The sequence below is a fragment of the Priestia sp. FSL H7-0729 genome, assembly GCF_038005685.1.
In the GTDB taxonomy this organism is placed as follows: domain Bacteria; phylum Bacillota; class Bacilli; order Paenibacillales; family Paenibacillaceae; genus Paenibacillus.
The window spans coordinates 115,343-230,685 of record NZ_JBBOTQ010000009.1; the positions used below are offsets into that span (position 1 = coordinate 115,343).

Below are 115,343 nucleotides of genomic sequence, written 5' to 3' on the forward strand. Positions count from 1 at the left end.
AAAAGTCTTCTTTTTTATTAATCAAATCTTACAAAAACCTTAAGCTTCACCGAAAACGCAATTAATAACCTCTACCTGGCCTGTAAGGTAACCGAAAATACAGTCCGTTGATGTGGAACACTATGTAAATGGATGCTTCCACCCATTCGCTCAACCAGCCGCTTCGTAATCGTCAGACCAAGCCCGCTGCCCTGATAGAGACGATTACGGGAATCCTCCAACGTATACATACGTTCGAACACACGACTATGCTCGCTTTCAGGAATCCCCTTTCCTTGGTCCCAGATCTGCAGCGTCACAGGTCCACCTGTCGAATAGTTAAGCGAGAGTCCCAGCACCTTACCCTCTGCTCCATAGTTCATCCCATTCGTGATAAGGTTGTCCAGCACACGGTCCAATGCTTCTTCGTTCGCTTGCACGAAGATATCAACTGCAGGTATTTCCAATTCCACATGAAGCCCAAGATTCGTCAACATTTCATAAAAAGAGAGCATCTTCAATCGGCATAACTCGCTTATATTCACTCGACCAAGCACCAGCTCCGTGTCTCCGGATTCCAGCTTCGCCAGATCAAAAAAGGAATGGATCAAACGCAAAACCTCCTGCGCCTTATCTTGTATTTTCTCCGTCATAATCTTCCGTTCCTGATCGTTCAACGATGAACTGTGCAGCAAGGTCTCACTATAGCCCAACACAACTGTAAGCGGGGTTTTCAGATCATGCGAAATGTTGGAGAGCATATTGCGCATCTCCTTCTCCTGATTCGTATAACCCGCTCTAGCGCGATGCGCATGGTCCAACAGTTTGTTCATGTCTTTCAGAAGCTGGCTAACCTGCTCATCACTGTTGAATACGAGCAAACGCTCAAAGGTGCCTTGATCCAGAATTGCAGATATTTTCTCATGAATATAAGACAGGTGTTGGCTCCGTTTACGCAATCTCATCCACATTCCAAGGACCACAATCGCTAGAATACCTGTTGTACTGGCAAAAATCAGTGTCATGCCTGCTCCGCCTCCAGCTTATATCCGATGCCCCAAAGTGTCTTGATATACTGAGGATCCGAAGGATCCGCCTCCAGTTTCTCACGCAGACGGCGCATATGTACGTTAATAATATTTTCGTCTCCATAATAATGATCATCCCAGACCGAAGCGTAAATCTGGGCCTTGGTGAACACTTTGCCCGGGTGGGTGACCAATAGTTTCAGGATTCCAAATTCCTTGGATGTCAGCCTGACCGGTGTACCTTCGCGCTCCACCTCGTACGTCTCCATGTCGACCACAAGTCCTCCAATGTGAATACGCTGATCTTTAACCACTTCTGCCACAGGCTGAGCAGTATAATTGGCACGACGAATGGCAGCTTTAATGCGGGCGGTCAGTTCGATTAACGAGAAAGGTTTGCTCAAGTAATCATCTGCGCCGAAGCCCAGACCCAGCGCTTTGTCCACCTCCCCATCCTTCGCAGACAGAATGAGCACAGGCACCAAACTCACTGCCCGAATGGTTTGCAGTACATCCATCCCACTCTTGCGAGGGAGCATCAGGTCCAGAATAACCAGATCATACCCAGGTTGTGACTTACTGAACTGGCGTTCTGCCTCTAAGCCGTCATATGCATACGTGACGTCGTAGCCCTCTTTTTCCAGATAAGGTCCGACCATTTCACTAATTGAACGATCGTCTTCAACAAGCAACAAGCGGTGACTTGACACGATTTCCCCTCCAGCATGAACATTTTTCCTATATTACCTCACAGTTTGTTTGAATTGGCAATGACATACGAAAAAACCTGACAGGAAGTACACTTGGGTATAAAGTGTGTTTCCTGCCAGGTCTATGAGCGTTTACAGATGAGTGCTTGTTCGTCTAATTTCTATATCCGTTCTCGCTGTGTATCCAGCATAATCCAATGGTTCCTGCACCTGCATGGATACTTACTACTGGGATGAATGGCATGATTTCGGTCTTTAATTTGGGGAGCAGATTGGCAATCTGCTTCTTGATCGTGACGGCTTCATCCTGATTGTTCGCATGCATAATGCATACATGCTTTACTTTCTCCATATCCAGCTTAAGCATATCCAACATGCGATCTTTCGTTCGCTTGAACGTGCGGATCTTCTCATTCACAACCACTTTGCCCTCTTCAAATCGAAGCAGCAGATGGATCTTGAGCAGTTGACTGATGATCAGCTGTGTGCCGGACACCCTGCCACTGCGATGAAGATTCTGAAGGCTCGCTGGTATAAGGTAGAAGGACATGTTATCAATCATCTGTTCAATATTTACTTTGATCTCGGAAGCCGAACATCCCTGCTTCTGCCATTCCAGTCCTTGCATAACCATCTCACGAAGAGGATAGGCACCTGCCTTTGAATCAATTGCGGTCACCGTCACACCTGCAATCTCTGCAGCCTGCATAGACGTATGCAGCGTTCCGCTAAGCTCTGTAGAGCAATGAATCGTAATAATCTCATCATACTTGTCTTTGAGCGATTCATACAGTTCAATGAACTCGCCAATGGGTGGCTGCGAACTGCTCGCACGTGAAGCCTCCGCAAGTTTCTCATAGAACATTTCAGATGTTATGTCATCGGTTTCCCGGTAACATTCCTCTCCAAATACGATGCGCAGCGGTACGATGTAGATATGATTTTGCTCCGCAAAAACGGGATCCAGTGTACTGGTACTATCGGTGACCCATGCAATTTTCTTCATGACATCCTTCTCTCTTGCCGGATTGTTCAATCTGTATCCTCAATCGTCAGGCAACAGCCCGGCGGTTTATTTAAAATTTTAATATTTCACATTGTAAACGTTTGCGACACTACCCCTCAATTATAAAGGAACGGACAGACCGTTGTCTTGTGGCGCAATCATGAACAACCCTGATAATTCCATTTTTAGCTAAAAAAATGTCTTGCTTGTGAAGGAATATATTGGTATGCTGTTGTCCTTCTCTCTTTTTTCGCCTTGACTGAAGTGAACGGAAACGCCGTTCAATCCACTTATCGGAGGTGTCACATGCTTTATTTCACTCTGGCTTCCAAAGCCTACTCCCGGAATCTGCAATACCGCGGGGCACACATGGTACATAACCTGGCAAGCGCTATGTTTGGTTACATGTACGCCTGCCTCTGGATCGGCATCGGGGCCGACCATTCTCTCGGGGAATACGGGACACAGGGGATGATCAGTTACATTGCGTTCACGCAATCCTCTCTCTGGATCTCGGGTTTTCTCACGAATGGATTGGGTATTCCCCTATCCGTCAGGACAGGGCAAATCGCACTGGATCTGATGAGACCTGTTCATCTGTTCACCCACCTGATGGCACGCGAATGGGGGCAGATTGCCTACCAGTTCGTGTACAAAAGCATTCCGATCTACCTGCTCTTCTCCATTGTCTTTTCCCTGCATTGGCCTTCAGACATTTCAACACTGTTCTATGCCGCACTCGGTCTTGCCGGCGCCGCATACTTGTCCATCTGCATGAACTATATCATCGGTGCTACGTCGATGTGGACCACGGAGTCTTCCTGGCTTCACTGGGGCAACCACGCCATGATGAATCTGCTGGCTGGTTTCTTCATTCCACTGGAATGGCTACCGGACTGGCTTGAACGGCTGGCCTGGCTATCACCTTACCCTTTCCTGCTCTATGTACCTACCCGAATCTATCTTGGTTTCGAAGATGGCTCCTTGTTATGGGGAACCTTGCTTTGGTGTGTCTGTATGACGTTGATCTGTCTTGCGATTACCCAAGTGTTACGTCGTAAAGTGGAGGTACAAGGCGGATGAAGCGAACTTCCTGGTTCAATTTATATAAAATGCTGATTCGAACAAGCATCCGCAGCCGGATGCAATACAAGTTCAATTTCATCATGGCGTCCGTACTGGCCGCTTTAATTCAGATCTCCGAGTTTCTGATGGTTGCTCTCGTGCTGCACAAATTCGGAGCAATTAAAGGCTGGTCCCTCCATGAGATCGGTTATCTCTTTGCCATCATGACGTTATCCAAAACACTGTATCGCACATTCGGAAACGAAGTTCATCATCTGGAAAAATATCTGGTTAATGGTGAGCTTGATCAACTGTTAACACGTCCCATGCCCGTATTGCTGGCACTGCTGCCGCAAAACTTCCGCATCATGGCTGGGGAAGTCCTGCAAGGCGGGTTCATTCTCTGCTGGTCATTGGTAGGCATGATGCATAGCGGACAGATTGGCTGGATAGCCATTCCCTTCTCCCTGTTTATTATCCTGACGGGTGCAGTCATTCTCTTTTCCATTGGACTCGCTACTGCCACACTCGGATTCTGGACCACACGCATCGAGGAATTACAGACGATTACTGAAGATGCAGCACGAACGGCTGCCCAATATCCGCTAACGTTATATCCCAAATGGATGTCTGGCATTCTGCTAACGGTGATTCCCGTGGGATTCGTCAACTATATTCCGTCACTCTATCTACTGCGGGGTGAAGGCGGAGCATGGGTCCTTGTGGCTATTGCGGCAGTTGCCGTACTGAGCTTGGCTGCAAGTCTGCGTTTCTGGCAATTCGGCTTGACCAAATATCAAAGTACAGGTAGCTAAGGAGGCGAAACGAATCATGAACATGATTACAGCACGGCATCTGCAAAAGGAATTCAAAACTCCGGTTATTCGCGAAGGACGTTTCTCCGGATTACGTACGTTATTTTCACGTGAGTATGTGTCTAAGGAAGCGGTACGCGATATCAGCTTTGATATCGGCCCAGGTGAGTTTGTAGGCTACATCGGTCCGAATGGGGCCGGCAAATCTACAACGATCAAAATGCTGACAGGTATCTTGCACCCAACCTCGGGTGAGGTACAGCTTGACGGTTTGAACCCGCATCAGGACAGGCGCAGAACCGTTGGTCGACTCGGCGTCGTGTTTGGACAGCGCAGCCAGCTCTGGTGGGATCTGCCCGTGAAAGATTCATATGATATTCTAGCCGAGATGTATGGCGTCCGTACCGAGGACAAAAAGAAACGGCTGTCCCAGTTCGCCGAGCTGCTCGATCTTGAATCGTTCTGGGCCACGCCTGTCCGCAAGCTCTCGCTTGGACAGCGCATGCGTGCGGATCTCGCAGCTTCCATGCTGCATGATCCGGAACTTCTTTTTCTCGATGAACCAACGATTGGACTGGATGTGAATGCAAAACGGAACATTCGCCAATTTCTACGAACATTGAATGAAACATTTGGCAAAACGATTCTGCTGACCACACATGATATGGACGACATCGAGCAGTTATGCAGCCGGGTCATGGTGATTAACCATGGTCAACTGACCTATGATGGTACGATCCCTTCTCTGCGTGACACTATCGGTCTGCCAACACTTATCCGAGTTACGTATCGGGGTTCATTTCATATGCCTGATACCATACCGTCCGCCATTCAGATTACAGGAGTGGAAGCGCAGATTGTCACTGTCGAAGTTAACCGGAAGGAATGGAGCACAATGGACATTCTGAAGCAGCTGGAACACTGGGGAGAGATTCAGGATGTAGAGATGAAGGAACCCGACTTCGAAGATATCATCCACCGAGTGTATTAGTTGGCCCATTTTGTGAGGAAATGGGATGAAGACCTGTTCTTACGCCGTTACATGAAAGAGGGACATGGCGTACTGTACTAATGGAGGTGAAGCGTCATGCTTGTGACCAAACATGTCCTTGCAGCATCCAGTGTACACGCCACTCCCTATTTCATCGTACGGGGCATGATGCCGGGACCCGTGATGTTTATTACATCCGGGGTTCACGGGAACGAAACAGCGAGCATGGCTGCTGCGCAAAAACTCGCAGATGATTGTGCGACTGGTCGCCACAGCATTCGGCGAGGGCTGTTAATTATTTTGCCACGCGTGAACCAGCAAGCCTACGCTAAGAAAATCAGAGGCAAGCCAGATCTGAATCGCACGTTTCCACGCCGTATGTCAGGCAAGGCCAAGCATCCGCTCGCTGCGGCGGTTTTTCAGCTGGCGCGTGAACATCAGGCCGACTGGTGGCTCGATCTGCATGAAGCTAACGGCCTATCTCAGCTGAGTTCACGTGTCCTTGGACAGACGTTGATCACCAATCCGGGCAGTCGTACTATCCCAGCTTGCAGAAGAGTCATCGAACGGTTGAACCGCTCGATATCCATTCGTGATCGTCACTTTAACCTCAAGCAACATGAATTGCCGGGATCTGCCCGTACAGCGGCGTCAAGACTATTACAAGCCCGTTCCGTCACGGTGGAGACCTGCTGGAGTCTGAAACGCTCTACCCGTATCAAGTATCAGACGGAGATTGTTCACCATTTTCTGCGTGAAGCGGGCATGACATGATGAAGAGCATTACAATAGAATGAAAAGAAACCTCGAACAGAGAGCGCCCGAAGTACATCCTCAGGTGCTCTCTTGGAGGTGTTTTTTTTACCTCTGCATCATTGCTTCCAGATATTCACTTAGTCACCCTGAACGATTGAATATAGTTGTGAATATCATCTTCTGGCGTCTTAAGCAATCTGGCCAGATGAATCTGCATCTGTTCAAGATGATCGATATGCTTCTGAATATCAGCGATTCGGTCACGGACGAGTGTTTTTAATGTATCACTTTCCACGTCCTCCTGGCTGAGCAGTTGCAGGGTCTCTTGTATTTCCTTTAGGGAGTAACCCAGCAACTGGGCATCCTTAATGAATTTGATTTTCACCAGATAATCCTCGGTATACACCCGATATCCGTTGGGGGAACGACGAGGAGCAGGCAGAATTCCACTATCTTCGTAATAACGGAGGGTTGCCATACTCACACCGGTACGCTTGGCCAACGTTCCTCTTGTCATGGTTTCCATACCTACTCCTCCACCTTCTGCGAATTTAGTGTGTTAGTTCATTGCGTATCTTGGTATACGTGGTATCATAGGCGGCCTCGGGAAAGTTAGCTGAAGATCCTTGCAGCAATGGCTGCTCTTCCCCTTTGAGGTAACGGTCAAAGAATGCTAATGTGTACGATCTTGTTATATCCACATTATGTTCTGGCGTCATGCCTCGGGCAAACAGTTTCGGTGAAATTAACGAAATATCCGTAAAGCTCTGATGGAAGAAATTCTCCACCGTCAGATAATAGGTATCATTAAGGCTGCTCGTCATCACTCGATCCAGATCAGGCTTAAACTCCGGATAGGCTACTTTTTCCGTTTCGGTGGCATCCGGTTCCAGACTTCTGGCAGTTCCACCCGACATGATGTACATAAAAGGCTGTTTCAGGGCTGTCGTGGATACCGATCCCCAGAATCCGCCTTCCAAACTCAGTCCTGCCTGGAAACGTTCATCCTGCGCCAATGCTTCAGCTGTCGTTGCCCCGCCATATGAATGTCCCATGATGCCGACGTGATCCAGATCAAGTTTACCTTGGAGTCGTTGATTCGGGTCATGTGAATTCCACTCGGTAAGCGTATCGAGAACAAATCTTGCATCAGCTGCACGAATGCCTATGCCTTCTACATTATATTGATATAATTCCGCTGACGTTGCAAACTCGGGGTCGGCCTTATAGGAAACTGCATGCCCATCAGGGAAAGTCACTTGTGCAGACGTATAAGGGTGATCTATCCCCACGACAATGTAACCGTGGCTGACCAGCTCCTCAATCATCGTCATGCTCTGAAACCGGGCTGAGCGAATCCCCGGCGAGAACAATACTACCGGGTACTTGTTCTGGGCAGCGGACATCTCGGCTCCTTCTACTACATGTGTTGGAATGGTATCCAGATAACTGAACACCTGAGACGGAATGCCAAACACCAGACTGATCGCTTCTCCCAGTTCACTAGGATAATGTTCCAGGGGCAGCCCTTGGGCAGCCTTCTGATCCACCGGGTACCAGACATTAATCATCAGTTCACGCTTGTCCCCGGCCTCGGATGTTTTGGTCTCTTCACGAGATTCATCTACCAGGTGTTGAGAGAATGTGCCGATCGCATAGGCGCCGGTTGGTTCAGGCATCGTAAAAGCCGGCAATAGCCAGGTCAGTATGATTGAACCTGCACTGAAGGCCAGGACGAGAATCGATGCAAGCACCATCTTTATCCATGAATGACGGTTAGGTTTCATCGCACGCTGAACATAATGACCACTGCGAGATGATTTCATGAGTTGAATGATTAACGTAATGAATAATACAAGACTAACAAGATAGGTTGGTAGCATCTGTACACGAAACGAATTGATTAATCCATGCAGAAGCACTGCCAGAAACATAGCTGAAAGTATGCCTACTTTTATGACTCTTCGCTTCGGAAACACCAGCATGAGTACCGTAGCAGCGACGGTTGCCAATACTAAAATCCATTCTAAAATTCTCATTATTCAGCCTCCAATATTCTTGTTAAAAAAAGAATAAACCTTGAAGTATACTTCAAGGTCAAGGCTGTATTTCAGATAAAATTCTATTGGGGAATCCGTATATCCCATTTGCGAAGTTCGGTCAATGTACACGTTCCGGAAGAGAATGCCTTAATACCTGTTGAGTTCGGCCCAGGATATATCCGCCCTGTCATTACCTGCTCTCCCTGCTGAATGAACACCTCAATGGAGCTGACATCCATAAAAATATGAAGTTCCAGCTTCCCGTCAAGCAGTCCCACTCTCGTAGCTCGTTCTCCACCTGGGCCTCGCCCAGCGTGCTCGCGATTTAAGCATAGACGATGCTGCTCTACATCATAGGAAATCACGGTTTCTTCATCCTCACCCGTGCGCAGTTTCAACCCGAAGTGCTGTGCTTGCTCCGCTTCGAATACAGCATACAGTTCGTAACGGTCTCCGCTACCGCCAAGATCAAGATCATGCTCATCACCGCTTAAATGTATTCCATACTGCTCGATTTCATCCGACCTGTACTGTATAAGTTCGGGAAGCGGCTGGAATATCAATCGCTCTCCCCTACGAATGAGTTGTCTCGGTAAGGTCATCGCTCCAGCCCAGGCATGAGACTGTTGTGTCGGAATTTCCGTTTCCCACGTATCCATCCAGGCCACCATGATTCGTCGTCCCTGTGCATCCTCCATCGTCTGAGGTGCGTAAAAGTCGAAGCCACAGTCCAGCGGAACGTACTCCTCGTATTTCAGTACACCTTGGTCTTCATCCAGCGTTCCCATCATATAAACCGTCGAATGCAAGTTGCGATAGTTATCTCCTTGAGCAGGCATACGCTGCGGTGACATGATCAGCACATCTCGGCCATCCAGTGTGAACAGATCGGGACATTCCCAATTATCGCCAAGGGTCCCGTCACTCTGGGCCATAATGTTAACATAACTCCAATCCAGCAAGTCCGCTGAACGGTATAACAGAATGACGCCTTTGCCCGCAGCATCATTCGATCCAAGGACGCAATAGTATACACCGTTTCGTTCAAACACTTTCGGATCACGGAAGTCTTTTGGACTGGTATGCTCTGGGATTTGGTCCAGACGAATGACCGGATTCAGCGCGCTTTTCACAAAATCAATTCCATTGTCTGAGACAGCGATGTTCTGTGTCTGCAAGTAATCGTTATCCTTGTCGGGTCCAGTCACCACATGCCCCGTGTACATCAGCACCAACTTGCCATCCTGCACGATTGCACTTCCAGAGAAACAGCCTCCACTGTCGTAGCTCTGATCGGGTGCCAGTGCAACAGGCAGATATGACCACGTAACCAAATCGCGGCTCACCGCATGGCCCCAGTGCATCGGCCCCCATACCGGTTCGTAGGGATAATGCTGATAGAACATATGATACATCCCACCGAAGTATATGAAGCCGTTGGGATCATTCATCCAGCCCACCTCCGGCATCAAATGATAGGCCATTCGATAGGTTGGATTAACCTGATGTCGATGTTCCTTGATATACGCGTTGGCACGGGCGAGTGTATAACTCTCCTTCGTGTGAGCCGAAGCACTCGTCAGTCCAAGGTCTGTCTCTTGCCTTGAGTCTATTTCCTGTTTCTCGTATCGTTCCTGGTTCATATGTCCTTCACTCCTGTCTCTCTCTATATCACCCAACCGGACTTATTTGATAGCCCCTTGCATGACTCCCTGAATAATGTACTTCTGCGCAAACAAATACACGATCAGTACTGGCAGCAGGGTCAACACCAGACCAGCCATCAATGGACCGTAATCTACGGTGTATGTCCCATAAAAATAAAATGTGGACAGCGGTAGCGTTCGCTGCTCGGATGAAGTCAGCACCAGGGAAGGCAGCAGAAAATCATTCCATATCCACAATACATTCAGCACGCTAATCGTTACGGTTGTTGGCAGTAACACCGGCAGTACGATACGGAAAAAGGTTTGCACTCTGCCGCAGCCATCCATTAGAGCCGCCTCTTCAAGCTCCAGGGGAATACTTTTGATAAAGCCATGGTAGATAAATACAGCGAGCGGACTACCAAAGCCAATATACATGTAGATTAGCGACCACTTGTTATCCAGCAGGCTGAGCGAGCCGTATATTTTAACCAACGGAATCATAATAGCCTGAAACGGAATGATCATCGCAGCTACCATCAGGAAAAAGAGATACTGATTCAGCTTACTTTTGTGACGAACAAAGTAATGGGCTGTCATCGCCGCAAAAAGAGCAATCAGTAATACACCCGCAATGGTAATGAGCAACGAATTGCTGAAGGCGGACACATATCCCATTTTGTCAAACGCATTGACATAATTATCGAATTGAAAGGAGCTTGGTAACCCTAGCGGATCAGAAGTAATTGCCTGGTTAGCCTTGAACGAATTGACGATGAGAAGTACAAACGGAAATACAAATAAAATCATTACAACGATTAATGCACCAAACTTGATCCAGTTGAGAATGCGCGATTGTCCAGCCATCATGCCTCGACCTCCAGTTTTTTGCTGAAATAAACCTGGAGCAGTGTAATGGCGGCTACAAGGATAAACAGCACAAAGGCTTCTGCCTGCCCCAATCCGTAGTCACGAGCAAGAAAGGCCTGCTCATAGACATGCATGGATACCATCTCTGTACTCTTGAAGGGCCCGCCACTGGTCAGAGAGACGTTCAGATCATACACCATGAAACCCCGTTGCAGTGATAAAAAGATGCAGACGATAAACGAAGGAACCATCAGCGGCAATACTATGCGTGCAAGCATTTTACGATTACTTGCCCCATCAATGCTGGCTGCCTCCATAACATCCTTGGGCACATTCATGAGTCCTGCAATGTAGATTACCATCATATAACCGGCATACTGCCAAACCGTCACCACAATGAGTGCCCAGAACGCTTTATCCGGGTCAGCCAGCCACGAGGTGGAGAACAGTGAAAGATTCATTTTTTGTCCTGCAAAGACGAGTACCTGATTAAAAATAAACTGCCAGATGAAACCAAGCACGATTCCACCCACCAGATTCGGCAGGAAAAATCCGGCCCGGAACCAACCCTGCGCCTTCATTCCCCGGGTTACCGCATAAGCGAGCAGGAAGGCAAGCGCATTAGTCAACACAACGGTAATAAATACGTACTCCAGCGTCATCCCGAATGATTTCCAGAACACGGTGTCCTTGAACACACCAATATAATTATCCCAGCCAACAAAGTTTTGATCGATGGCGATGCCATCCCAGTTCGTAAACGTCAAATAAATACCATACAGAAATGGAATAATCATCACTGTAGCAAACGCAAATAATGTCGGGCCAGTAAAGATCAGGCGGGTGCGCAGACGTGTCCATAATCCTTTTTCGCTCAGCATTGTCAACCTCCACTCTATCCAAATGATTAGCCTAACGGTTATGCCGGAAACAAGTCGAACAGACCTCGTGTGGAAGCTGTATATTCATCATCTCCGACGTACCGCAAGTCTCTCTCTATGTGCTGCTCAGGGCTAAAATTAACTCCTTTATTTCACGTTGCTCCAGTATGCCTGAATTTCGCTGGCAAGTCCGGCACGGTCAATGACGTTAGCCAAATATTTCTGCATGGATGCACCCAATTTGGACCAGTGATCCGCAGGAAGTGTACTCATTGATTCCTCGATTTTGCCTGCCTTGATGTATTCACTAATGGATTTGCCAAGTGGATCGGTTGGCTCCAATGTAATGTTACTGAATGCCGGAATAATACTGGCTTGATTCACCAGGAAATCCTGCCCTTTTTCGTTATAAACGATCCAATCCAAAAATTTCTTCGCTGCTTCCTGCTGCGCTGGTGTGCTCTTTTCCTTATCCAGCAATATTCGTTTGGATACCGCAGCAGAGATTTGCGTATTACCGAAATCATCCGCATTATTGCTCACAGGTACCGGGAGGAAGCCATATTTTCCATCCGCTGTATCAAAGCTTGAAATTTGTGGCCATGCCCAGTTGCCCTGGAACCATATGCCAACCTCTCCCTTGCCAAGCACCTCCGGTCCACGCTCATAGGTTCCGGACAGTGGAGAAGCCTTGTCAATATTGTAGGTTTTCATCAGATCAAATGTATCCATCAAGCCACTAAACACGGCGTTGGAGGCAAGGTCCACTTGACCTGCCTTCAGATCGGTAATGAATTGGTCCACCTTCGTACGGTCCGGCGACTGCCCACCATATGCAAGCGCCAGATAATGCGCACCAAGTGACCAATCCATTGGAGATATAATCAAAGGTGATTTTCCAGTAGCAGCGATCTTTTGGAACAGCTCATCAAGCTGTGCAGTGGTCTGTACAGACTTTGGATCGAATGTCCCGCCTACCGCCTGATCCAATACATTCTGGTTATAAATGAATCCATATCCTTCAATAGAGAACGGGAAGGCATAATTTTTGCCATCAAACGTTGTAGCCGCTGTGCTGTTCTCCACAACATCCTTCATCCAAGACTCGGATGTGAGATCCAGAACACGATCCTTGAATTTCTCGACATCCCCTGTATCCAGCATCATCATCGTTGTAGGGCTGCCGGAGGCATACAAGGCAGACGCTTTTTCAAACGGGGACTGTCCACTGCCTACAGGTACAATTTCAAGTGTGACATTTGGATTTTCGGCATGGAAGTCTTTAGCCGCTTGCTCCAGCTGACTGTTAATTTCCGACTTGGAATTGAGCAAGGTGATTTTGACACTCTCACTGCTGCTCCCCTCTGAGGAGGAGTTGGACTCCGTCGCTGTTTTACTTCCACATGCTGACAATACAAGCATCATAATCAAAGACAATACCGATAATTTCATCATCCATCTCTGTTCTCTTTTCATCTTGTTATGGCCCCCGATCAGTAGTTTAAAAGGAAACGCTTACAAATCGAATTATAATGTCAAAGGTTTGACATGTCAATCGTTTGACATACCATTCAAAAAAAATTATTTCGGTTTGATTTCTTCCTGGAAAAGCACGAACAGGGAAAACGACCTGTATCAGGTCGTCTCTCTCTCCACGATGGTAACCGGCAAAATATGCTCCATTCCGATCTTCTCTTCCGCGAGTTGGCTTCGAATCAAATCGATCGCGAGCTTGGCCATAGCCTCCACCGGCTGTCTGATCGTTGTAATACCAGGCACCGTGTACGATGCTGCACGACTGTCATCATAACCTATAATAGCGATATCATTGGGCACTTTGCGTCCACCTAACACGATCTGCTTCAGCGCGTGTACTGCCATCAGATCACTCGTTACAAAGAGCCCATCCACCTCGGGGTGTTGTGCAAGCAGCTTATCCACCAATTCCGTATACTGATGCTGATCAAACACATTCAGGTCGGTTTCATGAATCATGACCGGTTTGACTCCATGAGCCTGCAATGTATCAACGAATCCTGTGGTCCGGCGATTGGACAGCATTTGCAATTCCAAATTACCGCAGATATGTGCCAAATGCCGTCTGTTCTTCGATAGCAGCAATTCAGCAGCCATAGCCCCTCCCTGATAGTTATCAGATGAGATAAACGGGATGTCTTCACCGATCTTACGATCAAAGGTCACGATTGGGGAATGCAGATTCATATACTCATCAACTTCCAGTGTATGGCTTCCCATAATAATGCCATCCACGCGATTACCCTTGAGCATTTCCACATATTCACGCTCTTTGGAAGGGTCCATGTGGGAATTGCATAACATAATTTTAAATCCATTTTGGTATGCATGATACTCAACATAGCTAGCCAGTTCTCCAAAAAACGGATGGGATACATCGGGAATAATCAAGCCTATGACATTGGATTGCTTACGCAGAAGAGAACGGGCAATTTCGTTGGGTCGATAGTTCAGTTCGTCCATGGTTTGATACACTTTGTCCCGAGTCTTCTGACTGATATATCCCCGGTTGTTTAATACACGCGAGACGGTAGTTACAGAAACTCCTGCCCTGAGTGCGACATCATGAATAGTTGCCATAACAGCCTCTTTTCCTACAACATTCTTCATACCTTTAACATTATAAACCTATTGCTAAACTTGAACCAAACCCTTGGTACCCGCCTGCTGCTTCATTCCGCTACAATTCTCGCTCTCGGCATGCTATGCATAGCTCCGTGCGTAACATGGACCTGTACCACATACGTACCTGGTTCTTCAAAGGTATGCTGGATTTCATACAGCCCTTCCTCTGACTCATTGGCAGTAATAGCCCCCTGATTCTCCAGTTCTTCAGCTGTCATCATACCTTGCTCCGGAGATACAGAAGGCGGATCATCAAGCTCATTCCAGATCTGGAATTGCACATGGTCAGCATCGCTTAACGGAGCATCTCCCTGTGTAAGCTTCACCTGCAACCGTGTTGGTTTATGAAGAGTAGCCTTCTCCGGAACGTCAAGTTTCACCCGGACCATCTCTGGCATCTTCCCGGAAGCAGACTGTTCCTCATAGGAGCAGCCAGCGACCAAAAGCATTAGCACCAGAAAGGGCGTGAACCAACGAGCTTGTCCGCTCATCACCATCTATCCTTTCCTATCAAGAAGATTTTGGTGTTTTGCCGATACCCCACAGCATCACAATGATGATAATAAAGGCGATCAGCGCCAGTAGTGGGATGGTGATGAAACCAAACCAGTTCAAATAGTCGGTATAACATGGAACCTTACCGCACGCCACGGCATTGCCTGTAGCCGAAAAGATACGCTGAATCGTTACATGATATAACGAAATGCCGCCACCTACGAAACTAAGTGGGAGTACATATTTCGTGATGCCCACGTCGTCCTTAAAGTACGCAATACCCAGCAAGATCGTTAGTGGATACATAAATATACGCTGGTACCAACATAGATCACATGGGAGAAACCCCTTGATCTCACTGAAATAGAGACTCCCTCCTGTTGCAATAACGGAAACGGCCCAAGCAATAAATAACCGGGTATCCACATTTCTCGCTGGGCGCTCCGATTTTGATGATGTACTCATTCCTCTGTCCCCCTCTTCATTTTGCTTATACCAAATTATCATACATCATTCTGGACTCCATCGGCTATTCAAGCTGTTATGTAGGTCATTACTCGATGATTATACCAAATATTTGAACTTTTGGGTGAAACCAAAAAAAGCTGCCGTATGGGGCAGCTCTTTTGGTTTAGACTGATTTAATTCTACAATTACATCGATTTAGTCAGTGTAATGGAACCATCTTTTTGAGCCCATTTCACGTCCCAGTTCAGAAGTTCAGCAATGAAGCGCAGAGGTACTTGCGTACGTCCATCTTTGTTTACAAATACTGTTGCACCCACGTTTTTCTTAACACCGTTCACTTCCATAACGTTGTTGTTCACCCAGAATTCCAGGGTATCATCGCCAGCCATTACCGTCACTTGTTGTGCTTTTTTGTCCCATTTCACTGTTGCGCCGATACCTTCACTCAAGAAACGCAGTGGAATGTAGGTTGTGTTTTTCCAAAGCACTGGTGTGGTGTCCATGTTGGTTGTTTTGTCGTTAATTTTCAGCATTTTGCTGTTCAGTTGCATCCATACTGTTGTCATTTCTGGTGCTGGTGCTGGTGCTGCTGGCTCTTGGAATTTGTCGTTAAATTGAGTCACAATGGCGTTACCCAAGGCTTGACCTACACCAAACATTACTTTGAAGCCTTCACGATTGGTTGTATAAGAAGCATCATAATTGCCTGCTGCATATTGATTCAATACGTTTTGCACTTGATTTTCATGTGTTGTCAGTGCTTGTTGTCCTGCTGCTTTTGGCAAATTACCAGCTGTTGCGGAATCCAGGAATGTCGCGAATTCTGTTGTAAATCCATCAATACGTTTCTCTACTGCTGCACGAGCTGCAGTATCGTTGTTTTTAACAGCTTTTACATAGTCGCTTTGCGCATTAACGTGATTGGTTACCCAAATTTTCTCGAAAGCATTGGCACCATCGTTACCATAAACGGAAGCGATCGCTGCTTTAAAGTCAGCTGTGTTTCCAGCTTCAGCTGTAATCAGTGCGTTGGAAGCGGCTGTACGTCCATCATATTCCTCTTGCATTTGCAGAGCCGAAAGCGCAAAGTGCTCGGAAGCCAAATGGTTGAGTGCAGATCTCAGATCAGCTGCTTTGGTATCTGCTTTGGTATTTTCGAATTTCTCAGGCAATTGTGTAGTAATCGCAGTGGAAAGTGCCTTACTTACGTCGAACATTTCTTTGAAACCTTCACGGTAAGCTTTGTATGCATCCGCATAATCTCCAGCTACATACTCGTCAAATACTTTTTGCACGAGATCTTCATGTACTTGCAGAGCTTGTTTGGCTGCTGCTTTTGGCAATTTTCCTTCTGTAGCTGTGCTCAGGAATGTGGAGAATTCATCCACGAAACCGTTGATGTTGGCCTGTGCTTGTTTGATCCCAGCCTGGTTGCCCATTTTGGTTGCTTTCACCAGATCATCGGTGTATTTGTTATGAGCGCGGAAGATGCGTTCGAATTCTTTGGCACCTGCGTCACCGTATAGGGAAGCGATTGCCGGTTGCATATCCAGTGCATTCTGGTCGAGTGCTTTGTAGGCTGCATCTGCATCTTTTGCTCCGTCATATGCTTTGGCCATTGCCGTTACTGCGAGTGCAAAGTGCTCGGACAACAGGTGGTCCAGGTTTGCTCTCAGGTCAGCCGCAGGTGTGTTCACGGATGCTTTCATCATGGTCATTGGTGTCTGTGGTGCGGCAGCTGCTCCAGCGATCCCCGGCATCAACAGTGTCAAGCTAAGTACAGGTGCGATAAACTTCTTCATTTTCATTTTCATTACGTGTTCACTCCTCGATTATGTTGTGTGTATAATTTCTTTCCTCGTCGTCGTCTTCATAGGGTGTAACGCAGGGTTCTCTATTCTGGATCACTCTGTGGGCAAAAAAAATCGCAACCTTCAGTGAAGAAAGCTGCGAATGCCTGTTGTATCAAGGTTTTTTAATATTAAAAAATAATAAAATTATAGTGATCTTTCCGATCCAAGACTACATACATACTGTAAGACAGATACTTCATTTCCCTTATTTTCTCAACTAAAGCTTACATCAAAGGTTATCCTGAAGTACAATAAAGACATATCAACTTATTCGCGAAGGAGGTCCATTCATGACCTGGTTGCCTTATGTTTTAATTATAGGTATCGCCTTATTTGGAGGTGTTGCTACCATGATCATCGGAAATTCCAAAGCCAATCAGACCAGCAACCCCGAATATGATCGACGCACAAAGCAAAACCTCAGTAAACTTTCCTATGTATACGTTGGTGCGATTGTACTTGGTTTTGGCGGACTAGTCCTCTATCTGTTTAACTAGAATTATTCAATTCGGCAAAGAATACGTTCGAACATGCCTAGCAGCTTCCGTTTTCGTTCTACATTCTTCTGTTGATATTCACATGTTTACAAGTTGGAGATAATTCAGAATTATTCTGGATATGATCGGGGTTTAATATAAAGCCATAAGGGACAGCGAGCCCATCAAATTAAACCAAACCCCAACTTGAAGGAGAGATATATGATGAAAAAGAACATGAAGAAATCCGTAGCAACGATGATGGTACTGGGCATGACATTAACAGGAGCAACGGGCGTATTTGCCGGAACGCAGCTTGAGAAAATCTCTGCATACCTTAACCATGGAATCAGCTTCAATGTCGATGGAGCGGCTTACTCACCAACCGATGGCAATGGCAACAAACTCGCTCCAATTACCTATAACAACTCTACTTATCTGCCTGTACGTGCCCTTGCCGATGCGCTGCATGTGCCTGTATCCTATGACGGCAAAAAAGGTCAGGTCATTATCGGCCAAGCCCCGAGCAATCCTTCGGCCTTGACGAATGTAACGTATAGCGCAGCACAAAAAGAGGCAATTCAAAAGGCTTTTGCACAATTCGATGGGTTCGAGACAGCTTATGCCCCTCAGCAGATGATCGCAGGTGACACGTTCAAAAGTGTAGGTGCGGGTGGCGACGGCGTCAGCTTTGTTTTCAACCATATGAAAGTGGATGTATCTCCAAGAGATTATTCGGACAGCTATACGAGCAAAGACGTGAAACTGTCCAATGGCGTGATTGCCAAATGGTACACTCCAGACCAAACGGGCATGCTCACGTTCCAACTGGATGATCGCTACGTTACCCTTAGCTCGCCAGATCATAAGCTGAGTCAAGCTCAATTGCAACAAGTCGCTGTCTCTGTTCAAAAGTCTAACAGCAACAATGATCAAGGGATCACTGCATTCGCAGATGTGAACTACAGCAAGCAACAATTGGATAACATGCGCAAAGCATTTGCGAAGTTTGACGGGTTCACAACAGCCTATGCCCCACAACATATGGTTGCTGGAGATACGTTCAAAAGCGTAGGTGCAGGCGGCGATGGTGTAAACTTTGTATTCAATCGTATGAATGTAACGGTATCTCCTAAAGACTACTCGTTCAGCTATGATGGCAAAACGGTAAAACTGCCTAATAGCGTATCCGCCAAATGGTATACACCAGAACAAACGGATATGCTCACGTTCAAACTGGATGATCGTTATGTAACCATCAGCTCACCGAATAACCAATTGACTCACACTCAACTGGAGCAAATGGCGGTATCTGTACAAAAAGTGAAATAATCGATGCACGATTCTTATCATCGGAATAGAAAATAAAAACACACATCATTTCAGTCCCGCTCTATGAGTTGGGGCTGATTTGATGTGTATTTTATCCTTGCCCTTTATGTGTCGCAATGTATTTGCGGAAATATCTTTTAAACATTTTGCTCTCCTTTCTCCAAATGCTTTCTCCCTAGTCTCCAATTCATGAACATATTGATATCTTCAATGGCGTCTAGGATGGTTCCCCTAAAGGCACTATTCTCCCTAAGTTCCTTCAGCACAACAGGCTTTACTAGCCGTTTTTCTAATTTTCCTTTGGTACGTGCCGTATGAGCCAAACCCATGACTGCATTGGCTCTGACATTGGCATTCGGATGATCTGCCACCCGAAGACATATATTCTGTGCGACCTTCCAGTCCTGATGAAACATACCAACGGATAGGGGCAGATATAATAACTCTTCTAACAACTGCCGCTCCATAATGATCTGAATTTCCTCATCCGTATATGCAGCAACAGCTTGATAGATAGGTTTCATCATAATTACAGTGCCACTTCCGGCAAATGAACAACCCTGCGATACACCATCGCATCCATCAAATCCTCCCAGTCGAGTTCACTGGCATTAACGTCTCGATAATAGACCGCAGCAGCAGGCAAGAAACCAACCAGCGGCCCTGTACCACCACATATCAGACTCCCGCCGTCTCCGCCTTTGGGCATCACATCCCCGGACGAATCGAGCGTAAGCTCATATTTGTAGGGATCACCAGCAAACTTTATGCCAAAGAAATTTGGCAGTTCCAGATCATAAGCACGATCATCCTTTTCTTCAACTCGTGAAGAGGCCGTCTCTGCCGATCCATCCACAATTTCATCCATCCCTTCCAGACTTCCAAAATGCCTCAATCTCATCGTATAGTCGAAGCTGTCTCCCCAAGGGAATAACGTGCGACAACCGCCACCATAGATATACTCCCATTCGTCTTCAGTCAGCAGACCAAAGCCCGCAGCTGCTTCCTCTCTCACCACATCTTCCAACTCTATTCCTTCGTTAAACCAGAGGATTCGCACTTCATCTTCACTTTGGCGAATCAGACGGAATTGTTGATGCAATTCATATTCACGGATCTCCGACTGTTTAAACTGCTCCAGTGCTGCCGGAAAATCAGAATCTTTCTGCGCGAAGGCTTCCTCCTCGGACACTTCAATCCATCCCAGCGAGATCAGTTCACATTCCACAAGCATCGGCGCAATAGTAACTTCTCTCACAGGTGACATCTGACTCACGAGAAACGAATCCACGTCCTCCACACCATACTCACTGACCGTTTCATGCAGGTCGGCTGAGGTTTCTTCGTTCATACCATGCTGCCAACGATCCCAGCCGAGGGTTATGCGGTCCCCAGGTACAAATACAAACCTCTCCTCCTCATGCCTAAACACGCCTGTCTCGATTCGCTGACCGAATCGTTCAAATGTCTCGAGACCCTCATATACCATACCTTCCGGTAACTGATAAACCAGCTTACGCATCCAAGCTTCTTTGTCTTGGGCATCTAACCCCTGCCACATGTCTCGACTCAAACCTTCCATAACTTCCCCTGCCTCTCCTAATGCACTTTCAATTCGCTAAAATGCTTTACTGTCTGGCCCAGTATAATCTTACTTGCCTTGTTTGCATTCTATTTCCCTGCGGCCTGCAACAGTTTTAGCAGTAATTCCTTCCGTTTTCCCTCTGCTTTACGACCGAGCGTTGCAAGCTTCTCCACCTTGCCGAAGATTGGGTAAAGTACACGTTCCACTTCGTAATGCTCAAGTTCTTGAATCTGTCTAACCAACCGTTCGAGTTTTTCATCATTCTCCAGCTCAGGCTGAATCTTCAGCTTCAGACTGTCGGTCGAACGACGCAAGCTGGCGACTAACGCAGGTATGGATTGTGCTGTTACACCCTGTTGTTCCACAAATGCCGCAATGAACTTATCCTGAATTAACTGATGCTCATCATCCACTTCACCCATGTAATATTCAACCAGCGGGAAATACCGCTCATCCACGAGCCCCAGCCCAAAGGTTGCATAACTGCCTGGCATACCGCTTTTCTCTCCCTCGGTATCCTCATAAAACTCAAACTCCTGGATAGCCTCACGCGCATACTCTTCCAGGAGTGGATGCAACTCCGGATACGCCAGTGCATTGGCAAAGAATCGGTGGGTATCCGACTTCGCGAGCCCTTTGATCGGCAAATACTGCTTTACGGCAGATTTCAGCTTGATCTTATAACTTTTCGGAAAGCCCTGTTTCAACAAATGAGTGATAAAGGTAAGTACTTGCTGATAGGCACTCGCCTCTTCCTTCCGAATGTGAATGGTTATCAGAGCAAACACATCGTTTGCTTTGCATTCCACTTCTTCCGTTTTCACATGAATATCGTCTTTGGCATACGTCCCGCTGCCTTCCGTCATCATCAGTGCCGCACGTCTGCTGCCGAGTTGCTTCGCGAGTTCCAGGAAAGTCTGACCTTCGGCTTTGCTATAATTCGGCTCAAATCGTAAAATCATCACCGCCGCGTATAACAGCAGATCTATAGGTTGAGTCCCGGGTATTTGCGCCTTCTGCTTCTTATCCGACGATTGATCTGTCTGTGATTCAACATCCCATTCCAACGTCGCTCCTGGCTTAAGCGAATATTCATTGGTACGATATGCAGAAGACTGCACATCATAATAATGTGGCAAAAACTGATTCTCCGCCCATGCCTTCAACGCGCGAGTAATATCACCCCGATGTTCGGCAAGTGCCTCCGGGCGACCCTGATTCAACTCTTGAATCCGGTCATACTGCCTGAGGATCCATGCTACATCCAGCTCAGGAAACAGTGTAGGGTCAAGCAGATGACGCGTCAAAAAGAAGGATTCCAACGGCTTTGTTGGATATGCACCGTTCTCCAGCTTCTGATCAATGTATGTATGAATACGCTCAAGCAACTGCTGCTTTTTCTCTTCATGGATATATTCCAGCAAAGTCAGTTGCAGCTTTCCATCTGTTGTAGGGAATTTACCACGGAAGGTAAATCGATAGTCAATCAACGGGGAATCGGCCAGCTTGTCCAGTCTTCCCTGAACAACCTCTACAAGTTTAGGTCCAATCTCGTTACGAACCTGTTCCTCGGTAAAGGCTCCTGCCTGCTTCGATTTCAGACCATCATCCAAACCCAGATCCACACTGTCTACTGTGGTCCGTCCAGGTCTATAATCCAGCAAAATATCATTGAAAATGCCCATCTGCAGCGTAGTTCGCTTCATAACATTTTCGATGTCATCCCGCTTTTCCTGTTCATCAAACCATTCATGGATTGCCGTCACCATCTCTTCCATTGCCTGGTCATAAAGTGTACTCATCGAATCTCCTGCCTTCCCATGCATCTAATAATGTTCATCAACCAAACTTGAACCTCTATGAATCCCGGATCAATCCGAGGTATCTCTGTTATAAATACGTATTGATGTTCGTATACTACCTATTATTTTACTCTCTCAAGTACATCGGGAACAATAAGGCAGCAGGGGGAGAAAAGGTGGTGAAAGATGCCCATAAGTGGTATATAAGACACGCCCTAGTCAGAGAGATCTACGGATGCCTTTCATATCTATGTAGGCTCTCGGTATGCCCTCGCTATCATCATCCCCACGTTGTATAATCATTGTATTCCTTTTCAGGAGGTTTGACGAAATGAGCTACAGCAAATACTTCCCCTTGGAAAACTATTTGAATCAGGTTTCAATCACCCTTACATATGCAGAGCTTGAGGAAATTCTCGGATTTAAGTTACCTCCAACAGCCTATAATCGCGAGCAATGGTGGGTGAATAATTCCATGAATCATACACAGGCACTATCCTGGTTAAATGCCGGATGGAAGGTGGATAATGTGATTTTAGGAAAACAAGTAACTTTTGTCCGCTGCGAGTCATAAACGATCTGTACGATATAGATTAATAGTTATAACTCCAAGACTCTATTTTTCCATAAATGTTATTCGAGACAAAAAAAGCAGGGTAGACTGATGAACTCATCAGTTCTCCCCTGCTCTGTAAATTAATTAACCGTCTTATACCACTCGTTCACTTCGGCCGTAATATCATCGCCGCCCATGGACTTCCACTTCGTCACAAACGCATCAAATTCCTCAATGGCCACCTGACCATAGATGATCTTGCTAAACGTATCCTTCTCCAGCTTGTCGATCGCGTCTTTCTTCATTTTCATCGTCTCGGTTGGTGCTCCCGTGAACTTGTTCTTGATCGCATTATCTTTATTCGCAACGACCACTTCAGCGGCCGCAAATACTTCAGGTTTGTTGGCAATCTTCGTATTTTTCTCAAAAGGCGTCTCCGGCTCTTTGCCCTTCGCAAGTTCCGCCAGCGTATCCATCATCAGATTCGGAATCCGTGCACCATCATACGTAATTGTATATTTGAGTGGTGATACGCCGTCCTTCACTTCGGCTTCCCCAACCACTTTGCCGTCCACGATGTCATAGTCATATCCTTGCGCAAAGCCATGTTCGAACTCGCTACCGACTTCAGGGTTGGCAAAGTTGTCGAACAGATAATTCTGATACGTGAAGAAAATCTCCGGTTTCGCCATATCCTTGTTAATCAGCACCACCCCGTTGCTTGCCCCGGAACCATGTTGGTGGCTTTCGCCCGTTGGCCCTGTAGGTAAGGCAATGGCCTTATACGTGGCACCGTCCACATTTTTCTTCACATCATCAATCGGCCAGTTTGGCATCCAGTGTGGCCCCACAATAATGCCTGCTTTACCTGCGGTGAACAGTTCTGCTGCCTTAATCTCGTCATAGACACCCGCTTCTTTGGGTAAATAGCCTTTGGACAACCAGTCTTTCATCGTCGCAAGGCCTTCCTTCACACCTGGCTGGATGGAGCCATATTGCAGTGTGCCGTCTCCGGCATCATTCCACTGTCCAGGCATCGTATTGTACATGCCGAAGATCCAGCCGGATTCCGTCATCCAGGTATTAAGCGCATTTTTCATGCCGACGGTCAGACCATACGTATCTTTCTTGCCGTTCCCATCCGGGTCCTGATTCGTAAAAGCATCCATGACCGTAACCAGCTCATCCATGGTTTTTGGTTCTTCCAGTCCAAGCTTCTTCAGCCAGTCTTCCCGGATGAACATGACCGAATCGCCATTGTAGGCATAATCGAAGATTGGAATGCCATAACGCTCGCCCTCATACATGTATGGGTACCATTCTTCCGGTGCCGATTCGGATGCCTGTTTCCATGTGTCCGAAGCATACTTGTCAAACAACTCGCCTGCATTCGCAAATTTGCCGGACTCAATTAATTCCCGGACCAGATTGTAGTCTCCCCGAATGGAGACGATATCCGGCAGTTCCTCGTTAGCCGACAGGGACAAGCGCAATTTTGTGTAAAATGCATCATTGGTCACCGATACGGCCCACGGTGTGGTCAGATCAATGCCAAGTCGTTCCTTGGCCCATTTGGTATGCACATTGTTCTGTGCTGTTTCCCCATTTTTGAATTTCGTATCATCATTCCAGGCCCGCAGATAACTCATCTGTACCGCCGGTTCATACTTCCCGTCTTGCAGAGCAAGCGGCGCAGCGGCTTCCTTCGCTGGTTCTTCCTTGGCCCCCGAACTGCATGCCGTTACGGCAACCATCGTGATTGCGAGCAATGTCGTCATCATTTTTCTATACATGAACTAACCCCTCCTCAGGTAACTTGGATACCCTCTTGTGCCAAATGGATTGTTGCCAAATGCACCTTACATGAAAAGGATAGTGCAGCCGGGGAGGCAAACATATATCACAATTTCAATGTTCATATCGATTTGTTAACCGTTCCGAAAATCTTGCGGGGTCAGTCCATAATGTTTGCGGAACACCTGAATGAAATAAGGGGTATTGTTGTATCCCACTTCCTGACCGACTTCATAGATCTTCATCGCCGTATGCTTGAGCAAATGAACCGCACGTTCCATTCTGGAACGGATAATGTAATCACTAATGCCTTCACCCGTGGATTGTTTGTACATTTTCGATAGATATACCGGGTGCAGATGCACCTCTCCGGCAATGACCTGCAACGACAGATCCTCGCCCAGGTGATGGTCGATCCATTGCTGCACCTGCCTAATCAGCGTGGATCCGGTATCCTGTCCCGCATCGCGGGTGCTCTCGGCCCACTGCTGCATCACAGACCGAGTCCACATCTCCAGACTACGCAGCGAGATACCATAGCCGTCCTTGAGCAACTGCTGGTACTGCTCGCCAAGCACCTCGGCTAACTGTCTTCCTTCCCGATGAGCCATATAGGAGAAGGCCGCCGCCAAATAATGAAAAGCCACATACACATGCTCCGGGAACACACTGTTGGACAGTTCAGCAAAGATCTGATCAATCTTGCGATGAGCATCCTCCATGCGCCCCGCTTCCAGCAACGCTGTCAGACCCGGCGGTTCATACAGCGCCGCAAGTGATTTCAACGTGGCTCCATTGGTTCCCGCTGCCGCATTCAGATGCAATCCTTTGCCCGCCTCTGCCTGCTTGCGAAGCGCACTCACGGCTTGGTGATATAGCTGGGGCACCTGATCTGGGAAACGCCCCATACGACTAACGGACAGGGAAATGGTCGCGTTCAGATACTGCCTTACACTGTGGATTAACCGTTCTCCAAGCCGGCCCATTAACATTTCCGGTTCGGCTTGGGTTTGTTTGGGACTCGCCATAAAGACCAGGTCATCGTAGGCGTCATCCGTATGGCAGAGATGATAGGTACTGCCGTAGATCTCTTCCACCACATTGGAGATGGCGTATTTCATCAGTCGAAACGCTTTATGTGTGGGTTGATGGTCATCATACCGGATGAGCAGCAGTTGCATTTTATCCTGTGGACGGAACCCGATCTCCAGTTGCTCCAGCTTACTTACAAGTTCGTCATTCGCAAATTTATGCCCTAACAATACATCCTTCATCAGCTCCGCCCGCTTCTCAGGCAGATGTTCCCTTACCGAATACATGGCCCGCTGATGCAGCATTTGTTTCTCACCCTCCAGACGAATCTGCACGGCGGCCTGCTGCACGGATTCGATCAGTTCCTCATCCCTGACCGGTTTGAGCAGATAACTGACTGTCCCATGTTTGAGCGCCTGCTTCGCATAATCGAAGGAAGCATGCCCCGATAAAATAATACATTTGGTCTGTTCCCATTTTTGCCTGATATGACTGACCAGATCCAGACCCGAAAGACCCGGCATGCGGATATCCGTGATAATAATATGGACCTGATGTATTGCCATATGTTCCAGTGCCTCTTTGACTGAATAAGCTTTGAATACCTGACCAATCCCGTGTTCTCTCCAAGGTATGGAGACAGCGATCGACTCTACTGCGGAATGTTCATCATCCACGACCATCAGATTCATCATGCGGTTGTTCCTCCTCAAACCATCGAATTTCTACACTAAGTCCGCCATAGGGAATCCCTCCAAAATGAAGCCCGGACGACAGCCCATATCGCGTAACGAGACGCTGATGCACATTCCACGTGCCTGTTCCAATCTCCTCTCCCATCGGTTCATTGATCTCCCGCTCCAATTCGGCTATCTCTTCCGCTGTCAGCGTGACACCATCATTGTCAACAAACAGGCTATATCGGGTATATTGGCGACCCTCAATATGTTCGGGTACCGCCATCCCCGTTACGACGACATGCCCACTGCCCTCCATCGGCTCAATACCGTGGATCACCGCATTTTCTACAATAGGCTGAATGAGCAGTCGCGGAATATGGAGCTGCATCAGTTGCTGCGGCACAGCAATCTCGTAGGTCAGCCGGTTGGTCCGCATCTGTTGAATGGACAGATAATGGTCTAATAGCCGGATCTCTTCCTCCACTGTCGTCATGTCATTCTCGCCCCGCGTAATGTAGCGATAGTAATCTCCCAGACTTAGCGACATGGCAATAACCGCTTCCCGGTTGCCGAGCTGGGTCATATTTTTGATATAAAACAGGCAGTTGTACAGGAAATGAGGATTGATCTGTGATTGCAAATGTTTCAGTGTTGCTTCCCGTGACCGGATACGTTCCTCATATACTTTCTCGATCAGTTCCTGAATCTGCTCCGCCATATGGTTGAAACTCTGGGTCAGGTACGCGAATTCATCACGGGAGTGATCGACTGGAATCCGTGTGGACAATTGGCCTTTGCGAATCTGTTGCAGCCCTCTCATCAAGCGATGGATGGGCACCTGAACTTTTCGATACAAAAGTAATGCAGCCCCGATACTCAGCACGAGCAATAGTAGAATGGAGGTAATAAACATATTTCGGCTCTTATCCATCGGGTTCAGCAGATCATCCAATACCACCGGGTTCACGTACACTGCTTGCAGTTGTTTGGAGTGCACATAACTGACCAGATACTGTTTGTCGCCCACCTCCAGCTGATGATTACCTTCCCTCTCCGGTCCGTTAAAGGGGATATCTCGCATGATCGCTTCGACCAGTTCGGGGTCTGCCGTACGGTTCAGCAACGGATCGTTACCTGGTACGAGCAAGAAAGGGTCTCCGCCCTGTGTTTCTTTGAAATCATCCAACATGGCAACCACGTTCATCGGGTCAAAATTAATCTCCATCACCGTTCGCACGCCTGTGTTCACCGGTTTTTCATTCCACTCGTAGTTATCCGTGAAAAAGTAGGTGAAACTCCCCTGCTCCAGCTGCCATTGGCCAGGTTGCGGGAACGTCAACATCTTCTCATCGTAGACCGTCCGGCTGGACATGGTGGATAACACAAGTTCCGCTTGCGGCAGCACAATGGTAATATCGTTCTTCCAGCGGCTGGTGGACTGGTACAACGATAATTTGTCGAGAATATCCAGATAGATGCTGTTTTTCTCATATTGGCTGGTTGAGTCCGTCATGTAGCGGTAATGCAGAATACTCGGATCTCGCAGCAACGTCAGGCCATACAGCGAAAGCTGCTCAATATTTTTATCTACCTGGGAACTGAAATAATTGAACTGATTTAGACTCGACTGTTGTTTCTCTTCAACGACCATATCGACATTTGCCTGATTCGCGTACGTATAGAGCAGCAGAATGGGTACAAGCAGGCAGATTAAGAGAATGACCGTTTTCGCAAATACTGTGAATTTCATCGTTTCACCCTGTCCCTGAATTTTGAAGTCGTTCTATATCGAAGTCCTATTTTATATTGAAAACCCTTACATTTCTAGTTGATTTTATATTCGCACTCTTTCCTGCAACTTGTAATCCCGTGTTTCCATCAACAAGTTAATATTTCAACATCCGCATTGAAATGTTGTTCTATAGTCCGCCCTTTTCCATTGCTATAATTCAGTTGCTCCACTCTGTGCAGAGGCTTACTCGCCTCATGTTGCCGGGGTTGGACGAGATAAAGGAGGGACCCTGATGGCTATCGAACAACCGTTAACAACCCATACGCCGGTGCGAAAAATGACACCCCATCCACGCAAACGTACCCGCTGGAATTTCAAACGCACGTGGCCGCTGCATCTGATGCTGCTGCCTGCTGTATTGCTCACATTGCTGTTCGCCTATGTGCCCATGGGCGGCATTATTATTGCTTTTCAGGATTTCAAACCGTGGCTGGGGTTCACTGGCTCCAAATGGGTGGGCTGGGACAACTTCCGGTTCATGTTCGAATATCCCGACAGCGTTCAGGTCATCTGGAACACGGTACTGATTGCTTCGATGAAAATCGTGGCCGGACTTCTGGCCCCCGTGGTGTTCGCCATTTTGCTGAATGAGGTTCGAAACTCCACGTTCAAACGTTTCTCACAGACCTTGGTGTATCTGCCCCATTTCCTGTCCTGGGTTGTCCTTGGCGGCATTCTGCTCGACATGTTATCACCGGAAGGCGGGCTGGTAAACCAGGTGCTGGCGGCAGCTGGTGTGGAACCGATCTTCTTTCTGGGGGATGGCGACTGGTTCCGTGTAACGGTGGTTGTCAGTGATGTATGGAAGGAGTTTGGATTCGGGACAATTGTATTTCTGGCAGCACTTGCGGGCATTAACCCGGCATTGTATGAGGCTTCCGAGGTGGACGGGGCAACACGTCTCAGACAGACATTACATATTACCCTGCCTGCACTTGTGCCGATGATTATCGTGGTAGGTACGTTATCGTTGGGCAATATCCTGAATGCAGGTTTTGACCAGATCTTTAACCTGTACAATCCGCTGGTATATGAGAAAGGCGATATTATCGACACCTTTGTCTACCGGATGGGAATTCTGAATGGCAAGATGAGCTTTGCGACCGCTGTTGGACTATTCAAATCGTTTGTCGCGATGTTCCTGGTCATCTCTGCGTACCGGATGGCTTACAAAATCGCCAATTATCGTATTTTCTAAAGCGTTAGCATAATGCATTAAGGGGGAATCAAGGTGTATCACAAAACAACCGGGTACCGTATATTCAATGGTTTTAACCTGATATTCATCGCGGCCGTCTCGATCCTGTGCATCCTGCCGCTGATCCATATTCTGGCCGTTTCCTTCAGTGGCAAAGCGGCAGCATCCGCCAATCTGGTGACACTTTGGCCGATTGATTTTACGGTGGACGCCTACACCAAAACATTTGGTAACAGTAACTTTCTCAGTGCACTCTGGATCTCAGTCCAGCGTACGGTTCTGGGCACACTGCTCAGTATGACACTTGTCTTCCTGACAGCTTATCCGTTATCCAAGGAGAGTCTGCACTTCAAGGGGCGATCGTTATATGCGTGGTTTTTCATCTTCACGATGCTGTTTAGCGGGGGATTGATTCCATCCTATATTTTAATCCAGAAGCTTGGACTGATTAATACGATGTGGGCTCTCATTTTGCCGGGAGCGGTGGCTGTCTGGAACCTGATTCTCATGATGAACTTTTTCCGTAACGTGCCAAAAGAGCTGGAAGAAGCCGCATTCATCGATGGAGCCAACCATATCACGACTCTGTTCAAAATCTATCTACCTGTATCCATGCCCGCCATTGCCACGATCTCTTTATTCACGATGGTAGGTCAGTGGAATTCATGGTTTGACGGGCTGATCTATATGAATGATGCTTCCAAATATCCACTCGCCACGTTAATGCAGACTATTATCGTACAGCAGGATTTCTCCAACATGAACGTGGATGCCACACAGCTCCAGAACATGTCTCAGCGTACGGTGAACGCGGCTCAGATCTTTATTGGCGCTCTACCGATTCTGCTCGTATATCCGTTCTTGCAACGTTTCTTCGTAAAGGGGATTGTGCTCGGGGCGGTAAAAGAGTAAGGCAAACACACGGAATCCCTTCATGGGATTCTTCTTCATTCTATACGTGCATTTCTATAAGTTCATTATCATAATTTCATTTGATTCGAATTCGTTCTCGCGCGAGTTGCGTTGTTATATTCATTAATTAACTCATCCAGCACCATGGATTGGCGAATAACCTCCGGATGCCACAGTTCCGGGTATTGAGCAGCAATCTGATAGAGTCTTTGCCGTGCATGTTCGATACATTCCTGAATGGTTTCCGGATTATGTACCATACTCCCGCCCCCTGTTGTCCTTGAATATCATCATCCAAAAAAGACCATCTAATATAATATTCGGAACAAGAGCGGGTTTGGATTACCCCAAAATTAAAATTTTGGTTATTTTTTCTTGTAAAAGTGATGATGAGCATCAATTACATAACCTGATGTGCATATATGTTCAATGCAAATAGACCGGATCGGCTGTAGCCTGTCCGGTTTTACTTACGCTATTCCTCCTATTTCGGATCATTATTCCGATGTAGAAAATAAAAATGTCCCCTCTTCGACCTGAAGAAAGGACAACATTTAGGAAGGATCTGTGCTCGACTGAGCTGCGGCCTGCAATAACGGTTGCAGGAGTCCTGGAAAGCGCGTTTCCAAATCATCGGATCGCAGGGTGAGAAAATGCTGTGTGCCCTGCACTCTGACCCGAATAACGCCGGCTTCCCGCAGCGTGCGAATGTGGTGCGACATCGTGGACTTCACAACAGGTGCATGAAAATGACTACACGGTTGCTCCCCGCTTCTGGCTGCTTCGGCAACAATCCCAAGACGGGTTGGGTCGCTTAATGCATACAATACGGAGGAAAGTTCAATATCCGCGACTTGCGGATGATGTAAAATTTTCATACTGTAGTCTCCTTTTTTCAGACTATGCATTGTATTCTACCACATATCCATGATATATTTCTAATGTTCGACACCAATCGAACTTTAATGATTTCGTTATGTAACCCCTGCTGTCAGGCACGGGATTGACATCATACTACATTTTGCAAATGTTACACACCGTTTCTGAAATGTTGCGAAATACACATCACTTTAGGAGGTTTTTATGAACAACACCGCAACCGCATCATCAGGGGAACGGACCGGAATACAGGAAGGATTAATTGTAAGCTTGCTAGGCTTCACCGTTGTACTCGTTGTTATGAATACAATGATGTTTAATCTGGCGCTGCCCAAAATTGCAGCCGAATTCATGCTTACATCCGTCGCTTCCTCATGGATTGTTACAGGATATTCCATTGTATTTGCCATTTCCTCGATTACGTTCTCGCGTCTATCGGATTTCATACCTATTCGTACCTTATTCACAACCGGGCTTACATTGCTCGGTGCAGCATCCGTTCTCGGATTCTTCAGTAATCATTTCATCATATTGCTTATTGCACGGCTCATTCAGGCTGCGGGGGCTGCTTCTGTTCCGGGGCTCGCCATTGTGCTGATTACACGATACATTCCGAATGATCGCCGGGGGAAATCAATGGCTGTCATCATGTCCGCCAGCTCACTGGGTCTTGGACTTGGTCCCGTCATCGGCGGAAGTATTACTCAGTTTCTGGGATGGCATGATCTGTTTATCGTTACGGGATTAACGTTATTCTTGATTCCTGTATTCTTCAAACTGCTTCCTCGGGAAACACCGCAAAAGGGTTCATTTGACCTGCTCGGTGCTGTGCTTCTCGCCATTGGTACTACGGGTGTGCTGTTGTTCCTGACTTCCCGTCAGTGGTTCACACTTGTCATCGGTGCTGCGGCACTGCTTCTGTTCTGGCTCCGAATTCGGCGCGCGGCAGATCCATTTGTTCAGCCTGCTTTGTTCAAAGACAAAAAGTACATGATGCTCAGCTCGCTGGGCATTGTATCGTACATCAATAACTTCTCAACGTTGTTCCTGCTGCCGCAAATTTTGGCGCACCTGTATGGACTGACCCCTGCCCAATCCGGACTCGTCATCTTCCCGGGTGCAGTCGTATCCATGCTGCTATCCAATCGGATCGGCCGCATGATTGACCGACATGGCAACACGTTGCTGCTGAAGTTTGCACCATGGTTGCTACTGGCCGCGGCCGGATTGTTCGCCTTATTTGCAGACAATAACATCTACGCCATTATGGCTGTGTATGTGCTGCTCAGCGTTGGTTTCTCATCCCTGACCACCAGCGTGTCCAATGAATTGTCTGGTAATCTGACCATGGATCAGGTAGGCGCCGGTATGGGACTGTTCCAACTCAGTCAGTTCTTCAGTGGTGCTTTCAGCGTTGCTGTTACTGGCGTAGCCTTAACAGCGATGCAGAACTTTCCACTCTCCTCGGCGTACACCAATATTTTCTGGGGTATGACCGTGATCGCACTGGCATCCGTTATATTCTCTCAGGTGTATCTGAGAATGCAGTCACAGAAAAAAGCTGCTGCTTAATATGAAGCAAGTCATAGAAAAGGCCCGTAAAGCGAAGTTCGCTTTACGAGCCTTTTTTACTAATTGTCGTAAGATTAGCAATATCCTTAACTGGCAACAAGATGTTTAACCAAGTCATGGGCCTCTTGTTCCAGAGCTATAATTTCTCCGATTTTACCCAGCACTCGATCTAACATGTGATGTCGACGATCCAGATCCAGGTATTGACTTTTCAATGTCATATTAGCCGCGAGATTCCATCGCTGCGCAGCATATTCGTACGTCTCCACCAGTTGGGAAATATCCGGATTGTACGGTATTCCTTCTCTTAGGAAATGGCCATACAAATATCTGTTATTACTTATGCCCGCCAAGTCGCCATACATATTGTCCAGGTATTCTTCCGTCAACGCGGATGAGTCCTGCATATGCTGACGTGTAGAGTTTATATACTTTTCAATGGCAGGCAGACCAACTTGCGGGTTAACCAATTCATACCACTCAACCTGTTTGGTCAGCCGCCCGGATTTTCCATCCATGATTTCATGATTTTGATGAAGCATATCGTAGAACTCTCTCTCTTTCACCTGCTCAACGGCATTCCCAACATCTAATGTAGCATAACGATAACGGGTGCCCTCACGAATTAATGGCGTCTGACCTAGATCAAGCGCTTCAAATAACGTCTGTTCATCCATCTTGCCTTTCAAATGATAAAAGTCATCGATAAACTCAAACTGTCCATCTGCATAGTCCGACAAGACAATACAATGCGACGAATGAAGTAACTGATAGAGTGAATTGTACTTCATGTAAAATACATCAACCCATACAATGACTGCTTCGTTTTGCTGAAGCAACGTCATGATTTCCTGGATAACCTCGGCCCGTTCATTGTTTCTGACGATGTTCAGATCAATATGATGAATGCGTTGAAACTCATTTTCAACAGTCATATATGTGGGGACAAGTTTCGGGGTTCCTCTCTCCGGGTCTTCATGGTACATCATCCCGCATTGCTTCCATACCGCCAGGAAATTCGTGATTTCCTTATAATTGAGAATGCTGCTTACACATAGGGTAAAGCAATCTTCCCCTTCTGTATGTGCTTCTCTTGGCTGAATATTCATATATTCCACTCCTTCCCTAAGGTTAGTGCAAAGATATGCATACATGGATTGTCTGGCATTAGAATCTTGTCAAATGAAATGGGTTCTTCCAGCGTAATCTGCTGAAACCAAATAATAGGCTGTTTGGATGTCAGCAAGGTCCCCTTTTGTGTACACGTCCCACTACATTGAAACATAATCTCTTCATTATAATGTGGAGTCGTCGCGGTCCAGTTGGTCAGATCCAGTGATGCTCTCCCCATCTGCTCTCCAGCTCGTTCAAAACCAATGAATTCATGGTATGAACCATTATCTGCCGCACCCAGAATATATACTGTCGAATATAGATCCAATGGTACCGGAATGTGCTGGCTATCCAGTTCTATATTATTAAATGCTTGTCTGCGTAAAGGGAAATGAAACGGAACATCCTGCCATTGCACATTCTCCTGATCAGGAAGTTCGTCACCCGGGTATGAGGAACCAAAGGTCGTGAAATTCCCAATCTGGTTTGTAGCCAGATAGCTAAAACCATTGTTGTTATAGTGCTCTTCCAAAGGTAGTGGACAATAGATAGTCATGTCATGAACCTCCTAGAATCATTCTATTTACGTCAGTTGACCGTTGACCCGACACCTTGCCGCTGCTCCTTGAACAACGTGTCATACACCTCATGCTGCCCGGCCAGTTCCAGATGAGTGCCCGTAGCAACAATCTCTCCCTGATCAAGCACAATGACTTGCTCGGCATCCTGAATAGCTGAATACCTGTGGGCGATCACAAGCACCGTCATATGCTGTGCGATCCTGCGGATCACCTCATTTATTTTCCGTTCCGAGTCATTATCCAGAGCAGAGGTTGCTTCATCCAGAATAAGCATTCGGGGTCTTGTTAACAGCACCCTCGCAAGCGCCAAACGCTGCTTCTGGCCTCCGGACAGCTTAATACTTGACTCACCCAGAACCGTATTGTACTTGTCAGGTAACTCTTCAATGAAATCATCCAGCAAAGCCATGCGGCAAACCTCTCGTATCTCTTCTTCTGTAGCCCGTGGCTGTACGAGTCTGAGATTATCCATGATGGACATACTGAACAAAGCATTCTCCTGCATAACCACTCCAATATGTTGATAAAGGTATTCTGATCCCAAGTCACCAATGGGCTGTCCGTCAACGAGAATAGCCCCTTGCTGTGTCTCATTCTGCCCTAGAATAAGTTTGATTAACGTGCTCTTACCCGAACCACTTCTACCTACGATCGCTGTGTAATCACCAGGCTGGATGTTCAGATTAATCTCATGCAAGACATCACTTTGATTCTCCTGATAACGAAAGGAGACATTCTTGAATTCGAGATGCCCTTGGAACGCTGGCTGTAGTCCGAGCTTTCTCTGTGACACAACGGGAAGTTCCAGCAATTCAACGATCCGTTCAATGGAAGGTGTCACATCATGAAGTTGAACATTGGAGGCATTAATTTCATTAATGTTGTTAATCATCTGTTGATAGTATGTCAGAAAAACAAGCAGTCCCCCGATTGTTAATTCTCCCTGAAAAATCAGCAACCCGCCGATAAAATAAAGATTCATCTTATTAATAAAGTCATCCTGAAAGGTGTAGTACAGCTCATTGGCATACGTATATGCCAGATGTCGGAATTTGATTTTGCCAAAACGTTTCCAATATCCCACAAACTTGATGGATTCTTTGCGCTGCATATTCAGTGCCTTGATTTCCTTCCAGTGTCTGAAGCTGTTCGATATCCATGTCTCATATTCTCCGGTAGTCTGGCGGAATTCAGAGACCAGTACTTTGGCCTTTTTGCCCAATCGGGAACTGATGACAAAGGAAATGGGAAGCATAATAAAACCCAGCAAAGCCATCTTCCAATTCAGCGATAACAGAATAACCACATACGCCCCTACGCTGATCCATTTGAACGTATAATCAATCAAATGCAAAAAGATAAAGTCTTTGACCAGTGTGACGTCTCCATCCAGCCTATTCTTCAGATCTCCCGCACTATAGCGCTCATATAAAGTTGGCTTCATGCGCACTAGTCTTTTCCACATGTTCAGCTGTAAATCGAGCTTGGTCCGACCTAATAACCGGTTACTGAACAGCGTTTGTAAACCCAGAGCGGTTGTCTCCAACGCAAATAAGCCCAGGTATCCGGCAAGGATATAGGGTAACATTCCAAGCTCCCGTCCAACCATGACATGATCAATGAGTAGCTTGTACAGATAAGGGATCATGAGCGCAATAGCAGTCAAGGCCAATTTCAGTGTACCTAGAATGAAGATTTGACGGTTCGCATTTTTGATAAACGGCTTAATCTGTTTAAAGAGTGCATACCGGGAAGTTGACGGTGTCTTTGTCACGACATCAGTCCCTCCTTCCGGATGAAATCTTCTGCAAATAACTCGCGGTAGTGCTCACTATTCTCCAGCAGATATCCATGCGTGCCTGTAGCCACAATGCGTCCCTGATGTACAACAGCAACCCGATCAGCATTCAGGATGGAGGATAAGCGATGGGCGATGACAATCGAAGCACGATCCTTGCTCAATTGCTGCCAGGAATGCTGGACCGCTTGTTCAGCTTCATAGTCCAAAGCGGAAGTGGCTTCGTCGAATATAATTAATTTGGGTTGCTTCAGAAAAATGCGAGCAATAGACAGACGCTGCTTTTGTCCACCGGAGAACTCCATTCCTCCTGCGCCAATAACGGTGTCCAGACCCTGAGGAAGAGAACGAATAAAGTCTCCAATATAGGCCTGATCACATGCCTCCAGCAATTGTTCATCATCCGCGTGGGCGCTACCAAGCATCAGATTGTAACGGATGGTTTCATGGAATAGAATGGCTTCCTGCTGCACAATGCCTACTCTCTTGCGCAGTCGAGACAGAGAATAGTCATCGATGGGCCTGCCGCCAATTCGAATCTGCCCTTCCTCCGGGGCATAAAAACCGAGCAGCATGTTCACAATCGTTGTTTTGCCCGAGCCACTCTTACCTACAAGCGCAACAGATTCATGGGCACCGATCTCCAACGTGAGACCGTCCAGCACGTAGGGACCCTGTTCCTCATATCGAAATCTCACTTGCTCGAATGACGTCTCCCCATTTTCCATCTCAACTTCCGATTGACCACCGCTCCTCTCCGTTTCTTCATCCAGAAGATCAAAGACTTTGCGGGACTGGACCGTCAGCTTGGGCAGATTCACGACCGCCTCGTAAATCATCATCATGGATTGATTATTCTTGGTCAGATACGACATGATGGCAACAAAGGCTCCTGCCGTAAGCTGTCCCTGAACAATAAGCACACCCGCAATGGCATAGATACACAGATCCGATAACAAAAAAATAAATGCATTGGAGCGAGTAGACATCCATTTCATGACTTCTGTCTGATTGTCGAGACGAATAACGTCTGCGCTCTGTCCCGTGAACAGTGTAGTCACCCTTCTGCCACTCCCCAACAAACGAATATCTCTCATGCCTTGAAGCATCTCCAGCATCCAGCTGACAAAATGGCCGTATTTCCCACGCAAAATGGTCTGCTGCTTGGTCATCTTACGATTAAAATACTGTGATACCCAGACCGAAACCGGAACCAGCACCATCATGGCCAGGGCGATATACGGATTGAGATAAAATAAAAAAACAAACGAAACCAGCAATTTCGTGAATGGAGCCGCCATCTGAAAAATGATTAACTCTATTAACTGCATGACAGAATCCGTGTCTCTTGTTAGACGTGTGACCAGATCACCGGTCTGGGCTTTTTGAAAATAAGATGCTTTAAAATGAAGAATGCGATCAAATAAACTTTTTCGAATATCAAATAGGAATTTAACATTCAGATAAATCCAGATGGATTTAATGATCCAACTTAGAGCCCTTACACCTACATACAAAGCAATATAAGTCAAAATAACATAGCCGAAGAAATGAAGATTACGGTGATAGAATACTTCGTCGATCAAGATGGCAAAAATAAGCGGTCCAATCAGATCCACCACCACCATGATTAGCTCGCAGAACAACATGGTAATCAAGCTGATTCGGTAGGGTTTGGCGAATGTACGGATTCGTTTGCTCAGTGAAATATTCTCCATGCCATCCTCCTCTAGGATATCCAGCTCTCAAGTACGGTCTGGCTCTGGGATTGTACCTCGGTAACAATCGGGAACTCAGTTGTATGGGATAACTTCATCCGCTCCGCCAGCTCCTCATTCCATACACCTTCAGCTGTAATTCGAGTCGTAGATGATGTGGGGTCCTGGCTAACCTCAAGGATCTGGGCAGCGTAACGTTTACCCTGTTCCTCTGTGTACCAGATCAAGGAGTCGCCCTTCTGAAACCCCGTAACAGGTTCTTCTGTAAATTCAGCTATAATGTGTACTTTGATATCTTCCCCTTGCAGAGATTCAGACCCTGCCGTTACCGTTGCCGTCTCACTGCGCAGATAGGAGGTCGTATGGAATTGCATGGCTAACGTCACTAATGCGGTCACAGTTAATCCAATAATGACAAGTGCAGCCACAGGTAATTGAATAGAAAGCCGAAACCAGATCTGTCCTATTCGTTTAGTCCGGCTCATGTTCCGAATCCCCTTCAATGAGGCTGACCAGGTAGTCCCTGAAATCGGCTATGGTGTCGGTTTGCACATATGCCAATTGGTCATCGTCTATCTCAATGTTGAATACTTTCTCCATCTCCACCACAATTTTAATGTAATCGAGTGAATTCGTACCAAGTTCCCCCCAGGTTTGATGCATCTGAATATCCGTTCCATACTCCATAACCTTGTCGATAACCTGTATTATTTGAGTCTCCAATGTCATGATTTCACTCATTCAGATCCTCCCCATCATGTGAGATTTAACCAATTCATCGTAATACTCCCGTTCCAGCACACTTATATTTCTGTATATCTCAGGGAGTTTATGAAACGATGTTGGTTTATATGAAGAAGTAAGCACATACTTGGCCAGCACTGCACGAATGTCACTCCACCCCATGACAATACGTTCACGAATATGTGTCAATCTGGAATCCGCGCCAGTTAAATTGGCACAACGATACACCTCGGCCTTTTTGGCACTAATCAATTTATGAAGCGAAATGACCCAATCCTCAGCTATGGAAGACACCACATGTTGATCCTGAACAACGGCCTCAAACTGCGGCACACTTTCCTCCAGTCTTGCCAGACTGTTCTCCACCCGCTCCTGTTGCTCTTCAATATGATCCACATAGATCTTCCAGTAAGCCTCCAACTGTTTCGAACTGGAATCTCTTTGATGTATCACCGGATAATACTTATTGTAGAACGTATAGAAGGTGTAATTCTCCATATTAAAATGCTCGATATAACCATGATAGCTATCCGTCAGATCCTGGTAACTAACAATTCGTTCTTCATACGACAAGTTATCATGATGCTTATGCTCCATCACGGTAAACGTCTGGTTGATCGGATCAGCACCGTATACAAGCCAGGTATGTGGAATATGCTTTTTGAGATACGTATCCTTGCGTATGGATGTGTAATAGACGTCAACCCAGACAATAACCGGTTCCGCGTTCAGAACCGCCCGACTGACATCCTGTATAATGTCCTCGCTAGCTTTTACCATTTCATAACCAATGCCCAGATCGTCCAGAATGTCTGTATCCTTGCGACAGGAGAAGAAACCATTCACAAGAAATTGCTTATTCTCAGACCATCGATACTCATCCACATGATGGATGAAAAACGGATGTATACTTTTGTTCTGTTGCAACACAATGGGAAATAGAGAATTATAGAAACATAATTTGAAAAAGACTTCGTTAAAAGGTTGATATCCACCGGAATGGATTAGCTGTGAATGCTTCATACCCAATGATGATGACGTCTTATTAACCTTTACCATGCCAGATGCCTGTCCGTTATTTTCACTTTCATATGAATCGTTAAGCTCGGGATTCTCTTTCAGAACCGCTGCAAGCATCCTTATGGTGGGATTGTCATACAAAATGGAAGGCAGAACCCGAATACCGAGATTCTCCAGTTTAACCTCCATTCGGATCACAAGCAGGGAGTGCCCGCCGAGCTGAAAGAAGTCATCGTCAATACCGATTCGTTCCATCTCCAGTAATGTGCGCCAAATTTGCACCAGTTGATGCTCCAGCTCACTCGTGGGCGGTGCATAGTTCATTCCAAAATGTAAGGACTGCCTCTGGTTCAATAACTCTCGTGTGTCTATCTTCCCGTGGACCGTTCGCGGCATATGTGATATTTGAATATATCTTGAAGGCAGCATATATTCGGGCAACAATGACATCAGATATTGGCGAATATCCATGACATACAGTTCCGTATCGGCCACAATATAAGCGGTGAGTATCTTCTCACCTTCGGCCCCGGTCGTCAGTACAACACATTCGCCAATCGGACCGTAACGGTTCAGATGACGCTCTACTTCTGCCAATTCAATCCGATGGCCCCTGACCTTAACCTGCTTGTCCATTCTTCCCAGAAACAGCACGCGGCCTTCCGCTGTCCACATTCCTATATCCCCTGTGCGAAATATCCGCTCTCCTTCAACGAACGGTGACTCCATAAACTTTTGATCCGTTAATTCCTGCAATCCCATATACCCCCGAGACACCCCGTTGCCTGAAATACATATTTCTCCGGGTACGCCTACAGGCAACATTCGTCCATGACGATCTCCAATGTATACAAAATACCCTTGAATAGGGCGCCCCACTGGAATCGGATCAACAGTCTCTGATGATAGCTTCTCATAAAGTGCACATACCGTCGTCTCGGTGGGGCCGTACGTATTGTATACATTCGTATAGGTGAGCAGATGTCCAATATCCGCCATCTTCAATACATCCCCACCGCTGATAATGGTGCGAACACTTGCAAGATTAGGCATCCGGTTAAGTTCCCTCAGGATATGAGGTGTAGTACTGACAAGGGTGATCTTGTGTCTGTCCAGCAACTGCACCAGTCCGTGGATATCCAGCAGTTGTTCCCGTTGAACCACAACCAGGGTTGCCCCGACAGTTAATGCAGGAAACACTTCTTCCATATAAGTATCAAAGGTACTCGCAGCTTGTTGAAGCACCTTGTCTGTTGAATGGAGTTGAAACTCGGCTTGAAAAGCGTTCACGTATGCACTCAAGTTGCGTTGCTCTACTCCGACCCCTTTGGGCTCACCCGTTGAGCCGGACGTATACAGAATGTAGGCTAGACCATTCATATCGGGTACGAAACTTAAACCACTTCCATCTTCTGTTCTCCATGGGGCAGCATCCAGCTTCATCATTTCTATGCCTGAGCCTGAAGGCATAGCCAATGTCATCTCCTCTAAAGCTCGATGTACATCCGTTTCCAACAATCCCGTAAGAAAAATACGAGCATCCGATTCCATTAAAATATGGCGTATACGCTCCATGGGATATTCAGGGTGAAGAGGAATATAGGTCCCTCCTGCTTTGAACACCGCCAGAATCGTAATGATTAACTCCATGGAGCCTGCCATCATAACGGGGACTGGACTCTCCGCAGTCACCCCGGAAGCAATCAGAAGACGGGCAAGCTGATTGGATTGCTGCTCCAGGGACTGATACGAAATCTGGCGCTCTCCCTCTATAACCGCAGTCTGGTTGGGTGTTCTGTTGACTTGTTCAAGAAATAGAGCACAGACAGAACGTGCCTCCGGCAGGAACAAACGTGGACTCCTGTTCCACCTTTCCATGATTTCATTCTCCTCTTCCAGAGAAAGGAGCTGACTCATGGACAGCGGTTGATCTGGAAAGGCCGTTGTCTGTTCCAGCAATCGTATGTAGTGGGAACATAAACGCTCAGGTTGGCTGGGTTCAAGAGATATGGCACCATATCGGAGGGTCATGTGAAGTCTTTGATCTACCCGGTCAAACGCCAGTGAACAATGGGTCCCTTCATCCAGAATAGGCTCCTCATGGATTCCTTTCATATACAAAACCGTCTTCAACTCGCACTCCTCGGGAAGCCGCCCCAGCTTCTCTGCCATCTTATCGTAAGGAAAATGCCAGTACGTTCGGGCGGACATGACCTCAGATTTGGTATGTAATACCAATTGTCTGAACGATGCTGCCTCGTCTACTTTTCCACGAATTGCGAGCAGGTGGGAACTTCGAAAATCTTCGACTTGTTCTGGAGTCAGGGGCATACCCAGCAACCTATCTTGATGTCCATCATAACGATATAACAGATGTTGAAATCCCGATAAGAGCAATATATACAACGCCAAATTTGATCCCCCACTCATGCGGATCAATCTTGCGGACAGTTCATCTGGAAAGGATAAGGAAAGGACCTGTACGTTGGGTTCTTCCGTCTGTATCAAAGGTTGCAGTATTCCATCAAACAACGTTCCAATATGAATATCGCCATCTAGTTGTTTCTGCCAATACGCTCGTTCTTCCTTAAATTTATCACTCGACATCATAACATTAAGTAGATGGATATCCATGATCTCACCCCGAATACATAGTAAACCGGCACAACAAGTGTTGATCTCACCTGTCATGCCGGTTGATTGTTGTACACGTGCTTGTTTATGCCGTAGGAACTTTCAGGTCATTCCACAAATAATACTGTCCCGTCTCGTCCAAAATCTGATGGAACCAGTCATCCCGCTCTTCCTGCTCTACTTGTTTGGTTTCGAATATGGTTCCCAGCCATTCCAACGACAGTTTCATCTGCTCCGTAGTGGGTGCCTGATTCGCCGCTTCAAGCTCCTCTTGAAGCTGTTGAATCTGTTTATAGGGCTCAACGACTCCTTTTTGATATTCCTCCTGATCCCAATTCCGATTAGGTGTAGCTACAGCCGCGGCCATACATTTGGTTACTACCGTTGGTCTCGGTCTGGATACAACAGCCTTATCCAGCAGCTCTTTCAGTGCTTTGCGATCCTCTTTCTGTCCGTAGGCAAAAGATTTCATACCGAGCTTATCCAGTTCTACCAGTCCGCTCAGGACATTTTTGGGTCCAAGTTCAATCGTCAGCGTAACGCCATGCTTCTTGAGATATTGCATCGTCTGTGCCCATTTGACCGGCTGGGACAACTGCCTCTGGAGCAGTCCCGTAATTCGCCCGGCTTCGGTGTACGGCGTAGCGGTCACATTGGATACGACAGGCCACTTGAATGGATGGAAACGATAATTGGCAAGTTCCACCCCAAGCTGTTCACCAGCCGACTCCATCAAGCCGCTATGGAACGGCGCACTCATCATCAACGGGGTCGTCTGTGCATCTTGATCCAGCAGGATGGATTCCACTTGTTCAATCGAATCCTGATGACCGGATATGGCATACTGGCTCGAAGCATTGTAACAGGATATCGCAGACCAAGCTGTATCGGTTGACACTTGCTCGCAGGCTCTGCGGATCATCTCCTCATCGGCACCATCAATGATAGTCATGGCTCCATCTGCTTCATCTGCGATAAGTTCCGTCAATTCCCCGCGTCGCTTGGTGATCCGCACAGCATCACCGAATGTCATAGCACCGGAGCACGCTAGAGCTGCATATTCACCCAGGCTGTGGCCAGCGCAGAATTGCGGGTTGATCCCGATCTCCTCCATGTAGACACGATAGGCAACCACACTCGCTGTCAACAATGCCGGCTGCATATTGGAAGGTTTGTTCAGATCAAACAGGCTGCCTTCAAAACTCAATTTGGCCAAATCAAAGCCCAGAATATGGTTGGCCTCTTCATACGTTTGTCTTGCAATCTCGTACTGATCATAGAAGTTTTTCATCATGCCTACATATTGAGAACCTTGCCCTGGAAACAGAAATGCTATTTTTTCCATTGATTACACACCTCGCCTCTTAGATTGGGTTTACGCGATAACTTCCATGGACACATACGCAGGCTGATCCTGGATCATGCTAAGATCACTCTCAAACAAATAAAAATCTCCGTTCTGCTCAATCTCACGGAATCCGGCAAACTTGTAAGTGATCATCATCGTACGGTTGCGATCCGTTGATACAAACTCGGCCTGCAAACGGACATTCGCTTCCTTAGCCATGCGCATCACATGATGCAGCAGCAATGTTCCTGCTCCTCTGGACATGACGCGGCAGGACACCAGTAGCAGTTTCAGTGTCCACACTTCGTCATTTAATTCGAGCAGCGCCAAGCCGATTTTGCCATACGTACCGTACTTGTCCTCCAGTCCTGCAATCAGCAGTTTGTGGCGTGGAGAATACCGGAATTGATCGAGTTCCTCGTAAGAGTAGGTATACCCTGTGGCATTCAGTTGATGTGTTCTGACCGTCAGTTCTTCTGCACGCTGTAGATCCCCTTCCTTCACTTCAGAGATCGTGAAGATCATGCCAAGGGAGGCCAGGAATTCATCCTGAGTACCTTCGAACTCCTCCTCCTTCTCATTGCGGGCAATATCATTCATATACATCTTTCTGCGTAATGCAGAATCCTCGGTAATGAAACGTGGCTTCATCTCATCCATATCCGTTAATTCAAGATAGGCCATCGCGTCGATACAGAGGACGTCGGGGTGAGTGAATAATACTTCCTCACGTTCGAAAGGCTGATCATCGATAAAGGCAATCGTGTCCATTCCGATATTGATGGATTCCACGATGGTTTTCACCGATCGGGATTTGGCATTCCAATTGATTTGTGGATAGATGAAATATTCACGCAGACCGAATTCTTCCAACTTGGCCATCGCCAGTTCATGATCGTTACGACTGGCAATCGATTGCAGAATTCCTCGTTCATCCAGCGTACGGATAACTTCCACAATATTTTCTTTAAGCGTGACCTGTTCATCCTCCAGCAAAATTCCGTTCCAAATGGTATGGTCCAAGTCCCAGATCACACATTTTATTTTTTTCATGACAGAACAGCCTCCTCTTGTACGGATTCATGGGTACTCGCAGCATATGAAGCAATAACCATCTCATGCATTTGTGTGGTGCCCTCGATAATCTCATTCACACGAGCATCCCGGTAGAATCGCTCCACCGGATACTCCGCACTACAGCCCTTGGCTCCATGAATCTGTACCGCACGGTGCGCTACCTTGTTGACCATATCTGCCGCATAGTATTTCGCCGTCCAGGTTTCCATAATGGAATCCGGGTCCATCACTTCTTTCAGATATCCGGATTGATAACATAAAAGCCGCGCCGCTTTCACATCCACAATGATCTCCGTCAGCATTTTCTGAATTAACTGATTCTCCTGCAAGAGGGCTCCGAACTGACGGCGGCTGCCTGCATAACTCAGCGAAGCATCCAGGCAGGCTTGTCCCAGTCCAACACAGCCCCAAGCGACGGTGTAGCGACCATAATCCAAGCAATGCAAAGCTACCATAGACACACCTATACCTGGGCTTCCCACCATACGATCGGATTCAACGTTTACCTGCTCCAGATGCAGTTCCGCCAGCATCGAACCTTTAACCCCCAACATCCCGTTGATTGGCTGTATCTTCAATCCCGGGTTGTTCCGTTCCACCAGGAACGCAGTTGGTTTATCATTCACTTGGGCAAAGACAAGAAATAGGTCAGCAAGCTGACCCATCGTGATCCACTTTTTCTTCCCGTTCAACCGATATCCTTCGCCATTGAATTCGGCTACAGTCTCGATGCTTTTGGCATCACTACCGATTCCGGGTTCGCTCAGACCAAAGGCTCCAATGACTTCACCCGAGGCCAGGCGTGGCAACCAATAGGAACGCATTTCTTCAGAACCAAACTTCTGAATGGCTATGGCAACCATACCGTGAACCGTAAGCAGACTTCGTACGGACGAGCATCCTCTTCCGATCTCCTCATTCAGCACCCCAACCGATATCGGATCAAGCCCCATGCCTCCATATTCCCGAGGAATCATAGAACCCAGATACCCCGAGGATTTCAGCGATTCGATCGCCTCGGGATGAAGCCGTTCTTCTCTATCGTGCAAACCTGCATACGGGACGATATATTGATTGGTAAATGATGCAGCATCCTGCTTGCATTGGAGCTGCTGTTCGCTCAATTCCATTTTCAACACGTTAACCTCCTATAATGGGACCGGATGAATGCACATTTTTCACACTGTACTGGGAAGAGAATCGGCGGCTTCTTAGGAACTGACCGTCTTGCTCTCAATAAGCTCAACGATGGCATTAATGGACTTGAAGTTCTGCAAATCCAGATCTTTATTGTCGACCCGAATGGAGAATTCCTTCTCCAGAAACATAACGAGTTGCATCGCAAACAACGAATTCACAAAACCAAGGGCAAAAATATCCTCGTCGTCCTGAAGCTCATGCTTTTTGAAAAAACGACCCAAAAACTTGCGAACTCTACCTTTAACTTCTTCCATGTGTATAACTCCCTTTCTCTCATTAAAATGATTTTGAGTAAGCAATAAAGCATGTTTATGCCATGAATTATTCATGCCGTTGATTAGTAACTATAGAAACCTTCCCCTGATTTTCTTCCGGTCTGTCCGGCGTACACCATCTTTCTCAGTAAAGGACAACAACGGAATTTGGGGTCCTGGTAGCTCTCATACAGCACATCAAGCGAATCCACAACGGTATCCAAGCCGATTAAATCCGCAGTCTCCAAAGGCCCCATCGTGTGGCCATAACATTTAACAAAAATATCATCCACCTCACGTGCGGTAGCCACCTGATCCTGGAGAACAAAAGCAGCTTCATTCATAAACAGATGGGAAATCCGGTTGGATACAAATCCGGGATAGTCGTTGACCAGAATCGTCTCTTTACCGATCGATGACAATAGTTCAGTTACTTCTTCGATGGTACGTTCCGAGGTATGCATCCCTTTGATCACTTCAACAGCTGATTTCAAGGGAACCGGATTCATAAAATGAGTACCAATGACCCGATCAGGCCGTTTGGTTAAAGCGGCAATTTTGGTAATCGAGATACACGAAGTGTTCACCAGAAATATGCATGCCTCATGACAGATCGGATCGATCCGGCCGTACACTTCCTTTTTGATGTCCCACTGTTCATTCACATTTTCAACAATGATATCCGCTTCACGAAGCATCTCCAGTTCCGTCGTCATATGAATGCGCTCCATAATGATCTCCGGGTCTTCCAGTCCCTCCACTTTCTTGAATAGCTTCAGCATTCGGATATTGTTATAGATCTCTTCTCCGGCGATCTCCAGCACTTCATCCTTGATGTCCACCAAGACAACCTCATGACCTGTCTGTGCAAAACTCTGGGCTACACCGCGGCCCATTACCCCTGCTCCAATTACCCCGATCTTCTTCATCGTCCCTGTTCCTCCTGTTTGTGGGGAGAAGCCACTCTCTCCCTGTTCAGAAATTAAAATCAAGATCTTCTGCGGCTGAATCGTAAGAAACCAGCATATGCTTGCTGCTTTCCAGTTCAATCTCGCCCAGCTTCTGTTCCGGATGAAGCAATAACTGTTGCAGTAGCGCTACATAATCCTGAAGCATCTTCTCCGCCGTTTCCCGTTTGAAGAGCTTGGTCCGATACTCCAGATTAAATCGCAGCTTGTCATGTTTCTCGATGATTTCGAGATACACGTCATAACGGCTCTCCGCAGCTCCAAACTCATACGGGGTTGTGGTGAATTTGCCCACTGTTACGTCCACTGTACCTACATTCTGAAGTGCAAACATCGCATCAAATAAAGGATTGCGGTGTCTGTCTCTGTTCAGGTTAAGTTTCCGCACCAGATCCTCGAACTGAAACTGTTGATTCTCATAAGATTTCAAGGCAACTTCCCTAACTTCAGCCAGCAGTTCCAGGAATGTTTTCCCGGATTGTGGTTTGGTACGAATCGTGATGATGTTAATAAACACACCAACAACATCCTCCAGATCGGCGTGAGATCTGCCCGCAATGGGAGAGCCCACAACGATATCATCCTGATCAGCATATTTGGCCAGCAGCACGTTGTACGCTGCAAGCAGCAACATAAACAAGGTTGTTCCTGTCTTGGCAGCCATCCGTTCCAGATCCATAGTTAATGTTTCATTGCCGATAAACACAACCTGATCTCCTTCGAATTCATTAGCCAACGGACGAGGATAATCGGTAGGCAATTTGAGCTGCGGGATAGAATCCTTGTACAGGTTGAGCCAATACTCTTCCTGTTTGAGCAGAGCACCGGAAGAGAGCAAGGCATTATGCCACACCGCATAATCTTTGTACTGGATGGTGAGTGGTTTCAGCTCACGCCCTTCATACAGATCGATGATCTCCTGCATAATGATGTCCATCGACATGCCATCCGTAATAATGTGGTGCATGTCAAAAAATACGGCATGTACACGGTCACCAAGCTTAACCACCTCAAAGCGGAATAAAGGCGCCTGATCCAGCTCAAAAGGTTTCACGAAACCAAGGAGCTTCTCGGTGAGTTGTTCCCGAGTGGACTCCGAGTAACCGACGTTGAAGTCGACCTGATCCCACACCTTCTGATAAGGAATTCCGTCCAGAAATTCAAACGAAGTCCGGAAAGATTCATGACGTTGAATCAGCTTGCGAATGATCTCTTCAAATGCTCCGTGCTCAAAATCTCCCTCCATGATGGAGGCTCTTGGGATGTTTGCATTGGTATTTTGACCCTCCAGCCGGTCCAGAACGACGAATCTCTTCTGCGCAGAAGAAACCGGGTAATACGGTTGCGGCTCCACGCGAGTCAGTACAGGCAGTGCTCCCTCGGAATCTCCGCTGATGGAGAGACCATAAGACTCTTCCAGATAAGCAGCCGATTCCGCAATGGTTGGATACATCAGGATCTCTGCTGTATTCACAAGGATTGATAACTCTTTGGTGAGACCATTGGCGATCTTGAGACCCAGGATGGAGTCTCCACCCAGCTCATAGAAATCATCATAAATACTGAGTTCATTGACCCCAAGTGACTTACTCCATAATCGACCTAAGGCGCTCTCAATGACGGAATAATCTTCATCTGTCCTGCCCAACAACTTCATGTCGCCCGATTCTTCCTGTGCACGACTGGCATTCCCCTTGCGTCCGGTTTCAATAGCCTCGCTAATGTCAGAAGAGAACAGCATGAGCGGCATGTCATCAGAGACATGCTGATAGATTCCCTCCCGGTTAAGTTCCCCGATCAGAACCTGGGTTACATCTTTGCTCATGGCTTCTTGCAAACCCTGTATACCTCTGGCCGTCGTGATCACCTTGAATCCCCCATCTGAATTGGCATGAAAATCCCGGGCCATGCCGGTCTCTTTCCACGCGGTCCAGTTCACGGCAAGGGTGGATAGACCTGCCTGCCTGCGATGAGCCGCAAACGAATCCATATAGGCATTGGCAGCAGTATAGTCTCCTTGTCCAGGTTCACTAAAGAACGTTGTAGCCGTGGAGAACATGACAAAGAAATCCGGTTGGTCCGCACGTGTCAGTTGATCCAAACTCCATGTCCCTAGCACTTTAGGCCGCATGACACGTTCAAAGGCTTCACGTTCTTTGTTCATCAGGAAACCTTCGCCAGCCACACCAGCGCCGTGAATGATACCAGACACGGGACCGAGCTGCTGTCTGATCTTGCTTAGCACCGATGCGAGCTGAAGGGGATCAGCAATATCTACGCTGTATAGATGTACTTCTGTGCCCCGAGCTTCCATCTCTTTAATCCGCCCAATCTGAGCAGTTAACTTGGTTTCCTCACCTGAGGACAGCACATCTTCCCATGTTGCCCGTTCTGGAAATGGTGAACGATTCATCAACACAAGTTTGATTTTCTCCGGCGCTAAAGATAATGCACTCGCCGTCTCCAGTCCAATCCCGCCGGTCCCTCCAGTGATGAGGTACACACCACCTTCGCGCATGTGTATCGGTCGGTCGGGCAGCAAGGACATTGGGATTTCACCCAGCTCCTGGACATATCGACGCCCCTTACGATAAGCGGCAAGATATAACGTGTCAGGATCACGAATTTCCTGCAACCATTGCTCCATCGGTGTCTCGTCATCGATATCAATGCTTCGACAGCGGAATTGATTCATCTCATGGCAGATGGTCTTGCCAAGCCCAACCATGGGTGCGTGCTCTGGACGAATGTACGGCTCACTGCCTGTAACGCTTTGTGTACAAGATGTCACCAGTACCAGATCGACTGGTCGTTTGAAATGAACCTTGGACATCGCTTTGGACAGATAAAACAGACTATACACGCCGTGATCAAGCGACTCTTCCAATTCGATCATTGTACCTTCATCCGCATGCTGATCCAGTGCAAAGAAATGAAGGAGCTGCGAGACTTTATAAGGCTCTACCGCTCGGATGAACCGTTCATAGTCTTCTTCACATGATCGAATGGTAAATTCGGCATTGGCTTGATTGGTATAGGACTCTCCGCGGTAAACCTTGATCACGAGGCGCCCTTCCGCTTCTAGTTTCCCGGCTACGGATGAGGCAATACCACTTCTGTCCATCAACATCACAACCGGCTCTGTATTGCCTCCATACTGATCCATTGATATTCGATTCATTTCTTTCCACATAGCCGCATAATGCAGTGGAGCAGCGGCCTCTTCTATAGAGACCTCACGCAGCTGTGGACGTTCGGGAATATGGATCCAGCAGCGCTTCCGTTCCAGCGGATATGCAGGCAAGCTGACTTTGCGAGCATGTTCACCTGCGTACAGTTCTTCCCAGTCCGCATCTGCTCCCTGTACATACAGATGGGCAATCTGCTTTAACAAATACTCCGACTCGCGTCCATTCTGTACAAAGCTCTGAATGGCCGAACGCATTAATTGGCTCAGACCCATTTTTTCCGATTCGGTCATTTCACCAGCTGTCCGATCCTTCTTACTCTTGGGAACAGTCCGGTGTTCACCGAACTCAACTCCCGGCAGTGCAATGGATTGGAATGATCTGTTCTCCAGCTGTCTCAAGGTATTCAGCAAACCTTCCGTATCCCGTACCATAAGTGACAACCGGAACGGGTAATGTCCCCGTCCTGTGCTTGCAGTACTGCACATATCTAGAAGTTCATATTGGTTGTTCCGATCCAGCAGACGAACATATTCAGCAACCAACCGCTGAAGTGCCTCTTCGGATCGAGCAGACAATACCAGCAAATGAGGACGTGCTGGTGCAGATACAGGTGTAATCACTGGTGGTTCTTCCAGAATGACATGACAATTCGTTCCGCTGATGCCAAATGCACTGACACCACAGCGTCGAGGTCCGTCCTTCACCTTCCACGGTCGTAATCGTGTATTCACATATACAGGCGAAGCATGAAAATCAATATTTCGGTTTGGACGGTTAAAATGAAGATTCGGTGGAATCACACCATGCCTGACGGCAAGTGCCGCCTTGATCAGGCTGATCATACCGGCTGCCTCAGAGGTATGACCCAGGTTGGTTTTAATGGAACCGACCGCACAGAATTGACGTCGATCTGTGAATTGTCGGAACGCATTTTGGATACCTTTAATTTCAATCGGATCACCCAGCGCGGTTCCTGTGCCATGCGTTTCCATGTACGTAATCGTCTCAGGATGAATACCTGCCTGTTTCCAGGCCTTTGTAATGACTTCCTGTTGAGCCGCTGGATTTGGAGCCGTAATGCCGGCTGAACTGCCATCTTGGTTCATGGCAGTGCCTTTGAGAACAGCGTATACCTGATCCCCATCCCTCAGCGCATCCTCCAGTCTTTTTAGCATGACTACTCCGATGCCTTCACCAAGCCCGGCACCATCAGAGTCATCATCAAATGCTCGGGTTTTTCCGTCACCAGACTCCAGACCTTGGAGCATGTTTTCGTTCTTTTTGGTGATCGGCATGGTTGAGATTTTGATTCCACCTACTGCGGCCATGCTGCACTCTCCGCTTAGCAGGGCACGCGAAGCAATGTGCACCGCTGTAAGGGACGAAGAACAGGCCGTATCCACCAACATGCTCGGCCCTTTCAAGTTCAGCAAATACGATATGCGAGCAGGAATGATCGATGGTGTGTTACCCACCACGGCATCCGGAAGAGCGCCCAAATCCGTCTCATATATGAAACGAGAGTACATATCAACTGTGTTTGTTGAATACCCCAAATAGACACCGGTATCCGAACCGGCCAGTTTCCCGCCGCCGTAACCCGCATCCTCAATGGCCCTCCACACGGTCTCCAGGAAGAGACGCTGATTCGGGTCTGTCAGACTCGCTTCTTTCGGTGATAATTTAAAGAATGAATAATCGAATAAGTCAATGTCTTCTATAAAAGCTCCCGCTTTGGAATCCAGTTCCGGGAGGTCCAGTCTTGTATTTTGCAAATACCAGTCCAGATCTTGCTGTCGTCGTTCCGGGAGAGGACGGATATGATCAACCTTGCCTTGAATATGCTCCCAGAATTCGGATACATCGGTTGTGGAAGCTACATTCAGAGCCATCCCCACAATGGCTAGATTCCCAGACAATGGTCCGGAAGCAGTCTGTCGTGAATGCTGCTCATCTTGAGCACACATTTCTGCTTGCTTCTCAGTTTCCGGTGATGTCTGTTCTACGCTGGTTGCAGAAGCATCCATGTCGCTCAGTACAGCAACCGTCTCTTCTTCCGATTCACCATGTTCCTTGAAAATATATTCCGCCAGCTTGTGAATCGTCGAAAATTCAAACAAGTCCGTTACGGCAAGGACGCCGGGGTATCTTTTGGAAAGTCCTGCGTGGATTTTCAACAGCAGAATGGAATCAGCACCAAGCTCGAAGAAGTTCTCATAGATATCGATCTCGTCAAATCCCAGAACTTCTTTGCATACGCTGGCAACATGCCGTTCAGTAGCCGTATATCCACCCTCACTCTTGCCTGATAATTTCACTTCACCGCTTGAAGTACTGCCAGCCTTCTTGGTCGACCTCGTTTTGGAAGCAGCACTTTGCAGATATTCAGCCACTTTGCCACTGAGTTCTGCGGACAACCGAACCTGCATTTTATCCAGCAAACGAACGCCGCCGCCACTGAAGTTCAGTTGCCCGATCAGCACCCTGCGAATGGAGGAGTTCATGGCTTGTTCCAAGCCCTGTATGGCCTGTACCGTAAGGACTGTTTTGAAGATGGTATCTGCGGTGAAACCAGCATCCACCGACATGCCCGTCTCTTTCCATGTTGTCCAATTCACGGTGAGTGTGCGTTTTCCTCTTAAAGAACGCTCATCGGCGAAGGCATCCAGGTAAGCATTAGCCGCCACGTAGTCTGCTTGCGTTACACCACTGAACATCGTCGCTACAGAAGAATACATCACAAAGAAATCCAGATCGTCACTGTGGGTGAGTTCGTCCAGATTCCAGGTACCATATATTTTGGATGCCAGCACTTCGCTGAATCGTTCTTCACTTCGATCCACCAGAAGTTGATCTCCACCGACACCCGCCCCATGAATGATTCCATGAATAGCACCATAACGTGTACGCATATCCCGAATTACCCGATCCATCGCTTCCCGGTCAGCCACATCCGCACTGTACCAGGAGACTTCCGAACCTGCGGCCTCCAGCTCCGTAACAGCTGTAATGAAACGGCGAAGCTTGGCTTGACCGGGCTGATTCATCAGGTTATCCCAATGTACACGCTCCGGTATCGGGGTGCGATTGATCAGAGCCAGACGCACAGGAGCTTTGGAAGTCAGGAAACGCGCTGTTTCCAGACCAATACCACCGCCGCCACCTGTAATCAGGTACACGCCCTGAGGGCGTACAACTAATGGGGCATCTCCTGCAACCTGCACACGTGTAAATTCTTCAACGTAACGTTGTCCACCACGATACGCGATCAGATAGTCCCCCTGATCTTCTGTCCCCATTGCTTCCTCGATCCAGGCATCTGCGGCAGTACCTGCATCGACGTCCAAGGAGCGGAAAGAAATGGACGGATGCTCACGGTTCAGTACCTTGCTTAGACTCAGGTATGACGCATGTTCTGGCCGCTGAGTGGATTCGTCTCCCGTAATATGGTGAGCATTCTGTGCTATCAGTGTCATACCAGCAATCTCGGCAAAGTCACTTCTCATCAGAGCACGTACCAAATAATACACACTGTACACACCTCGGCGCTGACTGCTCTGCAATTCATTCAAACTTTGAATACCCGACTGCCCGGTATCCAGAGAACAGCCAACATGAATGATGTGATCCACCGACTTGCCCCGAAGGCTTGCGAAGAGACGGTCATAATCCGACTCCTGATCACCAAGTGTATATCGATTATCTCTCAAATCTGCAAAAGCAGAGCCCAGTGCTGCCCGGATCACTTTCACACCAGTACGTGCAATCACATGAGCTATAGAATCAGCTGCACCAGATATGCCTTCAATCAACAATACCGTTCCCGGTAAAACGGAGATCCCGCTGCCTGTACGCTTCCACTCAGCAGCTCTCCATTGCATCGTATAATGAAAGTCTTCTGTGTGTTGTTCAGACACTGCCGCGCCTCTGTCGATACGACTGGATACCAATTCGTCAGGGAGATCAATCCAGCAGCGATGAGATTCGAAAGGGTACACGGGTAGACTGATCCTACGAACCCCCGTACCTTTGTACAGTTCCACCCAATCCACATCAGCTCCTTGGACGTATAACGAACCTAGTTCGGACACGCCTGCCTCATCATCCCACTCGGAAAGGTTGATCCCTTGTGTGATCTCCTGTACCCGTCGATCGAGCTTCTTCCGTGACGCTTCTGTCATGTCACCAGGTTCAAGTTGTGATTTGCTGGCAGGTACAATCTTGTGCTCCCCATAGCTGAACCACGACTCAGGTTCATTCCACGTCTCCGCCAAGGATAGCACTTGCAGCTTCAGTCCCAGATCGGTGAGATTCTCTGCCACTATAGCCAATCTGAAGTTGTAGTGTCCTCTGCCCACACTCGCGGTATAACACAGATCCTGCAGATGGCATGCAGGCGGTTTATCCTGTACAAAACGGCTATATGATGTGACCAGTTCCCGCAGCGCCGGCTCTGACTTGGCGGACAACACGACCAGACCTGCCTTCACATGAGAAGAGTCAACAACCGTGGCAACCGGTGCTTCTTCCAACACCAGATGACAGTTCGTTCCGCTAAAGCCAAAACTGCTGACCGCACAGCGCATCGGAGACTCTTTTCCTTCCCATTTGCGGAGCCTGGTGTTGACATACACAGGCGATGTCTTGAAATCGATTTGTCCATTGGGCCTGTCAAAATGAAGTGACGGCGGAATTTCACGGTTTTTGATAACCAGTGCCGCCTTGATCAGACTTACCAGACCTGCTGCTTCATAGGGATGACCCATATTCGATTTCACAGTACCAATCGGACAAAACTGTTTCTTATCCGTGTACTTCTGAAAGGCAAGCTCCAAGCCTTCAAGTTCCAGCGGATCTCCCAGCTTAGTACCCGTTCCATGGGTCTCAATATAGGACAGGGTCTCGGGGTGAATTCCCGCCTGATCCCACGCTCTAGATATGACATCAGCCTGGGCCACCGGATTCGGAGCGGTAATTCCAATGGAAGCTCCGTCCTGATTAATAGCACTTCCTTTGATGACCGCATAGATCTGGTCTTTGTCCTTGAGCGCTTTACTCAACGGCTTCAGTAATACCGTAGCAACCCCTTCGCTGATTCCAGCACCATCCGATGAATGGTCAAAAGCTCTGGTTCGTCCATCCGATGCTTCAAGTCCCCCGCGGTAATATTCCGTATCCAGAGGCATCAGGTTCACACGCAATCCACCGGCAAGTGCCATATCACAGTCACCATTCCGAATGGACTGGCAGGCGAGATGCACGGCCACCAATGAGGAAGAACAGGCGGTGTCCACTACCATCGAAGGCCCTTTTAGATCCAGAAGGTATGAGATTCGTGCAGGCATCATGGCAGAAATATTGCCCACAGCTGCATCCGAAGTTAATTGAATATCAATGTCCTGGATCATTCTCAAATAGCTATCCTTAATGTTACTGGCGAATCCCAGGTATACGCCTGTCCGGCTGCCAGCCAGGCTTTTCCCACCATATCCCGCATCCTCTAGAGCACTCCAGGCTGTTCGCAGGAACAGCCTCTGAAAAGGATCCATTAGCGCCGCGTCCCGCGGGGGAATACGGAATAATTTGTAATCAAATTGGTCGATGTCCTTTAGATAGGAACCATCACTGTATTGGATGTCCTCTCCATAGCCTGCATATCGGAGATACGCATCAATATTTTGACGACGAGATTCCGGAAAGTTGGCAATGGAATCACAGCGATCACGGATGTTGTCCCAAAACTCATCGATATTATCCGCCGACGGAAGCATGGCCGATATGCCAACAATGGCGATTCCCTCAGAGTCGCTCCGCTTCCCCTCCGATTTCAATCCTTTGAGCAATTGGGCAGCAACCTGCTTATCAATTTTGCCCGCGGCTGCATTCTCAATAATGATTCTCAGCATCTGGCTTGTTTGGTTCATCAGGTTCTCCTTCCTCAACGATCCTCAAAGCTCTTGACTGCATCGTCAATGCTCAGGCTACCAGCTTCGATATCTTTAAACAGTTGTTCAAAATCATCCACCGGTTGGGTTAGCTCAGCAGCCGGTTTTATGTCCAGCTTGGTCATGACAAATTGGGATAGCGCATGTACGCTGGTATACGAAAACAGATGGATTAGTTTCATTTTGCCTGGATAGGCATCTTCGAGCAGGGAAAATAACCGGTTTAACAGAATGGAATCTCCGCCCAGATCAAAAAAGCTATCGTGGATATCCAGCTCTTCAAAACCAAGCACTTCGTTATACATGCCTGCAATCTGCCGTTCGATGCTGTTGTAATCCTCGCCGTCTTTTCCTTTGAGTTCAACATGTGCATTCGCCGATTTGTTTCGTTTAGCTGCAGCAGGAGCCACCTGACGCGACTCTTCCAACTTCTCGGCTTCTTTCAGCCTGTTCGTCATCTCTTCGGAGAATCGGAATGGAAACTTGGTCAACAGTGCTTTCGCAAACCGTGGATGGTATGTAAATTCCCCGATCAACACACGCGGCACCTCTTTGTTCAATGCTGCAAAAAATCCGGCCGTTGCCTGTTCGGTCGGGAGGGCTTTCGTAATGGCGTCCACATTAAAACCATAATCCACAGACATGCCCGCTTCTTTCCACGAAGACCAGTTAATAGACAGGGTCTTCAGGCCGCTTTTGCTGCGCGAGTAAGACAAAGCATCCAGGTATGCATTAGCCGCTGAATAATCTCCTTGTCCAACCTCACTTGACAGCGACAGACCGGAAGAGAAAAAGACCAGGAAATCAAGCTCATCCTGCCGGGTCAGCTGGTCCAGTATCCAGGCTCCCTGAACTTTTGGATGAAGGACTTCGTCAAACGTTTCCTGTGTTTTGCGGATCAAATATCCAACCGCCGGTACACCTGCACCGTGGATTACTCCTGTAATGGACCCCTGCTTTTCCCTGACATCGGCCAGTACATCCTGCATCGCTGCATAATCCGATACATCGGCTGCATAACAGGATACTTCTGAACCCTGTTGTTCAATCTCCAGGAAATTGCGGAGACGAGCAGCTGTCTTGGATTCGAGCTCAGGGTCGTTAAGAAGTGTTTCCCATTCCGATCTTGCAGGAACTGGGGTACGTCCAATCAACACAAGCTTAACCTTTGCTTGGGAGGCGAAAAATTTGGCCATTTCCTGACCAATCCCGCCTGTACCCCCACTAATGACATACACCCCACCCTGTTGGATATGGACAGGAGAATCTGTCAACGCATCGGCTTGAACCTCACCCAATTCCTCGATATAACGGACCCCATTACGGTAGGCAGAGGTGTAACTCTGATCTTGTGAACCCATTTCCTGAAGCAGTTCATCTGCCCCTGTGCTCTCGTCCAGATCAATGCTTCTACAGGTAATATGCGGATATTCCAAGGCGAGCACTTTACCCAAACCGTATAACGAGGCCGCTTCGGGAGAAATTCGACTCTCAGTGGTTGTGACTTCGTAGACCTGTTCGGAGACCAGCATCATATTCAGTGCATTGTCACTTCCGTGTTCAATGAGCGCACGAATCAGATAAAACAGGCTATATACGCCTTTTTGCTGACTATGTTCCAAGTCCTGAAGTGTACGGATTTCCTCAGAAGTCGGCAACGCAAAGAGATGTACAATGTCACTGATGGATGTATCCCCCAGCGCTGCAAACAGCTCCGCAAAGTTGCTTTCCGAACCATTCACCGTAAAAGATCCGTCAGTTTCCTGCTTGAATGACTCTCCATATCCGACCTCAATCACTTGGCGCCCTGACTGCTTAAGACGTTCAATCAATGCGCTTCCCCGTTTACCCTCATCCTTCAAAATCAGAACTGCACCTGTTCCCTGAACGGGTTCTGGCTCTGTTAGATCAGCTCTCCTCCAGTTCATCCGATAGAATCGGGCTGGCGTCGGTTCTTCCGAGACCGCATTGCTGCAATTTGCGGTAGCGGCGGTACGAGCCGTCTCAGGAACTTCAAACCAGCAGCGAGTCCGGGTAAATGGATAGGTTGGCAGACTTGTTTTGCGCAGTCCGTCTCCTGTGTATAGAAGCTCCCAATTCAGTTCTGCACCTTGTATATAATGCAGTCCAATCTGGTCCAGCATGTCCTGTTCAGCCCGCTGCCCCTTACCCATCTTCGCCAGTTCCGGATTCAGACTCATCATCCGATGGCCCACATGGCCTTCTTCTCCACCTGCAGCTGGTGAATCTGGACGATTTTGATCGTTGCTAACCTTGTGATAACCATAATAAATCCCTGGACTTCGATGTCCGTTGGGTCCAGTACTTTTGCTAAAATCCCCAACGGATCCGATCATTCGTCCAGCTTCATTTAAGCGAAGCAAGAGCTCTTCCGCATCCTGCCCTGTGACGAGTAAACGGTACGAGTAGTGCCCCCTCCCTGTGTTGGCGGTATAACATAGAGAAGGCACATTCTGAGCTTCAACTTGAGAGAGAACGTGAGCATATTCCGTAATCAGCGTCTGGAGCGCTGCCTGCGTTTTGGCCGATACAGTTAGAAGATGTTCCCCGCGTATTTCGGGCTCTTTAACTGTAGTGGTCGGCGCTTCTTCCAGCACAATGTGGCAATTGGTCCCACTGATGCCAAATGCACTAACACCGCTACGTCGTGGCGTGGAAGCGGTATCCCAATCCCGCAACCGGGCATTCACATAGACCGGGGATGACGCAAAATCGATGGCCCGATTCGGTCTGTGAAAATGTTTGGAGGCCGGAATCTGTTTATGTTTCAGTGACAAGGCCGATTTGATCAAACCCACGACACCAGCCGCTTCTGACAGGTGACCGATATTCGTTTTGACCGAGCCGATTCCACAAAACTGACTTTTACCCGTGTGACGCCGGAATGCCTGCTCAATCCCTTGTACCTCAAGCGGATCGCCCAGCATAGTGCCACTGCCATGTGTCTCAATATAAGAGACCGTCTCGGGATCGATACCCGCATCCGCCCAGGCTTGAAGAATCGCTTCGGTCTGTGCCTCTGGGTTCGGGGCAGCGATACTGATGGATTTACCATCCTGGTTTACGCCATACCCTTTGATAACAGCGTAGATCTGATCACGGTCTTCCAACGCTTTATCCAGTGGTTTGAGCATTACCACCCCTGCGCCTTCACCAATACCCGATCCGTCCGAGTCGTCATCAAACGCTTTCGTTCTCCAATCGGTGGACTCAATCCCAATTTTGATATGATCACTCTTTAGCGGAACCAGATTAATCTTGATTCCCCCGACGAGCGCCTGATCACATTGCCCCTCTTTGATCGCCTGACATGCCAGTGTAATGGCCACCAGAGAGGATGAACAAGACGTATCCACCACCAAGCTCGGCCCTTTTAAATCGAGCAAGAAGGATAACCGGCCAGCCGCTACAGAAGCCAGATTACCCACTAGCGAGTACGCAAAGGATTCCGGTTCCGCATCATAGATAAAACGTGAGTATAAATCCCGAATATTGTTGGAAAGGCCCAGATATACACCCGTACGAGTGCCCACCAGTTTCCCTCCCCCATACCCTGCGTCCTCGATCGCTTTCCATGCCGTTTCCAGGAACAGCCTGTGATTGGGGTCCGTCAGACTGGCTTCTTTGGGTGACATTTTGAAATAGGCATAATCAAATTTATCAATCTCATCCAGATAGGCATTTTCATTGAATTGAATTTCGTCTGGTGACATGCCCAAATATTGCAGATACGAATGGATGTCCGGCACTCTGGATGCTGGAAAGGAACGAATGCTGTCCGTACCACTGACGATGTTGTCCCAGAATTCTCCGGGAGAATCAGCCTGCGGCAATTTCAAAGCCATGCCCACAATGGCAATATCTTTGGCAGCATTGGTTGACCCGGACGCAGTATTGGCATCCTCCTCCGCTTTGAGCTTTTTGAGCAGCTGCACAGCCACTGTTTTGTCCAAGCTTCCGTCTTGAAGATGTTCCATGACAAACTTGTATACACTCTCCACCACAGTTCCTCCTTTACAGGTTAATCAGGTTATTCAACGCCTGCTCCAGCGTAACGTCGCCACTTTCCATCTGGTCGATTACACGCTTCAAATCCTGCTCCATGTCTTGTGGATTTGGAGTAGACTTCTCATCCATAAAACGAGCCAACCTGGTAATATTGGAGTTCGCAAACAGATCCGTGACTTTGGTCAAACCAGGAAACTGCTGATCAATCCGGGCCTGAACCTGTATAAGCACAATGGAATCAGCACCCATCTCGAAGAAACTGTCCCCTACATTAATCTCATGGAAACCAAGCATCGTTCGACAGATGGAAGCGAGTGCCTTTTCAGTTGGGGTATAAGATGCGTCTGATTTACCTGTCATAATCACTTCTCCGTCACGTTCCTCTGACGAGGATACCGGAAGACGCTTGTTGGCCAGTTGCTTCATCCGTTGGTCCAGTTGAACGCGAATAGAGGAAGAGAGATCAAACGGACTTTTGGCCAGTGCGGATATCAATTGACCCTCATAATGAATCTGACCAATAAGTACTCGGCGAACCGATGATTGTCTCATCACAAGAGATAATTGATTCATCGCCTGTTCTGTTGGCATGGCTTTGAACAACGTATCCACGGCAAACCCGTGCTCTGCTGACATACCCGTTTCCTTCCAGGTAGACCATTGCACAGTCAGCGTGCGCTTGCCCATCATTGATCTGTAGTCGGCATATGCATCCAGGTAGGCATTGGCGGCAATGTAATCCGCCTGTCCCGGGGCGCTGAATACCGAAGCGATCGATGAATAGAGCACCATAAAATCGAGATGATCCTGTTCGGTAAGTTGATCCAATACCCAAGTACCATGTACTTTGGGAGAGAATACCTCGGTGAATCCCGCCTGTGAACGGCTTGTGATCATTTCCGAGCTTCCAACCCCTGCGCCATGGACAACCCCTTTGATTTTCCCGAACGTTGCCCGAAGCTGATCCAGAACTACTCGCATGGCATCCAGATCCGACACATCTGCAGCATGGCAACTAACGTGATGTCCCCGGCTCTCCAGTTCACGAATAACCGTAATTTGATGAATCACTTTGAGCCTGGATTGTTCTGCAACAATGGCATCCCATTCCTCACGTGCAGGCATCGGTGTACGGCTGACTAATGCAAGGTTCACCGGAGCGTCGGAAGCCAGATATCGCGCGGTTTCCAAGCCAATTCCACCAGTACCACCGGTAATGATGTACACACCATCGTTGTCCAAAATAAAGGCATCGTCTGCAGGTGCAGATTCATTCAATGCTCTGAACTCCTGAACATACCGTGTTCCATTACGATAGGCCACCTCATAATAGGAAGATGTCGTACCGATCTCTTGCAGCAACTGCTCCAGGGAAGAGTGCTCATCCATATCTATACAACGGCAATGAACCTGAATGTCCTCCTTGCCTACCACTCTGCCCATTCCAAAGGCAGAAGCCAGATGAGGCTTTATCTGCTCCGCACCGGTAATGCAATTGACCTCACGGGATATCAGAACTAACTCCAATGGCTGACTCAGAGAACTGGACAACAGTGCTCGAATAAACCGGAAGAACCCATATACACGTTCATCTAGGACAGACTCTAATGATTCCATGTCACCAGGAACATTTGCTGCATATTCATCACTGCCAACACCGTTCAGATATACTACTCTGGAAAGTTGGTCCAGGCCCGCCTGTTGCAGCACACGCTCATAGGCTTCCACTTGTTCCACATTTCGACTGTCCGGATCAGATCGCAGAACATCTGCCTGAAGTACGGTACATACCTGCATCCCCGACTGTTCCATACGTGCCGCTATCTCAGCTGCATAATCGGACCCATCCAGAAGTATCAATGTAGTACCGCGGCTCGCTTCAATCGGCTGATCGGAGTTCCCTACTGCCATCTCCTTCTGTTGCCAAACAAGCTCGTAGGCTTCTGGCACCGACCTGGTGCTCGCTTGTGCGTACACTGAAGACTGCTCGGGAAGATCCACCCAGCAGCGTGTATTATCGTATGGATACAATGGAAGACTGATTTTACGAATTTCCTCTTCCCTGTACATCAGGCTCCAATCCACGTCACTGCCTGTTGTGTACAGTCTGCATAATTCATGTAATACTCCCGGGTCTGAAGACTCCATGTATCGGGATAGACAATCTCTGCCCTCCTGTTTCAAGATGGACTTCTCCTGTCCAGTCAATTCATGGTCTTTCCCTTCGATCTTCTCTGTGACTACTTTATGCACGCCATAATAGAGCTGTTGCTCACCTGCGGATTCGAGACCTGATGTAGCGAGTAGCCGCAGTTTCATGAGCAGATCGGATGTGTCCGTTACTCCAAAGGCGATCCGATATACATGGTGCCAGCGGCCCGTATTCGCGGTATAACATATGTTTTTGAGCGAAAGATCCTGCTGACGTTCCGAGATAAAACGGATATAGTTATCAACCAGCGCAAGTAATGACTTGCGGCTCTTGGCACTTAGCGTGAACACTTCCACATCTCTCTTAATCTTCCGTTCCTGGATAACAGGCGGCTCTTCCAGTACCAGATGGCAGTTGGTTCCGCTAAACCCAAAGGCACTGACTCCGCAGCGAAGCGGCTCGCCATTCCCATCCCATGGTCTCGACTTTGTATTGACATACAACGGCGAATCCTGGAATGAAATGGATGAGTTAGGCTTGTCAAAATGAAGCGTAGGTGGTAATACCCGGTGCTTCAAGGCCATAGCCGCTTTAACCAGACTGCCCACACCAGCTGCTTCAAACAGATGGCCTATATTGGACTTGACCGAGCCTATGGCAACAAACTGGTGCTTGTCTGTATATCGACGCAGTGCTGTGGTAAGTCCATCCATTTCAATGGGGTCGCCAAGCTTTGTCGCTGTACCATGCGTCTCCACGTAACCAATGGTCGAGGGATCAATACCGGCATCCTGCCATGCCTTCACAATGACATCCGTCTGTGCTTCAGGATTCGGAGCCGTAATGCCAATCGAAGCGCCATCCTGATTAATGGCACTTCCTTTGATCACCGCATAAATATTGTCTTTATCTGCAATCGCCTTGCTTAGTGACTTCAATACCACGGCGGCTCCACCTTCACCAAGTCCCGAACCATCTGCTTCCTGATCAAATGGCTTGGTTAATCCATCCGAAGATTCAATGCCGACTTTCAAATAATCATGATCCAACGGACTGAGGCTGATCCGTGCGCCCGCGACAATCGCCATCTCACAATCACCATTACGAATAGCCCGGCAGGCCAGATGGGTAGCGACAAGGGATGCAGAACATGCCGTGTCGATCACCATCGTAGGCCCCTTGAGATCCAATGGATAGGCAATACGAGTCGGCATCATGGCAGTGATATTTCCTACGATGGACATCGGATATTGATAGGGATCGAGATCACAGATCATTTTGAGATAGGAGTCATTCAAGCTACTGGCAAAGCCCATATAGACACCCGTGTTGGTTCCTTCGATGCGTCCACCGTAACCTGCATCCTCTACCGCATGCCATGACGTCTTCATGAATAACCGCTGAATCGGGTCCGTTAATCCAGCCTCCTTTGGAGACAAACGGAAATATTTATAATCAAACTGATCAATATCATCCAGAAATGCACCCTGAAGGTACTGCACTTCTTTGTCCGCACCCAGCTTGGCATTCATCCATTGATGATAGGCGTCCATGTCTTTTTTGCGTCCCTCTGGAAAATCCGTTGTACAATCCACACCGTTCAAGATGTTGTCCCAATACTGCTCTGCCGTATCCGCCATTGGCATTTCCGCAGCAATCCCAATAATGGCGATGGCGTCATCCTGATCAACGATTGATTTCTTTTGCTCCAGGGGAGCAGCCGCTTTTGCTTTTACAGCCGTGTCGTTACCCTGGTTCACATGCAGTGCCAGCTTATGAATGGATGTATGTGCAAATAAATGAGCAATCTTCACTTTCCCGGGAAACTCCTCGTTCAGCCTCTCATGCATACGGATCAGCATGATGGAGTTGCCCCCGAGATCGAAGAAATTATCATAGATATTGATCTCCTGATAACCCAGAATTTCACTGTATATGCGCGCTACCTGCTGCTCAGTTTCCGAATAGAGCCCCCCTTCATTCCCGGAAAGATCTACGGGCCCCGTATGTTTCTCCTGTGGTACGGTCCGGTTGGAACGATTCGATGCTCCCTGGTCAGCAATTTCCTTACTCCGCCTCACTCCAGTTTCCAACTTATCCGACAAACGGAACGGGAACTGCCCAAGTGCAGCGAGATGTTTGCTTCCATAATTCATCGCACCGATGAATACTCGCGAGAGTCGTCTGTTCATGGCTGCTTCCATCGCTGCGATACCATCCGTGGTAGGAATGGTTTTGAACATGCCATCCACATTGATACCAAATTCCACGGACATTCCGGTCTCTTTCCACGATACCCAATCAATGGAGAGTGTTCTGCGACCCTGCCCCGTCCTCCATGCCGCGAAGGAATCCAAATAACAATTGGCAGCCGTATAATCCCCTTGTCCAATCTCACCGATGACAGATATACCGGAAGAGAACAATACCATAAAGTCCATGTCCTGATCCCGCGTCAGTTTCTCCAGAACCCAGGTTCCCTTCACCTTGGGTCCAAGAATGGTCTGGAATTCCTCATCGCTTTTGCGATATATAAATCCGTCTCCGGGAATACCTGCTCCATGAATCACACCATGTATGTTCCCGTAGCGGTGCGTGATATCCTGGATCACTTCCGTCATGCCCTCAACATCGGCCAGATCCGCACTGTAATAATGAACGGTTGCGCCCAATGCTTCCAGTTCAAGGATGCCTTTCATCTTGGTACAGCGGGAGTCTCGGCCAGCTTCCAATAGGTCTTCCCATTCTTCCTTTGCCGGAAGATGTGTCCGACCAACAATCGCCAGCTTTACTTGCTCCGAAGAAGCCAGAAACCGTGCTGCTTCCAGACCAATACCGCTTGTACCACCCGAAACGAGATATAAACCGCCTGGACGCACCTTGAAAGGCACGCTCTCATGTTCATTCAGATCCATCTCTGTAAAGGTCTCCGTATAACGCTGGCCTTCACGGTACGAAACAGCATAAGCTTCACCGTGTATATGTCTTTCCTTGAGGATATCCTTCGCAGATATGGACTGATCCACATCTATAAACTTGCTGCGAATATGTCCATATTCCTGTTGAATCACTTTACCAAGTCCCATTAAGAGTGCATTATGAGGGGTAATCCTCTCTTCTCTTCCTGTGACTTGTCCAGCGTACTCAGCAATCAGGTTCAGATGAATCTCTTCAGCAAAGCCTTTGCTCATAAGCGCCTGAATCAGATAGACCGGTGAGTAAAAAGCTTCCTGTTGTCTGGCTTCAATAGCTGCCAGATCTTCAGGATATAATGAATTGCCCATCATGGATAAATAGATGATTTCCGTAATTTCGCCGTCTGTGAACAAGTCTAGTAGCTCAGTATAAGCCGCCGGATTATCTCCGCCGACTTCATATTGATTCTCCGATATTTGCCGGAACTGGCTACCCGGTCTCACATGGACTACCCGCTTGCATTCGCCCTCCAGTTCTGCCGACAGTTCCTGTTCCAATTCGGTACCATTACCGATCATCATGATCGTGCCTGAAGAGGAAGGGGCCGAGGTATGCAAAGTCGTATCCCCCTCGTCCTCTATCCAGCGCACCGTATGAAAGTAGTCCTTTAACGACACAGCAGACGGGTCTTGAATATCAATCCAGCATCGGCTGGGCTCAAACGGATACGTAGGTAAACTCAACTTCCGTACCTGTCTCTTTTGATATAGCTGTCCCCAATCCATCGTTGCACCCTCGGCATAGAGTAAAGCCAGCTCCCGAAGTGCTGATTCATCCCACACAAGAGGACTGGCAGCAAGTTCTTTGATCCGTTCCTGTGCCTGAGATGATTGACGTCTGGTGCGTTCACGTTCTTCCGAGGCCATTCGCTCGGCTCCAGTAGGTTTAGGCGCAGGAGCACCGGTATAGACTCCCTCTTGTGTCTTCAATTGGGTCCACGGTTGTTCCAACAGGTGAATCAGTTGAGCCGTGTCTTCCACAAGCAGGGACAGACGATGTTCATAATGCCCACGACCTGTAGCTGCCGTATAACAGACATTCCCAACAGGAACTTCACGATTCTCCTTCAAGAAACGCTCGTACCGCTGAATCAATCGAACCAGAGCTTCTTCCGTCTGAGCCGAACACACAAACAGTTGCTTGCCTGAAGCCTGATCCTCTCCCGGTTCTTGAGCAGTAATGGCTGGAGCTTCCTCAAGCACGACATGACAGTTGGTTCCGCTGAATCCAAAAGCACTGACACCACATCTGCGCGGGACGCCCTCTTCCGCATCCCAGGGTCGGAGTTGTGTATTCACATATACGGGTGTTTGCTCAAACCGGATGTTGCGGTTGGGTTTGGCAAAATGAAGAGATGGCGGCAGCTTCTGATGTTTCAGGGCCATCACTGCTTTGAGCAGCCCGGTCACACCAGCACATTCATATAAATGACCGATATTGGATTTCACAGAGCCGATCGCGCAAAATTGTTTTTTGGAGGTAAACTGTTCGAAAGCATTGGTAATCCCTTTAATCTCAATCGGGTCTCCCAGCTCCGTCGCTGTACCATGGGCTTCAATATAACGGATGGTCTCAGGGTCAATCCCCGCTTCTTCCCATGCCTTCACGATCGCTTCGGATTGGGCACGCGGATTCGGTGCAGTCAACCCAATGGAGGTTCCATCCTGGTTGGCAGCAGTTCCCTTAATGACGGCGTAGACATGATCCCCATCTTCAATGGCCCGACTTAACGGTTTCAGAAGAATGGCAGCCACACCTTCACCCACACCTGCCCCATCTGAGGCATCATCAAATGTCCGCGTCTCCCCATCGGAGGACTCAATGCCAAATTGCTCATATTTATTAAAAACAGGGAGCGTATTTACTTTCACCCCACCCGCTATGGCTGCATCACACTCACCACTTCGGATCGACTGACAGGCCATATGAACAGCAACAAGAGATGAGGAACATGCGGTATCCACCACCATGCTGGGGCCTTTCAGATTCAGCAGATAGGATATTCTCCCCGCCAGTACCGCAGTCACATTGCCCGTTACCGAGATGGAGATGGATTCCGGTTCTACATCGGCGATAATATTGGCATAATTGTCCCGGGTGCTGCTGTAATATCCTACATACAATCCCGTATTGCTACCGGATAACTTCGAGCCTCCATAACCTGCATCTTCCACTGCTTCCCATGCTGTCTGGAGAAAAATTCTCTGGTCAGGACTCATCAGGGCTGCTTCTTTGGGTGTCAGCTTAAAGTAGCGATAATCAAACTTATCCACTTCATCCAGGTAGGAACCTTTAATAAAGCTCAACCCATCTTCATCCTGCTGTTTGAAACGTACATATTTGAGCACATCTTCTTGTCTCGCTTCAGGGAACTCCACAATGGAATTCACTTTGTTCTCGATATTGTTCCAGAACTCCTCCACATGATCAGCCATGGGCATGTGCGCAGATATGCCGATAATGGCAATATCTTCACGCGTGTTTTTTTTCTGCTGTTTCAACAGCGTAATCATATCAATCGCCGTTTTTTTGTCGATTTTGCCACCAGACGTATTCTCAATAATGTATTTAAGCAACTGTTCCAATGTATCGTCCCCTTACATATCAGATATGTTTTAATCCTTTGAGCATATCCTCCATGCTGATCTTGCCATCTTCCAACTGATCAAAAAGAGAATGGACTTCCTCGTCCAGCGCAATTGCACCACCCACAGGCTCCTCTACCTGTTTCTTCTCCCGTTTGTGGCCTGTTTTATCAGCCAGATATCCACCCAATCGGTGCACAGATGGATGTTCGAACAGATCTGCAACAACGAGTACTCCCGGGTACTGACGGTCAAGTTGTGCATACATTTGTTTCACCAGAATTGAGTCAGCTCCTAATTCGAAGAAACTGTCATGGATATCAATTTCATTAAAGCCCAGAATAGCTTGGCACACTTCGGCAACCTTTCTCTCCCATGGCGTGTATTCCCCGTCATCCGAACCATTCAGCACTGTGTCCTGCCGGGTTACACTTTGCGGAGTCACTGGCGCTGGCGCCTTCGGTGATGAAGCTCTCTGTAGACGTGAATCAATCCAGCTCTCCACTTGAGGAGAAAGTCTAAACGGATAGTTGCGAATCATCTTCAACATGCCACGGTCTGTCGACATCTGTCCTATCAATACACGTTCAATCCGACGTCCTTCCACCTGATCCAGCCACGTCAGAGCCTCTTTATTGGTCATGGCTTTGAAAAGGGTATCTACGCCGTAGCCCGTTGCGGCAGCTGCGCCTGTCTCTTTCCAGGTTGACCAGTTGACCGTCATCGTTCCGTCCATCTCTTGGTTGCGATAGGTTGCATAAGCATCCTGGTACGCATTGGCAGCTACATAATCAGCCTGGCCGGGCCCGCTGAATATTGTTGCAATGGATGAAAACATCACAAAAAAGTCTGGATTGTCCTCTCTGGTGAGTTGATCCATGACCCGGGTTCCTTGCACTTTAGGGCGTAATACTTGTTCAGCTTCTTCTATCGTTCTGTCCTTAAGCGGATGATCTCCACCTACAGCAACCCCCGCTCCATGAATGACACCTGCAATGCGACCATAATGCTGACGAAGGTCACTCAGAATTGATCGCATGGATGCTTCATCTGAAACGTCTGCTTGGTAAGGAAGAACCGTCGCTCCGGCAGCCTCCATGTGTTGCACAGATCGGATTTTCTGAGCCAACACTTCGTTGGATGATGCAGCTACAATGCTATCCCACTCTTCCCGTGCGGGGAGCGAAGTTCTGTTCACGAGTGCGAGTGTAATTCCCGGGTATCGCTCCGCGAGTTGTAGTCCAAGCTCCAGCCCAATGCCGCCCAGTCCGCCAGTAATGAGAACCAATCCGTCATTGTGAATCTTGTAGTCCCACTTAGGATACGAACTTGGGTCCAGCGCCCCAAACTGCTGAATGTAACGCGTACCTGCACGATAAGCTACACCATAATCATCACTTTCATGATCCAGTTCAGCCACAATATCGTGGAGCGAAGTCTCCGCATCCACTTGGATGGAGCGGCATAGCAGGCGTGAATCTTCTTTTCGTCCAGCCAAACCCAGACCAAACATCAGGGCAGCCTGAGGAAATACATTTGCCTCGGTCCCGGTGATGGAATGGATTGGATTCGTCAACAACACCAGGTCAACAGGCTCCAACGATTGGGCACCTATCATCTCCTGAAGGAGATAGAAAAATGGATGAAAGGATTGATCCTGTTGAATATAGATAATCCGGGTGATCGTCAATTCGTCCAAATGAGCCCACAATTGCTCCATGCTCTCACGATGTTCTGAAATGACATACTCCTCGGAAGATACTTGAAGGAACGAAGGTCCATCAAACACTTCAATAACCTGACGCCCCTGCTGCTGTAGTGTCTTCCGAAGAGATAGCTCTTCTCTTTTTTCCTCTCTTCTTTCGTCCATAAAAATAACGATATGACCTTCCGATAACTTCCGATCGGAATTACGTTCCGGTTCAGGAACCCAACCCAATTCATAATGGTGTATGTTCTCCATAGCGCTGGCATCCGTCTTAGCTAGGGACGGAGGAGCAGATAGCTCAATCCAGCAGCGATGAGCTTCAAATGGATACGTTGGGATGCTGATTCGGCGAACATCCTCACCTGAATACAGGCTTGGCCAGCTTACCTCCCCACCCCCAAGATAGGTTTCACAATGAGCAGTTAAATGCAGCTGACTGGACTCCGGGACTGACTGCTCTCGAATGGATTCCAATCCACCTTCTTCAAGTTCGGCCAGTTGGGCGAGCAGTTCTTCTTTGCTTGAGGCAATCCGTACCAGACGGTGTTCATAATGGGTCCGCGATGTGCCTGCCGTGTAACATATATCGGCTAACGAGTGATCGGTTGTTTTCAGATATTTCGTATATTTGGATATATATTGTTGCAGGGCTTGAAGCGTCTTGGCTGAAAGGGGGAAAAGATACTCCCGCATCTCAGTCTCGCTATTCGTTTCCACTGCACCCGCCTGCTCCAGAATTAGATGGCAATTGGTTCCGCTGAATCCAAATGCACTGACACCCATTCGTACAGGTTCACCCTCAGCAGACCAGATCCGGTTACGTGTATTTACATACACAGGCGTTCCACTAAAATCAATATTGCGATTAGGGCGATCGAAATGCTGAACCGCAGGTAAAATCCCTTTTTTTAAGGACAAAACGGATTTAACAAGTCCTGTAATCCCAGCACTTTCATACAAATGTCCGATATTGGACTTCACCGAACCGATCGCACAAAATTGCCTCTTATCGGTGTATTGCTCAAATGCACCCTTAATGCCATCGATTTCAATTGGATCTCCCAAGACAGTCCCGGTTCCATGGGTTTCAATATAAGCGATACTTTCCGGATCGACCCCCGCGGCTTTCCACGCCTTCACAATGACCTCACTCTGAGCTCTGGCATTCGGCGCTGTAATCCCCATGGAGTTCCCGTCCTGGTTAATGGCACTGCCCTTAATGACCGCATACACCTGATCCTTATCCTTGATGGCATCCTGAAGTGGTTTCAGCATAATGACTGCCGCGCCTTCACCTATCCCGGAACCATCTGAGCTATCATCAAAGGGGCGTGTCATGCCATTCGATGATTCAATGCCCATTCGGTAGTAATCCTTGTCCAGAGGAAGCACGTTGAGTTTTACGCCTCCTGCCAGCGCCATGTCGCACTCACCCAAACGAATGGCATTACAGGCATGATGTACTGCAACCAGAGATGAAGAACAGGCCGTGTCCACCACCATACTCGGTCCTCTCAGATCAAGAAGGTATGATAAACGGCTGGGTAAAATACAGGATAAATTGCCTGTGACCGAGATTGGCAGAGACTGTGGCTCCACATCGTGAATCATCTCTTTGTACCGATAACCTTCCAGATCGGATACCAGTCCAACGTATACTCCTGTATTGCTTCCCGCCAGCTTCTCACTGGTATATCCTCCATCTTCAAAAGCAGCCCAAGCTGTCTCCATAAAGATACGTTGAGCCGGATTCATTAAACTGGCTTCTTTTGGTGTAAATCGAAAAAAGGGATAATCAAAGGTATCGATATGTTCCAGATAAGAGCCATCCAAGTATTTGGTGTCTTCACCAGAGCTCATTTTACGAGAGATATAATTATCGGCATCCTGGCGTCGCTGCTCCGGCAGATCCCTCGCACAATCCAGACCATGCAACAAGTTATCCCAGAATTGCTCCGCATCATCTGCCAAGGGCATACGAACACTGAGGCCAACGATCGCGATATCACCCGGACGGATAGTAGCTGGAGTTGCCGCTGGAGGCATCTGACTAGACGACTCCGTCTGAGCTGTGTCACGAATACCCAGTTCACTGAAATCCATCAGTTTGTTTTTCATTGTTTTATCCCCTTTCAGCCGCTGAGCGGAGACTTTCAATCACTTTGGCAAGCATTTGATCATAGGTTCTGAAAAAAAGGTTCCATTGAACCGTATTCATTCCGGGTTTACAATACAGCGTTACCATCATATTTCGTTTTTCATTCTGAATTTCACAGATGACATCAAACAGCTCCTCCAGCGCCCCCCTGCCTCCACTGACATAATCGGCCTCGTAGAATAGCGGACGGATGGCGTCATGCTGTGATTTCATCCCTGCTCTAACCAGATCCTGGATATGATGACCAGGCTGCTCGTCTGCTGTATGTAATGCTTGTTTAGCTACGGCAAACAACTCATTGAAATCCTGCACCTCTTGCACATCCAGCGGAATGGAACTGATATGATTCATCCGATAAATCAGTGTATAGACCGTGAGTTGCGGCTGATTGCCAATCTCCGTCAACAGATATGCAAACAAAGACCACAACCACTCTACAGGCGTGCAGCCTGCCGTTTTGGACAAGTTCCTGATTTCATTAAAACGATCCTTCTCGATCCGGAATTCATATCGATGGTCCTGAAGGGCCTGTCCACTATTCTGCATGTAATCCAATGGAACAGGATATGCTTCCAGTTCCATGCCTTCCTGGTCTGCGATGAATTTGGCAAGTCTGGATATCGTAGGATAAGCAAACATATTGGTTAACGTAATTTGGGCTGGATATAATTTTTCAAGTTGATTATAGACCTGGGCAAGAAGCAGGGAATCACTCCCTAAGTCAAAAAAATTAATTGTGGTTGTCACTCCCGCATCAGCTCCCAGCACAACATGAAACACGTCCAGAATAGTTGCCTCCAGCTGTTCAATTGAAGTAATCTGCCGTTGATTCATTGGACACCTCACCTCCGTATAGGATCTACTCCATATAACTTGTTAATGTCTGATTGATCATGCTGGTCACCCGATGCATACTGCCTTCAAATAAATAAAAATGCCCCCCTTTGTATATCCGGGCGGCACTTCCTTGTTCCGTATAACCTCTCCAACGTTCTGCACAATCCAGAATATAACCTTCATCCTCTGCTCCGTTCAGTATCGTGATATCACATTGCAGCTTATAAGGCTTCTCTTCGTAAGTATACGTCTCATTCATCTCCAGATCTTTACGTAATATGGGGATGAACATATCCATCAGTTGCTGGTTCTCAAAGAACTCATCCGGGGTACCGCCCATTTCCTTAATGCGGTCAATGAACTGTCCTTCGGGCAAATGGTAATAAACCTGTTCTTTTTTATAATCCGGCGTCTCTCGCCCCGAGAAAAACATGTGTATGGGTTTCCTGAACTGCTCTTCATGCATTTTGTTATACAATTCATAAATAATCAGACTTCCGAGGCTATGTCCAAATAGGGCATATGGCTCCTCATCTGGCAGATTGCGAGATATATAATCAAATACATCATCTACACTTTGATGAATACTCTCATAGAGCGGCTTGGAAAATTTCAATCCACGTCCTGCAAGTTCAACCGGGTTCAGCACAATGGATTCGGATAACCCCTTTTTCCATTTGTTATATATTGATGCTGACCCTCCAGCATAAGGAACACAATATAATCGCATCTTCGTCATAATCTCCTCTCCACTTACACGACTTCTCCCCATCTAATCGCTGTAGCGCAATAATACGTCCCAGCCCCGGCCCCAACCAACACGACACGATCACCTGCTTTCAGTGCCCCTTGTTTCACAGCCTCGGTCACCGCAATTGGCAAACAGGCGTTAGAGGTGTACCCGTATTTTTCCATGGTCATATAGGCTTTTTCTTGTGGGATGCCCAAGGCAACGGCGAGTTCTCGAATCAGATTACTGTTCGTTTGCGGGAAAATAAACAGATCTACTTCCCCCATATTCCATTTTACTTTGCGCAAAAGACGGTTCACGAGCCGTGGAATACCTCTGACTAATTGTTCATATAAATATCGGCCATTAGATGTATAGACGGAAACAGATCCGTCAGCAATGTGTCCATAATGAACAGGCAGTGTTCCATAACTGATATCTTCCATATTCTCGTGATGCATGATTCCGTTCAAAAAAACGCTGTGATAGGCGTCATTTTCATCTAATTCCTGTAATACAAATGCTCCTGCGCCGTCTCCCACACTGGAGCATGCTGCTCGATCCTGCCAATCCGTTACTTTCGAATAGGTATCTGCGCCAATGACTAGAATATTGCTTATATCTTCTTCAGCCTGGAACGTATAATATGCATTTAATAATCCATAGCTGAACCCCGCACAGCCCGCGCGAAGATCCAGACATATGGCTTGGCCTGCTCCAAGCTTTTCCTTCACGAGAGCCGACGGATGTGGTATTAAACGATCCGGTGTGAAGGTCGCCATAATGATCATATCAATATCCTCGGCATCCATCGCAGCCTGCTCTATAGCTTGTTTCGCAGCCTCCAATGCCAAATCACTGGTATACTCATGCTCGTGAGAAATTCTTCGTTCACGGATTCCAAGGTTATGGTAAATCCAGTCCGCATTGGCGTTAATGTTCATGGCCTCCAGCCCCTGATTCGTCAACACGGATTCCGGCACATACATGCCAATACCCCGAATGGTCATTTGTCTCATGCATCACGTCTTCCTTTCCTGAATCTAAGGTGAGCAGTCCTTACTGAAAACCATAAAATTTTCTGAAGACAACAAAAAAACAGTTCAGCCGCCTATTTGCGCTGTACTGTCGCATGAATACTTTTTTCAACAAAATGTAGGGATGAATGCTCCAACGCACATAGCTTCGCCCTGTCGATACACGTTGTGTATTTCAGCGTTTATGCATATGACTCCTTTGGTTGCATAATGTGCCTAAGCTTCATTCTGCTCCTCCGGTTTTGGTTGTCGTATGTGACCATAGCATATCTGAGTACATCATTTTTCTTGCGTTGCATATAAAATTTCAACACCCAAATCAACTAATTTGGGTTTATCATTGCCTGTTAGATGAAGCCACACCTTTGCTCTGCATGTATGCTTGTCAATCTTCTTAATGATGCCTTCGTGTCCCATCAACGGGCCATCCAGCACCACAACTTTGGTATTTTCCATATATACAGTTGAATAATCGATAATATCTTCCGGATTGATGAGGTTAAGCAATGTGGTCATTTCATGATCCGGGATTGGCGTGCAACTTGCATTAGTTCCCAGCATTTTAATGATATGAGGAATAGAACAGATTAAGTGGTATGTTTCGGCGGACATGTTGACTTGAATTAATACATAACCAGGAAAGACTTTTTTGGTACAGGCTTCAAAAATACCTGATCTCTTCTCCGGAACTTTTCTCTTGGGGATTAAAACTCGGATGGAGGTTCCTAGATACATATGTAGGTATTTCCTAATGACTTCTTCGCTTCCTGTATGTACAAACAATGCGTACCAGTTCATGGCATCATCCTCTGATTAACAAATTAGCCAAGCGGAAATATACATATAAATATGAAAGAATTAAATCCCTAAGTTTCAATTTGTGTAATAAAATGTAATTGTTTTGTTGTAGATATCTTAACTCATGACTTTTGGAACGTCAATGCTATTTATTCAATTTTATGTAAAATAATCTTACAATTCACATAAATCGCTCGCATTTTGTCTGATATCGAACTTCGGGACAATACTCGTCTCCATTGTAATCAAAAAATCACTTACAGCAACAAACCTCTGTAAGTGATCTTTATCCATCCCTATACTATTCAAACAGGTCCAGACGAAGACGTTTCAGACTTGTATGTTTGATGTACCACTGGCCGTCGATTTTGACAAAAGTTTCGTGGTAGTGCCCAAATCCGTGGAAGGATTTGTTCTCATTTCCCTCCGGGAACGTCACCCAATCTTCCATTGGAGAGATGACCTTCGCTTCATTCTCGGATACAAATTCGACTTCGGCGCTGTGAACATGATGCACGGTTACGGCAACATCCACCAGATCACGGAATACTTGTACGATGGTATCGCGACCTGTTAATACCGGAATAGGATTGCCTTCTGTACTGAAATCGGCCACTGCATCCGGAGCAAACACATCACCCAAAGTATCCCACTGTTTCGTATCAATATAGCGGCAATAACGCGCCTTGGTGTTCCGAATGTTTTCCAGTGCGAGCAATTGTTCCAGTCCTGTGATCGTCGATTCGCTCATGTGTTGTCCCTCCAGAGATGTAAAATATGATGTGAGATTTGGATCAAGTATGTATGCATCTATACCTTCCTTATTGTACCATTCGACTTCAATTAGGTACAACGATACAAAAAATCTTTCCTTACCTCTCGTGAGGTTGAGGAAAGATCCGGATAGACCTATGTGCCAGAAGAGTCAACAAGTCGATTGAAGCTTCACTTCCAGCACCAAGTTACTGAGAGTGTGCACTCCAACTTTTCATCTGGGAAGCCAGTTCTGACATTTTCTTATTGTTCAAGAAACTCTCCATCTCTTCTTCCGCCTGCACCATCACCTGCTGGATCAAACAGCTTGCGTTATGATTCAGGGAACATTCGAACAGAGAGGCCTGACCCTCAATTGCATGAATGATCTCTAGGAAAGAAGGGTCGGGATTTTTACGACTAAGCCGGTAGCCACCATTGGCACCAGAAGTCGATTCGATCATACCTGCCTTAACCAATTTGGTCAAAATTTTAGACAAGTAGGTTGGTGATACCTTCTGCAATTCTGCAAGTTGGTGTACACTAACCAGCTGTTCGGGTGCAGTACTTACAAGATGAAGCATCGTATGCAAAGCATAATTTGTCGCTTTTGAATATTTCATGAGGGCACCTCATTATACACGGATTTAATTTATCCATAATAGACTTGATTGAACTCACTGTCAAACCACTACACTTCAAGCGCTCGCAACATCGAAAGAATACGGGTTAATTGTGGTACAATCCGCGATAATCCGTAGGTGTCATCCCCTCATGGGCCATGAACTGACGGTTAAAATAACTGGCATTCGGATACCCCGCTTCCTCCGCGATCTGTCCAATGTTGGCCGTAGGCCGTTCCAGCAACCATTGCTTCGCCATCTGTAGTCGTGAACGGGTGATAAACTCCATAGGCGTCATCTCCACAGCACTCTTGAACATTTTGCAAAAGTAATACGAACTCACACCTGCAAGATCCGCCCAGTCCTGTAACAGGAAAGGTTGACAGGCCTCTTGCTGCATCTGTGGAAGAAGTGCAAGAACCCGACTCCCCGCCTTACTTGTGGTACGTGTGCTCTTTAAAGGTACCGCATGCTGCACGAACTCGGCGAGTACGGCATAGGTCAATGTGGATAGCTGAGCCGGACGCAGCATGGTGTTCTGTTCTGCTTCAGTCAGCAACGCCAGATGTGCCTCTTCCCACGAGCTGCGTTGTCGCAGTGTCCATAATAGATTACGATGTAACCCCCGCTCGATCATATAATCATGCAGACGTTCACCGTAAAAATGAACCCATCGTACATCCCACGGATCATCTTCACTACTATAATAATGCTGTCGCTGCTGCGGGAAATAGAGAACCGCCTGACCTGCGCGAAGCTCATGCACCACACCGTCCACTTCAACGTATCCTTTGCCCGCAGCGACATAGTGAATATTAAAGTTGTTCAGTGCACCTGCCTCACGTAACACGGAATGCTGGACGTGATCCATATAATGTCCAACGGATTCGGGATAACAAAAATATGGAATATCCTGCAGGGTAAGCAATACGCTTTGTCTCATCATAACCGTTTCTCCTTGATCAACAATATTGTGTTAACTAACTTCAATATATTATCATTTTAATTCATTGGTCTATTCATTATAATCACAATATACATTTATACACAGGAGGATACAACACATGAATTCAGTTCAAAAATTACGTTGGGGCATTCTTGGTAGCGCTAGCATTGCTGTGGAATCTGTCATTCCTGGCTTGCAGCAATCCGAGTTGAATGAAGTAACCGCGATTGCCAGTCGAGACGAAGATAAAGCCAAACAGACGGCCGAACAACTTGGGATCGACAAGGCTTATGGCAGTTATGAAGCTTTGCTCGCTGATGATTCCATTGATGCCGTATATATCCCACTACCGAATCATCTGCATCGGGAATGGACGATCCGGGCTGCTGAAGCAGGCAAACATATTTTGTGCGAAAAACCACTGGCTCTGACAGAGCAGGAAGCTCAGGAGATGGTTCAAGCTTGTGCAGATGCAGGTGTACATCTGGCTGAAGCGTTCATGTACCGCCATCATCCACGTTATGAGCAGATCAGAGATATCATTGCCAGCGGTGAGATTGGTGAGATCCGCGGTATTCACAGCACATTTTCATTTAATAACTCCAATGCATCCGGCAATGTCCGCTTTCGGAAAGAATGGGGTGGCGGTGCACTCTATGATATCGGTTGTTATTCCATCAGTGTTGCTCGTCTGCTGCTAGGTCAGGAACCAAGTGCAGTTACCGTTATTGGCATGTTCTCCCCACAGCATGATCAGGTCGATATGATGGCTTCCGGACTGCTGGAATTCGACAATCACGTTGGCGTGACGTTTGACAGCAGCATGTGGGCAGCCTTCCGAAACACGCTCGAAGTTCTAGGTTCTGATGGTATCATTGAGGTGCCTTCGGCCTTTATCGGTCGTCAGGATCGCAGTTCCAATTTCTATGTCACAGCAGGTGGTGAACGCAAGGAGATTGAAGTTCCCCAAGTAAACCACTACTCACTGCAGGGAGATGATATGGCTCGTGCCGTACTTCAGGGCAAGGATCTGCGCTTCGCCCCTTCCGATGCAGTAGCTAATATGAAAGTGCTCGAAGCCTGCCTTCGTTCAGCGGAAGAACGTACCCGAATTACACTATAATTGAGAGGATGATCTGACTTATGGAATATATCGAAATTGCCGGTGCAGGTAAACGCGTCTCCCGATTGATTAAAGGAACGGATTATTTCGTACACGATGCCTACGATAAAGCAGCAACGAACATGGATGCTTTTCTATCGATTGGCGGTAACACCGTAGATACAGCACATATTTATTGTGGCGGACAGAGTGAAGAAGTCCTTGGTCGTTATATGAAGGAACGCGGTAACCGCGACCAGATCGTCATTCTCACCAAAGGCGCACATCATGACCAGAATGGGCCACGCGTAAACGCTGATGCCATCCGCAGTGACCTGATGGAAAGTCTGGAGCGTCTTCAGACAGATCATGTAGAGATGTATGCCTTGCACCGGGATGATCCAAACACCCCTGTACATGTAATTCTTGAAGCACTGAACGAACATATTGAATCCGGCAAAATCGGCGCAATTGGCGCCTCCAACTGGACCTGGCAGCGACTCGAGGAAGCCAATGCTTACGCTGCGGCAAACGGCTTGAAGGGTTTCACCTTCAGCAGTCCGAATCTCAGTCTCGCCAAAGCAAACGAACCTTTCTGGGCAGGCTGTGTGTCAGCAGATGCAGAGACACTGGCATGGCATGAGCAAACCAAGTTGCCATTACTATCCTGGTCCTCCCAAGCGCGTGGTTTCTTCACGGGAAGATTCACACCTGAAGTTCGCGATAACGAAGATCTGGTGCGTGTATTCTACAGTGATGGCAACTGGGAACGCTTGCGCCGGGCTGAACAATTGGCTAATTCAAAGAAAACATCACCCATTCAGATTGCACTCGCTTATGTATTGAATCAGGCGTTCCCAACCTGTGCGCTGATCGGTGCCCAGAATCAGGCGGAACTGCTGTCCTGTGACGAAGGGGCCCGCATCACGCTGACTCTTGCTGAAATAACATGGCTGGATCTGGGCAGTGATGTACCTGCTGGCATCTAAAACCGATTTTCGCTTGAACGGTTCAACCTTCATCTTGAGACTGACACTTCCGCATGCTATCGGAAGCGTCAGTCTTTTTCGTGATATATCTCTAAAATCAAATAAAGAAGGACTTACTCCAGAACACTTCTCTGAAGATAAGTCCCTTATATCATAGGTTAAGCCATATACGATGTTAGAATTTGCACTGTCATTCGTACGGATTACAGTTTAACGATCTGACCTGTTTTCTCGGATTCGAATGCTGCCAGGATCACTTGCAGGGAACGCAAGCCCTCTTCCCCGGAGATCGCTGGAGGTGTTTGCGTTACAATGGACTCTACAAATGCGTCAATTACACCACTCGGCACTTGTTTCTCGTTGGTAGCCATAGCACCAACTTTGTATGTCTCAACTGTACCATTGGTCAGTTCAACGATAACTTCATCGCCTTCCACTGTTCCGATCTTCATAACGCCATTCTCGCACCACAGCACTGTACTGTTATCTCCAGCTCTGTATTGCGTCCAGCTTGCTACCAGCGTTCCGATCGCGCCGCTCTTCATACGCAGCAAACAAGTTGCGTTATCGTCAACTTTAGTACCTTCTTTGTGCAGTGTGCTGATGAAACCAGCCACTTCAGATACTTCATCATTCAGCAAGTAACGGATGAAGTCTGATTTGTGCACACCCAGGTCACCCATCGCGCCCATAATAGCTTCTTCTTTACGGAAGAACCAGCTTTCAGCACCGTCCACACTCCATCCTTCCGGACCCGGGTGACCAAAAGATGTACGGAAATTCAGGACTTTACCGAGTTTGCCAGAGTCGAGAATTTCTTTTGCTTTGACGTGAGGAGGCATCAGACGCTGGTTGTGTCCAACCATCAGATACACGCCATTTTTCTTGGCAGCTTCGATCATTTGCTCGCCTTCTTCAGTGGAAACGGCCATGGGTTTCTCAACCAATACATGCTTGCCTGCATTGGCAGCAGCAATTGCCATTGGCGCATGCAGATAGTTCGGTGTACACACACTGACTGCATCCACCGTTTCATTAGCAAGCAATTCTTCGTAACTGGAGTAAGCTTTACCTCCATAAGTTTCGGCCATTTCTTCCGCACGCTCCACGATCGGATCGGCAAAAGCGACAAGTTCTACGTTCTCATTGGCAGCGTACTCCGGAATATGTCTACGCTGGGCAATGGCTCCACAGCCGAATACAGCAACTTTAATTTTACTCATATATATAAGTCTCCTTTGACAAATAGATTAGCATTTAGCAGCGTTCAATGGTTCTTTTAGAATTGATTCAAATAGTTCTCTTTCAGCCAGTTGTAGCTATTGGATACGCTCTCAAGTGGCGGGTTCTGGCACACGTCTTGTTCCACGATCAACCACTCCACACCTGCATTCGTAGCCCCTTCAATAACAGCTGGCAGGTCAACCGAACCTTGTCCCAATTCCAGGGTTTTCATCTGGCCTTGTTCGTCTTTGCTGAAATCCTTCAGATGAAGCAGCGGCAAGCGACCCGCATATTTATTAATATACTCGATCGGATTTTGTCCCGCAAATTGTACCCAACATACGTCCATTTCCACTTTTACCGCTTCCGGTGATGTTTGAGCGAACATGGCGTCAAAAGCATTGGCATCGCCAACCTGGCCATGGAATTCAAAGTCATGGTTATGGTATCCGAAGATCAATCCTTGCTTCGCTGCTTCAGCTCCATATTGTTGCAACTCGGCGAACAGCTTGGTCCAGCCTTCTGCATTCTCAGGACGATCCTCAGGCATCAGGTAAGGACAAATGATATATTGTGCACCAATCGTTTTCAGGTAATCGATTTGTTTTTGCAAGTCTTCGCGCATCGCATGTAATGAAACGTGGCTGCTGAATCCTTTCAGTCCAAGTTCGTCTAGTAGCGCTTTCATTTCCTCAGCTGGAATATCACCATATCCGGCAAACTCCACGCCTTCATATCCAAGGGCCGCTACCTTACGCAACGTACCACGAAAATCTGCTGCAGTTTCATCACGGAGTGTAAACAATTGCAAACCAATATTAAGTTTTTTCATGTAGGATACACCTCTGTTCTCAAATTTGCTTTCATTGCTCTATCTGGTATCATCCTAACGCAAAACAGGCTAGAATGAACATATACAATATAGTCAGAACATGAACTATCTGGTCAAATTTTATTTCCATCATTTTGCATCTATTCACTGTACCTAATTTTAACTAAAGATATTTACACTGGCACTCCGATGACAGAACAACCTTCCGATCGCTGTTATCACCAGATTTTCTTGAATTCCTTTTCAAAAGGATAAAATCCGGAGATAAAGGCGAACACTTCGTTTCTTCAGGTTCTTTCTGTCCTCTACGTTATCGTGTAAATGTTAAGTTAAACCATTAAGTATGTAAGAGACCGATATATTGGGGGATTTTATCTTTGGATACGTTAGAGACATCTGTACTGATCTGTGACTACTCATACCACTATAAGGCGTTCACTCATAATATGAGGGGCGAGCTGCAAACCTATCTGTTCCGCCTGCAGACGGAAGGCTCGTGCAAAGTATATGTACAGGAAGAAGAATTCAGGATGACTAGCGGGGATTTGCTGCTGCTCAAACCTGGCGACGACTATCATCTCGTGGTCGATGAACCTCATAAGGAAGGACGATTGTCCAGTGGAGATTATTATCTGTTCTGCGAGGGCAGCTGGATCGATAACTGGTGGAAACGGCAGCATCGATCTACCGTGAGCCGGATTGGACTTGATGATAAGCTCATCAGCCTGTGGAGAAATATGTTGCTTGAGAAACGTCGCGGACCTCTTGAGGAAAATGCGGAGCTAAAGGATGCGTTACTGCGCGGATTATGTCTATATATTGACCGGGCAATCAAAGAGAATATTCAGACCGATCGGGCAGTTTCCTCTGCGCTGAAGTTAAAACGTTATATTGAGGAGCATGCCACGGTTACGTTCAAGCTTGAGGAAGCGGCACGTTATGCTGGACTCAGCCTGTCACGTGCAGTGCGCTTATTTAAGGAGCACTACAACCAGACCATGATTCAATACGCGATTGAGATCCGTCTGAATGCGGCGCTGGAACGCATGAAATACAGTGAAATGACACTGGAGCATATTGCCGAATCCTGCGGTTTTGCAAGCTATTCCTACTTCCACCGGGTATTCCGGGCGCACTTCGGTGTGTCTCCGGCGGAGTATCTCAAATCCAGACAACACGAGCCTATCGATCTAGAACGTGTATGATGTAATAGTATCAAAAACCCATGACCCTTCAAGCAGGTTCATGGGTTATTTTGATAAGACGAAACTTGTAAACAGTTACTTGTAGTCTCTTGATTAATAAGAATGATGTTCACTTCAATATTTATGTGACTCCCACAGAACAAGACTGTACAATTATATAGGACATTTATTTCACAAATTTATACATATCCATTCATTTCACATCTATCATACTGGAGCGATACATATGCTAACCCACCCGCGCAAAGTCCTCATTATCGAGGATGAACCGGATATCTCACGTATTTTGCGAGATTATTTGACCAAAAATCAATATGAAGCTGTTGTGGCAGCCACTGGACAAGACGGGCTTCAGATTATGGAGCTTATTCAACCAGATTACATCATTCTGGACATTATGCTTCCGGATATGGACGGGATCGAGGTGTGCCGCGAGATTCGACGGCGCAATAATATCCCCATCCTCATTCTAAGTGCCCGAGGCAGTGATACGGATAAGGTACTTGGTCTTGGATTTGGCGCAGATGACTATATGACTAAGCCCTTCTCGCTGAGTGAACTGTTAGCACGGATTAATGCCCACTTTAGACGTTACGACAGCATGACATCAGACCGAGACAGAACAGATCTACTTCGCCTTGGAAATCTTATGATCGATAAAAAAGCCTACAAAGTTACATTGAACGGATTGGAAGTGTCTCTGTCTGCCAAGGAATTTGAGTTACTTCATTATCTGGCAAGCCATAAAAATCAGGTATTCTCCAAAGCCCAGTTGCTTGACGCCATCTGGGGATATGCAACCTATGGGGATGAAAACACCGTAACCGTGTACATTCGCAGACTGCGGGAAAAAATCGAGGAAGACGCCTCACATCCAACTGTTCTAAAGACAGTATGGGGTGTCGGTTACAAGTTCATTTATGAATAATCGAGATTGGAGACATCCACATGTCATTAAACACCTGGTTCAGACGCTGGCTGTTAACAACACTTAGCCTTCTGATTATTATAAGTATCCTCACATTGGCGTTGATACTATTCCAAAACCGAAATTCGGAACAATCCAATCCGTCTATAAATCAGGTTCGGCTCAAGATTAATCCAACTCTGTTCGCTCTGGAGCAAAATCATCAACACCTGGACAAACAAACCACCCGAGAAGACATACGTTCCATTGCTAGAGAAAGCGGGGTTCTGCTTACCTATGTGAACCTGGATGGAACCGTAACTCTGTCCTCCGATCCCACCTCTGAAGGAACCCAGGTTAATCTGCGTTCTTCCCTTCATTATGATCTGCATCATGCCGCGCAGACTGTAGACGATAGTGAATCACTTGATATCGCGTTTCCCGTGATGGACGGTCCCGTGGGAAGTCAGATCGGCAATGCTATCTTTTCCATCCCCCAAGCTATGGTTACGGTTCAGAAACCGATGACTTTTCCGGTTATATGGATTAGCGTACTATTACTCCTGTCACTGATCCTGGGCTTATTTTTATTTTGGATGAAAAGAATTCTGGACAAGCTGCTCCTCTCTCCCATTCATCATTTGAAGCTCCATGCGGAATCCATCATCAAAGGGAATTATGATGATCATATCCAGTACAACAGGACAGACGAAATGGGCGGCCTTTACGCCATGTTGGATTTGATGCGCACAGAAATCAAACATATGAACGAGCTGCGCATCCAGCAGGAACAAGCACAAAAGGAACTCATCACCAATATATCTCATGATATTAAAACACCGATTACCACGATAAAAGCATACATAGAAGCTATTGAGGAAGGGCTATGTAACGATCAGGAAACGTTGATGGAATATATGAGAGTGATGCGGACACATACGGATAAAACGGCCCGACTTGTGGAAGACCTACTGGTTCATGCACTTCAGGAACTAGGGCAGATCTCTGTGGAACCCCGTGAAAAGTACAGTGGTCCTGTACTTGAGGCTATGTTGAAACCTATTGAACATGTAATACTCACAAGAGGTCTCGTCTATGACGGGCCCAAGTCCAACCACATTCCCAATGTGTTAATCGCTATCGACCCTATTCGAATTGAACAAGTCATTTCCAATCTTGTCGCCAATGCTCTCAAGCATACAGCTCCGGGAGACACGATACGTATAGCCACGGAACTGGAATCCAGGCACTTGAAAGTGACCATCGCCGATTCGGGTCAGGGAATACGTGTGCAGGATATGCCGTTTGTTTTCCAGCGTTATTTCAGAGGACAAGCGAGTCATGCAGACCAACGTGTGCAGGAAGGTACGGGACTGGGACTTTCCATCTGCCAAAGCATTATTGAAGCACACGGAGGCCGTATTTCTTTTACTAGTAAAGAAGGAGAAGGTACGACCTTCCGATTCTATCTGCCGATCTGCTGAGCCACACTAGCGTGGCTATTGTACCACGTGCCTTCAATTTCCGATTCAACACAATTGCCTGTAATACTTTATTCATAATTTGATAAGGCTTCCTCAACATCCCTCCTCTAGAATGAATCCTATACTGCACTCGGGAGTGATTCGACTTGTCCAAAAAAGTGATTATCCGTGCACAGAATCTGTGCAAGACGTACAACAGCGGAAGTGAGCAACATCATGCCATCCGTAATGTCGATCTCGACATCTATGAAGGGGAATTCACGGTCATCATGGGTAACTCTGGCTCTGGCAAATCAACCCTCTTATATCTGCTAAGCGGACTGGATCAGATCACAGCTGGTGAGGTTTATTTTCGTGACCAGCGGATTGACGCTTACAATGAACGGGAAATGTCCGACTTCCGCACCCGCCGGATCGGTTATATCTATCAGAGCATCAATCTGGTCCCGGACCTTTCCATCAAAGAGAACATTGCTTTACCGGGATATATTGCGGGAAATAAAAAGAGTGACATTCAATCCAGGGCTGCTGAGCTGATGAATACTATGGATATTGATGGACAGCGTAACCGCCTCCCCTCCCAGACGTCTGGAGGACAGCAGCAACGAGCAGCCATTGCACGAGCTTTGATCAATGCACCGGATATCATCTTTGCGGATGAACCTACCGGAAGTTTGAACCTGGAACACGGCACAGCTGTTCTCGATATCCTTACGGATATCCACCGGAAAGGACAGTCCGTAGTTATGGTTACACATGATATTAAAGCCGCCTGCCGGGCAGATCGTCTGATCTACATTCAGGACGGCAAGATAGGCGGAACCCTTGAGTTCAATACCTATGAGGAACATCAAATTCAAGATCGTGAAGCGATTATCTTCGCTTTGGTTACGGGGAAGGAATAACGATGGCAGTCATGTTCAAACTTAGCTTGTCGTATCTGAGTAAAAATAAAATTCAAAACTTGTTTATCACCCTGCTCATTTTGCTGTCTACCCTGCTGGTGTCCACATCTGTCATCATTCTGGCCAATACGGGTAACCAGTTCAAGGAGATGCACAGTCGCACCAACGGGTCCCATCAGATATTAACGTTCGACAAAGGACTGAATGATCCCCAAACTGTGCATGACTGGTGGGGCGCCCAGAACGGTGTTCAAGTCTCACCTTTGCTTACTTACCGAACCTTGTCGGGCATCACTTTTGACGGCACTGACATCCCTAACCTGTATCTGTACATGATGAATACACCTCCTCCGCCGTGGAGTGTAGACGAACTTGTATTTGCAAGTGGTTCACAGCATTCAGCTCCTGAGCAAGGAAACGTATGGATTCCAACCTCCATGGCGAATGGTTATAACATTGCTGTTGGTGATACCATCCAATTCAAAACCGGATCTACCATGCTTGACCTCACAGTATCCGCTATTGTTGTGGATGTCCCTTATGGAGCACCATTCACGAATACGGCAAGAATCTGGATGAACAGTACGGATTACCAAAATGATTTTAGTACGCTTGCAGGAAAAGATAGTCACATGATGGGCATCCATTTTGATGATTACAGTACGAACTCCAGCTATTGGGATCGTTATACAAGCGAGACGGGTGCCCCGTTTCTGGAAACCAAAATGGAATTTGAAAGCATCTCATCCTTTTATCTGATCATCAATCAGATCGTCGGGTTCATTATGATTTTCTTAGGGTCCGTCATGATGATTATTGCCCTCATTACGATTGGCTTCACCATATCCGATGCCATTCTGGCCAACTACAAAACGATAGGTATTCTTAAATCGCTGGGACTCACTTCCTGGGGCACCATTGGTACTTACGTGATTCAATATGCCTTGTTGTCCATCATCGCCGTTCTTCCCGGGCTGGTACTAAGCATATTCGTGTCCAAATTCATCATCAACATCTCCGTATCGTCCCTGCGGACTGGCCAGGGTGATATTCCAATGGAGGGCATTGGCACAGCTATTGTTGTAGGGGTACTGTTACTCGTCATGGTTATTGCATTTGTCGTGTTATACGCCAAAAAAGCTCGCACAATCGAGCCTGTTCAGGCTATTCGTTATGGTATGTCGGAGAGCGACAATATACGTATGGCGCGACGAATGAATTCGCCGCTCGCAAACCGGGCCTTGTTTGGACGATTGCCCGTCTCTTTTGTCATCGGCATACGCAATCTGATCAAAAACAGCAAAAGCTCGGTATTGATGTTATTGCTAACGACGATGTCTGCTTCCGTACTTGTCCTCGGGTATGTTGTACTAACCAGCATTACCGGAATCTATCAGACGGCGGCCAAATGGGGTTATGACAATGCTAACATTGCCGCTGTCGTTGTGAACAAAACTACGTTTCCGAGAGCAGAGCTGCAGAACGTATTGGAAGAAGATCCTCGCATCAAAAATGTGGGCTGGCAAGGAAACATCACCGGAGTTATCCTTCCAGATGAGTCAACCGACGTGGCCAACCAGTCTACAAGTCTTTATTTAAGTGTACTGGATGGAAGTTATCAAGACCTTGGTTTTGAGACGTTGAGAGGGAATAACCCAGAACGCGAAAATGAAATTTCAATCGGGGTCAGTGTTGCCAAGATGTTAAACAAGGATTTGGGAGATCTCATGGATCTCTACATTGAAGGAGAAAAGCGCACGTTCATGGTCTCGGGTATCTATCAGGCCATCTCCAATATGTCGGTATCCGGAAGAATCACAGCCCAAGCGGTTCGAAGCGTAAATCCGAATTACGGTGATGTAGATGTCGTGTTTATCAATGTCAACGATCCTTCACAGGCAGGAGCCATTGCTAACCAATTGAATGAGCGATTCAGAGACTCTGCTTCCATCGTCACACAAAAAACGCTGCTGGATTCCGTTTATGCAGAAGCTGCAAGCATCCTTGTGTACCCCATGGCTCTGATTGGTCTGCTGTTCATTTTGGTTACATTTATCATTATCTTCAGTACCTGCCGAATCAGCATTCGCAAAGAGAGCAAGACGTATGGTATTTACAAATCGATTGGTATGACATCTGGAAAAATCCGTTTCTCCATTGCTACTGGAGTATCTGCATTAGCTCTGGTTGGTTCAATGCTAGGAGTCATTGTAGGCGTATACCTTCTCCCCCTGTTACTTGAAAAAGTCCTATCGGGATACGGTATCGTACAGATTCCTCTCATTCTGAACTGGGGAGGCATTATACTCTTTGCTAGTCTGAGTATTCTTGCCGCGGCTCTAGGATCCTGGGCATCGTCCAAAGTGATCCGTCAGGCATCGCCGCGCATCCTTGTCGTCGAATAACATGTAGAAAGAAGAAGTGCTCATGCAGAAGAAGCCCTTTCCTATCCTTTATAAGATAAGAAGGGCTCTTCCGTGCAGATCTGGCTGGGCTGATATACTTCAGCTCCGCCACTTCTTCGCAAGTTCGCCAATCTGATGTGGAGTCGTGCGGCAACAGCCGCCAATGATTTTTGCACCCGCGGATATCCACTGTTCCGAAGCATCACTCATACTGCCACAGGTACCCTGCCCGCTCCACGTCTTCGTTGCTGCATCGTATACTTCTCCCGAGTTCGGGTAGACAATGACAGGTTTATCGCTGGCACGGCTCAGAATAGTCACGGCTTCCGTCACCACTTCCATAGGAGCACAGTTCAGGCCAATTGCCGCAATTTGTGGCTCGGAGCCAAACGTCTGTGCACATACCTCAAGCGATGTGCCCTCGCTGATGCTTGTCCCGTCTTTTAAAGAGAAAGATAGCCAGGCATACGCATGAGGAAACTCCTTCAGCAAATCAATCAGAACCTGTGCTTCCTGCAAGGATGGAATGGTCTCAAAAGCCAGAATATCAGCACCCGCTTCAAGCAACGCCGCCATCCGCGGACGATGGAATGCAGCCAAGGTCTCATCTGACACATCGTAGTGACCGACATATTCCGATCCATCTGCTAGATAAGCGCCGTAGGGTCCAACGGATGCAGCAACCATTGGTCGTGGCCGAGCCAAGACCTCTGTCTCCAATACATCAGACCTTTGTTGTGCTGTTCTGATGACCAGATTGCCGTCCAGTTTGGCTTCCGTATTTTTAACTCCGCCTTCCTGCACTTCTGTCCATACTTCATCTCTCGCCTGTGCAGCCAGTTCCACCGTCTTGCGAATCAGTTCCAACGCTTCTTGCTCGCCGATTCCTCTCTTGCGGAAGCCATCCACCGTCGCCTGATAACTGGATGTAATCGCACAGTCGGCTCCTGCTCGGAAATAATCCGCATGGACCTGAACAATAACATCCGGATTCTCAAGCAACACACGAGCCGACCATAATGGATCATCCAGATCACATCCATGCTGTTCGAGTTCCGTCGCCAGCGCTCCATCCAGAATCATGACCGGATGTTCACGAAGAAGCTGTTCTATAGGGTTAGTCTGTTGTGCTTGTGTCATGTACTTGTCCTCTTTTCTTATTCACACGCTCTGTCAGATAATAAGCTGCGTAACATACTGCGATAAACGGAACCCCACAATACAGCGCAATTCGCTGTGTCGGGTCGAAGGCAATACCTATGCATGAAGCCAGGCATAATATAAATGAAACAATCGGTACCACCGGATACAGTGGTGTGCGGTAGACCAGATCTTTGACCGCATGTCCTTCCCGGATATACTGTCTGCGGAACATATACTGGGAAGCGCTGATGCTCATCCATACGGCAACAACAGCCAGACCCGAAATGGAAACCAGTGTAATGTATACGGTGCCTGGCGCAATGATGCTGGACAGCAAAGCCAGCGCACCCCCCACCATACTAATCAAAAGCGCATTCAGTGGTACCCCGCGTTTGGTCAATCTGGCAAACCAAGGAGAAATCGTCTTTTTATCGGCCAGAGACCAGAGCATTCGCGATGAAGCATACAAGCCTGAATTGGCAGCAGAGAGAATCGCCGTCAGAATAACAAAGTTCATAATGTCTGCTGCATAGGGTACACCTACCCGCTCCATTACCGCTACAAACGGACTTTCCAGTACACTGGCATCCGACATGGGCAGCAAGGCGGACAAGATCACAATCGTTCCGATGAAAAAAATAACCAAACGCCACAGCGTTGTATGAATAGCCTTCAGTATCGTCTTTTCCGGGTTCTCCGTCTCACCGGCGGCAATGCCGATTAACTCAGTACCTGAGAATGCAAAGTTAACAGCAAGCATGGTCATCAATATCGCTGTAGCCCCATGAGGGAACCACCCGGATGCGGTAATATTCGATAGCAATGGAGCCGGTTCAGCATCCGCCATGGGAATGAACCCAAACATGGCTGCGCCACCGATAATAATGAAGATTACGATAGTCACTACTTTTACAGATGAGAACCAGAACTCGGATTCCGCAAATAATTTCACCGTTAATGCATTAAACAGAAAGATCATCAGTGCAAAGAGCGCACTCCATATCCATACGTTCACCGATGGGAACCAGCGCTGCATCAGCAATCCGGCGGCTGTGAATTCGGAGCCAAGCGCAACAGTCCAGGTTAACCAGTATAACCAAGCCACCGTGTAGCCTGTTGCCGGTCCGATATATTTGGCTGCATAACTATGAAATGCTCCCGTCTCTGGCATATGAACAGACAGTTCACCAAGACAGAGCATCACCAGATATACAACGATGGCTCCGATCAGATAGGACAGAATAGTGCCCAGGGGTCCCGCCTGCTGAATAGTGTAACCCGAGCTGAGGAATAGTCCCGTTCCAATGACTCCTCCGAGAGAGAGCATGACCACATGCCGTACCTGCATTTTCCGTTGAAAATGTCCTTTGTCGTTGTTGTTCTCCATACCTGTTGCTCCCTACTCCTTCATCCAGAAAAAACAAAAAAGACCCACTCTTCCTAAAGAGTGCGCCGTTACTGACAAATAAAAACAAACGCTCCTATCTATCAGGCTTTCACCCGCTGGAATTAGCACAGTATCCTTCAGATCTGCTGCTGAGGTTTCTAAGGGCCAGTCCCTCCACCTCTCTGGATAAGAAAATGATTTTTTATAAATATAGCGATTGTTCATGAATGTGTCAATATTTAAATACTGTTGTGTTCACATTCCTCGCTATTCCGTAGAAGACCCCGGATTGATGATGTTGGTCTTGACCTCATACGTAATGGGTACAGTGGCAAAAATTTCATCCCAGTTCCCTTTAACCTTCTTCCACGTTTTTGGATACTTAATACGAATGCTGTCGCGGAAGTCAGCAACATCGACTTTGTAGGTATGCTGGAGCTTGTACAGTAACTGTTTGATCTGTTGCTCGACCAATTCAGCAAAATCTTTTTCTAGCTCTGTCAGATATGCACCCGTTTCTTCTTCTTCCGGTGCTCGCCAATCCTCCATTAGCCATCCTTCGGACTCTGCCTTCACATGGAACGAGATGTCATCGCCAACAACCTTGGGAATGATTTTGGTTTTCTTCTTCTTGATTTCATAGAGTACCGTGAATCCCTCCTTACTATATGTTTTTATGACACCACCTCGGTTTTTGGGGGTAATCCAGGACAGAGCTTCCACATCAGTTTGGCTGAGTTCCCCCAGAAATTTGGTTGTATTTGCAGCGAATATACTGCCTCCGGAGAACTTGTCCTCTCCATTGGCATTCAGCACATTTTGAAGCAGAAAACTGGACCCGGACTGCATCTGGGCATCCAGTTTTGCCAGCGAAACGGGTTCCAGAATCTTGTTGGAAATGTATGCATTGTTCGTAATACCTGTTAGGTAAAATGCAGGAATACGGGAAGGATCATCTGAGGTAAGCACATCAACCGCTCGTTGATGACTAATCAGTACAAGACAGTTCGGTCGAATATCGTTATCCCGGAGTACAAAATCGAGCAATTGAATCAGTCCATACTTTTTAGCTATATCCTTGGAGATCACAATAACCTTCAGATGATGTCCAATGAGTGGACGATCTCGCCGCAAAGCGAACTGACGAAAAATCTGCAACATGGAATCCCCTGTAAGCTGCTCGTTGGAATAAGACTCTTTGCCAGAAGAAGGTGAACCAGATTGTTGACTTTTTTGACTGCTAGCATTTCCAGGGGCAATCTGAACAGTTGCTGTGACATTATTCTGCTTGGGGTAATGCCCGCCCTGTTCTGCGATATTCTTCTCGAATTCAGTCTCTTTTCCAACGTCAATTCCGAGACCTACATACAGACTCAGATCTTCTATCTCGCGGCTGCTCCAGCAACCTGATATTATACACAGGATGAACACAGCACAAGTTACTCGTAAGCACATACGGAATGAAATCATGCGTGTTTGCCTCCTTTTTTGCGAATTATGCTAATAAGCAGCAATACCAGAGGTAATATAGCGAACAAAACTACAGATGCGTTACCTAACATATCCCCCAGTGCAAAAGTTTCAAATACAGTTTTAGGCATCATTGCCGTCAGATAAATGATTGGAAGCAGGGCATACATAATCCTGCGTATCTTCTTTGCCCGAAACAAGTCCCGAATCCCTACAGAAGCACAGTAATGGGTTATGGCAAATGTCGAGAAAATCTGCATAATCCAGATCACCAGCAATAATGATTCGAAACGTTCAAATATCAGTCCCTGTATCTCAAAACTTCGGACCAGATCCAATGTTGGCCACGTTCTGGTCTTAATTCCATCCAAGGATAAACTACCTACGACCATTACAACAGTGATCAGATATACCAGTGTAGAGATGGTTAACCCCCATGTCATCGCCTTGTTGCTTTTCTTCGGATCCTGCATATATGCAGTGATGACTAACATAACTTCGTACCCCGTATACGAGAGTAGCGATGGTTTCATCCCTTTGAGCACAGGCATGATGCCCTCACCCAATACGGGTCTGAGGTTACTAATCTCGAATAGCTGATTACTGAGCAAGATCTCCATGACGAATATAATCAAGGTAATCGGCAGGATGATCTCAAACACACGAATAATGACCACAAGCCCACCGGAGATCATATAGATGCCTATCCACATAAAAACCATCACAATAGCCCATGTAGGCGTACGCTCAAGCAGATACATCCCCGTGACATCGGCCATGACTCTAATCTCGAATGCTGCAATGATCATAAAATACAAAATTGTCGCACAACCGAGTATGTAGGCGATCCAGCGCCCGGTGATTTCCCGAGTAAACTGGAACACGGTTTTCTCAGGAAATCTGCCGCACAGGGTAACCAAAATCAGACCAATACCTGTGACAATGAGCCCAGACAGAAGGATGGAAATCCAGACGTCCGGGGTTCCAACAGCTCTGCTAGTCGTTCGAGGTAACGTCAGAATACCCGCGCCTAGCATGTAGTTGACGATGATGACAACGGCCTGTGTGGTGTTAATTTTCACTTGGGAGTCATTCACTTTGTTGCACCTCCAGACCTTCAATGGATTGTCTACTTCTTGCGATCTGCATCTACCGGATTCGTCATCTCTGGACGTCTTCTCATCATGTTGAGTGGAGCACGAATGACAAAATCTTTCCAATCACTCAAGTGATAGGGAACAGCTGGTGCCACATAAGGCACTCCAAAGCTGGAGAGTCGTGCAAGATGTGTACAAACCAGCAAGAAGAACATAACGACACCAAACAGACCTAGTATTGCAGCACTAAACATGGCAGCAAACCGCAGAATCCGTAGTGTTAATCCCGCACTATAGACAGGAATCGTGAAAGAGGATATGGCTGTAACGGCTACAACGATAACAAGAAACTGACTGATGATTCCCGCCTGTACGGCAGCTTGACCAATAATCAAACCGCCAACGATACCCATCGCAGGTCCAATCGGCTTGGGTAAACGTATTCCCGCCTCTCTCAGGATCTCAATGGAGAGTTCCATGATCAGTACTTCAATAATGGAAGGAAACGGAACCCCAGTACGGGTTTCTATAATCGTTAGTACCAGCTTGGTCGGAATCAACCCTGGATGAAACGATATAAAAGAGACATAGAGCGCTGGAGCAAGAAGGGCCAGCATGGCAGACATAAACCTCAGGACACGGAGAAATGTACCGGGAATCCAGCGTTCATAGTAATCTTCGGGAGATTGGAGCAACATGCTAAAGGTCACGGGGACCACGAGGGCAAATGGCGTTCCGTCCAATAAAATAGCCACTCGCCCCTCGAGCAAAGCACCAATGACACGGTCAGGTCTTTCCGTATTCAGAACCTGCTGAAACGGACTCAGTGTATTATCTTCAATGAGTTGTTCAACATAACCTGATTCCAGCATGGAATCCATATCCATTGTTTTCAGACGCTTTAAGACCTCAGTAACGAGATTCGGATCAACAATATCCTGAATGTAAGCAACCGCCAAATCTTTTTTAACCCGGCTACCCACTTCAAATTTCTGTATAAATAAGTTTTGATCACTTCCATAACGCCGCAAAATGCCAGTATTGTCACTCAACTCTTCGGTAAAGCCAATACGGGGACCACGAAGCAAACCTTCTGAAAGTGGTTCATCCATACCACGCGATTTCCCATGTGACGTCCCAATCAGCATGGCTCCTGGCAGTCCATCCACCAATAATGCATTTTTACCCAGCAGTACTCCAATTGCGAGTTCTTGAAGAGAATGGGTCTCCTGAATCTGACTAACAGGCAGCAATTGACTTTTCAGATATTCGGACAAAAAATTGGCTTGATGAGAGTCAAGAAAACTTTCCTGTTTCAGTTCAGGCACCCCATGTATCATTAACGGCGTAATCAGGTGTGTTTCAATGAGATCAATATCCACCAGTCCTTCCGTGTACAGGACCGCAACTTGTGTATTTGTACCCCTGATGGTAAATTCCCGAATATGCACATCTGCATTCTGACCAAAGCTCTCTCTAACACTAATTAGATCGACACTGTATTTACCGGTTAGTTTAATATTGGCATATTGCCCTGTCTCCGTACCTGGACCCAGTCCCGCAGCTGCAGGCGAGATATCCTTCGAGGATATTGAAGGTTTCTTTGAACGAGAGAAACTTCCACGCTTAATGGCGGCATTGATCCAGCGTGTAGTCATCATAATTCCTGTAGGAATGATTAAGACCAAGAATGCCTGCATCCATAAGGACCATTCCGGCACGTAGGATACAATTGTTGACCACATGTTCCCACCCCAACATTTCTCTGCATAACGAATCTGCAGGTATTCCCAAGTATTGTGTCCCCATTTGATCACAATAATTCCCGTTTTTTGCAGACTATCTAACCTGGAATGCAGCAAATACAAACTCGTAATATCCTTGTATGTATAACAATGTACCCATGACAAAAAAACGGTTCCTCTGTGAGGAACCGCTATCAATTTATAATATTTATAGTATTATACGATTCTGGTTACATGCTCCGCCTTGGCATCCAGCAAGTGAGCCGATGCAGCAATTTCCATAAAGTCATTCAAAGCGATCTCAATCTGTTTCTCGCTCCGCTCGACGTATTCCTCTACCTTTTTTGTGCCACCTGTAATATTACCAATTTCCTTGGTTATTCCAGTCACGCTATCACGAATCTCGTTGATTGAACTCTCTACCATTGTGGATAGTTTCTTGACTTCCTTAGCCACGATATCGAATCCTCGTCCGAATTCCCCCGCATGCGCAGCTTCAATGGCGGCATTTAATGCAAGCAACTGTGTCTGTGATGAAATCTCGCGTATAGTGCGTACCACTCCCTGAATCGAACCGGCCTGTTCCTGCAGATGCGTCAATGTTGCACGGTTAGTAGCCGACACCTCAGAGATATAGGAGATACTGGACATTAATTCCTGGCTCCGTTCAATGCCTACATCTGCCTGCTCATTCAGTTCATGTGACATCGTTTTCAGCTCATTTACTACGACCGAAATATTTTTTTGGCGATTAGTGATGTTGGTGGCGATCTTGGAGACACCCAGTATCTTCTGATTCATCTCATCGTACACCGGCATATACGTCGCCTCAAGCCATACGGAATTTCCTTTTGCATCCTTGCGTTCGACCTTGTCCTGGAAACTCACACCATTTAATATACTATTCCAAAAAGCATCATATTCCGGGGTATTCGCAAAATTGCCAAAGCATAATTGCTGGTGCTTCATGCCATACATCTCAGCTACCGTATATCCCATCGTCTGAGCAAAAACTTCATTCACATAAGTTACCCGTCGATTCAGATCGAATCGAATAATAGCCAGACTTTTCTCCATCGCCTTGATGACCAGTGCATCGGTGACAACATCTTTCTTCTCCATAGCTAATATAGGCACTTGATAACCCCCACAGTTCATTCCATAATAGACAGCCTTTTAACTAGCAAAAACAACGATTACAACAAATATGTATCCATCAGGTTCTAATGACTCTACTATTGATACCCGATTTGCAGCATTTTGGATCACCTGTTGTCATTTATTTTTTAGTAAGAAATTCTGCTTCACCTCATCCGCTGGTCATGGCTTACCCCATCCGTAAATATCTCTGTCTCTATATCTACTTTTACGTATCGTAACACAAAGCAATGTAGCATACACTTCTGTATTTCTAACATTTTTATGTTTTTTAATATCCGCTATAACTATCACTCATTCCCCTCCCGTGTGACATCAAGGGACCATTACATTCACAGGTTCAAGTCTCCAGATCAACACGTTCCACCCTTTCATTCTTCTTGTATTGGGTCGGTGACTCACCCATCGTTTTTGTGAACAAAATAGTGAAATAATTAGCATTTTGGTAGCCCAATATATGTGCAATTGCACTTACTTTCATGTCCGTCGTGGCTAGCAGCCGCTTCGCTTCTCCCATTCTTCGATAGACAATATAACGAATCGGGGAATCATTATATTTGTCCTTGAACACATGGGATAAGTAATAAGGGTTTATATGAAAATACGCAGCGATATCCTGAAGCTTCAGGTGCTGAAGGTAGTTCTCATCGAGAAAATCCTTGATCCGTACGGCGAGATGATCAGAATCTTGTTTTTGTGAGGTATTCGGTTGAGCCAACCGCTGAACTATGGCAAATAGCACGTCAAGCAATCCCTCACAGATCTTGTCGTAACCTCCTTTTTGATTGGAGGATTCCTCATACATAAACTCGAACAGATCGCCAATCCTGCTGGCGTATTCCTTCGTTTCGATATACGGAGACGCGTGTTCAGGAATGATGTGCTCTGTCTGAGTTCCATCCGAATAGATATTGGCTATTCCACAATAATAAAGACTGAGTGGACATTTGGGAGAGGTGCATTGTTCATGAATTACACCTTGGTTATAAATTAACAGATCACCTTTTTTGACCGTATATGGATGTTCATTAATCTTGATAACACCTTCGCCATCCGACACATACACCATTTCACTGATATCCTCATGCATGTGACTTGGAAAATTCCAATTCGGATTGCCTTGCACTTTTCCTATATATAACAACCTGGAGGATTCTTCTTTGCTTGTATCGATCATTTTGGTCTCCTCCTGCATTCGTGTCTGATTATTTTCTAGATGTATTACTATACCCCTTTTACCACAGCAAGATCTATAATTTTTCGGAAAAACAAAGCAAGATCTTTCATTGTCTTCCCCTCCCCATTTTCTTATGATGAGTCATGCACCTTTACATCCAAACCATTTCAAGGAGTCGAGGATAGATTGAAAAAGTTGATTTTTTATATGATCGCCGTTGCAACAGGAGCTCTTCTAAGCTTTGAAGGGGCACTGTATGGCAAACTTGGAGAACAAGTCGGGACACTGGAAGCTGATTTTTATAACTTCTTCATGGGGGCAATAATTTCACTGATTCTGCTCATTTTCTTCGGTAGAGGAAACCTCGCTACCATCACCAAATTTCCAAAGTGGAACCTGCTTGGGGGATTACTTGGGGTCACCTACCTGCTTACATTAGTCATTGGTGTTCCCATTGTGGGTGTAGGGATCTCCATGATTGCCATTGTTGTCGGGCAGATGGTGACTAGTATTCTGATCGATCATTACGGATGGCTGGGGAGCAACCGCAAACCGGTAGGAAGCAAACGTATTGCCGCCTTGGTACTTATGCTCGGGGCGCTGGCTCTTACTTTATTCTAGAGGAGGATTATGATGGGTATAGGTTTATTGATTGTTCTTGTCACCTTAGTTGGTGGAGCTGTACTTAGTGCGCAGTCCTCGATCAATGGTACGATTAGCCGAAATATCGGGCTGTTGGAGACGGTTTTTTTTACGTTTGCCTCAGGTACACTGATTCTGGCTGTACTCATTAATTTTTTTGGCAGTGGACATCTGCTCGATTTGCTTCATGCGCCCAAGTTACAGCTTTCTGCGGTTTTCCTTGGTTTCGGATATTTATTCCTGTCCACATTCGCCGTAAATAAACTGGGCGTAACACCTGCCAACCTTACGGCGATCGTAGGGCAGATTGTGGCCGGGTTTATCATCGATGCCATGGGGCTTTTCGGTGGTGAATTCATTGCATTCTCTTGGCAGCGTGCTGTCTCACTTGTTCTGATGCTCGCTGCATTAGCTCTGATTTTCAGTGAAAAGAACGACCAAGCTCAAGCGGTAACGCTTAGCAAATAAATGAACGGTAGTGCCTGATACTTGATATGAAGTAACGTTTGGACTTGCGGGACCTTCTGGCTGCTCAAACGACCTTGTATAGAAACGAACAAAGAAGAGCGCATGATATCCATGGCTCTTCTTTTTAATGTTTTTAATTTAAAAATCGTGTACCGTCACACATAGCTGAATCGCAATGCCAAACGGGTCCCGCACAATGCCATAACCTGGACTAAATTCATTTTGCTCGTAAGGTACCAGTATCTTCACGCCCTCATGTTGCATCAGAGAATGATACAGTTGATCGATTGCATGTTTATCCTTGGATTGAATACATAGTGACGTGCTGTTCCCCAGCTGCCATGCTCTCTCCGTGTCCATAGCTTCTTCCGCAATCATGACTTTGTTCACCCCAATCTCCAGCACCGAATGTGTAATATACTCATCTTGACCGGCAGGGTACTCAAAGCCCGGATTCATCTCTTTCATCTCTTTATAATTTTTCTTGAATAGGACTTTAGCGCCCAGAAACTCCTCATAAAAAGCAATGGCTGCCGCCGCATCCCCGTTCATCGACAAAAATGGTATCACTTCAACATTCATGTTATTGCCTCCTTGTTCCTATTGGATTACACTTATCACTATAACAACGAAAGGTGCCAGACTATGGCACCATTAAGAGGGTTAGATATGAAAAAATCTGAACGCATGAACCAGATGTTGCGCTATATTAATCAAAAACAACAGTTCACCCTGCAAGATCTTATGCAGGAGTTCCAGATCTCCAAACGAACCGCGATAAGAGATATCGCTTCATTGGAAGAGTTGGGTGCGCCCATCTATGTCGAATATGGACGCTACGGCGGATATCGACTGCTGCAACAGATGCAGCTGCCTCCCATTTCGTTCAATACGGGTGAACTTCATGCCCTTTATTTTGCAATGCAGGCCCTCCAAAGCTTCTCCAGCTTACCCTTTGAAGTCTCTTTTCGGACCATTCATGAGAAATTTATGAGCGCCTTATCAGACAAGCAACGACAGGATATCGAGAACATTCAACACCGGGTTTCCTTCCGACATACGGAGCAGATCCGAGATAGTGAGCATTTAGAGTTTCTGTTGATGGCCGCTGTGCAAAATGTAGTGATCCAGATTACTTACACTAATCAGCGTATATCCTCCGATCGTAGGCTATCTCCTGCAAACCTTCCTGAGTCGGAGCAATCAGATTCATCATCTCTTACATCTAGCTCCAGCGTCCGCACCATTCAACCCATTGCACTCTATGCAAAGAAAGGCTACTGGTATTGCCAGGCCTATGATCTGCATAAAGAAGCGTACCGAGTGTTCCGTTGTGACCGGATCATTTCAGCCGAAGTGTCCGACATTGAACCTTTGGCTCACGTGATTGAACTTCATGCACAGGATACCCATTCGTTATGGCAACCATCACCGGAGGCTATTCCATTTCGATGTCGGATTGATGAAGCTGGGGTTGAACTTTTCCAGCAAGAACATTTTCCATCCATGCAGATCATACATGTCAACGAACCGGGCAGTGAATCGACACCCATGCTTCTTGAAGGTTCGTATGAGCCTCATGAACTTGATTTCATTGTTCGGTACCTCGCAGGATTCGGCAAATCCATTCAAATCATGGAACCCGACACATTAAAGGAATCATTGCGGCAGTACTATATGGACTTGTTAGATCATGTATAAAGATTATATTTCTACCCCCATTTAACTTTACATGACTACTAGCTCCGCTCCTGACCAACAACTTTTGCGTTTTTTTTTATTACCTATAGCGATTTGTACGATCATTTGCAGCACGATGATGATAACCAAACCGTAGAATGCTTGCACGAAGCTGCCTGTCAGATCGTGAAGCCAACCAATCGCCAGCGGCCCAAGTGCTCCGAGAATGTAGCCACCGGATTGCGTCATAGCAGACCAGCTACTGGCTTCCTGCGCATTGTTTGTCTCATCAATCGGCAACATGAGTGCGATCGGGAATAGTCCACCTGCACCAATACCGAGCGGGATTGCTGCGAGCCACGGGCTGACAGAGAGATTCAGCATCAGGACACCCATCAACTCCATCATTGCACATCCAACAAGCCAGAATACACGTCTTTGGTACCGGTGTACAAGCATGGGAATGAATAGCGTTGAGGGTAGCGATATTAATGTAAATAACGTTTGGATGTTGCCAGCAGTCTCTTGGCTATAACCCTGACTTTGAATCGCTGGTGCAAGCCAAGCGGTTAATGAATAGAAGATCGCTGCCATCAGCCCAAAGAATAAGGTCAGGACCCATGCACGTCGGTTCTTCACCGGGAGTGTTGCATGTATTACAGCCGAAGTGTGTCCAGTTTGCCGTTCCGCACGTGCAGACCAGGCTAATTTTAACCAGATCGGTAATGCAATGAATGCGAGTAATGCCCATGTAGCTAAAGATCCTCTCCAAGATCCACCTAGCGTATGCTGAAGCGGTACCGATAATCCCACACTAATGCTGGCCCCCATCACCATCGCTGTAGAGTAGATGCCTACCATGGCTGCTACTCGGTTAGGGAAATACTGCTTAATAAAGCTGGACAGCAGCGGACCTGCCAATGCAATCCCTACACCCGACAGAAAAGAAGTAAACATCATTAGGGGCGATGTGCCCACGAACAATCGTAATCCTGTACCTATCCCAATCAGAATTAAAGCCAGTACAATAGCCCCTTCGTTCCCCCACCTTCTACTTAATCTTACGGAGAACGGAGCGAATATGCCCATACATAATACCGGTAGTGTTGTTAAAAGACTGGCGGTCATACCACTCAAACCCAGATCATTCTGTATGGTGCTCATGAGAGGAGAAATGGAAGTAATCGGTGGTCTTAAGTTCAGTGAAGCTAAAATAAGTGCCAAGACAATATAAAAAAATTTCATTATGGGTCACCTCATGGTAATAGTATTGTCGCCTTCACCAAAGCTCCTATTCGTTAATGACTGGATCTTCAGGTGCTGCAAGATTAAGTATAGGATAATCATAATGATTGAACAATACTATTATTTCTATTAAAATGATTGATATAACCAATGATTAGAGGTGAATTGATGGAGATTCGTCAGATGGAAAACTTTATTACCGTGTGTGAGGAGCTTCATTTTACTCGGGCAGCTGAGAAACTTGGCATATCTCAACCTACGTTGAGTCAACAAATACGTGGGTTGGAGGATGAACTTGGTGTACCTTTGTTTGACCGTGTCGGCAAAAAGATTGTAATGACCCAGGCAGGCACTCTGTTTCTGGAGCACTGTGTACAGATGATCCGGCATCTTCAAAATACCCAAGATGCACTAGCAGAATTCCGCAATGATCAGCGGGGACGATTGGTTATCGGTGTTCTTCCATCCGATTTGGATTACCGTCTCACTCCATTGCTCGTTGATTTTCATGCCCGATTCCCCAAGGTGCAATTGAAGGTGATCTCTTCGATCTATGTCGTGAATCAAGTGTTGGAAAACGAAGTGGACATCGGCATCGAGATCACGTCTGCGCCTGATGATCGGCTTGTCCGCATTCCTTTGTGCAGTGAAGAGTATGTACTTGTCGTTTCCGAGAATCATCATTGGGCTGAACGAAGCACCATTGAGATTCAGGAGTTGCGTGATATTCAAACGGTGATGTTCCCCGAAGGATTTACCGGCAGGGAATTAGTCGATGACTATTGTCGTAAATATGGTTTTAGCCTTAATACCATCATGGAGACTAGTTCGGCAACCTCCATCATTAGTCTGGTCAAAGCCAACATCGGCGGAACACTGTTGCCTTATCCTCTGATTCTGGCCATGAATGAGCCCACGCTACGCTGTATTCGAATTACAGATGATCCGCCATATCGGCACTTTGAGATCATCCATTGCTCCGACCGTTATCTGACGCAATCCGCCAAAGCATTTATTGAGAAGACAATCGAGTATTTCAATTAAAAATGAGTTAAGGAGAGAGATATTGACATGAAAATAAGAGAAGTCGGTTTGTTGACACATCAGATCGAGGTCATGAGAGAGTTTTACCATAAAGTACTGGAGCTGAATGTTGTGGAGGATCGTCCTAATTCCGTTTCATTCCATGCGGGAGACTCGGTGCTTTCTTTCAAAAAGGCTCCTGAACAGGAGAAGCCGTACTATCATGTAGCATTTACGATTCCAACGAATAAACTTGCTGATGCGAAAAGGTGGGCCCAAGATCGTAACATTCCATTACTCTCCAAAGATGGACAGGATGAATTTTATTTCCCCTACTGGGATGCAACCGCCTTTTATTTCTATGATCCAAGTGGCAACTTGATGGAATTCATCGCTCACCATTCACTCGATAATGCTGTCGATGAAGCTTTCGAAGCGAGGCATCTATTATGTATTAGTGAAATCGGCCTGCCTGTGGATGATGTTCCCGAGACCATGAGCACATTGAATGGGCATTATCGACTTGACCCCTTTGCCGGAGACGGAAAGAAATTCTCTCCCACGGGTGATGCAGAAGGCATGTTTATTGTCATTGATAAACAGATGCCGTGGTTCCCGGACGGGCGCATGCCCGGTGTATTTGCTACTGAGGTGATGGTGGAGGCTGGCAAGTCCGGTAATTTACGTATACAGGACGGTCTATATTCTATTGTTTCGATTTGAAGTACAAACCTACTGACTGAAAAGCTCAAGAGGAACATCCGGCTCAATACTTACCAAAACCATCCTCACACGTAATATCCGCTTTAAGAATTTCGTACAGATTTTGTTTGGAATTCTCTAATTGTTTTTGTGCTTCTTCAATTTCTGATATTTTCGCTTGGATAATGCTTGCTTGATCTTCACTTGAAAACCCATTTTTAGAGATCATTGATTGGATCTCATGGATCGTAAAACCAACAGCTAAACATTGTTTGACCACTTCCAGATGCTGAATAATGCTCTGCGCATAGATCCGATAGTTATTATGGTCTCTCAGCACATGTTCAGCTGTGATAATACCTATTTTCTCGTAGTACCGAATCGTGGATATCGGAAGGTTTACACTGTTCGCTACTTCACTAATCTTCATATGAATCTCTCCTGTTTCTTCTTCTTGCTATAAAGTATACTTCATAGTTTACAATCCTCATAGTAAGACGGATAAAAGTATAACCCATACCCCAATCCACTACTATTAGATATGAGGAGAGATATTCATATGAATACAATTACCGGTCAATTCAACAAAACCAATGATTTTGATACTATCGTCTTGGAGCGCCATTCCGTTAAAGTCTATGACCCTGAAGTGAAGATCAGCCGCGAGGAGATGACCGAAATTCTAGCGAAAGCTTCACGTGCCCCTTCGGCCATTAACATGCAACCGTGGCGTTTTCTTGTCATCGACAGTGCTGAAGGCAAAGAGAAGCTTGCACCACTGGCCTCTTTTAACCAAACACAGGCGCTAACGTCTTCCGCTGTCATTGCCGTATTTTACGATGCCAACAACGTTGAATACATGGAAGAGATCTTCAGCAAATCAGTGGAACTTGGATACATGCCACAAGACATTATGGATATGCAGATGCAGCAGGTACAACCTTATTATGCGAACATAAGCGCATCCGAACTCCGTGATATGAACCTCATTGATTCAGGCCTCATATCCATGCAACTCATGCTCGTTGCCCGTGCTCATGGCTATGATACGAACCCCATGGCCGGCTATGACAAAGACCAGATTGCTGAAGTTTTCGGCTTGGATAAAGAGCGCTTCCAGCCCGTGATGTTGATCTCCTTAGGGAAAGCAGCCAAAGAAGGCTATCCTTCCTATCGTCTCCCGGTTGAAACGACTACAACTTGGGCGTAATCAATAGCTCTACTCTTTGCTCATTACACAGTACACATTACACGGAGTGACAACAGGATGATTTCTTTGCATAGTTGTAGCATCACTGTTAATATAGAAACGCGTACTTGTACTTAAATAAAAAAGAGGTCCTATGACATTGTTTTATGTCATCAGGACCCTTTCTATATACCTTCAGTTTTTCCGATTTTCTACGATTCATGATCTATCCATTTCAAGAATCTATGGTTCCATATGTTTTCATAAAAGGAAATCGTCTCTTTTGCAGACATCCATGGATTATCTAAAGTGGACGTTCCATTCTGAATCATATAATTGTCGTAACCCAATCCATGAGCATATTTTATCGTAGCATCCATGCAGTATTCTGTTTGCGCACCACAAAACTCGATACGATGTACAGCTAATTGGTCCAAGAGACTTTCCAAGTTTGTTTCGTAGAACGAATTCGCATGGTTTTTCCGCACCAAAAAATCTTGCTCTTGAACATCAAGATCGGCATGTAAAGCCCATGCTTCTTCTCCAGGCACTAATGCTTCATCACAGTGTTGTACAAAAATGATCGGTTTTTGTAATTCTCTATACAAAGCAATTCTTCTATTTACTCTATTGAGTAGATTATTCAGATCATACAAGTGATCCCCATCATAACAAACGCCATTTTGTAGATCAACCACGATCAATACATCCGTACAAGTCTCCATCTTTTTCATCCCTCTTCGTTTACGATATGTTCATTCAACTTAGATCTATTCATGATGAAAAATTCCTATGATCAGTATACTGGATAAATAAAAAAGATGACATGACTAGGTCATATCATCTTTTCGAATAACTATTTACTTGTTAAAAAATTTTCAAATCCAGATTTAACCTTACTCAACCGTTACGCTTTTCGCCAGGTTACGTGGTTTATCCACATCGTGACCCAGTGCCAGGGAAGCGTAGTATGCCAGCAATTGCAGCGCAACTACAGACAGAGCCGGGCTAAGCAGTGGCAGCGTCTTAGGAATTGCAAACGCTTGGTCTACAGATTTCAGCAATGGTGCTACGTGCTCTTCGTACGTAATTGCCAGTACATCCGCACCACGTGCTTTCACTTCTTTAATGTTGCTCACTGTTTTCTCAAGTACGTTTTCCTGTGTTGCCAGGGCAATAACAGGAATACCATCTTCGATCAGTGCAAGCGTACCATGTTTCAACTCACCTGCAGCATAAGCTTCGGAGTGAATATAAGAGATCTCTTTGAGTTTCAAAGACCCTTCTTGAGCTACTGCATAATCAAGACCACGGCCGATGAAGAAGAGGTGTTCATGTTTGGAGATTTGCTCTGCATATCCTTTGATTGCTTCAGCTTGCTCCAACATGGATTCCACTTGCTCAGGCAATGCTTGCATTGCTGCCAGCGTGTGTGCAATCTCTTCAGCAGATTGTGTACCACGAACTTGTGCAAGATACAGACCAAGCAAGTTGAACGCGATCAACTGTGAAGTATATGCTTTGGTAGAAGCTACAGCAATTTCAGGACCTGCCAATGTTGCGATAACATCATCAGCATCACGTGCAATGGAACTGCCCACTACGTTTGTGATTGCCAGTACATGTGCGCCATTGGATTGTGCTTCACGCAATGCAGCAAGCGTATCGGCAGTTTCACCGGATTGGCTCACTACGATTACGAGTGTATCTTTGTGCACGATTGGAGAACGGTAACGGTACTCGGAAGCCACATCAGTTTCAACCGGAATACGCACCAATTGCTCAATCACTGTACGTCCAACCAGACCTGCATGGTACGCTGTACCACATGCAATGATTTGAACGTTACGGATATTTTTAATTTGTTCTTCAGTCATTTTCAACTCAGGAAGTTGAACTTTTTTGCCTTCATTATCGATGCGACCAAGCATTGTATCACGATATGCTTTTGGTTGCTCATGAATTTCTTTCAACATGAAGTGCTCGAATCCGCCTTTTTCTGCGGTTACAGCATCCCAATCGACACGAATCATTTCCCGAGAAATAAAGTTGCCTTCAATCGTCATCAATTCGACAGCATCATGTGTCAAAACAGCCATCTCACCATCATTCAGAATGTACACGTTACGTGTATGTTCCAGAATTGCCGGGATGTCGGAACCGATGAAGTTCTCGCCTTCACCAATACCAATAATCAATGGGCTTGCTTGACGCACAGCTACGAGTTTCTCAGGCTCATGCTCTGTCAGTACACCCAGTGCAAATGCACCACGCAACAACGTGATCACTTTTTGTACTGTTTTAACGATATCACCATTGTATTCACGTGCGATCAGGTGAGAGATAACCTCAGTATCTGTCTCGGAAGTGAATGTATGACCTTGAGCCATCAATTCGTCCTTCAAATCCAGGTAGTTCTCGATAATACCGTTATGCACAACAGAGAACTTTTGGCTTCCATCCGTGTGTGGATGAGAGTTCTCATCCGATGGTTTACCATGAGTTGCCCAACGTGTGTGTCCGATTCCGGCATTACCTACCAGTGGTGCACCATCCAGCTTGGCTTCAAGGTTCGCAAGGCGACCAAGAGCTTTCGTGATTTGCAGACCTTCTGGTGTGAATACCGCAATACCTGCAGAATCATAACCACGATACTCGAGTTTTTTCAATCCTTCGACCAATACCGATTGAGTGTTCTTATTACCAATATATCCAACAATACCGCACATAGTTTATTTCCTCCGTTTGTATATGAATACTGTGTCACGAAGAGAACAGGTAGAGGCGGCATATCGGAAAAATGAGTGATTGCCTAACGTTTCATGAATACTTGTTACTTATTCAATTATCAATGATCAGAGCGACCTCTTGTCGCCCCGCTGTCATCATAAGCTGTTATGAATGCAATCATGAATGTACATCATTTTCCCGCCCGCGTACTGTTTACGCTCTTCACGCACATTCATTTGAATTTTTAGTTTAACTCTTGCACCTGCACCGGCGCGTTGTGTGGACAGTCACCCATCCATTTTCCGCAATCCGGTTTACGGCTCTGGTGCTTCACCGGGAGGTCCCCGCCGAACAATCCGAACACCTCCACCTCGTCAGCTTGATTGCCGTTGATCTTAATCAGCCGTTCTTCAACCTAGAAGAAATCCTGATCAACATCATCCCGCGCAACTCCAAGCTCTGGCGCTTGTGTAACTGTGACCTTACGTTCCTCACTTTCTGTGTCTGAATGACGACTCCACTCATTATATGCACGTCAGGTCCATTTTGCAATGGAGCAAAGTACCTGTGACAATTTCAGCATATTTACCCACAATCCCGACCGGATAAACGGACCTATGGTCTCATCAAGCCGGGACGCAGGAATATTCATCCTTAGAGGAAATTCAAAAAGTCCGCTTTTGATTACGAATCATGCCTAATGGCATTATCAGCATCGAATATGAAATTCAGCCGAAATGTCCGTTGCTCACGTAGTTTGCCTACGCTCCGCTACTCCATTTCTATCTTCATTCCATCTTCTTGGTACTGAAAACCAGACTTTTTGAACACGTACCAATCCTATACCAGTTCTTTTTGAACTACATCTGCGATTTGAGACACAAATTGTTCAAGTTCGTCTTTATCTGGTCCTTCCGCCATAACACGGATCAGGGATTCAGTACCCGAAGCGCGAACGAGTACACGTCCATTATCGCCGAGTTGTTGTTCTACAGTAGCAATAGCTTGCTCGATCGCGGAATTGCCCTCGTATTTGCTCTTATCTTCAACACGCACATTCACCAATACTTGTGGATACTGGGTCATTAGCGCTTTAAGTTCACTCAGTTTTTTACCTGAAGCCTTGAGTGTATCCACGAGTTGAATCGCAGTCAGCATACCGTCTCCAGTCGTATTGTAATCCAGGAAAATAACATGGCCAGATTGCTCTCCGCCCAGATTGTAACCGCCGCGACGCATTTCTTCCATCACATAACGGTCACCTACTGCAGTTTTAGCTGTTTTCAGTGCAAGTTTCTCCGTTGCTTTGTAGAACCCGATGTTACTCATAACGGTCGATACAACTGTACTATCTTTCAGTTTTCCTGCACGATTCATCGCATCACCACAGATACACAGAATGAAGTCTCCGTCCACTTCAGCGCCTGTCTCATCAATAGCAATCAGTCGATCTGCATCCCCGTCAAAAGCAAGACCTAAATCCGCTTTATGTTTGAGCACTTCTTGCTTCAAATTCTCTGGATGCGTTGATCCGCACTGCTCATTAATATTCAGACCGTTAGGCTCAGCGCCAATGGCAATGACTTCTGCACCAAGTTCACTAAACAATTTTGGTGCCAGCTCATAAGCTGCTCCATTTGCACAGTCCAAAACAATTTTAAGGCCAGAGAAAGACTCATTGACAGTCGTTTTCAGGAAGTCGAGGTAACGATAACGGGATTCTTCATCCGTCGTTACGGTTCCCAGACCGCCACCAACTGGCCGTGGCAATTGATCTGTCTCCGCATCCATCAGCTCTTCAATCCGGTTCTCTGTTTCATCCGACAGCTTGAAGCCATCTCCGCCAAAGAACTTGATTCCGTTATCCTCAACCGGGTTGTGAGAAGCCGAGATCATCACGCCCGCATCAGCTTTCAACAAACGTGCAATGTACGCCACTCCCGGAGTCGATACAACGCCCAGACGAATCACATCAGCGCCAATGGACAACAGACCTGCAACCAGTGCGGATTCCAACATCAATCCCGAGATACGAGTATCCATGCCGATAACCACTTTTGGTCTTTCTACACCACCTGCAAGCACGTAACCACCACAACGTCCAATGCTGTAAGCCAGCTCTGCCGTTAACTCTTTATTGGCAACCCCTCTTACACCGTCTGTACCAAAATATTTCCCCATGATTTAACTCCTTCTATTCGCATCATATACGAGCACTATTATTATTTTTAAGAATTTTAGAATTAGAACATTTACGGATTCGAGCCACTTTTACTGCCAGTACCGCTGTTGTTGTTATTTAAACTACCTCGATTGCTTGTGTTCCCTTGTTGCCCCTGATCCTGAGTATCCGTATTCGATTCCGTTTCTTCTTCATCAGGAACAGGCTCAGTTCCCCCATTTTCGACCTCGGCTGGTGAAGGGTCAGGAGCTACCGTCCCCTCGTCAGTCGGCTCTTCACTAGGAGTAGTCGTTGTATCTTCAGCCTTTTCGCTAATTTTGACCGTTGCACTCAGAGCATTGGATGATTCATCCAGTTTGGCAAAACGGGGCAGGTCCGCATCAAGCTTGATCTCATGCGTTCCAACCTCAAGTCCAGCAAGATCACCTGTCAACTTGATATCCTCACTACTCAGACCCTCAAGCATACTTGGTGAGCCTGTAAGTGTAAGGTTCAGACCGCCGCTTCGAGGTGTAACCAGCGTCCCTTCCAATCCATTCCCCGCACCTGTAAGCATAATGGGGACGTTCGGAAAAACTTTGGTTGTCTCCTCTACCTCGTCAAATGGTGATATGGTGACCTTAATCTGAATCGAACTAGGCTCGATTTTCTCAAAACCGGAAGGCGGCGTCAAGTCCACGTTAACTGTTGAAGTACCCGATTGATCAAACTGTGTAAGATCAAGGGTTACTTGGTCGTAGGACTGTATACCCGCAAGGGCATCCTCTGATCCATAAACCGAGACTTCTTTCACGTTAGGCTCTACTGTGGAGAGAACCAGTCCTTCTGGAAGCTGTCCCGAATATTTGATTCTTAAGGGTATAGATGTATAGGGCTGATTGACCGGAACACGGACTTCAACCGTTTGAGGTATTATAATCGCGTTTTCAAGGACCTTACCTTCAGCATCGTATGCTTGAAGCTTCACTTTTTTCTGTATGACATCTTCCTTGGCATCTTTCACGCTCACACTGCCCTGGACCTTCGCTACAGCCTCAAGTTGTCCCTCGGGCAGAGTTACCTTAACCGGTGTCGAAGGTTCCATTACGGGCGATCCAGCGCTGTATCCGGCGGATGGTTCCCCTTCGGGTACAATATTCACATTGAAGGATTTGGTGCCCAATTTCTCTACATTCACAGTAACCATGGAAGGCTCCATACTGACCACTTCTACCCCGGAAGGCAAATCAGGTACCAGTGGCAGTGTATTCGATCCATCTTTCACCTGACTCAGATCGACCAGTACCTTGTAATCGTCATTGGTAAAAATCGATGTTAGCATCGAGCGCTGCCCTTTGATCTCCAGCCGGACCTCATCCGTACTTAATGAAGTAAGCACATAGCTGTTACTGTCTAATCCATAAGGTTGAACAGGCACCGTACGTTCCACAACCTTATTGGTAGTCCCTGTTGTAATCGTAGGGGTGGTTGGTACTTCATCCAGATGAATCATGAACCAGAGCAGCAGGCTAACCGCAAGTGCAAGTATTTTGGCAAAGTTATTATTGTTAAACCACTTATCCATTGTTACGTCCTCCCTTCCGTTTCCAGAAGGTTGTCCAACCATTCTTTTTCAGATTGGATGTAGGGCGCAACTCCTCATACAGTTTGGCAATCAGCGATTCTTCCTTAATATCACGAACGACCTGTCCATTCATTGCAAGTGACACTTGTCCTGTCTCCTCGGAGACAACCAAACAGATCGCATCTGCAACTTCGGTAATCCCGATTGCTGCACGATGACGTGTTCCCAATTCCTTACTGATAAACGGATTCTCTGATAATGGCAAATAACAAGCTGCCGCCGAAATCTGTTTTCCTTGTATAATGACGGCTCCATCATGGAGCGGTGTATTTGGAATAAAGATGTTAATCATCAGCTCCGAGCTGACCAGAGAGTGCATCTTAATGCCCGATTCCGTATAATCGTTCAGACCCGTTTCACGTTCAAATACGACCAATGCGCCGATTTTACGCCGTGACAGATAATTAACAGACTTAATAATCTCACCAATTAACACCGTTAATTCTTCATCACTCGCTGCCGCTGAACGTCCAAACAGCTTACCGCGTCCCAATTGCTCCAGACCACGACGCAGTTCCGGCTGAAAGATAATGAACACCGCAACGACACCAAACGTAAACATCTGGTTCATTAACCATTTGAGCGTATACAGGTTTAGCCACGTACTTAATGCCCAGATCAGCACAAGGAACAGAATTCCCTTCAGGAGCTGAACAGCACGTGTACCCCGCACAAGCAAAATCAGTTTGTACATAATATAGGTAACGATCAATATATCGATAACGTCCTTAATGGACTCTGTCCACGTTAAGTCAGCAAAATAATTCATAAGCCAGCCCCCGCTATCCCCATTGATGAGTAAACCCTGATCTCATATTAACCCATTAGGATTTTATATAATCCTTTGTCTCCGCATTTTTGCATCATTCGATTTGTGCAAAATGCGTATCTATATGTAGTAGTATGTTCTCTTTAGTATCTAGGTTATAACGTTAACGTTCAGGTTGCAAGTTACGGCAGTCTCAAACTGCACATAAACATTACATTTACCATGAATTACAAAGTTTACGTATAAAAAAAGAGTACCCCATGCAATCTGGAGGTACCCTGCTTGGTATATACCATTGAAGATTTTACCCTGTTCTAGCGATAAGCCACTTCATTTACCATATTGGTTATTTTGTACCAGAACCAGTCCAGCGCTTGATCAATACTTTTTACTTGACCTGAAATATGCGCTGTTGAAGCCTGAAACAGTTGTCCGTCGATAACCGTCAGATTGCCGTTCACATCACCATATACTTGCGCGGTTCCATTTTCTATCGTAAGATCGCCAGCAATTGACTTACCTTCAGGAACAATTACCGTGTTACCCTGAATCACGATCTGGTCCAGATTATTTCCCTTAACGACCATTTCGTTATTCTGATTCCAGAAATTCAAGGCGCTAAAGAGCATCACGACCAAAAAGAAGGCTGCCGCCGTCAGCGCGGGATGTCCTTTGACCCATTTGAGCCATACTTGCTGTCTCTTGGGCTGGGGCAGAGCATTCATAATTCGATTGGTCAGCTCATCAGAGGCAGACGGTGAATAGTGTTTCATGGCAAAGAGTAGCATTTCCGTCTGTTCCAACTCTTTAAAGCGCATGCGACAATCCGGACAGATCACAAGGTGACTTTTCAATTCAACCTTCTGGGCCGGGGACAACGACTCATCCAAACATTCATGCATTAAAGAGACGGCCGAGTTGCAATCCATATGAGAGCCAATCCTTTCTTAAATCACTTAGTCCATGAGCCATTACAAAGCACGCATAAGACTTGCATACATTACATACGCATCCGTTTCGGATATGTTTCAAATAATTTCGCCCATATTTAAAGGCGTTTAACATTTATAACTTATACTCCAATTTTTTACGTAAAAAATCACGGCCCCGATGAACGCGTGTCTTGATCGTTGTTACGGGCATACCTGTCACGTCACTGATTTCCTGTAGCGACAAGTCCTGTAAATATCTCAGAATCATAACGGACTTATACTTGGCCGGCAAACTGTCAATGGCCTCCCGAATAAGCGTCTGCGTTTCTGACAGGAGTGCTTCACTCTCCGGTGTACGATCATCACTCGGGAGCATTGCATAACCATCAGATCCTTCCTGATCATTCAGTTCAGCATCCAAAGAGTATGAAGGTTTCTTTCTGCGCAGTCGGTCAATACACAGATTGGTCGCGATCCGGTATATCCAGGTTGAAAACTTCTGGTTCGGATCATACTTCTCCATATTACGAAACACACGTAAAAACGTCTCCTGCACAACGTCTTCAGCTTCATGACGATTGTTCAGCATCCGATATGCCAAATGAAATAGCTTGTCCTTATATAGTTCAACGATTTCTGCGAAGGCTCTCTGGTCGCCCTTGAGCACCAGTTTCACAAGCCTATTCTCCAAATTGTCCACCCTTATTCCCCCAGACATGCTGATGGGTCTTCCGTCTTCTGATACCCGTCCACACTTGTAATTCACCAATCAAATCGTAAATCAACTTTGGTCAAAAATCAAGACTGTATGACAAATATCCGCCAAAAACAGTAAAAACGGGAACTCCCGCAGGAGTCCCGTTTCATCTCTCACTCCGTAGAGGAGAGAATAGAGCTTTTATTCAACAAAGTAATGAGTACTTTGTTACATATATTTATTCAGATGAGCAGATCAATAATCAACCTGTATTACGCAGCCCTGCAGCGATGCCATTGATTGTCAGCAACACTTCTCTGAGCAGTTCCGTATCGTCCTCACCACGTTCACGCATATCTCTGAGCTCACTCAGAAGCTGGACCTGCATGTAGGATAACGGATCAACATAAGGGTTACGAAGACGGATAGATTCTTGAATAACCGGTACATCATCCAGAATTTCAGCTTCTCCGGTAATTTTCAGGATAAGCTCTTTTGTAAGCTTGAATTCAGATTCGATTTGTCCATATATGCGATCCCGTGCTTCCTTGTTGGAAGTCATGGCTGAGTACTCTTTGGCAATCACCAGATCTGCCTTGGCTACAGCCATCTGAACCGTATCAATCAGGGTGCGGAAGAATGGGAAGCTTGCATACATTTCTTTCAGGACAACCAGATTTTCCTCTTTATCCTGATAGAAACTTTGCAGCCCTGTTCCTGCCGCATACCATGCCGGAAGCAGATAACGACTTTGTGTCCATGCAAATACCCAAGGAATTGCTCTCAGATCTTCGAACTTGTCGCTACCTTTCCGCTTGGACGGACGTGAACCAATATTCAGTTCACCCACTTCTGGTAACGGTGTGGACTCCTTGAAGAAGGTAAAGAAGTCCGGATCACGGAAAATCAGATCCTGATATTTCGTCAGGGATACTTCCGAAATCTCTTTGATGATGCTGTCCCAATGACGCTCTGATTCTGATTCTTGCGGCTCAAGACCATTCAGTGCTGCTGTAATCAAAGCAGAAGTTGCCTGCTCCAGACTACGGTATGCAATCCCTTGAAGGGAGTAACGAGAAGAAATAACCTCTCCCTGCTCCGTAATCTTGATGCCTCCACCGATGGTATGCGGTGGTTGAGCAAGAATACTGCGGTTGAGTGGCATGCCGCCACGTCCAAGAGCTCCACCACGTCCATGGAAGAACTTCAGCTTAACGCCGTGTTCATTGCCTACAGCTGTGATCGCATTCATTGCTACACGCAGTTCCCAGTTGGCTGTAACCACTCCGCCATCCTTGTTACTGTCTGAATAACCAAGCATGATTTCATGCAGTTCATTCCGTCCTTTTACGCTTGCGCGGTATACAGGAAGGTTGAACAACTTCTGCATAATGTCCGAAGCCGCATGAAGGTCATCAATCGTTTCAAACA

General features: G+C 46.8%; 87 protein-coding genes and 1 riboswitch (1 of these 88 cut by a window edge). Of the genes, 23 read left to right on the forward strand and 64 right to left on the reverse strand.

The annotated features are described in order from the left end of the window. Positions 1-71: 71 nt before the first annotated feature. The 3 genes from MHH93_RS19905 to MHH93_RS19915 form a co-directional block, all read right to left on the reverse strand. Positions 72-1,004, reverse strand: coding sequence for a sensor histidine kinase (locus MHH93_RS19905; RefSeq protein ID WP_500055420.1), 933 nt, complete (start codon positions 1,002-1,004; stop codon positions 72-74). Beyond that, positions 1,001-1,666, reverse strand: a complete 666-nt coding sequence (locus tag MHH93_RS19910) for a response regulator transcription factor (RefSeq protein ID WP_500055499.1) — start codon at positions 1,664-1,666, stop codon at positions 1,001-1,003. The genes MHH93_RS19905 and MHH93_RS19910 overlap by 4 nt, the downstream gene beginning before the upstream one ends. Positions 1,667-1,871: 205 nt before the next feature. Further along, positions 1,872-2,723, reverse strand: coding sequence for a DegV family protein (locus MHH93_RS19915; protein WP_442034094.1), 852 nt, complete (start codon positions 2,721-2,723; stop codon positions 1,872-1,874). Positions 2,724-3,029: 306 nt separating this feature from the next. Here MHH93_RS19915 and MHH93_RS19920 point away from each other — a divergent pair, with 306 nt between their 5' ends. The 4 genes from MHH93_RS19920 to MHH93_RS19935 all read left to right on the forward strand — a co-directional run bounded on the left by MHH93_RS19920 (position 3,030) and on the right by MHH93_RS19935 (position 6,368). Continuing rightward, complete coding sequence (locus MHH93_RS19920; protein WP_500055421.1) at positions 3,030-3,806, forward strand: ABC transporter permease; 777 nt, start codon at positions 3,030-3,032, stop codon at positions 3,804-3,806. Then, on the forward strand, positions 3,803-4,603 hold the full coding sequence (locus tag MHH93_RS19925; protein ID WP_500055422.1) for an ABC transporter permease: 801 nt from the start codon (positions 3,803-3,805) through the stop codon (positions 4,601-4,603). Before MHH93_RS19920 ends, MHH93_RS19925 begins: the two co-directional genes overlap by 4 nt. Before the next feature lie 22 nt (positions 4,604-4,625). Continuing rightward, a complete protein-coding gene (locus MHH93_RS19930; RefSeq protein WP_500055501.1) occupies positions 4,626-5,594 on the forward strand; it encodes an ABC transporter ATP-binding protein in 969 nt (322 codons plus the stop codon). Positions 5,595-5,690: 96 nt separating this feature from the next. Then, entirely contained in the window at positions 5,691-6,368 is a 678-nt protein-coding gene (locus MHH93_RS19935; RefSeq protein WP_500055423.1) for a M14 family metallopeptidase, read from the forward strand. 115 nt (positions 6,369-6,483) lie between these two features. Here the strand turns inward: MHH93_RS19935 and MHH93_RS19940 are convergent, their stop codons facing one another. From MHH93_RS19940 to MHH93_RS19985, 10 genes are all read right to left on the reverse strand, one after another. Next, entirely contained in the window at positions 6,484-6,876 is a 393-nt protein-coding gene (locus tag MHH93_RS19940) for a MerR family transcriptional regulator (protein ID WP_500055425.1), read from the reverse strand. Between the two features lie 25 nt (positions 6,877-6,901). Then, complete coding sequence (locus tag MHH93_RS19945) at positions 6,902-8,389, reverse strand: alpha/beta hydrolase family protein (RefSeq protein WP_500055426.1); 1,488 nt, start codon at positions 8,387-8,389, stop codon at positions 6,902-6,904. Between the two features lie 83 nt (positions 8,390-8,472). Then, positions 8,473-10,035 (reverse strand): glycoside hydrolase family 32 protein, encoded by a 1,563-nt coding sequence (locus MHH93_RS19950; protein ID WP_500055427.1) that lies wholly within the window; start codon positions 10,033-10,035, stop codon positions 8,473-8,475. Between the two features lie 42 nt (positions 10,036-10,077). Beyond that, positions 10,078-10,908: a carbohydrate ABC transporter permease gene (locus tag MHH93_RS19955; RefSeq protein ID WP_500055429.1), complete on the reverse strand. Its 831-nt coding sequence runs from the start codon at positions 10,906-10,908 to the stop codon at positions 10,078-10,080. Beyond that, entirely contained in the window at positions 10,905-11,789 is an 885-nt protein-coding gene (locus MHH93_RS19960; protein WP_500055430.1) for a carbohydrate ABC transporter permease, read from the reverse strand. Before MHH93_RS19960 ends, MHH93_RS19955 begins: the two co-directional genes overlap by 4 nt. A 147-nt stretch (positions 11,790-11,936) precedes the next feature. Further along, positions 11,937-13,265, reverse strand: a complete 1,329-nt coding sequence (locus tag MHH93_RS19965) for an ABC transporter substrate-binding protein (protein ID WP_500055431.1) — start codon at positions 13,263-13,265, stop codon at positions 11,937-11,939. Between the two features lie 159 nt (positions 13,266-13,424). Then, positions 13,425-14,405: a LacI family DNA-binding transcriptional regulator gene (locus MHH93_RS19970; RefSeq protein WP_500055432.1), complete on the reverse strand. Its 981-nt coding sequence runs from the start codon at positions 14,403-14,405 to the stop codon at positions 13,425-13,427. Between the two features lie 92 nt (positions 14,406-14,497). Beyond that, positions 14,498-14,941: a FixH family protein gene (locus MHH93_RS19975; protein WP_500055433.1), complete on the reverse strand. Its 444-nt coding sequence runs from the start codon at positions 14,939-14,941 to the stop codon at positions 14,498-14,500. A gap of 19 nt (positions 14,942-14,960) precedes the next feature. Beyond that, entirely contained in the window at positions 14,961-15,410 is a 450-nt protein-coding gene (locus tag MHH93_RS19980) for a disulfide oxidoreductase (protein ID WP_211084449.1), read from the reverse strand. Positions 15,411-15,598: 188 nt separating this feature from the next. Beyond that, positions 15,599-17,221 (reverse strand): copper amine oxidase N-terminal domain-containing protein, encoded by a 1,623-nt coding sequence (locus tag MHH93_RS19985; RefSeq protein ID WP_500055502.1) that lies wholly within the window; start codon positions 17,219-17,221, stop codon positions 15,599-15,601. 335 nt (positions 17,222-17,556) lie between these two features. On the opposite strand from MHH93_RS19985, the gene MHH93_RS19990 reads away from it, so the two are divergent. Both MHH93_RS19990 and MHH93_RS19995 read left to right on the forward strand, forming a co-directional pair. Further along, positions 17,557-17,763, forward strand: coding sequence for a hypothetical protein (locus MHH93_RS19990; protein WP_500055434.1), 207 nt, complete (start codon positions 17,557-17,559; stop codon positions 17,761-17,763). A 201-nt stretch (positions 17,764-17,964) separates the two neighbouring features. After that, entirely contained in the window at positions 17,965-19,074 is a 1,110-nt protein-coding gene (locus tag MHH93_RS19995; protein WP_500055435.1) for a stalk domain-containing protein, read from the forward strand. A gap of 137 nt (positions 19,075-19,211) precedes the next feature. Here the strand turns inward: MHH93_RS19995 and MHH93_RS20000 are convergent, their stop codons facing one another. The 3 genes from MHH93_RS20000 to MHH93_RS20010 form a co-directional block, all read right to left on the reverse strand. Then, positions 19,212-19,601, reverse strand: coding sequence for a hypothetical protein (locus MHH93_RS20000; RefSeq protein WP_500055436.1), 390 nt, complete (start codon positions 19,599-19,601; stop codon positions 19,212-19,214). 2 nt (positions 19,602-19,603) lie between these two features. Further along, positions 19,604-20,656: a hypothetical protein gene (locus MHH93_RS20005; RefSeq protein WP_500055438.1), complete on the reverse strand. Its 1,053-nt coding sequence runs from the start codon at positions 20,654-20,656 to the stop codon at positions 19,604-19,606. 89 nt (positions 20,657-20,745) lie between these two features. Beyond that, the gene (locus tag MHH93_RS20010) at positions 20,746-22,461 is read right to left on the reverse strand and encodes a DUF6138 family protein (protein WP_500055439.1); all 1,716 of its coding nucleotides are present in this window, start codon (positions 22,459-22,461) and stop codon (positions 20,746-20,748) included. A gap of 331 nt (positions 22,462-22,792) precedes the next feature. Here MHH93_RS20010 and MHH93_RS20015 point away from each other — a divergent pair, with 331 nt between their 5' ends. Then, positions 22,793-23,035, forward strand: coding sequence for a DUF7662 domain-containing protein (locus MHH93_RS20015; RefSeq protein WP_500055440.1), 243 nt, complete (start codon positions 22,793-22,795; stop codon positions 23,033-23,035). Positions 23,036-23,157: 122 nt separating this feature from the next. Here MHH93_RS20015 and MHH93_RS20020 read toward each other — a convergent pair whose 3' ends face one another. The 3 genes from MHH93_RS20020 to MHH93_RS20030 all read right to left on the reverse strand — a co-directional run bounded on the left by MHH93_RS20020 (position 23,158) and on the right by MHH93_RS20030 (position 28,273). After that, entirely contained in the window at positions 23,158-24,810 is a 1,653-nt protein-coding gene (locus tag MHH93_RS20020) for an extracellular solute-binding protein (RefSeq protein ID WP_500055441.1), read from the reverse strand. Positions 24,811-24,945: 135 nt separating this feature from the next. Next, complete coding sequence (locus tag MHH93_RS20025) at positions 24,946-26,538, reverse strand: response regulator transcription factor (RefSeq protein ID WP_500055442.1); 1,593 nt, start codon at positions 26,536-26,538, stop codon at positions 24,946-24,948. After that, positions 26,513-28,273, reverse strand: a complete 1,761-nt coding sequence (locus tag MHH93_RS20030; RefSeq protein ID WP_500055443.1) for a sensor histidine kinase — start codon at positions 28,271-28,273, stop codon at positions 26,513-26,515. Before MHH93_RS20030 ends, MHH93_RS20025 begins: the two co-directional genes overlap by 26 nt. Positions 28,274-28,592: 319 nt before the next feature. Here MHH93_RS20030 and MHH93_RS20035 point away from each other — a divergent pair, with 319 nt between their 5' ends. Together MHH93_RS20035 and MHH93_RS20040 are read left to right on the forward strand one after the other, a co-directional pair. Further along, on the forward strand, positions 28,593-29,513 hold the full coding sequence (locus tag MHH93_RS20035) for an ABC transporter permease (RefSeq protein ID WP_237178266.1): 921 nt from the start codon (positions 28,593-28,595) through the stop codon (positions 29,511-29,513). Between the two features lie 33 nt (positions 29,514-29,546). Further along, positions 29,547-30,425 carry a carbohydrate ABC transporter permease gene (locus MHH93_RS20040; RefSeq protein ID WP_500055444.1) on the forward strand — a complete coding sequence of 293 codons (879 nt, stop codon included), beginning with the start codon at positions 29,547-29,549 and terminating at the stop codon, positions 30,423-30,425. Between the two features lie 68 nt (positions 30,426-30,493). Here MHH93_RS20040 and MHH93_RS20045 read toward each other — a convergent pair whose 3' ends face one another. Continuing rightward, positions 30,494-30,685, reverse strand: a complete 192-nt coding sequence (locus MHH93_RS20045) for an aspartyl-phosphate phosphatase Spo0E family protein (protein WP_500055445.1) — start codon at positions 30,683-30,685, stop codon at positions 30,494-30,496. A gap of 294 nt (positions 30,686-30,979) precedes the next feature. Further along, positions 30,980-31,303, reverse strand: coding sequence for an ArsR/SmtB family transcription factor (locus MHH93_RS20050; protein WP_500055446.1), 324 nt, complete (start codon positions 31,301-31,303; stop codon positions 30,980-30,982). Between the two features lie 205 nt (positions 31,304-31,508). Here MHH93_RS20050 and MHH93_RS20055 point away from each other — a divergent pair, with 205 nt between their 5' ends. Beyond that, positions 31,509-32,876 (forward strand): MFS transporter, encoded by a 1,368-nt coding sequence (locus tag MHH93_RS20055; protein ID WP_500055447.1) that lies wholly within the window; start codon positions 31,509-31,511, stop codon positions 32,874-32,876. An 86-nt stretch (positions 32,877-32,962) separates the two neighbouring features. Here MHH93_RS20055 and MHH93_RS20060 read toward each other — a convergent pair whose 3' ends face one another. The 23 genes from MHH93_RS20060 to MHH93_RS20170 all read right to left on the reverse strand — a co-directional run bounded on the left by MHH93_RS20060 (position 32,963) and on the right by MHH93_RS20170 (position 77,799). Beyond that, positions 32,963-33,985 (reverse strand): BtrH N-terminal domain-containing protein, encoded by a 1,023-nt coding sequence (locus tag MHH93_RS20060; protein ID WP_500055448.1) that lies wholly within the window; start codon positions 33,983-33,985, stop codon positions 32,963-32,965. Next, on the reverse strand, positions 33,982-34,545 hold the full coding sequence (locus MHH93_RS20065; RefSeq protein WP_500055449.1) for a beta-sandwich domain-containing protein: 564 nt from the start codon (positions 34,543-34,545) through the stop codon (positions 33,982-33,984). Before MHH93_RS20065 ends, MHH93_RS20060 begins: the two co-directional genes overlap by 4 nt. Before the next feature lie 32 nt (positions 34,546-34,577). Then, the gene (locus MHH93_RS20070) at positions 34,578-36,344 is read right to left on the reverse strand and encodes an ABC transporter ATP-binding protein (RefSeq protein ID WP_500055450.1); all 1,767 of its coding nucleotides are present in this window, start codon (positions 36,342-36,344) and stop codon (positions 34,578-34,580) included. After that, positions 36,341-38,086, reverse strand: a complete 1,746-nt coding sequence (locus tag MHH93_RS20075; RefSeq protein WP_500055451.1) for an ABC transporter ATP-binding protein — start codon at positions 38,084-38,086, stop codon at positions 36,341-36,343. Before MHH93_RS20075 ends, MHH93_RS20070 begins: the two co-directional genes overlap by 4 nt. 11 nt (positions 38,087-38,097) lie before the next feature. Then, on the reverse strand, positions 38,098-38,571 hold the full coding sequence (locus MHH93_RS20080; RefSeq protein WP_500055452.1) for a hypothetical protein: 474 nt from the start codon (positions 38,569-38,571) through the stop codon (positions 38,098-38,100). Further along, positions 38,558-38,827, reverse strand: a complete 270-nt coding sequence (locus tag MHH93_RS20085) for an acyl carrier protein (RefSeq protein WP_500055453.1) — start codon at positions 38,825-38,827, stop codon at positions 38,558-38,560. Before MHH93_RS20085 ends, MHH93_RS20080 begins: the two co-directional genes overlap by 14 nt. Beyond that, positions 38,828-42,484, reverse strand: a complete 3,657-nt coding sequence (locus tag MHH93_RS20090; protein WP_500055454.1) for an amino acid adenylation domain-containing protein — start codon at positions 42,482-42,484, stop codon at positions 38,828-38,830. A gap of 85 nt (positions 42,485-42,569) precedes the next feature. After that, positions 42,570-43,829, reverse strand: a complete 1,260-nt coding sequence (gene fabD, locus MHH93_RS20095) for an ACP S-malonyltransferase (protein WP_500055455.1) — start codon at positions 43,827-43,829, stop codon at positions 42,570-42,572. Between the two features lie 30 nt (positions 43,830-43,859). After that, a complete protein-coding gene (locus MHH93_RS20100; RefSeq protein ID WP_440391914.1) occupies positions 43,860-44,885 on the reverse strand; it encodes an HAD-IIIC family phosphatase in 1,026 nt (341 codons plus the stop codon). Further along, positions 44,882-46,039 (reverse strand): acyl-CoA dehydrogenase family protein, encoded by a 1,158-nt coding sequence (locus MHH93_RS20105; protein ID WP_500055503.1) that lies wholly within the window; start codon positions 46,037-46,039, stop codon positions 44,882-44,884. Before MHH93_RS20105 ends, MHH93_RS20100 begins: the two co-directional genes overlap by 4 nt. Positions 46,040-46,120: 81 nt before the next feature. After that, a complete protein-coding gene (locus MHH93_RS20110; protein ID WP_076212934.1) occupies positions 46,121-46,363 on the reverse strand; it encodes an acyl carrier protein in 243 nt (80 codons plus the stop codon). An 83-nt stretch (positions 46,364-46,446) separates the two neighbouring features. Beyond that, positions 46,447-47,292, reverse strand: coding sequence for a 3-hydroxyacyl-CoA dehydrogenase family protein (locus MHH93_RS20115; RefSeq protein ID WP_500055456.1), 846 nt, complete (start codon positions 47,290-47,292; stop codon positions 46,447-46,449). A gap of 46 nt (positions 47,293-47,338) precedes the next feature. Beyond that, positions 47,339-56,446, reverse strand: coding sequence for an SDR family NAD(P)-dependent oxidoreductase (locus MHH93_RS20120; RefSeq protein ID WP_500055457.1), 9,108 nt, complete (start codon positions 56,444-56,446; stop codon positions 47,339-47,341). Between the two features lie 14 nt (positions 56,447-56,460). Continuing rightward, positions 56,461-60,489 (reverse strand): SDR family NAD(P)-dependent oxidoreductase, encoded by a 4,029-nt coding sequence (locus MHH93_RS20125; RefSeq protein WP_500055458.1) that lies wholly within the window; start codon positions 60,487-60,489, stop codon positions 56,461-56,463. Positions 60,490-60,502: 13 nt separating this feature from the next. After that, entirely contained in the window at positions 60,503-68,209 is a 7,707-nt protein-coding gene (locus tag MHH93_RS20130; RefSeq protein WP_500055459.1) for an SDR family NAD(P)-dependent oxidoreductase, read from the reverse strand. Between the two features lie 19 nt (positions 68,210-68,228). After that, a complete protein-coding gene (locus MHH93_RS20135; protein WP_500055460.1) occupies positions 68,229-72,035 on the reverse strand; it encodes a type I polyketide synthase in 3,807 nt (1,268 codons plus the stop codon). 4 nt (positions 72,036-72,039) lie between these two features. After that, entirely contained in the window at positions 72,040-72,909 is an 870-nt protein-coding gene (locus MHH93_RS20140; RefSeq protein ID WP_500055461.1) for an acyl carrier protein, read from the reverse strand. A gap of 25 nt (positions 72,910-72,934) precedes the next feature. Next, on the reverse strand, positions 72,935-73,651 hold the full coding sequence (locus tag MHH93_RS20145; protein WP_500055462.1) for a thioesterase II family protein: 717 nt from the start codon (positions 73,649-73,651) through the stop codon (positions 72,935-72,937). 14 nt (positions 73,652-73,665) lie between these two features. Then, positions 73,666-74,661, reverse strand: coding sequence for a 3-oxoacyl-ACP synthase III family protein (locus MHH93_RS20150; RefSeq protein WP_500055463.1), 996 nt, complete (start codon positions 74,659-74,661; stop codon positions 73,666-73,668). 297 nt (positions 74,662-74,958) lie between these two features. Next, entirely contained in the window at positions 74,959-75,477 is a 519-nt protein-coding gene (gene loaP, locus MHH93_RS20155; protein ID WP_500055464.1) for an antiterminator LoaP, read from the reverse strand. A gap of 301 nt (positions 75,478-75,778) precedes the next feature. Further along, a complete protein-coding gene (locus tag MHH93_RS20160; RefSeq protein WP_500055465.1) occupies positions 75,779-76,228 on the reverse strand; it encodes a nuclear transport factor 2 family protein in 450 nt (149 codons plus the stop codon). A 211-nt stretch (positions 76,229-76,439) separates the two neighbouring features. Then, complete coding sequence (locus MHH93_RS20165; protein ID WP_500055466.1) at positions 76,440-76,853, reverse strand: Rrf2 family transcriptional regulator; 414 nt, start codon at positions 76,851-76,853, stop codon at positions 76,440-76,442. Between the two features lie 106 nt (positions 76,854-76,959). Next, the gene (locus MHH93_RS20170; RefSeq protein WP_500055467.1) at positions 76,960-77,799 is read right to left on the reverse strand and encodes an AraC family transcriptional regulator; all 840 of its coding nucleotides are present in this window, start codon (positions 77,797-77,799) and stop codon (positions 76,960-76,962) included. 118 nt (positions 77,800-77,917) lie between these two features. Between MHH93_RS20170 and MHH93_RS20175 the strand changes: the two genes are divergently transcribed. Continuing rightward, complete coding sequence (locus MHH93_RS20175) at positions 77,918-78,922, forward strand: Gfo/Idh/MocA family protein (protein ID WP_091019157.1); 1,005 nt, start codon at positions 77,918-77,920, stop codon at positions 78,920-78,922. A 20-nt stretch (positions 78,923-78,942) separates the two neighbouring features. Further along, the gene (locus tag MHH93_RS20180; protein ID WP_500055468.1) at positions 78,943-79,890 is read left to right on the forward strand and encodes an aldo/keto reductase; all 948 of its coding nucleotides are present in this window, start codon (positions 78,943-78,945) and stop codon (positions 79,888-79,890) included. Between the two features lie 203 nt (positions 79,891-80,093). Here MHH93_RS20180 and MHH93_RS20185 read toward each other — a convergent pair whose 3' ends face one another. Together MHH93_RS20185 and MHH93_RS20190 are read right to left on the reverse strand one after the other, a co-directional pair. Further along, entirely contained in the window at positions 80,094-81,113 is a 1,020-nt protein-coding gene (locus MHH93_RS20185) for a Gfo/Idh/MocA family protein (RefSeq protein WP_500055470.1), read from the reverse strand. 56 nt (positions 81,114-81,169) lie between these two features. Then, positions 81,170-81,946 carry a sugar phosphate isomerase/epimerase family protein gene (locus MHH93_RS20190; protein WP_036606781.1) on the reverse strand — a complete coding sequence of 259 codons (777 nt, stop codon included), beginning with the start codon at positions 81,944-81,946 and terminating at the stop codon, positions 81,170-81,172. Between the two features lie 377 nt (positions 81,947-82,323). On the opposite strand from MHH93_RS20190, the gene MHH93_RS20195 reads away from it, so the two are divergent. The 5 genes from MHH93_RS20195 to MHH93_RS20215 all read left to right on the forward strand — a co-directional run bounded on the left by MHH93_RS20195 (position 82,324) and on the right by MHH93_RS20215 (position 88,852). Next, positions 82,324-83,151 (forward strand): helix-turn-helix domain-containing protein, encoded by an 828-nt coding sequence (locus MHH93_RS20195; protein WP_500055471.1) that lies wholly within the window; start codon positions 82,324-82,326, stop codon positions 83,149-83,151. Positions 83,152-83,377: 226 nt separating this feature from the next. Next, on the forward strand, positions 83,378-84,079 hold the full coding sequence (locus MHH93_RS20200; RefSeq protein WP_500055473.1) for a response regulator transcription factor: 702 nt from the start codon (positions 83,378-83,380) through the stop codon (positions 84,077-84,079). A gap of 20 nt (positions 84,080-84,099) precedes the next feature. Then, a complete protein-coding gene (locus MHH93_RS20205; RefSeq protein WP_500055474.1) occupies positions 84,100-85,542 on the forward strand; it encodes a sensor histidine kinase in 1,443 nt (480 codons plus the stop codon). A gap of 146 nt (positions 85,543-85,688) precedes the next feature. Beyond that, positions 85,689-86,447, forward strand: a complete 759-nt coding sequence (locus MHH93_RS20210; protein WP_500055475.1) for an ABC transporter ATP-binding protein — start codon at positions 85,689-85,691, stop codon at positions 86,445-86,447. Positions 86,448-86,449: 2 nt separating this feature from the next. Then, on the forward strand, positions 86,450-88,852 hold the full coding sequence (locus MHH93_RS20215; protein WP_500055476.1) for an ABC transporter permease: 2,403 nt from the start codon (positions 86,450-86,452) through the stop codon (positions 88,850-88,852). Positions 88,853-88,951: 99 nt separating this feature from the next. On the opposite strand, the gene mmuM is transcribed toward MHH93_RS20215, so the two are convergent. The 7 genes from mmuM to MHH93_RS20250 all read right to left on the reverse strand — a co-directional run bounded on the left by mmuM (position 88,952) and on the right by MHH93_RS20250 (position 98,029). Next, complete coding sequence (gene mmuM / locus MHH93_RS20220; protein WP_500055477.1) at positions 88,952-89,992, reverse strand: homocysteine S-methyltransferase; 1,041 nt, start codon at positions 89,990-89,992, stop codon at positions 88,952-88,954. Then, entirely contained in the window at positions 89,970-91,382 is a 1,413-nt protein-coding gene (mmuP, locus tag MHH93_RS20225) for an S-methylmethionine permease (protein WP_500055478.1), read from the reverse strand. The genes mmuM and mmuP overlap by 23 nt, the downstream gene beginning before the upstream one ends. Before the next feature lie 91 nt (positions 91,383-91,473). Continuing rightward, positions 91,474-91,575: riboswitch (SAM riboswitch) on the reverse strand. Positions 91,576-91,649: 74 nt separating this feature from the next. Continuing rightward, positions 91,650-92,852, reverse strand: a complete 1,203-nt coding sequence (locus MHH93_RS20230) for a Ger(x)C family spore germination protein (RefSeq protein WP_500055479.1) — start codon at positions 92,850-92,852, stop codon at positions 91,650-91,652. Next, a complete protein-coding gene (locus MHH93_RS20235) occupies positions 92,849-93,949 on the reverse strand; it encodes a GerAB/ArcD/ProY family transporter (RefSeq protein ID WP_500055480.1) in 1,101 nt (366 codons plus the stop codon). The genes MHH93_RS20230 and MHH93_RS20235 overlap by 4 nt, the downstream gene beginning before the upstream one ends. A gap of 32 nt (positions 93,950-93,981) precedes the next feature. Continuing rightward, positions 93,982-95,694: a spore germination protein gene (locus tag MHH93_RS20240; protein ID WP_440391890.1), complete on the reverse strand. Its 1,713-nt coding sequence runs from the start codon at positions 95,692-95,694 to the stop codon at positions 93,982-93,984. A 216-nt stretch (positions 95,695-95,910) separates the two neighbouring features. Then, the gene (locus MHH93_RS20245; protein WP_500055481.1) at positions 95,911-96,831 is read right to left on the reverse strand and encodes a methyl-accepting chemotaxis protein; all 921 of its coding nucleotides are present in this window, start codon (positions 96,829-96,831) and stop codon (positions 95,911-95,913) included. Between the two features lie 361 nt (positions 96,832-97,192). Then, positions 97,193-98,029 (reverse strand): helix-turn-helix domain-containing protein, encoded by an 837-nt coding sequence (locus MHH93_RS20250; RefSeq protein WP_500055482.1) that lies wholly within the window; start codon positions 98,027-98,029, stop codon positions 97,193-97,195. Between the two features lie 186 nt (positions 98,030-98,215). Between MHH93_RS20250 and MHH93_RS20255 the strand changes: the two genes are divergently transcribed. Beyond that, positions 98,216-98,650: a DMT family transporter gene (locus tag MHH93_RS20255; RefSeq protein ID WP_500055483.1), complete on the forward strand. Its 435-nt coding sequence runs from the start codon at positions 98,216-98,218 to the stop codon at positions 98,648-98,650. Between the two features lie 9 nt (positions 98,651-98,659). Further along, a complete protein-coding gene (locus tag MHH93_RS20260; RefSeq protein ID WP_500055484.1) occupies positions 98,660-99,139 on the forward strand; it encodes a DMT family transporter in 480 nt (159 codons plus the stop codon). Positions 99,140-99,277: 138 nt separating this feature from the next. Here MHH93_RS20260 and MHH93_RS20265 read toward each other — a convergent pair whose 3' ends face one another. Beyond that, the gene (locus MHH93_RS20265) at positions 99,278-99,721 is read right to left on the reverse strand and encodes a VOC family protein (protein ID WP_500055486.1); all 444 of its coding nucleotides are present in this window, start codon (positions 99,719-99,721) and stop codon (positions 99,278-99,280) included. 87 nt (positions 99,722-99,808) lie between these two features. Here MHH93_RS20265 and MHH93_RS20270 point away from each other — a divergent pair, with 87 nt between their 5' ends. Beyond that, the gene (locus tag MHH93_RS20270) at positions 99,809-100,840 is read left to right on the forward strand and encodes a helix-turn-helix transcriptional regulator (RefSeq protein WP_500055487.1); all 1,032 of its coding nucleotides are present in this window, start codon (positions 99,809-99,811) and stop codon (positions 100,838-100,840) included. Positions 100,841-100,867: 27 nt separating this feature from the next. Here the strand turns inward: MHH93_RS20270 and MHH93_RS20275 are convergent, their stop codons facing one another. After that, entirely contained in the window at positions 100,868-102,064 is a 1,197-nt protein-coding gene (locus tag MHH93_RS20275) for a CynX/NimT family MFS transporter (protein WP_500055488.1), read from the reverse strand. A gap of 183 nt (positions 102,065-102,247) precedes the next feature. On the opposite strand from MHH93_RS20275, the gene MHH93_RS20280 reads away from it, so the two are divergent. Then, the gene (locus MHH93_RS20280; RefSeq protein WP_500055489.1) at positions 102,248-103,108 is read left to right on the forward strand and encodes a LysR family transcriptional regulator; all 861 of its coding nucleotides are present in this window, start codon (positions 102,248-102,250) and stop codon (positions 103,106-103,108) included. A 27-nt stretch (positions 103,109-103,135) separates the two neighbouring features. Then, the gene (locus MHH93_RS20285) at positions 103,136-103,810 is read left to right on the forward strand and encodes a VOC family protein (RefSeq protein ID WP_500055490.1); all 675 of its coding nucleotides are present in this window, start codon (positions 103,136-103,138) and stop codon (positions 103,808-103,810) included. Positions 103,811-103,853: 43 nt separating this feature from the next. On the opposite strand, the gene MHH93_RS20290 is transcribed toward MHH93_RS20285, so the two are convergent. After that, a complete protein-coding gene (locus MHH93_RS20290; RefSeq protein WP_500055491.1) occupies positions 103,854-104,219 on the reverse strand; it encodes a MerR family transcriptional regulator in 366 nt (121 codons plus the stop codon). Between the two features lie 129 nt (positions 104,220-104,348). On the opposite strand from MHH93_RS20290, the gene MHH93_RS20295 reads away from it, so the two are divergent. Next, on the forward strand, positions 104,349-104,999 hold the full coding sequence (locus tag MHH93_RS20295; RefSeq protein WP_500055492.1) for a nitroreductase family protein: 651 nt from the start codon (positions 104,349-104,351) through the stop codon (positions 104,997-104,999). Between the two features lie 191 nt (positions 105,000-105,190). On the opposite strand, the gene MHH93_RS20300 is transcribed toward MHH93_RS20295, so the two are convergent. From MHH93_RS20300 to ppc, 8 genes are all read right to left on the reverse strand, one after another. Beyond that, complete coding sequence (locus tag MHH93_RS20300) at positions 105,191-105,703, reverse strand: cysteine hydrolase family protein (RefSeq protein ID WP_500055504.1); 513 nt, start codon at positions 105,701-105,703, stop codon at positions 105,191-105,193. A 171-nt stretch (positions 105,704-105,874) separates the two neighbouring features. After that, on the reverse strand, positions 105,875-107,707 hold the full coding sequence (glmS, locus tag MHH93_RS20305; protein WP_076217241.1) for a glutamine--fructose-6-phosphate transaminase (isomerizing): 1,833 nt from the start codon (positions 107,705-107,707) through the stop codon (positions 105,875-105,877). Between the two features lie 841 nt (positions 107,708-108,548). Continuing rightward, complete coding sequence (glmM, locus tag MHH93_RS20310) at positions 108,549-109,889, reverse strand: phosphoglucosamine mutase (RefSeq protein WP_145325919.1); 1,341 nt, start codon at positions 109,887-109,889, stop codon at positions 108,549-108,551. A gap of 71 nt (positions 109,890-109,960) precedes the next feature. Then, on the reverse strand, positions 109,961-111,454 hold the full coding sequence (locus MHH93_RS20315) for a CdaR family protein (RefSeq protein ID WP_500055493.1): 1,494 nt from the start codon (positions 111,452-111,454) through the stop codon (positions 109,961-109,963). After that, positions 111,447-112,283, reverse strand: a complete 837-nt coding sequence (cdaA, locus tag MHH93_RS20320) for a diadenylate cyclase CdaA (protein WP_017692119.1) — start codon at positions 112,281-112,283, stop codon at positions 111,447-111,449. The genes MHH93_RS20315 and cdaA overlap by 8 nt, the downstream gene beginning before the upstream one ends. A 314-nt stretch (positions 112,284-112,597) precedes the next feature. Next, entirely contained in the window at positions 112,598-113,212 is a 615-nt protein-coding gene (locus tag MHH93_RS20325) for a zf-HC2 domain-containing protein (RefSeq protein ID WP_017692118.1), read from the reverse strand. Positions 113,213-113,348: 136 nt separating this feature from the next. Beyond that, positions 113,349-113,915, reverse strand: coding sequence for an RNA polymerase sigma factor SigW (gene sigW / locus MHH93_RS20330; protein WP_017692117.1), 567 nt, complete (start codon positions 113,913-113,915; stop codon positions 113,349-113,351). Between the two features lie 259 nt (positions 113,916-114,174). Beyond that, positions 114,175-115,343 carry the end of a phosphoenolpyruvate carboxylase gene (ppc, locus tag MHH93_RS20335; RefSeq protein WP_500055494.1) on the reverse strand. Its footprint extends 1,624 nt past the window's final position, so 1,169 of the gene's 2,793 nt are visible here — the last part of the coding sequence; its start codon lies beyond the right edge, outside the window; its stop codon occupies positions 114,175-114,177.

Excerpts from the sequence above, each read along its gene's own strand:
- MHH93_RS19955 (WP_500055429.1), bottom strand. The coding sequence starts at position 10,908 with ATGATGGCTGGACAATCGCGCATTCTCAACTGGATCAAGTTTGGTGCA.
- MHH93_RS20170 (WP_500055467.1), bottom strand. The coding sequence starts at position 77,799 with ATGATGAGACAAAGCGTATTGCTTACCCTGCAGGATATTCCATATTTT.
- MHH93_RS19995 (WP_500055435.1), top strand. The coding sequence starts at position 17,965 with ATGATGAAAAAGAACATGAAGAAATCCGTAGCAACGATGATGGTACTG.
- MHH93_RS20275 (WP_500055488.1), bottom strand. The coding sequence starts at position 102,064 with ATGAAATTTTTTTATATTGTCTTGGCACTTATTTTAGCTTCACTGAAC.
- MHH93_RS19970 (WP_500055432.1), bottom strand. The coding sequence starts at position 14,405 with ATGGCAACTATTCATGATGTCGCACTCAGGGCAGGAGTTTCTGTAACT.
- MHH93_RS19915 (WP_442034094.1), bottom strand. The coding sequence starts at position 2,723 with ATGAAGAAAATTGCATGGGTCACCGATAGTACCAGTACACTGGATCCC.
- MHH93_RS19980 (WP_211084449.1), bottom strand. The coding sequence starts at position 15,410 with ATGAGTACATCATCAAAATCGGAGCGCCCAGCGAGAAATGTGGATACC.
- MHH93_RS20060 (WP_500055448.1), bottom strand. The coding sequence starts at position 33,985 with ATGAATATTCAGCCAAGAGAAGCACATACAGAAGGGGAAGATTGCTTT.
- MHH93_RS20325 (WP_017692118.1), bottom strand. The coding sequence starts at position 113,212 with ATGGATTGCAACTCGGCCGTCTCTTTAATGCATGAATGTTTGGATGAG.
- MHH93_RS19905 (WP_500055420.1), bottom strand. The coding sequence starts at position 1,004 with ATGACACTGATTTTTGCCAGTACAACAGGTATTCTAGCGATTGTGGTC.
- MHH93_RS20240 (WP_440391890.1), bottom strand. The coding sequence starts at position 95,694 with ATGTGGTCAACAATTGTATCCTACGTGCCGGAATGGTCCTTATGGATG.
- MHH93_RS19940 (WP_500055425.1), bottom strand. The coding sequence starts at position 6,876 with ATGGAAACCATGACAAGAGGAACGTTGGCCAAGCGTACCGGTGTGAGT.
- MHH93_RS20285 (WP_500055490.1), top strand. The coding sequence starts at position 103,136 with ATGAAAATAAGAGAAGTCGGTTTGTTGACACATCAGATCGAGGTCATG.
- MHH93_RS20250 (WP_500055482.1), bottom strand. The coding sequence starts at position 98,029 with ATGATCGATACAAGCAAAGAAGAATCCTCCAGGTTGTTATATATAGGA.
- MHH93_RS20140 (WP_500055461.1), bottom strand. The coding sequence starts at position 72,909 with ATGAATCAACGGCAGATTACTTCAATTGAACAGCTGGAGGCAACTATT.
- cdaA (WP_017692119.1), bottom strand. The coding sequence starts at position 112,283 with ATGAATTATTTTGCTGACTTAACGTGGACAGAGTCCATTAAGGACGTT.
- MHH93_RS20215 (WP_500055476.1), top strand. The coding sequence starts at position 86,450 with ATGGCAGTCATGTTCAAACTTAGCTTGTCGTATCTGAGTAAAAATAAA.
- MHH93_RS20290 (WP_500055491.1), bottom strand. The coding sequence starts at position 104,219 with ATGAAGATTAGTGAAGTAGCGAACAGTGTAAACCTTCCGATATCCACG.
- MHH93_RS20015 (WP_500055440.1), top strand. The coding sequence starts at position 22,793 with ATGAGCTACAGCAAATACTTCCCCTTGGAAAACTATTTGAATCAGGTT.
- MHH93_RS20075 (WP_500055451.1), bottom strand. The coding sequence starts at position 38,086 with ATGGAGAATATTTCACTGAGCAAACGAATCCGTACATTCGCCAAACCC.
- fabD (WP_500055455.1), bottom strand. The coding sequence starts at position 43,829 with ATGGAAAAAATAGCATTTCTGTTTCCAGGGCAAGGTTCTCAATATGTA.
- loaP (WP_500055464.1), bottom strand. The coding sequence starts at position 75,477 with ATGAACTGGTACGCATTGTTTGTACATACAGGAAGCGAAGAAGTCATT.
- MHH93_RS20000 (WP_500055436.1), bottom strand. The coding sequence starts at position 19,601 with ATGATGAAACCTATCTATCAAGCTGTTGCTGCATATACGGATGAGGAA.
- MHH93_RS20160 (WP_500055465.1), bottom strand. The coding sequence starts at position 76,228 with ATGAGCGAATCGACGATCACAGGACTGGAACAATTGCTCGCACTGGAA.
- MHH93_RS19930 (WP_500055501.1), top strand. The coding sequence starts at position 4,626 with ATGATTACAGCACGGCATCTGCAAAAGGAATTCAAAACTCCGGTTATT.
- MHH93_RS20055 (WP_500055447.1), top strand. The coding sequence starts at position 31,509 with ATGAACAACACCGCAACCGCATCATCAGGGGAACGGACCGGAATACAG.
- MHH93_RS19965 (WP_500055431.1), bottom strand. The coding sequence starts at position 13,265 with ATGAAAAGAGAACAGAGATGGATGATGAAATTATCGGTATTGTCTTTG.
- MHH93_RS19975 (WP_500055433.1), bottom strand. The coding sequence starts at position 14,941 with ATGAGCGGACAAGCTCGTTGGTTCACGCCCTTTCTGGTGCTAATGCTT.
- MHH93_RS20205 (WP_500055474.1), top strand. The coding sequence starts at position 84,100 with ATGTCATTAAACACCTGGTTCAGACGCTGGCTGTTAACAACACTTAGC.
- MHH93_RS20080 (WP_500055452.1), bottom strand. The coding sequence starts at position 38,571 with ATGAGCCGGACTAAACGAATAGGACAGATCTGGTTTCGGCTTTCTATT.
- MHH93_RS20105 (WP_500055503.1), bottom strand. The coding sequence starts at position 46,039 with ATGGAATTGAGCGAACAGCAGCTCCAATGCAAGCAGGATGCTGCATCA.
- MHH93_RS20175 (WP_091019157.1), top strand. The coding sequence starts at position 77,918 with ATGAATTCAGTTCAAAAATTACGTTGGGGCATTCTTGGTAGCGCTAGC.
- glmS (WP_076217241.1), bottom strand. The coding sequence starts at position 107,707 with ATGTGCGGTATTGTTGGATATATTGGTAATAAGAACACTCAATCGGTA.
- MHH93_RS20115 (WP_500055456.1), bottom strand. The coding sequence starts at position 47,292 with ATGAAGAAGATCGGGGTAATTGGAGCAGGGGTAATGGGCCGCGGTGTA.
- MHH93_RS20270 (WP_500055487.1), top strand. The coding sequence starts at position 99,809 with ATGAAAAAATCTGAACGCATGAACCAGATGTTGCGCTATATTAATCAA.
- MHH93_RS20295 (WP_500055492.1), top strand. The coding sequence starts at position 104,349 with ATGAATACAATTACCGGTCAATTCAACAAAACCAATGATTTTGATACT.
- MHH93_RS20030 (WP_500055443.1), bottom strand. The coding sequence starts at position 28,273 with ATGAAATTCACAGTATTTGCGAAAACGGTCATTCTCTTAATCTGCCTG.
- mmuP (WP_500055478.1), bottom strand. The coding sequence starts at position 91,382 with ATGGAGAACAACAACGACAAAGGACATTTTCAACGGAAAATGCAGGTA.
- MHH93_RS20020 (WP_500055441.1), bottom strand. The coding sequence starts at position 24,810 with ATGTATAGAAAAATGATGACGACATTGCTCGCAATCACGATGGTTGCC.
- MHH93_RS20190 (WP_036606781.1), bottom strand. The coding sequence starts at position 81,946 with ATGAAAAAACTTAATATTGGTTTGCAATTGTTTACACTCCGTGATGAA.
- MHH93_RS20150 (WP_500055463.1), bottom strand. The coding sequence starts at position 74,661 with ATGAGACAAATGACCATTCGGGGTATTGGCATGTATGTGCCGGAATCC.
- MHH93_RS20180 (WP_500055468.1), top strand. The coding sequence starts at position 78,943 with ATGGAATATATCGAAATTGCCGGTGCAGGTAAACGCGTCTCCCGATTG.
- glmM (WP_145325919.1), bottom strand. The coding sequence starts at position 109,889 with ATGGGGAAATATTTTGGTACAGACGGTGTAAGAGGGGTTGCCAATAAA.
- MHH93_RS20045 (WP_500055445.1), bottom strand. The coding sequence starts at position 30,685 with ATGGTACATAATCCGGAAACCATTCAGGAATGTATCGAACATGCACGG.
- MHH93_RS19990 (WP_500055434.1), top strand. The coding sequence starts at position 17,557 with ATGACCTGGTTGCCTTATGTTTTAATTATAGGTATCGCCTTATTTGGA.
- MHH93_RS20135 (WP_500055460.1), bottom strand. The coding sequence starts at position 72,035 with ATGAAAAACAAACTGATGGATTTCAGTGAACTGGGTATTCGTGACACA.
- MHH93_RS20145 (WP_500055462.1), bottom strand. The coding sequence starts at position 73,651 with ATGACGAAGATGCGATTATATTGTGTTCCTTATGCTGGAGGGTCAGCA.
- MHH93_RS20025 (WP_500055442.1), bottom strand. The coding sequence starts at position 26,538 with ATGATGAATCTGATGGTCGTGGATGATGAACATTCCGCAGTAGAGTCG.
- MHH93_RS20090 (WP_500055454.1), bottom strand. The coding sequence starts at position 42,484 with ATGGATATCCATCTACTTAATGTTATGATGTCGAGTGATAAATTTAAG.
- MHH93_RS20065 (WP_500055449.1), bottom strand. The coding sequence starts at position 34,545 with ATGACTATCTATTGTCCACTACCTTTGGAAGAGCACTATAACAACAAT.
- MHH93_RS20200 (WP_500055473.1), top strand. The coding sequence starts at position 83,378 with ATGCTAACCCACCCGCGCAAAGTCCTCATTATCGAGGATGAACCGGAT.
- MHH93_RS19985 (WP_500055502.1), bottom strand. The coding sequence starts at position 17,221 with ATGAAAATGAAGAAGTTTATCGCACCTGTACTTAGCTTGACACTGTTG.
- MHH93_RS20100 (WP_440391914.1), bottom strand. The coding sequence starts at position 44,885 with ATGAAAAAAATAAAATGTGTGATCTGGGACTTGGACCATACCATTTGG.
- MHH93_RS20265 (WP_500055486.1), bottom strand. The coding sequence starts at position 99,721 with ATGAATGTTGAAGTGATACCATTTTTGTCGATGAACGGGGATGCGGCG.
- MHH93_RS20005 (WP_500055438.1), bottom strand. The coding sequence starts at position 20,656 with ATGGAAGGTTTGAGTCGAGACATGTGGCAGGGGTTAGATGCCCAAGAC.
- MHH93_RS20120 (WP_500055457.1), bottom strand. The coding sequence starts at position 56,446 with ATGAACCAAACAAGCCAGATGCTGAGAATCATTATTGAGAATGCAGCC.
- MHH93_RS19910 (WP_500055499.1), bottom strand. The coding sequence starts at position 1,666 with ATGGTCGGACCTTATCTGGAAAAAGAGGGCTACGACGTCACGTATGCA.
- MHH93_RS19935 (WP_500055423.1), top strand. The coding sequence starts at position 5,691 with ATGCTTGTGACCAAACATGTCCTTGCAGCATCCAGTGTACACGCCACT.
- MHH93_RS19925 (WP_500055422.1), top strand. The coding sequence starts at position 3,803 with ATGAAGCGAACTTCCTGGTTCAATTTATATAAAATGCTGATTCGAACA.
- MHH93_RS20050 (WP_500055446.1), bottom strand. The coding sequence starts at position 31,303 with ATGAAAATTTTACATCATCCGCAAGTCGCGGATATTGAACTTTCCTCC.
- MHH93_RS20165 (WP_500055466.1), bottom strand. The coding sequence starts at position 76,853 with ATGAAATATTCAAAAGCGACAAATTATGCTTTGCATACGATGCTTCAT.
- MHH93_RS20315 (WP_500055493.1), bottom strand. The coding sequence starts at position 111,454 with ATGGATAAGTGGTTTAACAATAATAACTTTGCCAAAATACTTGCACTT.
- MHH93_RS20185 (WP_500055470.1), bottom strand. The coding sequence starts at position 81,113 with ATGAGTAAAATTAAAGTTGCTGTATTCGGCTGTGGAGCCATTGCCCAG.
- MHH93_RS20110 (WP_076212934.1), bottom strand. The coding sequence starts at position 46,363 with ATGGAAGAAGTTAAAGGTAGAGTTCGCAAGTTTTTGGGTCGTTTTTTC.
- MHH93_RS19920 (WP_500055421.1), top strand. The coding sequence starts at position 3,030 with ATGCTTTATTTCACTCTGGCTTCCAAAGCCTACTCCCGGAATCTGCAA.
- MHH93_RS20300 (WP_500055504.1), bottom strand. The coding sequence starts at position 105,703 with ATGGAGACTTGTACGGATGTATTGATCGTGGTTGATCTACAAAATGGC.
- MHH93_RS19950 (WP_500055427.1), bottom strand. The coding sequence starts at position 10,035 with ATGAACCAGGAACGATACGAGAAACAGGAAATAGACTCAAGGCAAGAG.
- MHH93_RS20230 (WP_500055479.1), bottom strand. The coding sequence starts at position 92,852 with ATGATTTCATTCCGTATGTGCTTACGAGTAACTTGTGCTGTGTTCATC.
- MHH93_RS20035 (WP_237178266.1), top strand. The coding sequence starts at position 28,593 with ATGACACCCCATCCACGCAAACGTACCCGCTGGAATTTCAAACGCACG.
- MHH93_RS19960 (WP_500055430.1), bottom strand. The coding sequence starts at position 11,789 with ATGCTGAGCGAAAAAGGATTATGGACACGTCTGCGCACCCGCCTGATC.
- MHH93_RS20260 (WP_500055484.1), top strand. The coding sequence starts at position 98,660 with ATGATGGGTATAGGTTTATTGATTGTTCTTGTCACCTTAGTTGGTGGA.
- mmuM (WP_500055477.1), bottom strand. The coding sequence starts at position 89,992 with ATGACACAAGCACAACAGACTAACCCTATAGAACAGCTTCTTCGTGAA.
- MHH93_RS20280 (WP_500055489.1), top strand. The coding sequence starts at position 102,248 with ATGGAAAACTTTATTACCGTGTGTGAGGAGCTTCATTTTACTCGGGCA.
- MHH93_RS19945 (WP_500055426.1), bottom strand. The coding sequence starts at position 8,389 with ATGAGAATTTTAGAATGGATTTTAGTATTGGCAACCGTCGCTGCTACG.
- MHH93_RS20010 (WP_500055439.1), bottom strand. The coding sequence starts at position 22,461 with ATGAGTACACTTTATGACCAGGCAATGGAAGAGATGGTGACGGCAATC.
- MHH93_RS20085 (WP_500055453.1), bottom strand. The coding sequence starts at position 38,827 with ATGAGTGAAATCATGACATTGGAGACTCAAATAATACAGGTTATCGAC.